Source organism: Alteribacter aurantiacus DSM 18675, from assembly GCF_000429705.1.
GTDB classification, from domain to species: Bacteria; Bacillota; Bacilli; order Bacillales; family Salisediminibacteriaceae; genus Alteribacter; species Alteribacter aurantiacus.
In genome coordinates this window covers 57,672-173,014 of record NZ_AUCJ01000010.1, presented here as the reverse complement: position 1 = coordinate 173,014, position 115,343 = coordinate 57,672, and the positions used below count along the sequence as shown (strand labels likewise).

Annotated in this window: 109 protein-coding genes, 1 other RNA gene and 4 pseudogenes (1 of these 114 only partly in view); 30 read left to right on the top strand and 84 right to left on the bottom strand. The window is 40.4% G+C overall.

Going from position 1 to position 115,343, the window contains the following annotated elements; genetic code table 11:
* Positions 1-935 carry the 5' portion of an acetyl-CoA C-acetyltransferase gene (locus G476_RS0100885; protein ID WP_026688440.1) on the bottom strand. 244 nt of this gene lie to the left of the window's left edge, so only the first 935 of its 1,179 coding nucleotides appear in the window; it begins with the start codon at positions 933-935; its stop codon lies beyond the left edge, outside the window.
* A 27-nt stretch (positions 936-962) separates the two neighbouring features.
* Positions 963-3,353, bottom strand: a complete 2,391-nt coding sequence (locus tag G476_RS0100880; RefSeq protein ID WP_026688439.1) for a 3-hydroxyacyl-CoA dehydrogenase/enoyl-CoA hydratase family protein — start codon at positions 3,351-3,353, stop codon at positions 963-965.
* 291 nt (positions 3,354-3,644) lie between these two features.
* On the opposite strand from G476_RS0100880, the gene G476_RS0100875 reads away from it, so the two are divergent.
* Together G476_RS0100875 and G476_RS0100870 are read left to right on the top strand one after the other, a co-directional pair.
* Entirely contained in the window at positions 3,645-3,908 is a 264-nt protein-coding gene (locus G476_RS0100875) for a hypothetical protein (protein WP_026688438.1), read from the top strand.
* 16 nt (positions 3,909-3,924) lie between these two features.
* Positions 3,925-4,278, top strand: a complete 354-nt coding sequence (locus tag G476_RS0100870) for a spore coat protein (protein WP_026688437.1) — start codon at positions 3,925-3,927, stop codon at positions 4,276-4,278.
* Between the two features lie 74 nt (positions 4,279-4,352).
* On the opposite strand, the gene G476_RS0100865 is transcribed toward G476_RS0100870, so the two are convergent.
* Together G476_RS0100865 and G476_RS0100860 are read right to left on the bottom strand one after the other, a co-directional pair.
* Complete coding sequence (locus tag G476_RS0100865; protein WP_026688436.1) at positions 4,353-6,005, bottom strand: sodium:solute symporter family protein; 1,653 nt, start codon at positions 6,003-6,005, stop codon at positions 4,353-4,355.
* A gap of 91 nt (positions 6,006-6,096) precedes the next feature.
* Positions 6,097-6,402, bottom strand: a complete 306-nt coding sequence (locus G476_RS0100860) for a DUF4212 domain-containing protein (RefSeq protein ID WP_026688435.1) — start codon at positions 6,400-6,402, stop codon at positions 6,097-6,099.
* Between the two features lie 622 nt (positions 6,403-7,024).
* Between G476_RS0100860 and G476_RS23760 the strand changes: the two genes are divergently transcribed.
* Both G476_RS23760 and G476_RS0100850 read left to right on the top strand, forming a co-directional pair.
* Positions 7,025-7,477, top strand: a complete 453-nt coding sequence (locus G476_RS23760) for a methyltransferase family protein (RefSeq protein WP_169720862.1) — start codon at positions 7,025-7,027, stop codon at positions 7,475-7,477.
* Between the two features lie 303 nt (positions 7,478-7,780).
* Complete coding sequence (locus tag G476_RS0100850; RefSeq protein ID WP_026688433.1) at positions 7,781-8,143, top strand: potassium channel family protein; 363 nt, start codon at positions 7,781-7,783, stop codon at positions 8,141-8,143.
* A gap of 100 nt (positions 8,144-8,243) precedes the next feature.
* On the opposite strand, the gene G476_RS20990 is transcribed toward G476_RS0100850, so the two are convergent.
* A complete protein-coding gene (locus G476_RS20990) occupies positions 8,244-11,474 on the bottom strand; it encodes a 5'-nucleotidase C-terminal domain-containing protein (protein ID WP_051314598.1) in 3,231 nt (1,076 codons plus the stop codon).
* A gap of 241 nt (positions 11,475-11,715) precedes the next feature.
* Here G476_RS20990 and G476_RS0100840 point away from each other — a divergent pair, with 241 nt between their 5' ends.
* Both G476_RS0100840 and G476_RS0100835 read left to right on the top strand, forming a co-directional pair.
* Entirely contained in the window at positions 11,716-12,630 is a 915-nt protein-coding gene (locus tag G476_RS0100840) for an ArsR/SmtB family transcription factor (RefSeq protein ID WP_026688432.1), read from the top strand.
* Entirely contained in the window at positions 12,623-13,861 is a 1,239-nt protein-coding gene (locus tag G476_RS0100835; protein ID WP_026688431.1) for an MFS transporter, read from the top strand. The genes G476_RS0100840 and G476_RS0100835 overlap by 8 nt, the downstream gene beginning before the upstream one ends.
* A gap of 66 nt (positions 13,862-13,927) precedes the next feature.
* Here the strand turns inward: G476_RS0100835 and G476_RS20985 are convergent, their stop codons facing one another.
* The 9 genes and pseudogenes from G476_RS20985 to G476_RS0100785 form a co-directional block, all read right to left on the bottom strand.
* Positions 13,928-14,848 carry a UDP-glucose dehydrogenase family protein gene (locus tag G476_RS20985; RefSeq protein WP_342664025.1) on the bottom strand — a complete coding sequence of 307 codons (921 nt, stop codon included), beginning with the start codon at positions 14,846-14,848 and terminating at the stop codon, positions 13,928-13,930.
* A gap of 31 nt (positions 14,849-14,879) precedes the next feature.
* Positions 14,880-15,284 (bottom strand): hypothetical protein, encoded by a 405-nt coding sequence (locus G476_RS24125; RefSeq protein WP_342664024.1) that lies wholly within the window; start codon positions 15,282-15,284, stop codon positions 14,880-14,882.
* 13 nt (positions 15,285-15,297) lie between these two features.
* Entirely contained in the window at positions 15,298-16,188 is an 891-nt protein-coding gene (gene galU, locus G476_RS0100825) for a UTP--glucose-1-phosphate uridylyltransferase GalU (protein WP_026688430.1), read from the bottom strand.
* An 869-nt stretch (positions 16,189-17,057) separates the two neighbouring features.
* The gene (gene secY, locus G476_RS0100815) at positions 17,058-18,359 is read right to left on the bottom strand and encodes a preprotein translocase subunit SecY (protein WP_026688429.1); all 1,302 of its coding nucleotides are present in this window, start codon (positions 18,357-18,359) and stop codon (positions 17,058-17,060) included.
* Between the two features lie 408 nt (positions 18,360-18,767).
* Complete coding sequence (locus tag G476_RS23095) at positions 18,768-18,929, bottom strand: Fur-regulated basic protein FbpA (protein WP_084405534.1); 162 nt, start codon at positions 18,927-18,929, stop codon at positions 18,768-18,770.
* A 104-nt stretch (positions 18,930-19,033) separates the two neighbouring features.
* Positions 19,034-20,053 carry an STAS domain-containing protein gene (locus tag G476_RS0100800; protein WP_026688428.1) on the bottom strand — a complete coding sequence of 340 codons (1,020 nt, stop codon included), beginning with the start codon at positions 20,051-20,053 and terminating at the stop codon, positions 19,034-19,036.
* Positions 20,054-20,311: 258 nt separating this feature from the next.
* Complete coding sequence (locus tag G476_RS0100795; protein ID WP_026688427.1) at positions 20,312-20,632, bottom strand: putative quinol monooxygenase; 321 nt, start codon at positions 20,630-20,632, stop codon at positions 20,312-20,314.
* Between the two features lie 79 nt (positions 20,633-20,711).
* A pseudogene (locus G476_RS23890) lies at positions 20,712-20,891 on the bottom strand (IS1595 family transposase); the annotation flags it as partial.
* A 57-nt stretch (positions 20,892-20,948) separates the two neighbouring features.
* A complete protein-coding gene (locus tag G476_RS0100785) occupies positions 20,949-21,515 on the bottom strand; it encodes a GbsR/MarR family transcriptional regulator (RefSeq protein ID WP_026688426.1) in 567 nt (188 codons plus the stop codon).
* A gap of 315 nt (positions 21,516-21,830) precedes the next feature.
* Between G476_RS0100785 and proV the strand changes: the two genes are divergently transcribed.
* The 3 genes from proV to G476_RS0100770 all read left to right on the top strand — a co-directional run bounded on the left by proV (position 21,831) and on the right by G476_RS0100770 (position 24,853).
* Entirely contained in the window at positions 21,831-23,036 is a 1,206-nt protein-coding gene (gene proV, locus G476_RS0100780) for a glycine betaine/L-proline ABC transporter ATP-binding protein ProV (protein WP_026688425.1), read from the top strand.
* On the top strand, positions 23,020-23,862 hold the full coding sequence (locus G476_RS0100775; RefSeq protein WP_026688424.1) for an ABC transporter permease: 843 nt from the start codon (positions 23,020-23,022) through the stop codon (positions 23,860-23,862). The genes proV and G476_RS0100775 overlap by 17 nt, the downstream gene beginning before the upstream one ends.
* A 67-nt stretch (positions 23,863-23,929) precedes the next feature.
* Entirely contained in the window at positions 23,930-24,853 is a 924-nt protein-coding gene (locus G476_RS0100770; protein ID WP_026688423.1) for a glycine betaine ABC transporter substrate-binding protein, read from the top strand.
* Between the two features lie 87 nt (positions 24,854-24,940).
* Here the strand turns inward: G476_RS0100770 and G476_RS0100765 are convergent, their stop codons facing one another.
* The 3 genes from G476_RS0100765 to G476_RS0100755 form a co-directional block, all read right to left on the bottom strand.
* Positions 24,941-25,690, bottom strand: coding sequence for an SDR family NAD(P)-dependent oxidoreductase (locus G476_RS0100765; protein ID WP_026688422.1), 750 nt, complete (start codon positions 25,688-25,690; stop codon positions 24,941-24,943).
* A 61-nt stretch (positions 25,691-25,751) separates the two neighbouring features.
* Entirely contained in the window at positions 25,752-27,710 is a 1,959-nt protein-coding gene (locus G476_RS0100760; RefSeq protein ID WP_026688421.1) for an iron ABC transporter permease, read from the bottom strand.
* 5 nt (positions 27,711-27,715) lie between these two features.
* The gene (locus G476_RS0100755) at positions 27,716-28,687 is read right to left on the bottom strand and encodes an ABC transporter substrate-binding protein (RefSeq protein ID WP_026688420.1); all 972 of its coding nucleotides are present in this window, start codon (positions 28,685-28,687) and stop codon (positions 27,716-27,718) included.
* 168 nt (positions 28,688-28,855) lie between these two features.
* Between G476_RS0100755 and G476_RS0100750 the strand changes: the two genes are divergently transcribed.
* Together G476_RS0100750 and G476_RS0100745 are read left to right on the top strand one after the other, a co-directional pair.
* The gene (locus G476_RS0100750; protein WP_026688419.1) at positions 28,856-29,683 is read left to right on the top strand and encodes an ABC transporter ATP-binding protein; all 828 of its coding nucleotides are present in this window, start codon (positions 28,856-28,858) and stop codon (positions 29,681-29,683) included.
* A complete protein-coding gene (locus G476_RS0100745) occupies positions 29,676-30,341 on the top strand; it encodes an IucA/IucC family C-terminal-domain containing protein (protein WP_026688418.1) in 666 nt (221 codons plus the stop codon). Before G476_RS0100750 ends, G476_RS0100745 begins: the two co-directional genes overlap by 8 nt.
* Positions 30,342-30,482: 141 nt before the next feature.
* Here G476_RS0100745 and G476_RS20980 read toward each other — a convergent pair whose 3' ends face one another.
* The 13 genes from G476_RS20980 to G476_RS0100685 form a co-directional block, all read right to left on the bottom strand.
* Positions 30,483-31,148 (bottom strand): VOC family protein, encoded by a 666-nt coding sequence (locus G476_RS20980; protein ID WP_035185862.1) that lies wholly within the window; start codon positions 31,146-31,148, stop codon positions 30,483-30,485.
* Positions 31,149-31,182: 34 nt separating this feature from the next.
* Positions 31,183-32,163, bottom strand: coding sequence for a siderophore ABC transporter substrate-binding protein (locus G476_RS0100735; RefSeq protein WP_026688417.1), 981 nt, complete (start codon positions 32,161-32,163; stop codon positions 31,183-31,185).
* Between the two features lie 85 nt (positions 32,164-32,248).
* Positions 32,249-33,007, bottom strand: a complete 759-nt coding sequence (locus G476_RS0100730) for an iron ABC transporter ATP-binding protein (RefSeq protein ID WP_026688416.1) — start codon at positions 33,005-33,007, stop codon at positions 32,249-32,251.
* A complete protein-coding gene (locus G476_RS0100725) occupies positions 32,992-33,942 on the bottom strand; it encodes an iron chelate uptake ABC transporter family permease subunit (RefSeq protein WP_026688415.1) in 951 nt (316 codons plus the stop codon). Before G476_RS0100725 ends, G476_RS0100730 begins: the two co-directional genes overlap by 16 nt.
* Entirely contained in the window at positions 33,935-34,879 is a 945-nt protein-coding gene (locus tag G476_RS0100720) for an ABC transporter permease (RefSeq protein WP_026688414.1), read from the bottom strand. The genes G476_RS0100725 and G476_RS0100720 overlap by 8 nt, the downstream gene beginning before the upstream one ends.
* 269 nt (positions 34,880-35,148) lie before the next feature.
* Positions 35,149-35,511: a transfer-messenger RNA gene (ssrA, locus tag G476_RS23090) on the bottom strand.
* 160 nt (positions 35,512-35,671) lie between these two features.
* Positions 35,672-36,136 carry an SsrA-binding protein SmpB gene (smpB, locus tag G476_RS0100715; protein WP_026688413.1) on the bottom strand — a complete coding sequence of 155 codons (465 nt, stop codon included), beginning with the start codon at positions 36,134-36,136 and terminating at the stop codon, positions 35,672-35,674.
* Positions 36,137-36,245: 109 nt separating this feature from the next.
* The gene (locus G476_RS0100710; RefSeq protein WP_425387198.1) at positions 36,246-36,581 is read right to left on the bottom strand and encodes a four-helix bundle copper-binding protein; all 336 of its coding nucleotides are present in this window, start codon (positions 36,579-36,581) and stop codon (positions 36,246-36,248) included.
* A gap of 465 nt (positions 36,582-37,046) precedes the next feature.
* Entirely contained in the window at positions 37,047-39,377 is a 2,331-nt protein-coding gene (gene rnr, locus G476_RS0100705) for a ribonuclease R (RefSeq protein WP_026688411.1), read from the bottom strand.
* Positions 39,378-39,416: 39 nt separating this feature from the next.
* Complete coding sequence (locus G476_RS0100700; protein WP_026688410.1) at positions 39,417-40,157, bottom strand: alpha/beta hydrolase; 741 nt, start codon at positions 40,155-40,157, stop codon at positions 39,417-39,419.
* Positions 40,158-40,303: 146 nt separating this feature from the next.
* Complete coding sequence (locus G476_RS0100695) at positions 40,304-41,029, bottom strand: alpha/beta hydrolase (RefSeq protein ID WP_026688409.1); 726 nt, start codon at positions 41,027-41,029, stop codon at positions 40,304-40,306.
* Between the two features lie 164 nt (positions 41,030-41,193).
* On the bottom strand, positions 41,194-41,424 hold the full coding sequence (gene secG, locus G476_RS0100690; protein WP_026688408.1) for a preprotein translocase subunit SecG: 231 nt from the start codon (positions 41,422-41,424) through the stop codon (positions 41,194-41,196).
* A gap of 136 nt (positions 41,425-41,560) precedes the next feature.
* Positions 41,561-42,616: a Gfo/Idh/MocA family protein gene (locus tag G476_RS0100685; RefSeq protein ID WP_026688407.1), complete on the bottom strand. Its 1,056-nt coding sequence runs from the start codon at positions 42,614-42,616 to the stop codon at positions 41,561-41,563.
* A 126-nt stretch (positions 42,617-42,742) separates the two neighbouring features.
* Between G476_RS0100685 and G476_RS0100680 the strand changes: the two genes are divergently transcribed.
* Complete coding sequence (locus tag G476_RS0100680; RefSeq protein WP_026688406.1) at positions 42,743-43,078, top strand: DUF4190 domain-containing protein; 336 nt, start codon at positions 42,743-42,745, stop codon at positions 43,076-43,078.
* Positions 43,079-43,486: 408 nt separating this feature from the next.
* Here G476_RS0100680 and eno read toward each other — a convergent pair whose 3' ends face one another.
* From eno to rpoN, 8 genes are all read right to left on the bottom strand, one after another.
* A complete protein-coding gene (gene eno, locus G476_RS0100670; protein ID WP_026688404.1) occupies positions 43,487-44,776 on the bottom strand; it encodes a phosphopyruvate hydratase in 1,290 nt (429 codons plus the stop codon).
* Positions 44,777-44,903: 127 nt separating this feature from the next.
* Positions 44,904-46,442 (bottom strand): 2,3-bisphosphoglycerate-independent phosphoglycerate mutase, encoded by a 1,539-nt coding sequence (gene gpmI, locus G476_RS0100665; RefSeq protein WP_026688403.1) that lies wholly within the window; start codon positions 46,440-46,442, stop codon positions 44,904-44,906.
* Positions 46,439-47,197, bottom strand: a complete 759-nt coding sequence (tpiA, locus tag G476_RS0100660; protein ID WP_026688402.1) for a triose-phosphate isomerase — start codon at positions 47,195-47,197, stop codon at positions 46,439-46,441. The genes gpmI and tpiA overlap by 4 nt, the downstream gene beginning before the upstream one ends.
* Before the next feature lie 30 nt (positions 47,198-47,227).
* Positions 47,228-48,412 carry a phosphoglycerate kinase gene (locus G476_RS0100655; RefSeq protein ID WP_026688401.1) on the bottom strand — a complete coding sequence of 395 codons (1,185 nt, stop codon included), beginning with the start codon at positions 48,410-48,412 and terminating at the stop codon, positions 47,228-47,230.
* 131 nt (positions 48,413-48,543) lie between these two features.
* Positions 48,544-49,551 (bottom strand): type I glyceraldehyde-3-phosphate dehydrogenase, encoded by a 1,008-nt coding sequence (gene gap, locus G476_RS0100650; protein ID WP_026688400.1) that lies wholly within the window; start codon positions 49,549-49,551, stop codon positions 48,544-48,546.
* 114 nt (positions 49,552-49,665) lie between these two features.
* The gene (locus tag G476_RS0100645; RefSeq protein WP_026688399.1) at positions 49,666-50,697 is read right to left on the bottom strand and encodes a sugar-binding transcriptional regulator; all 1,032 of its coding nucleotides are present in this window, start codon (positions 50,695-50,697) and stop codon (positions 49,666-49,668) included.
* Positions 50,698-50,929: 232 nt separating this feature from the next.
* Positions 50,930-51,184 carry a glutaredoxin family protein gene (locus G476_RS20975; protein WP_051314597.1) on the bottom strand — a complete coding sequence of 85 codons (255 nt, stop codon included), beginning with the start codon at positions 51,182-51,184 and terminating at the stop codon, positions 50,930-50,932.
* A 31-nt stretch (positions 51,185-51,215) separates the two neighbouring features.
* Positions 51,216-52,571: an RNA polymerase factor sigma-54 gene (gene rpoN / locus G476_RS0100635; protein WP_051314596.1), complete on the bottom strand. Its 1,356-nt coding sequence runs from the start codon at positions 52,569-52,571 to the stop codon at positions 51,216-51,218.
* A gap of 432 nt (positions 52,572-53,003) precedes the next feature.
* Between rpoN and clpP the strand changes: the two genes are divergently transcribed.
* Positions 53,004-53,603 (top strand): ATP-dependent Clp endopeptidase proteolytic subunit ClpP, encoded by a 600-nt coding sequence (clpP, locus tag G476_RS0100625; protein ID WP_026688397.1) that lies wholly within the window; start codon positions 53,004-53,006, stop codon positions 53,601-53,603.
* Between the two features lie 126 nt (positions 53,604-53,729).
* Complete coding sequence (locus G476_RS0100620; RefSeq protein WP_156906486.1) at positions 53,730-54,038, top strand: hypothetical protein; 309 nt, start codon at positions 53,730-53,732, stop codon at positions 54,036-54,038.
* Here G476_RS0100620 and G476_RS0100615 read toward each other — a convergent pair.
* The 5 genes from G476_RS0100615 to G476_RS0100595 form a co-directional block, all read right to left on the bottom strand.
* Positions 54,035-54,292: an HPr family phosphocarrier protein gene (locus G476_RS0100615; protein ID WP_026688395.1), complete on the bottom strand. Its 258-nt coding sequence runs from the start codon at positions 54,290-54,292 to the stop codon at positions 54,035-54,037. The two genes, G476_RS0100620 and G476_RS0100615, sit on opposite strands and share 4 nt — an antisense overlap.
* A gap of 74 nt (positions 54,293-54,366) precedes the next feature.
* Entirely contained in the window at positions 54,367-55,308 is a 942-nt protein-coding gene (gene whiA / locus G476_RS0100610) for a DNA-binding protein WhiA (protein WP_026688394.1), read from the bottom strand.
* 97 nt (positions 55,309-55,405) lie between these two features.
* On the bottom strand, positions 55,406-56,353 hold the full coding sequence (locus G476_RS0100605) for a gluconeogenesis factor YvcK family protein (RefSeq protein ID WP_026688393.1): 948 nt from the start codon (positions 56,351-56,353) through the stop codon (positions 55,406-55,408).
* Positions 56,350-57,246, bottom strand: a complete 897-nt coding sequence (gene rapZ, locus G476_RS0100600; protein WP_026688392.1) for an RNase adapter RapZ — start codon at positions 57,244-57,246, stop codon at positions 56,350-56,352. Before rapZ ends, G476_RS0100605 begins: the two co-directional genes overlap by 4 nt.
* Before the next feature lie 21 nt (positions 57,247-57,267).
* Positions 57,268-57,732 carry an 8-oxo-dGTP diphosphatase gene (locus G476_RS0100595; RefSeq protein WP_026688391.1) on the bottom strand — a complete coding sequence of 155 codons (465 nt, stop codon included), beginning with the start codon at positions 57,730-57,732 and terminating at the stop codon, positions 57,268-57,270.
* A 641-nt stretch (positions 57,733-58,373) separates the two neighbouring features.
* Here G476_RS0100595 and G476_RS0100590 point away from each other — a divergent pair.
* Together G476_RS0100590 and G476_RS0100585 are read left to right on the top strand one after the other, a co-directional pair.
* Positions 58,374-58,568, top strand: a complete 195-nt coding sequence (locus tag G476_RS0100590) for a hypothetical protein (RefSeq protein WP_156906485.1) — start codon at positions 58,374-58,376, stop codon at positions 58,566-58,568.
* Positions 58,565-59,047 (top strand): early set domain-containing protein, encoded by a 483-nt coding sequence (locus G476_RS0100585; RefSeq protein WP_026688389.1) that lies wholly within the window; start codon positions 58,565-58,567, stop codon positions 59,045-59,047. Before G476_RS0100590 ends, G476_RS0100585 begins: the two co-directional genes overlap by 4 nt.
* Positions 59,048-59,132: 85 nt before the next feature.
* On the opposite strand, the gene G476_RS0100580 is transcribed toward G476_RS0100585, so the two are convergent.
* Both G476_RS0100580 and G476_RS0100575 read right to left on the bottom strand, forming a co-directional pair.
* Positions 59,133-59,798 carry a hypothetical protein gene (locus G476_RS0100580; protein ID WP_026688388.1) on the bottom strand — a complete coding sequence of 222 codons (666 nt, stop codon included), beginning with the start codon at positions 59,796-59,798 and terminating at the stop codon, positions 59,133-59,135.
* Positions 59,799-60,177: 379 nt separating this feature from the next.
* Positions 60,178-60,378 (bottom strand): hypothetical protein, encoded by a 201-nt coding sequence (locus G476_RS0100575; protein ID WP_156906484.1) that lies wholly within the window; start codon positions 60,376-60,378, stop codon positions 60,178-60,180.
* 285 nt (positions 60,379-60,663) lie between these two features.
* Here G476_RS0100575 and G476_RS0100570 point away from each other — a divergent pair, with 285 nt between their 5' ends.
* Positions 60,664-61,119: a hypothetical protein gene (locus G476_RS0100570; protein ID WP_156906483.1), complete on the top strand. Its 456-nt coding sequence runs from the start codon at positions 60,664-60,666 to the stop codon at positions 61,117-61,119.
* Between the two features lie 67 nt (positions 61,120-61,186).
* On the opposite strand, the gene xerS is transcribed toward G476_RS0100570, so the two are convergent.
* From xerS to G476_RS20955, 17 genes are all read right to left on the bottom strand, one after another.
* Positions 61,187-62,266 (bottom strand): tyrosine recombinase XerS, encoded by a 1,080-nt coding sequence (gene xerS, locus G476_RS20970; RefSeq protein WP_051314595.1) that lies wholly within the window; start codon positions 62,264-62,266, stop codon positions 61,187-61,189.
* Positions 62,267-62,337: 71 nt separating this feature from the next.
* Complete coding sequence (locus G476_RS0100560; RefSeq protein WP_026688385.1) at positions 62,338-63,081, bottom strand: Fic family protein; 744 nt, start codon at positions 63,079-63,081, stop codon at positions 62,338-62,340.
* Positions 63,082-63,830: 749 nt separating this feature from the next.
* Positions 63,831-65,018 carry a carbohydrate kinase family protein gene (locus G476_RS0100555; protein WP_026688384.1) on the bottom strand — a complete coding sequence of 396 codons (1,188 nt, stop codon included), beginning with the start codon at positions 65,016-65,018 and terminating at the stop codon, positions 63,831-63,833.
* Position 65,019: 1 nt separating this feature from the next.
* A complete protein-coding gene (locus G476_RS0100550; protein ID WP_026688383.1) occupies positions 65,020-66,177 on the bottom strand; it encodes a Gfo/Idh/MocA family protein in 1,158 nt (385 codons plus the stop codon).
* Positions 66,178-66,200: 23 nt separating this feature from the next.
* Positions 66,201-67,031, bottom strand: a complete 831-nt coding sequence (locus G476_RS0100545; RefSeq protein ID WP_026688382.1) for a class I fructose-bisphosphate aldolase — start codon at positions 67,029-67,031, stop codon at positions 66,201-66,203.
* Positions 67,032-67,083: 52 nt separating this feature from the next.
* Entirely contained in the window at positions 67,084-67,629 is a 546-nt protein-coding gene (locus tag G476_RS0100540) for a D-lyxose/D-mannose family sugar isomerase (protein ID WP_026688381.1), read from the bottom strand.
* 51 nt (positions 67,630-67,680) lie between these two features.
* Positions 67,681-70,809, bottom strand: coding sequence for an alpha-mannosidase (locus tag G476_RS0100535; RefSeq protein ID WP_026688380.1), 3,129 nt, complete (start codon positions 70,807-70,809; stop codon positions 67,681-67,683).
* Between the two features lie 96 nt (positions 70,810-70,905).
* Positions 70,906-73,386 carry a hypothetical protein gene (locus tag G476_RS0100530; RefSeq protein ID WP_026688379.1) on the bottom strand — a complete coding sequence of 827 codons (2,481 nt, stop codon included), beginning with the start codon at positions 73,384-73,386 and terminating at the stop codon, positions 70,906-70,908.
* Positions 73,379-75,100, bottom strand: coding sequence for a hypothetical protein (locus G476_RS20965; protein WP_051314594.1), 1,722 nt, complete (start codon positions 75,098-75,100; stop codon positions 73,379-73,381). The genes G476_RS0100530 and G476_RS20965 overlap by 8 nt, the downstream gene beginning before the upstream one ends.
* Before the next feature lie 16 nt (positions 75,101-75,116).
* Positions 75,117-76,313: a DegT/DnrJ/EryC1/StrS family aminotransferase gene (locus G476_RS0100520; RefSeq protein WP_026688378.1), complete on the bottom strand. Its 1,197-nt coding sequence runs from the start codon at positions 76,311-76,313 to the stop codon at positions 75,117-75,119.
* Positions 76,314-76,322: 9 nt separating this feature from the next.
* Positions 76,323-78,815: a glycoside hydrolase family 38 N-terminal domain-containing protein gene (locus G476_RS0100515; protein WP_026688377.1), complete on the bottom strand. Its 2,493-nt coding sequence runs from the start codon at positions 78,813-78,815 to the stop codon at positions 76,323-76,325.
* 98 nt (positions 78,816-78,913) lie between these two features.
* Complete coding sequence (locus tag G476_RS20960; protein WP_051314593.1) at positions 78,914-80,509, bottom strand: extracellular solute-binding protein; 1,596 nt, start codon at positions 80,507-80,509, stop codon at positions 78,914-78,916.
* Between the two features lie 24 nt (positions 80,510-80,533).
* Complete coding sequence (locus tag G476_RS0100505; protein WP_026688376.1) at positions 80,534-81,403, bottom strand: carbohydrate ABC transporter permease; 870 nt, start codon at positions 81,401-81,403, stop codon at positions 80,534-80,536.
* A 15-nt stretch (positions 81,404-81,418) separates the two neighbouring features.
* Positions 81,419-82,375, bottom strand: coding sequence for an ABC transporter permease (locus G476_RS0100500; RefSeq protein ID WP_035185858.1), 957 nt, complete (start codon positions 82,373-82,375; stop codon positions 81,419-81,421).
* Positions 82,376-82,562: 187 nt separating this feature from the next.
* A complete protein-coding gene (locus G476_RS0100495; RefSeq protein WP_026688374.1) occupies positions 82,563-83,612 on the bottom strand; it encodes a response regulator transcription factor in 1,050 nt (349 codons plus the stop codon).
* A 2-nt stretch (positions 83,613-83,614) separates the two neighbouring features.
* Positions 83,615-85,420 (bottom strand): sensor histidine kinase, encoded by a 1,806-nt coding sequence (locus G476_RS0100490; RefSeq protein WP_035185857.1) that lies wholly within the window; start codon positions 85,418-85,420, stop codon positions 83,615-83,617.
* 10 nt (positions 85,421-85,430) lie between these two features.
* Positions 85,431-86,069: a YesL family protein gene (locus G476_RS20955; protein ID WP_051314592.1), complete on the bottom strand. Its 639-nt coding sequence runs from the start codon at positions 86,067-86,069 to the stop codon at positions 85,431-85,433.
* Between the two features lie 199 nt (positions 86,070-86,268).
* On the opposite strand from G476_RS20955, the gene G476_RS0100480 reads away from it, so the two are divergent.
* A complete protein-coding gene (locus G476_RS0100480; protein WP_026688372.1) occupies positions 86,269-87,285 on the top strand; it encodes an NAD-dependent epimerase/dehydratase family protein in 1,017 nt (338 codons plus the stop codon).
* On the top strand, positions 87,285-88,340 hold the full coding sequence (locus G476_RS0100475; protein ID WP_035185853.1) for a dihydrodipicolinate synthase family protein: 1,056 nt from the start codon (positions 87,285-87,287) through the stop codon (positions 88,338-88,340). Before G476_RS0100480 ends, G476_RS0100475 begins: the two co-directional genes overlap by 1 nt.
* Here the strand turns inward: G476_RS0100475 and G476_RS22750 are convergent.
* From G476_RS22750 to G476_RS0100445, 6 genes are all read right to left on the bottom strand, one after another.
* Complete coding sequence (locus G476_RS22750) at positions 88,333-89,634, bottom strand: hypothetical protein (RefSeq protein WP_051314591.1); 1,302 nt, start codon at positions 89,632-89,634, stop codon at positions 88,333-88,335. The two genes, G476_RS0100475 and G476_RS22750, sit on opposite strands and share 8 nt — an antisense overlap.
* A gap of 614 nt (positions 89,635-90,248) precedes the next feature.
* Positions 90,249-90,593 carry a hypothetical protein gene (locus G476_RS23885; protein ID WP_245579619.1) on the bottom strand — a complete coding sequence of 115 codons (345 nt, stop codon included), beginning with the start codon at positions 90,591-90,593 and terminating at the stop codon, positions 90,249-90,251.
* Positions 90,594-90,605: 12 nt separating this feature from the next.
* Positions 90,606-90,884 carry a hypothetical protein gene (locus tag G476_RS23880; RefSeq protein WP_245579618.1) on the bottom strand — a complete coding sequence of 93 codons (279 nt, stop codon included), beginning with the start codon at positions 90,882-90,884 and terminating at the stop codon, positions 90,606-90,608.
* A gap of 304 nt (positions 90,885-91,188) precedes the next feature.
* Positions 91,189-91,677 (bottom strand): hypothetical protein, encoded by a 489-nt coding sequence (locus G476_RS20940; RefSeq protein WP_051314590.1) that lies wholly within the window; start codon positions 91,675-91,677, stop codon positions 91,189-91,191.
* Positions 91,678-91,827: 150 nt separating this feature from the next.
* Complete coding sequence (locus G476_RS0100450) at positions 91,828-92,658, bottom strand: ArdC family protein (protein ID WP_026688370.1); 831 nt, start codon at positions 92,656-92,658, stop codon at positions 91,828-91,830.
* On the bottom strand, positions 92,655-92,876 hold the full coding sequence (locus tag G476_RS0100445) for a hypothetical protein (RefSeq protein WP_026688369.1): 222 nt from the start codon (positions 92,874-92,876) through the stop codon (positions 92,655-92,657). Before G476_RS0100445 ends, G476_RS0100450 begins: the two co-directional genes overlap by 4 nt.
* A gap of 1,002 nt (positions 92,877-93,878) precedes the next feature.
* Between G476_RS0100445 and G476_RS22745 the strand changes: the two genes are divergently transcribed.
* Positions 93,879-94,367, top strand: a complete 489-nt coding sequence (locus tag G476_RS22745; protein WP_026688368.1) for a hypothetical protein — start codon at positions 93,879-93,881, stop codon at positions 94,365-94,367.
* Between the two features lie 158 nt (positions 94,368-94,525).
* Here the strand turns inward: G476_RS22745 and G476_RS0100435 are convergent, their stop codons facing one another.
* From G476_RS0100435 to G476_RS0100415, 4 genes are all read right to left on the bottom strand, one after another.
* The gene (locus G476_RS0100435) at positions 94,526-95,287 is read right to left on the bottom strand and encodes a hypothetical protein (RefSeq protein ID WP_026688367.1); all 762 of its coding nucleotides are present in this window, start codon (positions 95,285-95,287) and stop codon (positions 94,526-94,528) included.
* A gap of 1,052 nt (positions 95,288-96,339) precedes the next feature.
* Positions 96,340-96,684: a hypothetical protein gene (locus G476_RS0100425; protein ID WP_026688365.1), complete on the bottom strand. Its 345-nt coding sequence runs from the start codon at positions 96,682-96,684 to the stop codon at positions 96,340-96,342.
* A gap of 24 nt (positions 96,685-96,708) precedes the next feature.
* Positions 96,709-97,194 carry a hypothetical protein gene (locus tag G476_RS0100420; RefSeq protein ID WP_026688364.1) on the bottom strand — a complete coding sequence of 162 codons (486 nt, stop codon included), beginning with the start codon at positions 97,192-97,194 and terminating at the stop codon, positions 96,709-96,711.
* Positions 97,195-97,575: 381 nt separating this feature from the next.
* Entirely contained in the window at positions 97,576-98,088 is a 513-nt protein-coding gene (locus tag G476_RS0100415) for a DUF3231 family protein (protein WP_026688363.1), read from the bottom strand.
* Positions 98,089-98,302: 214 nt separating this feature from the next.
* Between G476_RS0100415 and G476_RS0100410 the strand changes: the two genes are divergently transcribed.
* Together G476_RS0100410 and G476_RS0100405 are read left to right on the top strand one after the other, a co-directional pair.
* A complete protein-coding gene (locus G476_RS0100410; RefSeq protein WP_026688362.1) occupies positions 98,303-98,488 on the top strand; it encodes a hypothetical protein in 186 nt (61 codons plus the stop codon).
* Positions 98,489-98,500: 12 nt separating this feature from the next.
* Positions 98,501-98,758 (top strand): spore coat protein, encoded by a 258-nt coding sequence (locus tag G476_RS0100405; RefSeq protein WP_035185852.1) that lies wholly within the window; start codon positions 98,501-98,503, stop codon positions 98,756-98,758.
* Positions 98,759-98,812: 54 nt separating this feature from the next.
* Here the strand turns inward: G476_RS0100405 and G476_RS0100400 are convergent, their stop codons facing one another.
* Entirely contained in the window at positions 98,813-99,652 is an 840-nt protein-coding gene (locus tag G476_RS0100400) for an MBL fold metallo-hydrolase (RefSeq protein WP_026688360.1), read from the bottom strand.
* 95 nt (positions 99,653-99,747) lie between these two features.
* Complete coding sequence (locus tag G476_RS0100395; protein ID WP_026688359.1) at positions 99,748-100,245, bottom strand: spore coat protein; 498 nt, start codon at positions 100,243-100,245, stop codon at positions 99,748-99,750.
* Between the two features lie 738 nt (positions 100,246-100,983).
* Between G476_RS0100395 and G476_RS24155 the strand changes: the two are divergent.
* Positions 100,984-101,097: pseudogene (locus G476_RS24155) on the top strand (KGG domain-containing protein); the annotation flags it as partial.
* 882 nt (positions 101,098-101,979) lie between these two features.
* On the opposite strand, the gene G476_RS23430 reads toward G476_RS24155, so the two are convergent.
* The gene (locus tag G476_RS23430; protein ID WP_156906482.1) at positions 101,980-102,129 is read right to left on the bottom strand and encodes a hypothetical protein; all 150 of its coding nucleotides are present in this window, start codon (positions 102,127-102,129) and stop codon (positions 101,980-101,982) included.
* A gap of 1,087 nt (positions 102,130-103,216) precedes the next feature.
* On the opposite strand from G476_RS23430, the gene G476_RS0100380 reads away from it, so the two are divergent.
* The 3 genes from G476_RS0100380 (at position 103,217) to G476_RS23425 (ending at position 104,408) form a co-directional block, all read left to right on the top strand.
* Complete coding sequence (locus G476_RS0100380) at positions 103,217-103,510, top strand: hypothetical protein (RefSeq protein WP_026688358.1); 294 nt, start codon at positions 103,217-103,219, stop codon at positions 103,508-103,510.
* Positions 103,511-103,582: 72 nt separating this feature from the next.
* A complete protein-coding gene (locus G476_RS20925) occupies positions 103,583-104,032 on the top strand; it encodes a spore coat protein (protein WP_035185849.1) in 450 nt (149 codons plus the stop codon).
* A 217-nt stretch (positions 104,033-104,249) separates the two neighbouring features.
* Complete coding sequence (locus G476_RS23425) at positions 104,250-104,408, top strand: hypothetical protein (protein ID WP_156906481.1); 159 nt, start codon at positions 104,250-104,252, stop codon at positions 104,406-104,408.
* Between the two features lie 296 nt (positions 104,409-104,704).
* On the opposite strand, the gene G476_RS0100365 is transcribed toward G476_RS23425, so the two are convergent.
* On the bottom strand, positions 104,705-104,887 hold the full coding sequence (locus G476_RS0100365) for a hypothetical protein (RefSeq protein ID WP_026688357.1): 183 nt from the start codon (positions 104,885-104,887) through the stop codon (positions 104,705-104,707).
* Between the two features lie 85 nt (positions 104,888-104,972).
* Entirely contained in the window at positions 104,973-105,152 is a 180-nt protein-coding gene (locus G476_RS0100360) for a hypothetical protein (RefSeq protein WP_026688356.1), read from the bottom strand.
* 395 nt (positions 105,153-105,547) lie between these two features.
* On the opposite strand from G476_RS0100360, the gene G476_RS0100355 reads away from it, so the two are divergent.
* The 4 genes and pseudogenes from G476_RS0100355 to G476_RS0100340 all read left to right on the top strand — a co-directional run bounded on the left by G476_RS0100355 (position 105,548) and on the right by G476_RS0100340 (position 108,028).
* Positions 105,548-106,405, top strand: a complete 858-nt coding sequence (locus G476_RS0100355; RefSeq protein WP_026688355.1) for a manganese catalase family protein — start codon at positions 105,548-105,550, stop codon at positions 106,403-106,405.
* 911 nt (positions 106,406-107,316) lie between these two features.
* A pseudogene (locus G476_RS24150) lies at positions 107,317-107,466 on the top strand (hypothetical protein); the annotation flags it as partial.
* A gap of 12 nt (positions 107,467-107,478) precedes the next feature.
* Positions 107,479-107,679 carry a hypothetical protein gene (locus G476_RS0100345; RefSeq protein ID WP_026688353.1) on the top strand — a complete coding sequence of 67 codons (201 nt, stop codon included), beginning with the start codon at positions 107,479-107,481 and terminating at the stop codon, positions 107,677-107,679.
* Positions 107,680-107,737: 58 nt separating this feature from the next.
* On the top strand, positions 107,738-108,028 hold the full coding sequence (locus tag G476_RS0100340) for a hypothetical protein (RefSeq protein WP_026688352.1): 291 nt from the start codon (positions 107,738-107,740) through the stop codon (positions 108,026-108,028).
* Positions 108,029-108,479: 451 nt separating this feature from the next.
* Here the strand turns inward: G476_RS0100340 and G476_RS24145 are convergent.
* The 7 genes and pseudogenes from G476_RS24145 to G476_RS0100300 all read right to left on the bottom strand — a co-directional run.
* Positions 108,480-108,656: pseudogene (locus tag G476_RS24145) on the bottom strand (hypothetical protein); the annotation flags it as partial.
* A gap of 671 nt (positions 108,657-109,327) precedes the next feature.
* On the bottom strand, positions 109,328-110,254 hold the full coding sequence (locus G476_RS20920; protein WP_051314589.1) for an IS1595 family transposase: 927 nt from the start codon (positions 110,252-110,254) through the stop codon (positions 109,328-109,330).
* A 616-nt stretch (positions 110,255-110,870) separates the two neighbouring features.
* Positions 110,871-111,539: a DNA alkylation repair protein gene (locus tag G476_RS0100320; RefSeq protein WP_026688351.1), complete on the bottom strand. Its 669-nt coding sequence runs from the start codon at positions 111,537-111,539 to the stop codon at positions 110,871-110,873.
* 264 nt (positions 111,540-111,803) lie between these two features.
* Positions 111,804-112,463 (bottom strand): HAD family hydrolase, encoded by a 660-nt coding sequence (locus G476_RS0100315; protein WP_026688350.1) that lies wholly within the window; start codon positions 112,461-112,463, stop codon positions 111,804-111,806.
* Between the two features lie 97 nt (positions 112,464-112,560).
* Entirely contained in the window at positions 112,561-113,805 is a 1,245-nt protein-coding gene (locus tag G476_RS0100310) for an MFS transporter (protein ID WP_051314588.1), read from the bottom strand.
* Positions 113,806-113,930: 125 nt separating this feature from the next.
* Positions 113,931-114,470, bottom strand: a complete 540-nt coding sequence (locus G476_RS0100305; RefSeq protein WP_156906480.1) for a hypothetical protein — start codon at positions 114,468-114,470, stop codon at positions 113,931-113,933.
* 195 nt (positions 114,471-114,665) lie between these two features.
* A complete protein-coding gene (locus tag G476_RS0100300) occupies positions 114,666-115,292 on the bottom strand; it encodes an NUDIX hydrolase (RefSeq protein WP_026688347.1) in 627 nt (208 codons plus the stop codon).
* Between the last annotated feature and the right edge of the window lie 51 nt (positions 115,293-115,343).

The window sequence follows — 115,343 nt, the reverse complement described above, 5'->3', positions numbered from 1 at the left end:
AATCCAATGTCTGATTGCTCCAACCCAGCAAGCTTAAGTGCCTTCGGAATCGCTTCTACCGGCCCAATACCCATAATTTCAGGTGCTACACCAGCTACAGCAAAGGAACGGAATTTTACTAATGGTGTTAAGCCATCCGCTTCTGCTTGTTCACGATCCATGACAAGAACAGAAGCTGCTCCGTCACTCATTTGAGAAGCGTTACCAGCAGTTACGGATCCAGTTGTACTAAACGCTGGTCGAAGTTTTGCAAGAGACTCTATGGAAGAGTTCGCACGAACGCCTTCGTCTTGTTTAAAGAGAATCTCTTTTTCTACTAATTTGTGCTTCTCGTTAACAGAACGGAACGTCACTGGTACTGGTACGATTTCGTCAACAAAGTGACCTTTTTCAATCGCCGCAGCCGCTTTTTTGTGACTTTCAACAGCAAATGCATCTTGGTCTTCACGGCTTACTTCAAATCGCTTAGCCACTTCTTCCGCTGTGTGTCCCATGCCCATGTAATACTCAGGGGCTTCTTCTACTAGCTTTGAATTCAATGCAATGACATGGCCACCCATTGGAATCATACTCATGGATTCTGCTCCACCGGCCATAACCGCTCTTGAATGACCAAGCATGATTCGCTCTGCTCCGTAAGCAATACTTTGAAGGCCTGAAGAACAGTAACGGTTGATCGTAATTGCCGGCACAGTATCCGGTAGACCCGCTAAACCAGCGATGTTTCTTGCCATGTTCATGCCCTGCTCGGCTTCTGGCATGGCACATCCGAAGATCACATCGTCAATAAGTGATGGATCGAATCCTTCTGCGCGCTTGAGTGTTTCTTTTACAGTTAAAGCCCCTAAATCATCTGGTCTTACTTGGGCTAACGTTCCTTTTTTTGCTTTTCCCACAGGTGTTCTTGCACCTGCTACAATGACGGCTTCTCTCACAAATTGTCCCCTCCTTTGGCGTTTCGTTTAGTTACGTAATGGTTTTCCTTTTGTGAGCATATATTGCATACGCTGTTGCGTTTTCGGTTCTGCTACTAAGCTTAAGAACGCTTCTCTCTCAAGATCGAGCAAGTACTGCTCATCTACTTCCGTTCCTTTAGGTACTCGACCTCCTGCTAATACGAAGGCAAGCTTTTGTGCAATTTTCAAGTCATGATCGCTAATGTGGTTACCGAAGTGGAGTGCTTTTGCTCCTTGAAGCATTGTGGCATATCCTGTTTCTCCGACCACTTTGATCTTCTTACGTTCCGGTGGTTGGTACCCACTATTTGCTAAGTGCAAAACTTTTTGTTTGGCATCGTGAAGCAAGTGATCGCCATTTACACTAATACCATCTTGTGGACGAAGGTAACCAAGCTCTTGTGCTTCTTGCGCACTCGTGCCCACTTTAGCCATCGCAATCTTCTCAAACACTTGGTTGGCTATAGCTTGAAGATCAATATTCGAACCTTCTGGAAGGCTTTCAACATGACGAAGGTAAAGCTCTTTGTTTCCGCCACCACCAGGGATGAGACCGACACCTACTTCTACAAGACCCATATAGGTTTCTTGAGATGCTTGGATACTGGATGCTGGCATGGAAAGTTCAGCACCACCACCGAGTGTCATTCCGTGTGTTCCAACAACTACCGGCTTTCCTGAATAACGAACTTTTGCCATCGTCTGTTGGAACTGACGAACCACCAAGTCGATTTCAGGGTAATTCATGTCTTGTGCTTCCATTAAAATCATCATCAAGTTGGCACCAACACAGAAGTTTTTCCCTTGGTTACTGATCACAAGACCTTTATAGTTCTTCTCAACTTCATCTAAAGACTTTGAAATCATTTGAACAACGTCAAGTCCAATTGAATTGTTCGGAGATGTAAACTCGAGATTTACGACACCGTCCCCAATATCAATGAGAGAAGCTCCGGCATTTTTCATAATTACATTTGAATCTTCTTTTTTTAGCGTTTTCAAGTTGATCACTTTAGGATTGATGTCCGGTTTCACGTACTCGCCGTTATGGAAAAATTCCTGATCTTCTCCATAGAACGAGGACTTCCCTGACTGAAGCATCTCTTTCACCCAAGCAGGAACCGTTTCTCCTTCAGCTTCCAATCGCTCAACGCTCTTTTCAACGCCAATGGCATCCCATGTTTCAAACGGCCCAAGTTCCCAGCCGAATCCCCATTTCATGGCGTCGTCGATTGCTTTTACGTCGTCCGCAATCTCATATGCTTTTTCTGCCGAATATAAAAGAACCGGCTTTAAAATGTTCCACACAAGCTCTCCAGCTCGGTCATCTGCGTATACAAGCGCTTTCAATTTTGCTGCTTTTCCTTTTGCTTGCTTACTTTGTTGAACAGAAGGCGCTTTCAATTTTTTACGTTCGACATATTCCATTGTGTTGTAGTCAAGTTCTAGAATCTCGCTTCCCTTTTCTCCTTTTTTCTTCAAGAAGAACCCTTGACCTGACTTACTCCCGAGCCATCCTTTTTCGGCCATTTCTTTCATAAAGGCCGGTGGGTCGAATACATCCTTTTCCTCACCATCAACTTGGTCGTACACGTTCTTTGCTACGTGTAAGAATGTATCGAGACCTACAACATCCAACGTTCTGAATGTGGCACTCTTCGGTCGGCCGATCGCAGGACCAGTCACAGAATCCACTTCACCTACAGAGTAACCGCCTTTTGTCATCTCACGAACGGTTACTAATAAACCGTAAGTTCCAATGCGGTTTGCGATGAAGTTCGGCGTATCTTTCGCTTCGACAACACCTTTACCTAGAACGTCTTCGCCGAATGTTTTCATAAATTCAAAGACTTCAGGCTTCGTAGATTTTGTCGGAATGACTTCAAGTAACTTCAAATAGCGAGGCGGATTGAAGAAATGTGTGCCCAAGAAGTGCGCTTTGAAATCCTCAGAACGGCCTTCTGACATCGCTTCAATAGAAATCCCGGACGTATTCGAACTTACAATTGTTCCCGGTTTTCTGTACTTCTCTACGTTTTCATATACTTTCTTTTTGATTTCAAGATTTTCAACAACAACCTCAACGATCCAATCCACGTCTGCAAGCTTCTCCATATCATCATCCATGTTACCTGGTGTGATCAGTGAAACATTCGACTTTTTCGCTAAAGGTGCCGGTTTTTGTTTTTGTAGTTTTGCAATCGCTTCTGAAGCAAGGCGATTACGTACAACCTTATCGTCTAATGTAAGTCCTTTTTTCTCTTCTACTTCCGTCAACTCTCTCGGTACGATGTCCAAAAGAAGTGAAGGAATACCGATGTTGGCTAAATGAGCTGCAATTCCGGAACCCATTACTCCGGAGCCTAACACCGCTACTTTTCCGATTCTCCCAACCATGAAGGACCTCCTTCTTTCTTTTTGAATGAATACTCATTCATTTTTCTGTTAAAAAAATATCCGCAGTTTTTTTCCGCGTCTTTTCACATCATTTACATCTTTAACTATATAAAATAATTTCCCATTACGCAACCATAATGACAGAAAATTTTCTTTATTTCTACTTTATGCATGCTTCCTCCCTTTGTTGCCATACAATTCTTGTCTTCTTTTCCCGGGAAATTTCCGCATATTTCATTGCTTTTCGCAAAAACTATACCAGAGTATGGATAAATCAAAGGAGGAAAACGTATGCAACAGCAACCACACCAACAACAAGGGAAAAACGTCATGACTCAACCACCAGAAGTGGTCACAACGAAAGATCATCTTTATATTTGCGATATGCTGTCTTGGAATTTGATGGCGATGAAAAAAGCACACCAAGCATCCCAGCAATGCGAAGACCAAGATATTAAAGATGCGCTTGATCAAGCTGGGCGTATGCACTATATGCACTATCAACAATTGCTCACTCACTTGCAAGGGAATAACAATAACCCACAGATGCAATAAACTAGGAGGAATGAAGATGAATCAGAATCCATCGGGCTCACAAAAAATTCAAAATCCGCAAACACAAACACCGGACTCTCCGCTTATGAATGATCGCGACTATATTAATGATATGCTCGCGACAGAGAAATACATGACCGATTCATATTGTACAGCTCTTAATGAAGCCTCTCACGAAGGGCTATACAAAGATGTTCAGTCGATTTTCAACGAAACCCAAGACTGTCAGCGAAACTTGTTCAATGTCATGTTCCAAAAAGGGTGGTACTCTTTCGATGCTGTCCAACAACAAACACTCGATCAGTCCCACCAAAAGTTCACCGGGTACAGTGATCAGTTCCCGTATAATCAAAACAATCCTGTATCGTAGCTCAAAATATTTATGATATCGCCACCCGATACAGAACAAGAAGCCGTCGGAGCTAGTCCGACGGCTTCTTTTCGTTATTTCATCCATACGTCTCCATTTTTGTAAGTCATCTGTTCCGGATAACGTAGATCTTTTACTTCATCCTGTACTTCTTGAGATGGTGTTTTGGTTAGCAGCGATACAACTACAATCGTGAAGATCGCTGAAGCTGCTCCAAAAACCCCTGCGCCTGTGTCAATAATTCCAGCAATCGAAAATCCGCCAAATCGGACGGCGAAGATATAAGAAAGGGTCACGATCAATCCCACTAGCATTCCCGCAATAACACCAGGCCCGTTCGCCCTTCGCCACCAAACCCCAAGGAGTAATGCCGGGAAGAATGTTCCGGATGCCAGCGCAAATGCCCACGCAACGATTTGCGTAATGGCGCCTGGCGGGTCCAGTGCAATAATCCCTGCAAGGACTGTTGCTCCTACGATTGTGATTCGACCAACGGCAAGTCGGTTTGAGTCAGTCGCATTCGGACGAAGAACACGGTAGTAAATGTCGTGTGCGAAAGAAGAAGAAATCGCAATCATTAATCCACCTGCTGTTGAGAGGGCCGCCGCCATTGCTCCTGCGGCCATAAGACCGATGACAAAGACGCCGAGATTGGCGATTTCAGGTGTAGCCATTACAACAATGTCATTCGAGATCATGATTTCACTCCATTGAAGAATCCCGTCATTGTTTGTATCGGCGATTTGCAAGAGATTTGTATTTAGCCACGTCTCTGTCCAGGCCGGCAGATCATCAATTGGCTGACCAACGACATTCGTCATTAAGATAAAACGAGAAAATGCCGCGTAAGCCGGAGCTGAAAGATAAAGTAAACCGATAAACAAAAGTGCCCACGCCCCAGACCAGCGCGCCGCTTTCATCGTTGATACTGTATAAAAGCGGACAATAACGTGAGGAAGCCCTGCAGTACCAGCCATAAGAGTAAACATTAAGGCCAAGAACTGCCACCTTGTTCCGTTCTCGAAAGGAGCAAAGTATTCCGACAGTCCAAGCTGCCTGTCAAGTTCCCCAAGCTCTGATACGACTTGTCCGTACGATAACCAAGGTAGTGGATTGTTGGTGATCTGAAGACTCATGAAAATGACCGGAATGAGATAGGCTGTAATCAAAATGATGTACTGAGCCACCTGAGTCCACGTGATCCCTTTCATCCCACCAAAAGCCGCATAAAAGGCAATGAGAACAACCCCGATAAGTGTTCCGATACGAGCATCCACTTCTAGCAACCGTCCGATGACAACACCGGAACCGGACAACTGTCCTACCGAATATGTAAAGCTGATGATAATGGTACAAATAGCTGCAATCACTCGTGCCGTATGACTGCCATAGCGATCTCCGATAAATTCAGGAACCGTATATCTTCCGTATTTTCTGAGCTGAGGAGCTAGAAGAAAAGTAAGTAACAGATAGCCACCTGTCCAACCCATGATATAGGCTAGACCGTCGTACCCGAGCAGCATCACCGTTCCCGCCATTCCGATAAACGATGCGGCACTCATCCAGTCGGCACCGATGGCCATACCATTAAAAACCGGTGGCACTCCTCTACTTGCTACATAGAAATCTGACGTTTGTCTGGCCTTGTTATAAATTGCAATCCCAATATATATCCCAAATGTAATGAGTATCAGCGTCAACGAAACAAAAAACTGTGAGTTCTCCAACCGGACGTCCTCCCTTAAGCATTTGTTGTTTCTTGAACGATTTCATTGATCCTTCGAGTTTATGCTAGCTTTCTCTAGATGGGATTGAACGTTAATGGTCAACGGTCTTTCCATAGCTGATTTGTTCATTCGCTCCTTCATCAATACCGTACTTCTGATCAATTCGGTCACTGACTTTCGCATTAATAAATAAAAGGATAATAAAGGTTACAATTGAGCCTTGAGCTCCCATGAAGTAGTGAAAAGGGAAACCAAGGATCGGGACTTCAAACTGTAGTGAATCAGCGAACAATACAACGCCAAACGACACAACAAACCAGATCGACAGGAAAAGTAAAATATACTTATTCTTTTCACGGTAATAAGCATCCGCAACAGACTTATCGATTTTTTTCATACAGGAATTCTCCTTTGGTTTGGACTTGTCCTTTTCAGTGGCTGAGCGACTCCTACTGATCTACTGCAAACTGAATATAAATCTGACTGTTTCAAAAAACGGCGCAGGTACCATTGCAACCTGAAAGACCATAAACCCTATGATCACAACAACTGGTAAGGCTAAAAAAACGGGCTTCTGCTTTTTTACGGTCAGGTAAATGCTTATCGTAACGATCAGAAAAAAAGTGATAAGAGTGAACAGTGCGATCTCCCTCCTTTTGTAAGCGCTTTATATTTTCCTTATTAAAAGCTATCCCCCTTTGTAGAATTGTGCATGTGTTATAATACAGAATATTTATAATATTTAGTTTATTTCACCATTATGAATGATAGGTATTACTACGTCAACCAATGATTATGTTAACATTTACCTATTTTTAAACCAGACATTTCACCTACTATATAACAGTTCGTGGAATTTCGCTGTTTTTCAACTTTTGAGTAAATCCGCAAAAAATGGAAACAGTAAGACTATGACTATTTCAACCATGATCTTTATCGCTTTGCTGACGTTATGGGTTGCGGAGTGGTTTATTTTTAAAGAGAGTCCACGGTTAAGAAAGGAGGTTCTTCGGGGGAGTTTGAAGGCTAAAAGATTGGTTTTGTTAACCTTTTCACTCTCTCTTGCTATGGCATTCCATCTGGGTAAGCTTCATGTAGAACCGATGTGGATGACAAAATTGTGTGGTCTGTTCTTTTTAATACTCGGTCTTACACTCAGGTACTGGACGTATGCAGTTACGAAATCGTATTTTTCAAGAGGGTTCTCATACGATGAGAACCGGCCTCTTTTTAGTCACGGGCCGTTCCGCCTTCATCGACATCCTTATCAAACAGGATTCTTTTTCATGACGCTCGGGGTCTGCCTTTTCATCAGTGGACATTGGTTTGTGCTTCTGACGACTTTTACGGTTCTCGGAAGCGCGTTGCACTACAGGATGAGTCTTGAAGAGGAAATGTTTAAAGTTGTCTACGGGGAAATCTATAGTTACTGGTGTAGACATCGTTTTCGGATCTTTCCTTTTTTGTATTAAGCTAAAATGATTACACACAGTTAATATGATTGATCCTGGCTTACATTGTAGCCCTATCATAAAAACTCAACCTCTATTTTGATTTGCGGGTTGAGTTTTTATCGTTTTAAGCTGTTCACCTTCGTTATACTGATATTCGACATTATTTCTCATTCCTTCAAGCCTATTCGGTGTATAATCATAGTTGGTTTATTTCATTACTAGAAAAATACCGGCTACATCACGATTAGTAAATGTAGAGTTGTGTGTCCTAAATTGAGGGACCTTCAATGCTGGGGCAACCTCTGGAGGAGGAAATAATAAATGATATCTTTTTTAATAACGTTGCAGAGAATGGTTCGAGCCATTTTTCGTGGGTTAAAGGAGCCTGAGTTTCAAGTTCTGTTTGTCTTAACAGTCTTCACATTACTATCAGGGACGATATTTTATAGCACCGTTGAAGGGTTGCGTGTATTAGATGCTCTTTACTTTAGTGTCACTACCCTATCTACCGTAGGATATGGTGATTTTTCTCCCCAAACAGATTTCGGAAAGATCTTTACAATTATTTATATGTTTGCAGGGATTGGAATTGTTGTTGCCTTTGTAACGAAGATTTTTGAATACATCCAGAAAGGTCAAGTTAATACTAAGAATAAAATAAAAGCGAAACGAGCGCATCGTTAATGTGGGGTCTGTCCCACGAACAATTGTGTAAAACCCCTCAGGCTGGTTACAGCCTGAGGGGTTTTGGGTATTATAGTGTTCTTATGTTTAATTCAAGGAATTAGTTATTCCCTTTTCCGTTATTGTTACCAGGACCTTTACCGTTTCCGTTTCCATTGTTATTGCCCGGCCCTTTGTTCTCGTTTCCGTTATCTTTGTCATGGCCTTTTCCTTTGCCATTTCCGTTACCCGGACGAGTGTTTTCTTCCTTTTCTTCGTCAGACTCTTCATCTTCCTCTTTTACTTCAGAAAGAATGATATCATCTGCACCGCGAGGCTTAAGCTGAGCTGTTCCTCGGAATTGGCTTGAAAGACCAGTAATGTCTACCACATCACCATTTTCAAAAGCAAAGTCATCATAAGTAAGGCCCGTTCTATTATCTACACGAATTAATACGGATTCCTCACCAGAAACAGCTAGAAATTCAAACGTTCCGAAGTTTCCTTGAGGTGTAAGCTCTTCAATGGTTACCTCTGAAAGCTTTACAAGTTGCGCTTCATTTTCAAAGCTTACAGCAGCTGGAGTCAGCTCAAGTGCTGCCGGAACATCTGACGCACCTGTCACTTTAAGCGTTTCAAGATTTGTAATTTGAAGCTCTCCGTTAAAGTCACCACGTTCGCCTGTAACTTTTACCATATCGCCTTTGTTTACAATACCTTCATCGAATTGGTAAACATAAATTCCTGCTGTGTCATCTTGAATGTAAAAGCCTTGTGCTCCCCAAGCTCCTGGTTGAGAAGTAACAACGCCTTCTACAGAAACGCTGTCACCATTCGTTGCTTCACGAGCTTCCGAGATAGAAACTGGCTCTAAAGGAGCTGGTTCTTCAGCGATAAACTCAAATGACTTTGCAGCTTGTAATCCTGGACGTTGGAAGTAAGCTTGCAAACTTCCGTCTACCAGTACACGCTCCCCAATGTGCTCAGGGTTCGTTTGCAGACCGAAATCACTACGAAACGCTGCCGGAATTTGAACATAAAGCATGTTGTCAAGATCCGTTTCACCCGGTGTATCTGCAATGGCAAAATTAAAGTCGTTATTAAATGGTGCTACTGAACTTACATTCGTACCGGAAATAATGTGTCCAACAATGTAACCAGCCACTTTTGCGTCTTGACCTTGGCTGTCTCTTGCTTCAGCAACCGTTAATGCATCACCTGGTGCTGGTGCCGGACCTGGCTCGTTGCCTTCAGCGTAATCAATAGTAATACGTTCACCTTCTACGTAATCGATCGGCCCATCATGGTTTTCAACGTATTCAACGATGGATTCCCACACTTTACCGTAGTTATCATTAATGTTTGTGTCTCCTAAAGTATAAAACGCTCGACCGTGCATGAAGTCGTTGTATGAAGCAGTAAATGTATCTTGATCGGCTACTTCCGTTCCATCTTCATAGAAAAGGTTTACTGACTCAAAACGGTCGGAGCCGCTTCCTTCTACAAGCTCATAGTTTAAACCAGAAATCTGTAGGTCTACCCCTCTATGATAATTTGCTTGTGTTAAAAGAACTTCCTTCAATCGTTCACCAGTTGTATCGACACTTACAATCTCGTTTCCGAATCCGTCAAGGCCTTCAATCATTTTGTCCGTAATCACACCAGGAGCAATGGTTCCTGAGATTGAGGATTCGTTTAAAATCGCTACATCCGTTTCTGTTTTCGCACGGACTGAATCGGTGTAAAGATTTCCAAGACCACTGTCGCTAACTGAGTTGTTAGTAGAGCTTAATCCGCTCTCAGTCTCACCAATGATGTTCCCTTCTACTGGAGCATCAGGTGCAACACTCACACTGATTCGCCCTTCGTTTGCAGGGTAATCAATATCTTGACCTTGTTCAGTTAATTCCTTTGCAAAATCGATCATGGCATCAGTCATAAATCCGACTTCCTCAAGAATTTCCCCATCAAAGTCGTAGCCGCCACCACCGGTACCAATATAATCGGCAACAGAGACAAGATAGGTTTTTTCCATATCAATCGGCTCACCGTCTACTGTTAAAACGGAATCATAGTAGTTGCCTGAATCATACGTTAAAATCTCGTAGTGCAAACCTGAAGTCTGCAAATCTACTGAATTACGACGGCTATAGGAAAATTCAATAACATCCTGAACTGCCTCTCCCGTCATTTCAATCAACATAATTTCATTCGCAAATGGTTCCACTGTGTAAATGTCGCGCTTAGTAAGTTCTCCCGCTGCAATGTCTGCACGAATTCCACCGTTATTTGTAAGGGCAATATCAGCTTCCCCTGCATGTCTCATGGCGTCGGTCCAGAAGTTGCCAAGTGGCGCGTCACGAACCGTACGTCCAGCACGAGAAAGACCTGTGTTCGAATACCCGATTTTCACATCCAGTAACTCGTCCATTTTATCGTTCCAATAATCAATAATCTCTTGAACTTCTTCATTTGTTTCAGTTAGTGAACTTGTAGATTGCAAGAACCCTTCCACACTCGTCACTTCACGAGTATCTTCGTCAACCGTAATCGTCAAATTACCAACGTCTAAACCATTTGATCCTGCTTGCACAATTGGCGTTCCGTTTACGACCTGTGGCGCCGTTAAACGTGTATGTGAGTGCCCACCGATAATCACGTCAAAGAAATCCACAGCTTCAGCAAGCTTACGGTCCTCTGTATACCCATGGTGAGTCAGACCAACAAACACGTCTACTTCGTCTGCTTTATGTGCATATTCAGCCGCTGTTTTAAAAGGATCGTGAAACTCTAATCCTACAATACCAGCTGGTGCTGTGGATGGTGGTGTTTCTGTAAGTCCAAGAACCCCTACAGTGAGACCATCCAAATCAAACTCCACGTATGGTTCTGGCTGTTCAATTACAATATTCTCATCAACCACTTCCATATTTGCACTAATCCAAGGAAACTCGGATTGTTCAACACGGTTCATGAATTCTACTTGACCATAATCAAACTCATGGTTCCCAATAACCATAGCGTCAAGCTCCATGGCGTTTAACACTTCAACAATCGGCTTACCAAATTCCAAATCTACTACCGGATTTCCACTGAAAATGTCACCGGCATCTAAATAAAGACTATACTCTGCTGCTTTACGCTCTGCATTAATATAAGCGGATGCTTTACCAAGAGGATCGATTCCAGAGTGAATGTCATTCGTATGTAGAATCTTCAACTCTAACCCTTCAGAATCAGAAGCTTGTACGGAAGATAACCCAATCCCCGTTGCCCCTGTAAATGTTTGAAAAACCAAAAGAAACGCTACCGCTACTGCCAACACTTGTTTGTACCCACGTTGTAAATTCATCTGTTCCCTCCTAAAATAGTCTTACAATTTAATAGTATAGAATAATAACTAAATAGGTTTTACTGTTTATTTAAGAAATGATTACATATTCATAAACAATCTTTTAGATATATTCATATACTTTGATATTCAAATCTTTTTACCTAGGAATAAAGTCATGTATTGTCGAACGTTTCATGTAGACATTTCGCATTTGTTCGTTTATGATCGAATTAAATTATTTCGATAGGGGTCGAACAAAATGAAAATTATGTCTTTCTTCCATCCTCAATTTGAATTCCTGAACAGCCTGCTCGATTTTGTTAATAAGAAAAACTATAAGCGTATTGATTTAGGAAAAAAATGGGCCGACCACGTAAACGAAAAAAGTGAGGGAGAATTGCAAAGGCTTGTGGACAAGAGTACGAACCTTGACACGGAACTTCATTTTATCCACATGTGTACGGTAGCTAAAGAAGTGAATACCGGAACAACCTGTGGAGATCTTCTTAGCTGGATTCAGAAATACTCCCCTTCTCACATGGGGAAAGCTTTTTTATCCACATATGAAATCGAAGCCCCTCCTTCATTAGACCAATCCTATGAACTGCTATCCACATGGTACACCTCTTACTATTCTTTTGTTGAACCTAAGCTGACAAAAGAGCTTTCCGAAGTGGCTCGACAATCTTCGGTACTTGTGAAAAAAGAAACACCAATTAAAGCAATTAACGCGATTACGAATGGACTTACTCTAGAGGGGGATGTGGAAAACCTGACCGTCTACCTCTTACCTCAGTTTCACGGTCGTCCTGTTCTTTTTCATAAACAGACAGACACGGTTCACATTTATGGGTACGCCGCAGACACGATCACCCTTCACAACGGAGAGTTAGCCCCTGTGTATACACGGACTCAGCAAGCTCTTAATGATATAAACAGGTTAAAAATACTTCAGTTTATCGAAAAAGGTCCCTGTTCGTTTAAAGACATTCATGATTGTTTTTCATTAGCCAAAAGTACGGTCCATCACCACCTTCTGACTCTTCGTTCGGCAGGATTGATTAACGTTCACCAACCACTGGGAAAACACGTATGGTACAGCTACAGAAGTGAGGGTTTACGGAATTTCGAACAAAGAATAAGCCTTCTAATTGAGGGGAACGTCCATGAATAGTCCATTTATAAAGAAGTCGTTCGTGTTCTTGTGGATGGCTCAGGCGGGTTCTGGATTGGGAGGAACTTTTGCAGCGTTTCTAATGTCGTGGCTAGTGTATGATCTGACCGGCTCTATGCTTGCCATGAGTAGTGTTTGGGTTGCATTCATGCTGCCTAGCATCCTGACCAATCTCATATCCGGTCCTTATATTGATAAACTTCAATATAAAACAGTCATGATTGTCTCAGAATGGCTTCGTGCCGGAGGATTTTTCATCTTAGGAATCGTAGTCATGGCAGACCGTCTTTCCTTTGCATTCGTCATTGTGATTGCCGTTTTAATCGGATTTGCCGAGCCATTGTTTCGGCCTGCGAGCATGTCCTATGTCGCACATATTCTCCCAAAACAATTGCTTCAAAGGGGGAATTCGGTCCTTGAGGGCACAATGCAACTGATGATGCTCGCAGGACCTGCTCTAGCCGGTTTCTTACTCACCATTGCAGGACCTGAAGTCCTCATAGCCATCCTGGTCATCGTTTTGTTTAGCTCAGGATCGGTGCTGCTTTTCGTTCCGAAAGTAGATCGAAAATCTACGAATCATCCTCCCTCTTGGTTTTTCATGTTTAAAGAGGGATTATCCTTTTATCGGTTATTTCCGGTATTACTTTGGATTGGTCTTCTTATGACCGTAATCAATTTCAGTACAGGCGCAGCTGTCCCTTTGTTCCTCCCTTACATTATCGATCACATTGGCGGAACAGAATTTATGTTTGGCTTGTTCACTTCTTTGTTTTCTCTTGGAATGATGGCAGGTTCGTTAGTAACGGGAGTGTTTAAACAACCAGCGAATTTGAGAGTGGTGATGCTCGGTAGTTTAACGATTAATGGCTTCCTTATGATCGTTTTAGGTGTAGTCACCTCCATATGGGTCGCGCTGGCTGTCTCCCTGTTTCAAGGTGTCTTCGCCATGATCTTCACAATAAACAACACCACCTTCTATCAACAAAGAGTTCCTCCTCACCTTCGTGGGCGAGTGTTTGCCGTGAGAACACTATTAGCACAATCGGGGATTCCCTTAGGTGCTGTATTCGGTGGATTTGTTGCAGAGGGCTATGGCTTTACAATTTTGTTTCTTACCCTTGGTGGCTTCATCCTCATCGCTACTGCTGTAGCATGGATGGTCCCCATCTTTTATCAACTCAATCAACCTTTGGAAGAAGAGTCACTGCCCGATGCGAAGAGGGCTTAATTTGTCCAATAAAAGAGGCTGACTCCCCTTGGGAATCAGCCTCTTTTCAATCATTGTCAACCCTCTTCAGTCAATTGTGCGGGGTCTGTCCCCGTACAATTGCCCCCTTGCGATCGAGGGATAGATGCTTGGTCTGCCAATGGAGTGGTATTCGATGTCTGCTTGATGGACTTTTTCTTTAGTAAAAACGTTCCGCCCGTCAAATAAAATCCCACGCTTGGTATACCATTTGATCTTTCGCAAGTCCATCTCTTTAAACTCTGCCCAATCGGTTACTAGAAACACAATGTCACTATTGTATAGAGAGCTTTCCAAATCGTGGATCAGCTTTACGCTCCCAGGAAGCAATTCCTTTGCAGTGGCCGCTGCGACGGGATCGTATGCTTTTACATGTGCTCCTTCTTCGATCAACTGCTGAATAAGTATAATGGACGGGGCTTCCCTCATATCATCAGTGTCAGGCTTGAAGCTAAGCCCAAGAACGGTAACATGTAGTCCTCTCAATGACCCTAGTCGGTCAAGGGCCTTTTTAACGAGAGCCATCTGTTGTTGGGTGTTTACTTCGGCAACGGCGTTCAATAGTTTAAAAGAATACCCGGATTCTGCCGCCATCTCCACTAAGGCCTTTGTATCTTTAGGAAAACAAGAACCTCCGTAACCGATTCCTGCTTGTAAGAAGGCACTACCGATCCGCCTGTCTTTTCCCATACCTACTGCTACTTCTCCCACGTCCGCCCCTACACGTTCAGATACTTGAGCGATTTCATTGATAAAACTAATTTTCATAGCTAAAAAAGCGTTCGAAGCATACTTAATCATCTCAGCACTTCTTAGATCCGTTCTGACTGTTGGAAGTTGAAGAGGAGAAAAAAGGGACTCAACAATGTCTCCTGCTTCCTGATCTTGCGCTCCTATCACCAACCGATCCGCATAAAACGTATCATGAATCGCCGAACCTTGACGGAGGAATTCTGGATTTGAAACCACGGAGACACTCCCCCTCCCGTGCGCTTCTCTGTTAATCCAGAATGCAATTTTGTTCGTTTGTCCCGACTGGCACTGTACTTTTTGTGACTACGACCACATCAGAACAAATACTACGTCCAATACTTAAAGAAGCTTCACGGATATACCTCAAGTCCACTCTCCCCGTTTTCTCCTCCGGCGTACCCACTGCAATAAAGATAACGTTGACTTTTTCACACGCCTTCTCATAGTCCGTTGTAAATTCTAATCGCCCAGCATCAAGATTCTTCCTCATCATCTGTGCAAGTCCCGGCTCATGAATAGGAGGCTGCCCCACATTCATAAGAGCCACTTTTCCACGATTCGTATCCACACACGTAACGCGATGACCTAATTCTGCTAAAACAACACCTGTGACCAATCCTACATACCCTGCTCCCGTAACCATAACGTTCATATCGGTCTCCCCTTTAATGGATAATGGAACTGTCCGAATGATTCAGCTTCTTTAAATAGTCAAGAATATCGTCACGCAAGTCTTCTCTTTCTAGGCCAAAATCCACTGTAGCCTTGATAAATCCTAACTTATCCCCAACGTCATACCGTTTTCCTTTGAACGTAAAAGCAAGGACCGCTTGTTCCATGTTCAACTTTCTGATCGCATCGGTAAGTTGAATTTCATTCCCGGACCCGGGATCAAGATGTCTTATAATATCAAAGATTTCAGGTCTTAGAATGTAACGTCCCATAATGGCCAAGTTGGATGGCGCTTCTTCTATAGACGGTTTTTCAACCAGATCATCCAGGAGTAAGGTGTCTTTTTCTACTTCACTCGGTTTTGGAGCGACAATCCCATACTTTGAAACGTCCTCATAGGGAACAGGTTGCACTCCGACCACAGACGTTTGATACCGATCAAACACATCCATAAGTTGCCTAAGACACGGTCGGTCACTTCGGACAATATCATCACCAAGTAATACGGCAAATGGTTCATCTCCAATAAATGGTCTCGCGCATCCAATCGCATGCCCTAACCCAAGTGGTTCTTTTTGACGAATGTAAAAGATATTCGCCATATTACTAATACCTTGAACCTCTTCCAACACGTTTTCTTTCCCTTTTACTCTCAGCGTTTCTTCAAGTTCGTAGGATTTGTCAAAATGGTCTTCGATTGCTCGTTTTCCTCGACCGGTTACAATGATGATATCTTCTATCCCTGATTCCACAGCTTCTTCTACAATATATTGAATGGTCGGCTTATCAACAATCGGAAGCATTTCTTTGGGTTGTGCTTTCGTTGCTGGTAAAAATCGTGTCCCTAATCCTGCCGCAGGAATTACTGCTTTACGTATTCTCATCCTCTTCCCCCTTCAAGGTCATTTTCTTATTACCAATTATACTTCCATAACATGTTCACCCTTAACCGATTTACCATTTCTTATCAACCTCTTAACAATTGTGCGGGGTCAGACCCCATGGCTGTCAAATTTAGCAAAATTGGCGGCTTTTTTTGGTTCTTTATCTTATTGATCATTCACCCCCATTTTTCACATGACAAATAAGCTTCCTTTCAGAAGTTTTTTTGTCAAGGATATATTCCGTTACAGGTGGACGCTTTCCGCGGGCATCGCCTTAGCCTCCACCGGAACTGTGCTTCTTCCTCTACTAGTATTGCTTTGTAGCGTCTGCGTCGAAGCAACTCGTAGCTTATTCGTGATGTAACCGTTCGTCCCTGCGGGGTCTTCGGCTGATGCTATTCCCGCTGGAGTCGCCACCTTTCACTCCATTTTTACTTTAATGAAAGATGATCTCCATATAACAAACAGTTTTTTTATACTTTTGAAAAGGTGTCTCGCCCCCCCTTCTCTTCTCACTACCTACATAAACTTCGAATGGTTTCTGTATGTCGATAAAATAAGTTGGTTTACCTAGTTGGTGAACCCCCAAAATCTATGTAACTGTCACAGACAATCTGACTTTGACCAAGTGAATAGGTGTAGCCGGAATGTTCGAAGACTCCTGCGGCAGTGGGAGCCAGGCGAGACCCCGCAAGGGCTTTGCCCGAGGAGGCTCGCCGGCACCGCCGCGGAAAGCGAAGAACATTCCGGCTACACCTTTCTTCAACTTATTTACTACACTCAACCCTTAAATTGATACTATGGCGTCTGCCCCCAGTCAATAAACGAAAAGAAGCACCGGCCACTGATGGCTGATGCTTCTCTTATGTTTAAGATGTTTTCTTTAGGAATCCTGTGTATTTACGATCGATAAGCTGGCTTTCGATTCGCTTCATCGTGTCAAGAGCAACACCGACTACGATTAGTAAGCCGGTACCACCAATTTGAACCGTTGCCGGAAGACCCATGGCTACTGTAAAGAAGACAGGAATCACCGATACGGTTGCCAAGAACAAGGCACCAACAAACGTTAATCGATAAAGGACTCTTGTAATGTGCGTTTGTGTAGCTTTACCAGGTCGAATACCTGGAATATAGCCGCTTTGGCGACGTAAATTGTCCGCCATTTGTTCAGGGTTCACTTGTACAAATGTATAGAAGTATGTGAACGCAATGATCAACGATGCAAATACTACAAGACCAACTGGTTTTGTTTGATCAAAATTCTGTACAACCCAGTTCGCTACAGGGTTTGATGGATCAAAGAAGTTGGCAATCGTTGGTGGGAAAATGAACAACGACATAGCGAAAATAACTGGAATAACACCCGCTCCGTTTACTTTTAACGGTAAATGAGTAGATTGACCGCCTGTTGGGCGCCCTCCCGCTGCCATTTTCTTCGCATATTGAACCGGAATTTTACGTAAGGCTTGCTGAACGTAAATGACCCCTACTACAATGGCCAAAACAGCGACAGCCAATAACGCAATAATCACGAGATTAATGAAAAGCTGCTCACCGGCTCCTTGAATGTATGTAGCATAGAGCTGGTTGACTCCACCAGGAATAGCTGCGGCGATACCTGCAAAGATAAGAAGGGAAATCCCATTCCCAACACCTTTTAGAGTGATTTGCTCACCGAGCCACATTAAGAAAGCAGTACCTGCTGTTAATACTGTTGCAATAAGTAAATACGTTACGAATGACGGGTTAGGTACAAGACCCGGCATCAAGTTATTAAATCCGATTGACATTCCAAGTGCTTGCAAGAAAGCAATTCCAACCGTTCCGTAGCGCGTCACTTGCGCTAACTTCTTACGACCGGACTCTCCTTCTTTTGACCATTCAGCAAACTTCGGAACAACGTCCATTCGGAGTAATTGTACGATAATGGATGCAGTAATGTATGGCATAATACCTGTTGCGAAAATGGAGAAGTTCTCCAAAGCCCCTCCGCCGAACGTGTTCAAAAATCCAAAAGCAGCCATTCCATCAAAATCAATGACACTTGGATTTACCCCCGGTGCCGGAATATGAGCACCTATTCGAAACACGACCAACATGGCTAAAGTAAAGATAATCTTGTTGCGTAAATCCCCTACACGAAAAATGTTAACAAACGAACTAAACATACGTGCACCTCAATCCCTTCTGATGTCCTCTCCCATAAAGAAGCTTATTCTTGAGAAATGGGCCTTGCCATTTACTCACCTGATTAAGTGTCATAAGAAACGCCCCCTCGCGCCTTCTTCTGACGTGGTGCCGTCGTGCAATCCGACTCACCCTTACCCAATCTTTTTGTACTATAAACTACTGTTCTCTCATTTTAGCACACAATCCTGCAAAAATTTTGAGAATTTTCTATATTCGACAAAAAAAGCCGTTCTTCGCCTTTCTTTCCCTCCATTCTATAAATCCATTATTAATTTAGTATTAAAACATAATGGTTCTTCTGTTAAGTTTCTAGCGAAAACAAATAAAAAAGACACCATCCAAAAGGATGATGCCTCCACTATTACTGGCTCTATTACTGGATCTATTTATGTAGCATGGGGTGAATGGAACTTCGTGATCCCGTATTCGCTTAAAAATTCAATTAGTTCGTCTACAGCAACCTCATAAAGCTGACGTCCATCCTTAAACTTATAGATCCCAAGGGCCAGGCACTCGCTGATGATATGGTCTTTCTCTACGCTTGCCATGATACGCCTCCTTGTAAGAATCTTTGTTGCTTCACGGTACTTATTCCCACCCCAAACCAAAGTAAAACCAGATTCATGTGCCAATTTTTTTGACTAATGTCGAATTAACATATGGAGAGACCTTGACGCTCCAATGAATACGTAATTCCATGTTGAAGGTTCGTAAAGCACTTTACTCCAGAAAAGTCATACCTCATTGCTATCATCTTCATACTTAACTGAGGTGTAATCCCAACGAGGACCGTTTCTATGCCTAAAAGATAAGTAGAAGATACAAGCTGTTGGATCATGGAAACCACATATTCATCAATATTCTCATTTAATCCTGTTAAATCCAAAAGAAGAAAGCTTACTGAATACGTTGATATTTCGGCTAATGTCTTTTCAAGCAACTCATTTGATCGAAATTCATCATACTTCCCAAGCAATGGAATAACTACCACTTGATCCAAAACCGGAATAATCGGAGACGAAATGTCCTTAATCGTTTGTGAAAGTTCAGTCGTTCTCTTCTTTACCAACTGGTCCAACTTCTCGATTTCATTCTTTTCCTTCCTTCTTGAAAGTTCGTGAATGTTTTGGTTCACGGTTACTTCTGATGGAAAGAACGTGAATTCGCAATAATCGCTTCCCTCAATCTGGCTTTTGTTGATGTTGTACCAAATGTTTTTGTTGAACACACCTGTAAAAAGACCAGCGAAATGCCCGGGGAAGAACGCCCCGCACTGTTCTTTTCCTTGTATCTTGTTAATTCTGTATTCCCAACTATTCTTTATCCGAATAGTAGCTGTACATGCATCTTCATCAAGATGAGAGACCTCAAAACGCCCCCACCCTGCTGCTGCATAAATATCAGGCAAAGCAGTAACAGACTCTGTCGGACGTTTGCTCGTTCTAAAGAAGTACTCTCCTACGATAATCCCCATTCGATATCCTGTCGTTTCCAAAACCACGTTGGACGCTTCTTCACCAGATACTTCTTCCATCGTATCCAAAAACGTCTTAAATGCGGAATTGAGCCAAAATAAAACAGCCTGATCTCCTTCGAAAGTGAACATGCCACGTTCGTGTTCCCAACTAAACGGTGAACCTATTACGTCTACTTCTTTTAATTTTCCGCTCATCTTATCCGGCACCCTTCTCTGGACCCACCCTCTTTCATAAACGTTAAGTCGATGTAGTCAGGTGGTATATACTTTTGTTATAAACATATACGTATACATTCGGAATGAATTATAAAAACCCTTCCTTTTTTTTAGTAATGCGAAATGTTTTTCGTTAAATAAATAATGAGTATTTCTTTAGCTCAGAGAATAATAATTAAAAAAAGCAGACTAAATATCTGCTTTTTTGATCTTTGCTTATTCAACGCTCCCGTTTGTTTAATAAAAATTCGATGAAATGCCTTTCCCTCCCATGGTTTTAAGGGTGCTTATTCTCTCCATTCCAGTAATGATTGGTTTTGCACGTTTTATTAATGTTTGTGTAGTTTCAAGAGTTAGGGAGGCTTGGTGGGCATTTTCATTACTCCACACTTCATAAACATAAACAGCGTTTGGTTCGCTCTCAGAAATATTTACGAGATATATCTCGCACTCATCGAGATTCTTCATTGATTCTGCCGCTTCCAACAAAATATCTACCATTGTGTCACGTTCGCCTTCTTGAATATTAAACTTTCCAAACAAACTAAATTTGCTCATATCATCCTCCTTGATTTTGTCACCTGTTAATTATTTCTACATCCGAACTCGATTCTCTTTTATTCCATAAATAAAAACTAAAGAAAGCATCGTCCATCTCGACAATGCCTGCTAATTTATAGTTTACATTCCGCTTTTTCATGGCGGACACCCCTCTTTTATCGAAGGCAACCAGGTAGATAGCTAGGAACCATTTGGTTAAATCGGTTCTCGTTTTCTCCATGACAGTTCCAACGGTTACCGTCGATTGGAAGCGACAATCTGCTTGGCCACTGAGCTTATGGAATACTTATTAAATAAATAAAAGCGAAAGGGGTTATCCCTCTCGCTGCCTCGTTTTTTTCGGTATGATATTGAATATTTCTCCTGTCTCGAACAAGTCAATAACCTCTGTTAGCCATTCATAATAATCCTCGGCGTTATCCAACTTCTGTAGATCCGTTTGAATACGAGATTTAATATCCTCATGTTCCGTACTTTCATCCAACTGATACAACATGCTCTTCGTATCTTTAATCGCGCGCATATTGTTCAAGGTAGCTTCACTCCACCGATTAATAAACACGTTTGAAAATGACTTGTACCAATCCTCTTCTGTCTTATAAAGATCTTTTCGGATTCCTTTTTCCCACACTTGCTCCACCATATCCGATTTGAGGAGGGCTCGAATATTCATGGACATACTTGTTTTACTCATTTCCATCTCTTTGCTCATTTCATCCAATGTCATCGGCCGTTCCGCAAAGAAAACCGTTCCATACAGCCTTCCTGCTGACGGCGTGATGTTATATAGGGGGATGTTCTTTGCAATTTCGCTTACAAATCGGTTACGAGCCTTTTCTAACGTAAGCGCATCATTTTCGTAGGTGCTTTGGCTCCCCATCGCCCTACCTCCTTTATATGATCAGAGTTATGACCACCCTATCATTTACGATTCTTAATAAAAATAGTAGCAGACTCACATCATTTGTCAAAGTCTCTCTGCTTTTAGGAAAGAAGAGGAATCGGGAGGAAATATAAGAAATTCACCCATTCATTCCATACAGTTTTTTCTGAACAAACTTTATATGCAATATAAACAAAATATAATGTTTGTACATCACTTGGTAAACACGTATAGTAAGACAAGCGTGATTGGACCAAATACATAAGACTATCAGACTATTATTCACAAGGGAATTAAAATTGAGGTGAAAGCATGGCAAAGATAAAAGTTCAATCCTTAACAAAGGTTTTTGGCAAACGGCCTAAACAAGCCATTAAACTTTTGAGTGAGGGTAAATCAAAAGACGATATCTTAAAAGAAACTGGCATGACCGTCGGTGTGAACCAAGCTTCTTTTGAAGTAGAAGAAGGAGAAATCTTCGTCATCATGGGGCTCTCTGGGAGCGGAAAATCCACACTGGTTCGATTGCTTAACCGGTTGATCGATCCCTCTTCCGGCAACGTATGGGTAGACGGACAAGACCTTGCTACGATCAGTGATAAGGAATTACGTGAGGTTAGGCGAAAGAAAATGAGTATGGTCTTTCAGAAGTTTGGCCTCTTCCCATTCCGTAGTATTCAAGAAAACGTCGAGTACGGGCTTGAAGTCCAAGGAATTGAAAAGAACAAGCGCTCAACCAAAGCAAGTTCTTCATTGGAGTTGGTCGGGTTAAAAGGATATGAAGACAAATATCCCGATGAGTTGTCCGGTGGCATGCAACAACGTGTAGGTCTCGCTCGCGCACTTGCAAATGACCCTGACATCTTGCTTATGGACGAAGCATTCTCGGCCCTTGATCCACTCATAAGAAAAGACATGCAAGATGAACTTCTTGAGCTTCAGGAAAAAATGAAAAAAACCATAGTCTTTATTACTCACGACTTGGATGAGGCTCTTCGAATCGGGGATCGCATTACTATCATGAAAGACGGTGCCATTGTACAAGTAGGTACGCCTGAGGACATCCTTGCTAATCCTGCCAACGAATACGTGGAACGGTTTGTTGAAGATGTAGACCGTTCAAAAGTGTTTACTGCAGAGAACATTATGGTAAGACCTGAAACGATTAACGCTGAAAAAGATGGTCCAAGAGTGGCTCTTCAGCGAATGAAGGATACAAACATATCGAGTATCTACGTAACAAAAAGAAGCAAACAACTGATCGGAATTGTCCACGTAGATGACATTTCCAAAGCGGTTCATAACAAAGAAACCGATTTAACACCATACATACATGAGAATGTGCCAACAGTTACACCGGAAACGCCACTTCACGATTTGTTCCACGTTTCCTCTACTTCACAAGTCCCTATTGCGGTAGTGGATGAAGAGAACAAATTAAAAGGCATTATTATTCGTAGTAAAGTGCTGGCTGCTCTATCAGGAAACGAGGTGACTACAAATGGAATTGTTTCCTAGAATCCCTGTAGGTGAATGGATTGAAGCCTTTGTAGAGTGGTTGTTAAAAGCTGAATTTATCATCGGTGCCCTTCGAAGCGTCATTCAATTTATTGCTGATGATATATTCCATACGATTTTTGCTACAATCCCACCATTACTTTTTATCATCCTGTTGACTGCATTCGCCGCTTTTTTAGTCAGAAAAAGCAAGAATTACGGACTACCGTTACTCGTTTTGTTCGGCTTACTCTTTATCGAGAATCTCGAATACTGGGATGACCTTATTATTACGTTATCACTCGTTATGACAGCCACATTAATCTCTGTTGTCATTGGTGTTCCACTTGGTGTATGGATGGCTAAAAGCAATACGGTTCAACGTATTTTCACACCTGTGCTTGACTTGATGCAGACGATGCCTGCCTTTGTTTACTTGATTCCTGCTGTGGCGTTCTTCGGTATTGGAATCGTCCCTGGAGTTGTGGCTTCTGTTATTTTCGCCATGCCTCCAACAGTTCGGTTAACCAACCTTGGCATCCGTCAAGTACCTACCGAAATGATTGAAGCATCTGACTCATTCGGGTCTACACCAAATCAAAAGCTGTTCAAAGTACAGCTCCCAATGGCCAAAACAACTATAATGGCCGGTGTAAACCAAACGATCATGCTTGCTTTATCCATGGTTGTTATTGCTGCCATGATTGGTACAGACGGTATCGGTCGCCAAGTGTATTACGCTGTAGGCCGAAATGACATCGCAATGGGATTTGAAGCCGGTATCTGTCTTGTTATTCTCGCGATCATCCTCGATCGCCTTACGCAAACGTTAAATAAACAAGCGTAGTAAACAAGTTTTTCACTCTTTTTTAAAAGAGTCAAAATAGATTAATAGATAAAAGGAGAGGTCATTTATGAAACTCAAAAAGTACGGAATTGTAGCAGGTATGTCACTTGCACTTGTCGCTGCCGGATGTGGCGCAGATGAAGAAGAAACAGGTAATAATGAAAACACAGGTGCAGACGATGAAGGCACTGAAGAAAGCACAAACTACGGAGAAGAAATGAACTACACGATTACAGGCATTGAGCCTGGTGCCGGTATCATGAGTTCTGTTGAAGATGCTGTTGAAGCCTACGATCTTGAAGACTGGGATGTTTCCTCAAGCTCTAGTGCTGCCATGACACAAGCTCTTGGCAATGCAATTGACAATGAAGAACCGATTGTCGTTACTGGTTGGACGCCTCACTGGAAATTTGCTGCGTATGACCTGAAATATCTTGAAGATCCTGAAGGTGTGTTCGGGGAAGCTGAAGATATTCATACATTCGCTCGTCACGGTCTAGAGGAAGAATTGCCTGAAGCATACTCTGTGCTCGAGAACTTCCACTGGACTGAAGAAGACATGGGTGAAATCATGATGGCCATCAATGAAGGTCAAGGGGAAGAAGAAGCTGCTGCAGAATGGGTTGAAAACAACCAAGACAAAGTTTCAGAATGGACAGAAGGTGTCGATTCCGTTGACGGTGAAGAGATTGAACTCATCTTCGTTGCATGGGATTCTGAAATTGCTTCAACGAACATGATCGGAAAAGTACTAGAAGACTTAGGTTATGATGTGACGCTAACGCCAACTGAAGCTCCATACATGTTCCAAGCTGTTGCTTCAGGTGAAGCAGATGCAATGGTTGCTGCATGGTTACCTATTACTCACGCACACCTTTTAGAGGATTTTGAAGATGACATGGTTGACCTTGGGGTAAACCTTGAAGGCGCTCGTACTGGTCTTGTCGTTCCTGAATATATGGATATCGATTCAATCGAAGACTTAAAATAAAACACTGAAAAAGGAAAGAGAGCGTGGTCTCTCTTTCCTTTTTTGTTCACTTAACCTACCTACCGTAGCGTCTGTTCCCTCTTTACTCTAATGTTCATACATCATTTTCTTCGTCATGCCCCCATCAACGGTGATGTTTTCACCGTTCACAAAGTCATTATCCGAATCGCTTAAGTAAAAACAAGCTTTGACGATATCTTCTGGCTTCCCTACTCGTTTGGATAAATGTTGAATGTGGTCCACCTCTCTTAGGTCTTCTCGGCTTCCAGTATGAATCCATCCCGGCGAAATGGCGTTCACTCGAATCCGCTCTTCTGCAAGCGAGACGGCAAAAGCATGGGTTAATGCTACAATCCCGCCTTTTGAAGCCGCGTAGGCCTCCGTATTTGCTTCACTCATAGCCGCTCGTGTCGAAGCCATGTTAATTACAACACCACCATCTTCATTTTCTTTCATAACCTTTGCTGCTTCTTTTGTGGATAAAAACGCGCTGCGAACGTTTGTATTCATCACGTCATCCCACTCATCCACAGTACATTCCAAAGGCGATTTAAAAACCGTTTTTCCCGCATTGTTAATAAGAATATCGATTTGACCATACTTGTCCACAGCTTGTTTCATTAAATGAATAATATCTGCTTCCATTTTTACATCCGTGTGAACGAAGGTACCTCGTCCGCCACGATCTACAATGGTTTGAACGGTGTCTTCCCCACCTTTGACATCAATATCAGCAAGAACAACATCTGCTCCCTGCTCTCCATAAGCCAAAGCCAACGCTCGTCCTATGCCGTTACTCGCTCCCGTAATCACAACCGCTTTTCCTTGAAATCTCAACCGAAACACTCCCTTTTATTCTCACTTTAAACGAACAGAAAGAATAAAGGAAGAAAAGAAGCTACTTCATTTTTCTCAATAAATAGAGCAAGTACGGTGTCCCAATTAAGGCAACAACAAGACCACTCGGGATATCTTTTGGTGCAATTACCACCCGTCCGATAAAATCAGCAACAACTAATAACAGTCCCCCCAATAATCCGGATACGAGTAATAGAGGGAAATGCTTATACCCCGTCAATCGTCTAGCGATATGAGGGGCTACCAAGCCGATAAATCCGATTGTTCCTACAATAGAAACAGCCGCTGTACTTACGGCTACTGCAGTGAAAAGAGCACCGAGTCGCACATAACGAACGTTCATCCCCAACCCTTGGGCCACGTCATCACCAAACAATAAGCCGTCCAAGTTTCTCGTTAAATAGAGAGCAGGTACCAACAGGATGAAAAGTAACAAGCTGGCCATTTGAACACTTCCCCATCCATTTCCATACGTGCTTCCGGAAAGCCAGACTAAAGCTGATGCAACACTAAGGTTTGCTTTAACAACAAAGATTTGAATAACTGCAGACCCAAATGCTGAAATAGCAATCCCAATCAAAGCAACCAAAATCGGCTGAAAGTTGTTCTTCCAAGCAGTGAACAAAATAATAGCCAATGCCGTCATGGCACCGATCATAGCACCTATAGGCAAATATTTTGGTGGGAGCGCAGGGAACATAATCAAAAGCAACATGGCACCTGCTCCTCCCATGGATGTCACGCCGATCACACTAGCGTCAGCCAAAGGATTTCGAAGTACACCTTGAAACAACACACCTGCCACTGCAAGCATTACACCAACCAAGAACGCGGTCATGACTCGCGGTGCGCGGAACGTCCACACAGCTGACCCCGACCAATCAAACCCACCACTTAATGCGTTGTATGAGTAGGCAATGAGAATAACGACGGCACTGCTGGCTACGAGGATCGGAATGATCACTTTCATCCTCATCGGTGCACGGGTTCCTCCCATCTGACGGTCTCCTTGCTTGAGTGCTTTTGCTGTTTTCCAAGCCAAGTACAATAACCACGGACTGCCCAGTAAGGCTGTCATGGCCCCCACCGGAATCTCTTGAGCAGGTTGAACCATCCGGCCGAGTACGTCGGCTCCAATAAGGAGAGTGGCTCCCCATAAAAAGGAATGAACAAAGATTTGAAAGTGGCCTTTGATCCCCATCATTTTTACGATGTGAGGCGCCATTAATCCAACAAAACCAATGGGACCGACTACACTAACCGTAGCAGCAGCCATAACGATCGCAAGCCCCCAAGTGGTCAATTTCACAGCTAGCACTCGTTGTCCTAAAGACGCAGCGATGTCTTCTCCCAAAGAGAACGTATTGAGTGGCTTAGATAATAAGAGAATTCCTATAAATCCGGCTCCAATAATTGGTGCGGAAAATAAAACCCCGTTCCAATTCATCTGTACAAGAGTACCTGCTCCCCAAAGAAACAGACCGTTTGTTTGATTTTCAAACAGAAGTTGCAGAGCACCTGTCAATGATGCAAAAAATAACGATACGATCATCCCTGTCAGAGCCACTCTCACAGGATTCATTTGCTTACCAGATAAAAAGACGACAAGTGTAGCTGCCAAAACCGCTCCACATAGTGAAGTTAAAAAGGGATAAGCACCTAATACGCCGGGAAAAAAGATCATGGAAGCGACGACAAAGAAAAAGGCTCCTGAATTAATTCCCAATGTTCCGGCTGAAGCAAGAGGATTCCTCGTTAACGTTTGCAATGCAGCCCCTGACACCGCCAATGCTCCTCCGGCTACAATGCCGATTGCAAGTCTCGGAAGACGAAGAGATAAAACAATATCTTGCACGCGACCAGGTACCCACACTTGTTCCAGTAATTCTTGCGACGTATATTGAGCCTGTCCTTGGGTTAAGTGAATCACAGACAATACAATAAGCAGGAAAAAGCCCCCTGTCAGTGAGACAAAGGACTTTTTCGAAAGACTCGCCATCACCACTACTTCACCATTACTTCAGTAATTTGATCGAGTAATGTTTCAGCAGAGAGAGGGCCTCCGTACAACCATGTATCTTCACCGAGGTCATATAAACGATCTTCCTGAACGAAATTCAGGTTTTCCCAAACCGCATTGCCTTCGAGCTGGTTTTCATATATATTATCATCATCAGGCACTGTATAAAGATAATTAGCGTCTTCGTATTTTACAAGAGCTTCCACGTTATATGTGCTCGAACCAAAGACTTCAAATTGGTCCGGTTCATGAACATTATTCAACCCGATCCGCTCAAGAATGATCGAAGCCATGGAATGCGGCGTGAACACGCGGATTTCAGGTGCTTGTGGACCTGAGTATGCGAGGGTTAAGATCACGTCTCTTGTCTCCAACGCGGCATTCTCAATCTCTTCTTTCGCTTCTTCATATTTTACATCCAAGTCCGCAAGCACCTGTTCAGCTTGGTCCTCTTTCCCGACTGCCTTTGCCATTTCGTTAAATGTCATTTCCATTTCTTCATATAAATCAATGGAGTCGTCTTCTGGGTATGGATTAAAAATAACGGTAGGTGCAATTCCCTCTAGCTCACTAAGAATCGCTTCATGACGGAAGCTTACACCAATGATCAAGTCAGGCTCCAAAGCGGCAATCGCCTCAAGGTTTGGTTCTTGCCTCCCACCGACATCCGTTACAACGTCTTCATCAAGTTCCGCATCTATGTTTACATAATTATGATATTCCTGTATATCGGCCATTCCCTCAGGCTGAATGCCTAAAGCAAGAAGATTCTCAGCATACGTCCACTCAAGGACGACAACTTTTTCAGCTGGTTCATCCAGCGTCACTTCCCCGTTGACTCCTTCAATTGTGACTGGCTCACCTTCCCTTTGCTCGTTCGCATTTGTTGCGTCCTCTTCTCCTGAACAAGCTGTAAGAGCCAAAACACCTGCAATAAGTATAAGATACTTCTTCATAATGATCCTCCATCTCTTTTACGTTTGATTATGATAATCATTCTCAACACAAATTCAGTGTACTCTCCCTTTTTTAAAAAGTAAAGAACTATTTGATATTGAAAATCATTCTCATATGCCTCTGTTTTATGCTAAGATAAACTCAACATTGATTTGGAGGGATCCAAAATGAGTAGTTCATTACAAACAAGAGACTTATCCGTAGGCTATGATCATAACTTGTTATTTGAAAAACTAAATGTATCCATCCCTAAAGGTGAGATTTCTGTGTTTGTGGGAAGTAACGGCTGTGGAAAGTCCACTCTTTTACGTTCGTTAGCCCGACTTCTTAAACCAGCGGAAGGCTCTGTTCTTTTGGAAGGGAAAAACCTTCAGAAGATGTCTTCTCGGAATTTGGCAAAAGAACTCGGTATTTTACCCCAATCACCTACATCTCCGGAAGGGTTGACCGTTCATGACCTTGTTAAACAAGGACGTTACCCTCATCATTCTTGGCTATCACGCTGGACGGAGGAAGATACAAAAAAAGTAGATGACGCCATGAGAGCCACCCGAGTGGATAGCCTAAAAGAACGTCCAGTAGATGAATTATCTGGCGGCCAACGACAACGAGCATGGATTGCCATGACACTGGCTCAAGATACTGAAATCATTTTATTGGATGAGCCCACTACCTACTTGGACATGACACATCAAATCGACGTTCTTGATCTCCTTTATGACCTGAATGAAAAACATAACCGTACAATTGTTATGGTGCTTCACGATATTAACCTTGCCTGTCGCTATGCTCATAACATCATTGCGATCAAAGATGGGGATGTGTTCGCTCAAGGAAAACCGGAAGAAATCGTTTCTTGCGAGCTTATTCGAACCGTATTCGATATGGACTGCCAAGTAACAAAAGATCCTCTTTTCGGGACACCCCATTGTATTCCTTATGGAAAAGGTCGCTGTATCGGTGAAAACCTTCACGAGGTCATAAGTGGTGCATAAACTAAAGGCTTACACCATTTATCAAACTGACCTCGTGGATGATGCTTCAGGTTTCACAACACTAGGGGATGTGTTGAGTGACAATCACGCTTTTGAAAAGCTAGTAGATGCTGTCAAAGCTGATTCGTGTGCGCCAAATAACAGTGTCGCAATTTCCATCTTTATGAGGAAATACGGCTTCTTCCTTGCTTCACTTCTTTCCTTGGCTACTCATAAAACACGATGGAGCGGCTCCCTTCATGACATTCATATTAAGGAGAAAGATGGAGATTTTCGTTTTCAGATCGAAAAGCGATATCTCAGGAAACGGATGAGCGAAGATTTATCTGCTTTAATTAAGGAATACGGACACGATGTGGTTGAATGTTTCAGTCAAAAAGGACGTGTGTCTTCTTTTATCCTTTGGGAAAACATATGGGGATATGTTCTTTGGATATATGGACAATTAGATACAGATCATGCCCGTAAAGATTTACAGTCACTGATTGAAAACGATGTGTGGCAACCGTTCAAAAAACGCTCTCCATTTAAACGGTTTCTCAATGGTCGATCCCTAGATGAATCGAGTGCGGAATTCAAACGAGTCACATGTTGCCTGTTAAAAGAGCTGCCGGCTAACCAAAAATGTTCGTATTGTCCGTTTAAGAATCTCGATTAATCAACCTAAAAAAACCTCAGTGATTGAAGGCACTGAAAAAGTACTTTACCTTTTTCAGCTGCCTCTAAACATGAGGGTTTTTTAGATAGATCTTGCGTTTGTAAAGGATTTGGTATCATATAAAGATGGAATGAGAAGGTCTTATTTTAGGGTCATAGTAACGTTTCCATCATGTTTAACAAACGAGAATCTCCCAATCCCCTGGACCTTTACTTCTAAAGGGAAAAACACCGCCTTCCTTTGTGAAAAGAAAAACCTACGGCCTTCCTTTACAGTAATGAAAAGACCCTCTTCGCCTCCAACTGGTGTTAACCCTTCATGATCCTCTTTCCAGTTAGGAATACCACGCTCATTTAACTTCCTTACAAATGGAATGACTTTCTCTACTACAACGCCTATTTCACTAATCGAAATCAAATCATCTGAAGAAAAGCGATGGTTAACCGCGTTATTCAAATTGTGCCGGGCAATAAATTCGACGATGTTTCCTGAAGGGTCTTCGAAATAAATGGCATGAGCATTCCACGTTTCAAAAAACACTTCATCTGAATCATTTTCGGTATTTAGTTGAATCTTTGACTGAATCCAATCCTTAGCTTCTTCAAATTTATTTTCCGGTATATTCATGGCAAAATGATAAAATGGTTTTGAGTCTTCTACTTGTTCAAACACTAATGACGTTGTCCCTACTTCTACAGTAAACGTTTGTGCACTTTCGTTTATCACGTTTAATTCAAGTACATCCCGGTAGAAGCTTATCATTTCATTTAATTGGTTTGTAAATAAATTGATCTGATTTATTTTCATAGTCATCCTCTTTCCTGTTTCCATCTATACGCTATTATTTTACACCGACTCCCTTTTTCACTTCATCCACCATATCTGATACAGACGTCAATCCACCGGTCGTAATGTACCACTTCACCGGATCAAGGTAAACGATACGGTCATTTTTATACGCATCCGTCGTTTGAATTAACTCATTTTCTACCGCTTCTTTTGCAGAAGCATCTTCGCCGATAGCAGCCCCACGGTCAATCACGAATAAGTACTCCGGGTTTTGTTCGACAACATATTCATAGGAGACATTTTGACCGTGATTGGCCGTTTCAATCCCTTCATCTGTCGGTTTAATTCCAAAATCATCGTGAAGCAAACCGAAACGAGAACCCGGACCATACGCACTAATGTCACCTTCGTTGGCCATCACAAGAAGACCTTCGGCATCAACATTGTCCTGCAGTTCTTTTAAAGACCCTTCAATATCAGAAAGAGCAGCCTGAGCCTCTTCTTCTTTATTAAAAATCTCACCTAGTGTCGTTACATTCTCAGTAAATGATTCCATGTAATTTTCCGTATCCACACCTAAGAATATGGTTGGTGCAATCTCACTTAGTTCATCATAAGCTTCAGACGCTCGACCACTGATGATAATCAATTCAGGGTCAATATCATAAATCGTTTCAAAATCCGGTTCAAATAAAGTACCCGCTGTTTCATACTCGTCACCTCGGTATTTTTCCAAGTAATCCGGTACGTTCGCTGTTGGAACTGCCGCAATGTCTGCACCCAAGTGATCGAGCGTATCAAGGACACCTAGGTCAAACACAACAACACGTTCAGGGTCAACGGGCACCACGGTTTCTCCGAATTCATGGGTGATCGTCAACTCCTCCGCCTCTTCTGTTTTACTTTCCTCTTGTACTTCCTCTTGCCCTTCTCCATTCATATCTTCTGCTGTTTGAGAAGTGGCTTCTTCTCCTTCACCGCATGCTGCTAAAACAACCGTTGCACCTAATAATGTCATCCACATTTTTTTCATATTTATCGATCCTCTCATGTTATCTATTTATAGTAGCTTGCTTTCTTATAAAGGGACGCTTATCAAAGGCATCCAATTTCAGCCTTTACACAAAGTAAACACATACTCGTTGGTTGTTTACTTCGTTGATTTCAATGTCCATATCGTAGACATCTTTGAGGACCCCGTTTGTGATCATATCCCGGGTTGCCCCTTCATGTACGACACGCCCCTCTTTTAACGCAACAATATAATCTGAATAAAACGAAGCAAAATTAATGTCATGTAAAACGATTACAATCGTCTTTCCTAAGTCCTTGACCATCTTTCGAAGCACTTTCATAATTTGTACAGAATGTTTCATATCCAAGTTGTTCAAAGGTTCATCGAGGAGGATATATTCCGTATCCTGTGCAATAACCATGGCGATAAAGGCTCGTTGTTTTTGCCCACCGCTCAGCTCATCAAGGTGCTTATTCTCCATTTCTTTTAACCCCATGTATTCAATGGCTTCGTCCACATGGCGCCAATCTTCTTTTGTAAGTCTCCCTTTGGAATAAGGGAATCGTCCGAATGACACAAGTTCTTTAATTGTCAATCGAATGCTTATACTATTTGCCTGCTTGAGAATCGAGACTTTTTTAGCGAGCTCCGTTTGATTCGTGTCGTGTACTCTTTTATTCTCCACAAGCACATCACCTGAATCTGCTTCAATCAAACGACTGATGATAGACAAAAGCGTACTCTTCCCGGCTCCATTCGGTCCGATAAACGACGTGATCTGCTTTTTTGGAATGGTGACCGTAACACTATCTACAACTGTTGACTCACCGTACTTTTTCGTCACATCTAAGACTTGGACCACTTCGTCCCCTCCTTTAATAACAAGTAAAGAAAATACATGCCGCCCGCAAAGTTGATGATTACGCTTAAGGGCGTAGACATGGCGAAAATTCTCTCCACGATTAACTGCCCACCTACCAGAGCAATGACCGATACGAGAACGGCTGCCGCCAGAATATAGGTGTGTTTGTATGTCTTCATCAGCTCATAAGCAACGTTTGCCACTAGTAATCCCAAGAAGGTAATGGGCCCTACCAAAGCTGTGGATACAGACACAAGAATCGCAACCACAATGAGAAGGCGCTTTACTACATAATCGTAATCCACACCTAAATTAATTGCGTGATCACGCCCTAAACTCAGGACATCCAAATACGTTGAAAGCTTAAGTACATAAGCAGTTGTAATGACAAAGATGACGGCTGTTAATAGTAAGATATCGTTGTTCACATTGGAAAAACTAGCAAACATTCGATTCTGTACACTTAAGAATTCATTCGGATCAATAAGCACTTGCATAAATGTAGATAAACTTGAGAAAAACGTGCCAAACACAATGCCTACAAGGAGTAAAAAGAACAAGTGCTTTGTGCCTTTTTTAAATAACAGTGTATAAAGCAACAGTGCAAAGACGATCATTACACTTGATGTTAAAAGAAAGTTCGCATGCTTATCCACAACCCAAAAGCTCATAGAACCAAAAGCAAATATCAAAAACGTTTGCACGAGTACATATAAAGAACCAAGCCCGATAATGCCAGGCGTTAGAATTCGGTTGTGAGTAATCGTTTGAAAAACCACGGTGGAAAAGGCTATAGCTGCTCCGGTAATCACCATGGCTGATACATTTGTCAGCCTTCTTGGGAGTGCATATTCCCAGCTTCTTACGTCATAAGTCAAAAACAAAACAATCAAAGCGAATGCAAGGAGGGATAAAAGCATTAGTTTCTTACGCATGTTTCCGCCTCCTTAACAACAAGTACAGAAACACGCCACTTCCGATTACGCCTACAGTTAACCCAATCGGTACTTCATAAGGATAAATAATCACTCTTCCTAAGATGTCACACCCCAGAACAAACACCGCTCCTAAAAGAGCTGTGTGAGGCAAGTTCTTGCGGAGGTGATCTCCCCGATACATCGTTACGATGTTTGGAATGATTAAACCGAGAAAAGGAATCATACCGACAGTTAATACAACAACCGAAGTTATCGCTGATACAATGATCAACCCAACATACAGGACTTGCTTGTATTTCAACCCAAGATTCGTGGAAAAATCCTCTCCCATTCCTGCTATCGTAAATCGGTTCGCATACACGTACGCAATAATGAGAAGGGGCACACTTATGTAAAGCATTTCGTAGCGTCCTCTCATCATTAAAGCGAAGTTACCTTGTAGCCAAGAAGACATGTTTTGGATGAGATCAAAACGGTAGGCAAAAAACGTGGTGATCGAACCGACCACATTTCCAAACATCAAACCTACTAAGGGTATAAAGATCGTGTTGGTGAATTTGATCTTATCAAGAATCTTCATAAAGATAATGGACCCAGCTAGTGCAAACACAAATGCCACAGCCACTTTTTGAAGAGGTGTGGCAGAAGCAAACACGATCATCGCCACAACAATACCAAGCCTTGCCGAATCGAGGGTTCCCGCTGTTGTTGGTGATACGAACTTGTTTCGAGTGAGCTGTTGCATAATTAATCCGCAGATGCTCATGCCTACACCTGCAATGATAATACTTGCAAGCCTTGGTACTCTGCTCACCCAAAACACGTGCTGTTGTTCTGGGGTCATGGAAAACACATGTAATAAAGAAATGTCACTCACCCCTATAAATAGGGATGCAATGGACAAACAAACGAGTAGTACAAAGAGAACAATCATAAGTAACGCTTCCTTTTTCCAAAACAAGGCGGCCGCCAAGTGTCGTCGATAATGATATTCATTATCAATTAAACTACAATGGTAATGATAATCATTATCAGTTAAATTGTCAACAATTTCTTTTTTGAGTATCCACTCATATCCGTTCATAATGCCCCGCTTTACGCCATCCGCTCCCTTTACGATCCGACTCATCAATCGCTACCTCCCTTTAAAATAGAACGCAAAAAAACGCATTGATAAAATCAATGCGTTTTGCTACTTATGTATGGTGGAGACGGTGGGAATCGAACCCACGTCCAGAGATAACGACACCTAAGCGTCTACGAGTGTAGTCAGTTTATTGGCAATTCGCCATCACTTCAGCCAGCTGACAGGCTTCCATGTGGCTAACCTGGTTGATCTCTTCCTATTGTCCTCAGGTGGTGGACGCTAGGCGTATCCCACTATAAGTGAGTCCCTGATCCTTCACATGGGCGATGAAGGGAGGAACCGCAAAGCAACTGTTACGCTGCTAGTGCGAAGTTGTTTTCTTCTTTGCCAACTATAGGCGATGAGCGTTTTATACGAGGACACTCAGCTCGACTCGCAACTTAAGCTCGACCTACCCCTGTCGAATCCAGAACGTCCCCATGATAAATGGGAAAGCTGGAGAACATGAATAGATGCTATTCAGTTTTCAAAAATCGCCTTACGGAGAAACCACCATCTCTCCTGACGACACTTCTAATTATAGCATATAGAGATTGACAGTCAAATGGTAAAGCCATCCCTCGTTGGAAAAGAGGTGTACTACCGGCCGAGCTGATGATCTTTAAAGGCACGTTCAATATCACGCTTCGCTGCCTTACTTTTAAGGTCTTCTCGCTTGTCGTATTTCTTTTTCCCTTTTCCTAGTCCAATCAAAACCTTCGCAAACCCGTTTTTCAAATATACCTTAAGAGGAACAAGCGTATAGCCCTTCTCTTTTGAAAGTCCGATTAGCTGATTGATTTGCTTACGGTGGAGTAGGAGTTTTCGCGTTCTTACAGGATCGTGGTTATAGCGATTCCCCTGTTCGTACGGACTGATATGCACGTTATGAATCCATGCTTCCCCGTTACTCACCCGAGCGAACGAATCTTTAAGGTTTATTCTACCGCCACGGATCGACTTGATTTCAGTTCCGGTGAGAACAAGCCCTGCTTCGTATGTTTCTTCTATATGATAGTCATGACGTGCTTTCTTATTTTGTGCTACGAGTTTTCCGTCAGCCATTGTTTTGCATCCTTTCAACTTCCTTCGATTTCTTTATCATACCAAAAAGTATAGCCTTTGTTCAATATAATTGAAGCGCCACTCCATGTTCGAGCAGCGCTATCATGTATTATGATACATATGCTCCGCACAATTCACTAACCAAATGACATGCTTCCGCACACATCTGACAATGATCATGTTTATGTGAGGCGCATTCTTTTCCACAGTCCTCTGCTACCTTCGCACATAGAGAGATGATTTCCCTAACATGTGGAGAGTTTGTGGATATCGCTTTCAATGTTAGTTCACAAACATCCGCGCACTCCCGATCGGTTCTGATACACTCTCTCATATGAGAGACTTCTTCTTCTGACAAGCACGCTTCATAGCATTGATTACAAGCTCTCAAACAGTCTTCTACAGCAGCATAAATCTCTTCCATTTCTCCATTCATGTGATTCATGGTCATCCGCCTCCGAGTGTCTAATTTTTCTCTTTGTTCTTTTCCCGGTTTTTGAGGAGATTAATCTTGTTTGTCCACATGGGGATAACCTGATCGGGGAAGTGTTGTTTTGGAAGGCTCGGTTATTTGTTTCGCACTTTGTAAGATCCACTTCTCCCATCCTGGGAATCTTTCGACTCACGAATAACGCACTTATTTTTCTTTTAACGTAGTTAATTGTGTAATTGGCGTACTTATCTTCCTTTTAGCGGCGTTAATTGTGTAATTGGCGTACTTATTTCCTCTTTGACGGCGTTAGCTCTCTCATCCATCTACCAGTTCCTAAATAATCCCCTCCTTATCCACCTCTCAGAACTCTCGGCTCACCAATGGCGTACTTACGTTTAAATGGATCGAGTTAGCTATCAAGGAGTCCCTCCCCCACCAAAAAACCGGGCTCCTCAGCTAAAAGGAACCCGGCTCGCATTATCTCTTCTTCTTTTTCTTCTTTCCTTTAGGTGCTCTTTCATAGAACGGCTTATCCTTCTTACCGCCGCCCTGGCCGTCTTTTTTCTTCTTGTCTCCTCGGCCTCCGAGCTTCATACCGCCTTTACCACCATCTTTTTTACGTGGAGAACGTTTGCCTCCCTCGATGACTTTCGGACGGTCTTGCTTTCTTGCTTTGCGTTCTTTCATTCCAACGATTTCAAAGTCAATAATTCGCTCTTCCACATTGACCTTCACCACTCGAACATCAATTGCATCACCAATGCGGAACACTTTGCCTGTTCGTTCACCGATCATCGCATATTGCTTTTCATCGTAATGATAGTAATCGTCTGTCAAATAACTAACATGGACAAGACCTTCAATCGTATTCGGAAGTTCCACGAAAAGACCAAATCCGGTTACACCACTAACGATTCCTTCATACTCTTCGCCGACCTTATCTTCCATGTACTGAACTTTTTTAAGCTCATCGGTTTCACGAGAAGCATCTTCTGCTTGACGCTCTCTCTCAGAAGCATGCTGTGTAAGAGCCGGTAATTTTTCTTCCCAATAGACACGGGTCTTTTCATCAGTCTTTTTCTCAATCAAATACGTGCGAATCAGTCTGTGAACAATCAAGTCCGGGTACCGACGAATTGGTGACGTAAAGTGAGTGTAGAAGTCTGCGGACAGTCCGAAGTGACCCACATTATCCGGATCGTATTTCGCTTGTCTCATGGAGCGAAGCATAACTGTACTGATCACCGCTTCTTCCGGCTCTCCTTTCGCTGCATCCAGGATTTCCTGCATGGCACGAGGATGAACCGTGTTGGCGCTTCCTTTTACTACGTAACCGAAGTTCGTAATAAACTCGAGGAAGTGGTTGAGCTTCTCTTCATCGGGATCTTCGTGAATACGGTACACGAACGGAAGCTTTAGCCAGTGGAAATGTTCAGCAATCGTTTCGTTCGCACATAGCATGAATTCTTCGATCAGCTTTTCAGCGACAGAACGGTCCCGAAGCTCCACATCCGTCGGCTTTCCTTCTTCGTCCACAATCACTTTCGCTTCTTTAAAATCAAAGTCAATGGCACCGCGGTCGAACCGTTTTTTACGCAAAATCGCCGCAAGTTCTTCCATTCGTTTGAAGAAAGGTACGAGCTCTTCATAACGCTTCGTTACTTCTTCGTCTTCTTCTTGAAGGATTTTACGCACATCTGTGTATGTCATTCGTTCCGTTGTGTTGATAACGGCTTCAAAGATCTCGTGATTAACGACTTCTCCTTGTGGACTAATCTCCATTTCACAGCTCAATGTTAAACGGTCCACTTGTGGATTAAGTGAGCAAATGCCGTTTGACAATCGGTGTGGGATCATCGGAATCACGCGGTCAACCAAATAGCAACTCGTTGCTCGCTCATAGGCTTCTACATCGATCGCTGATCCTTCTTCTACATAATAAGAAACGTCGGCAATATAAACACCCAGCAAATAGTTTCCGTTATCCAGTTTTTCCACACGTACGGCGTCATCCAGGTCTTTTGCATCGGCACCGTCAATCGTGACAATCGTTTTATTACGCAAGTCACGGCGGTGTTTAATTTCGTCCTCGCTAATTTCATCAGGCACGCGGTTCGCATGGTCAATCGCCTCTTGAGGAAACTCACCAGGCAATCCGTGCTTGTGAATAATGGACAGGATATCAACACCCGGGTCGTTTTTGTGACCAAGAATATCCACAACTTGACCTTCCGCACTCATTCGCCCTTCAGGGTATTTGAGGATTTCCACAACTACTTTGTGGCCATCCACAGCTCCCCCTTCTTTATTCTTGGGGATAAAAATATCGTTCGGGATTCGTTTATCATCAGCTACAACAAAGCCATAATATTTATCATCCACATAGGTTCCCACAACTTCTTTTACACCGCGTTCAATAATTCGGATGACCGTTCCTTCAGGCTTGGAGCCGCTTGAATTCGGATGAAGGCGAACGAGGACCGTATCTTTGTTCATGGCACTGTTCATCTCGGAGCCTGCAACGTAAATATCGTCAAAACCCTCTTCTGTTCGTACAAACGCGAAGCCCTTTGGATGCATGATAACCGTTCCTCGAATGAGGTTCATTTTATCCGGCAAACCATAGCGGTTACTCCTCGTTCGAACAAGCTTCCCCTCTTCTTCCAATTCATTTAGAAGTTTCACGAAAGCTTTAAACTGACTCGAGTCAGTTACGCCTAGTGCTTCTTCAAGGTCTTTTACGGACAACGGTTTATCCGCTTCTTCTTTCATATAATTGAGTACATATTCTTTTGATAGCTCTGTCATTTTGACCGCTCCTTTCCCTCGGACCAATTCCCGTTCTGTTTACTCATTCCAGTCCAACTTCTCCAGGAATTGATAAACGTCTTCATGGAGTATGTCCTTTTCCTTGTCGAGTGTAATGATGTGGCCAGACTCCTCGTACCACTTTAAGTCTTTTACATCTGACTCGACTTCGTTATAAATGATGTTGGCACTGTCTGTATTGATCATGTTGTCGTGACGGGCCTGTACAACGAATACAGGGGAATAGATCATATCTACATTTTCACGGACTTCCTGATTCAATTTTTGCAGTTCCTTTAAGGTGTTCATTGGTTCGAACTCTTTCATTTCTTCTTCAATTTGCTCGTCTGATTTTTTCTCATAACGCTTGTATTTACGGGCATAGTCAAGCACGCCTTGGTACATGGTTTCTTCACTTTTAATGTACATTGGCGCACACATCGGCACGATTCCCTTTACTGGTAGTGTGTACCCAAGCTTAAGGGAAAATACCCCACCTAGTGAAAGACCGGCAACAGCAATTTCATCGTGACCCATTTCCTTTAGATGGTTGTATCCAGCTTCTACGTCTTTCCACCAATCTTCAGGACCTGTATGTACCAATTCTTCAGGAGGCACCCCATGTCCTTTATATTGAGGGGCATGTGATGTGTACCCTCTTTTTTGCAAATAACGGCCCAACATCCGAACGTCAGCAGAGTTACCTGTAAATCCGTGAAGCAACAGAACCGCTCGCTTTCCTCCCTCGAATGTAAATGGCTTTGGTTGTGATACTTTAATCATGTTTCTCTCTCCTTCGTTCTCTTGGTGATTTAGTAGTCTTCTATAAGCAGTCCCAGCAACTCGGACTCCTCGGTTACACAGCAACCACATGTGATGGAATAAAAGAAAGCATGCCCGCGTGTCAACAACGGCATGCTCGTGATTTATCCGAGATCTTCATGCTCCAAAGACTCCATGTCTTCTTCAGTCAAAAACGCGTCAATCGTTTGCAAAAAATCATCTTTCTCTTCACCGAACCAAATATAATGCTTGGCGTTCTGAATATAGTATACCCTTTTTTCTTCTGATTGAATGTGTTCATAAATATATTCGGCACTTTTCTTCGGAGGAATGAGTTCGTCACTCTCCCCTTGAATAATTAGGGTAGGGACTTTAATATCCTTTAGCAGCGGCCTTGCCGAACGAACAATTTTCGTAAATTCGTATGCGGCCATAATCGGCGTTTCTTTTACCTTCTTTTTATAAAACGCGTAAAGTTCTTCGTCAAAAAGAGGCTTTTGAAACCCTTCGACGACCCACGTTTTCACATCCTCCACGAGTTGCTTCGGATTAAGGTAATAGGCGGCCGAACTAATCAGCACTAAACGGTCAATCGGATATTTCGCGGCCAAATAGCTTGCCAGCATGCCTCCCATTGAAAAACCAATCACATACACCTTCTCGCAGCGCTCAAGAAGCTCTTCAACAGCCACCATCGCCGCATAAAGCCAGTGTTTATATGTCACTTCCCGCATTCCTTCTTTTGAACCGTGACCGGGTAGATTAGGACAATAAACAAGCCATCCTTCTTTCGTTTGTAAATGGGTTGTTATGGCCTCGATTTCTTTCGGGGTTCCACTAAACCCATGTAGACACAGTACACCAATCATATTGTTCACATCCATTTATCGATTCATTTCTATCATACGAAAAAAAGTCGGGACCTGTCACGTGAGGAGCTTACTTAAGAGTGTTACAGTAGGTATTCCCAAAAAAGTGAGGGCTATAACGTAAAAAACAGCAAGGAACCAGGTTCCCTGCTGTTAGAATTACTTTACATATAAAATGCTACCGTAATGGTTAATACGAAAAACAATACAGAAAGAATCACAGTCGTTTTGCTTAAGAAAGCTTCCAGACCACGTGCTTTTTGTTTTCCCATTAACTGCTCAGCACCACCGGAGATTGCTCCAGATAGTCCTGCGCTACGGCCAGATTGTAGTAATACAACTGTAATAAGCATAATAGAGACAATAACTAGAAGTATTGATGTCACAGCTAACAATCCCTACACCTCCATCCGACACTTAAGACAATGCTCTTTATTTATAGAGCTTGCTTAAAACCTATTTTGAGTTTACCAAAAAAGAGTAGGCAGTGCAATAGGCCATTACACTGTCTGTGTCGTATTTTCTGAATTTTTACAACAAGCTCACTGCCTGACTTTTCGCAGCTGATTCATAAAGACCTTCAACGATCCTTTGAACGGTCGTTCCCTGTGCTGGAGTCGCCAACGGTTTTGCTTCTCCTAAGCAACATTCGATAAAGTGCGTGATCTGTCTTTCGTAGCTGGAGCGTGTATCCGTTTTTTCCAAATAGGCAGGTGTGGTATTTAAAAGAGACCCGTATTTTTCTTCATACAGTTGAAGTGGCGCTGTATCTGCGCCTCCTTGATCCCCAAATAGCTTGACGTTTAACGTCTCGTCTTCCTTTTGGTTCGCGGCAAAAGAGGATTCAATGACCATACTCATGCCATTTTGAAATCGGACCATTCCCGTAGCCAAATCTTCCACTTCATATTTCTCAGGGTCCCACTGTCCTAGTAGCCCCACACCAGGCTTATTCCCGATGCGCTTATGAGTCGCTCCCATGACTTCGATTGGTTCTGGATAACCGGTCAAATAAAGAGCCAAGTCAAGCATGTGAACCCCTACGTCAATAAGTGGTCCGCCTCCTTGAAGCTCTTTGTTTGTAAACACACCCCAACCGGGAATCCCTCGCCTCCGTAAGGCTTGAACATTTGTATGATAAATATTGCCGAGATCACCGGACTCGATTGCTCGCTTTAACACTTGTGTTTCAAGGTTGTAGCGGTGATGAAAAGCATACATCAAAACCGTACCGGACGCTTCCGCTGCAAATTCCATCTCTTCTGCTTCCTCAAACGTCATCGCCGGCGGCTTTTCACACAATACGTGGCAACCGGCCTTGAGTGCTTTTAAAACACCTTCTTTATGAAACTTGTTCGGTGTACACACACTTACGATATCAATTTCTTCATTTTCAAGCATTTTGTCCACGTCATCATAGGCAGATGGGATGCTAAAATCCTTTGCAAAAGCTTCTGCTTTCTCCATGGTTCGTGACGTGACGGCCACCAGTTCCGTTCTTGTGTCTTTTATGTAAAAAGGGGCATGAGCGCTTCGAGCAATGCCTCCTGGTCCAATTATCGCTACCTTTAGTGATTTTTGTGTCATGATTACTCCTCCTTCTTGTGACTACTGATATTGTAGCATGACTCGATCCTCTCTTGGAAACAGGCATAGACTAAAGGGCTTAAATATGACATATAGAATAAAAAGACTTTTAAAAGGAGGACGGTCATGGAAAGACAATCCGGTCCAATTGTTGAAAAAGGACACCAAGTACATGATGACGGATTGCCACGAGCCCTCGCTTACTCAAGCTTCATTTTAGGAGTAGCTTCCCTTATAGGCGGGGTCCTACTTGCCTTTATGACGATTCCGAGTAGCATCTTGGCGATTTTGTTGGCCATTCCAGGTAGAAAGAGCACGACGCGACGATCTTTTGCCACTGCCGGTATGATTTTAGGGTTTATTTCTCTCATGTTTATGCTTTTGTACTTTTTAATTTTTTTCAGTACGATCTTCGACTTGGAGGATCGGATTATTGAACAAGTGGGGTGGGTGGTGAGGTAGGTAGCGGTTGGTCCTCATTGTCTGTGGTTAGGGACGTGCGCGGGGTACGTGGTGGCTGGGGTTATGGGTAAAAAGAGTGGAGCGCTCACAGGGGGTTGGTGTGGGTGCTTTTTTTGTTGGTATTGGTGAGAGGTGGTTAGCCGGAGGCCTGGTTCCGTTGGGGAGGATTGGGTGGTTTCTTCATCGACTTTCAGATTTGGTCATCGAGTTGCCTGGTTTCTTCATCGACTTTCAAATTTATCGATCGACTTCCTCGGGTTCTTCATCGACTTTCAGATTTATCCATCACTTTCTCCCGCTTATCAATCACTTTCCTCTCCCACTCCCCCCTCACTTCATCCCTCCAAAAACCCACCAACAAAAAAACTCCGCTACACAATGTGCAGCGGAGGTTTGACTATTACTCAATTACTTCTTGTTGCTTAGGTTGTAGAACGCGTCTTTTCCAGCGTAACGGCCGATGTACTCAAGCTCGTCTTCGATGCGAAGAAGCTGGTTGTATTTCGCTACGCGGTCAGAACGGGATGGAGCTCCTGTTTTGATTTGGCCCGCGTTTGTAGCAACAGCGATGTCAGCGATTGTGCTGTCTTCTGTTTCACCAGAACGGTGAGAGATTACAGCAGTGTAGCCTGCGCGTTTTGCCATTTCGATCGCGTCGAAAGTTTCAGTAAGTGTACCGATTTGGTTCACTTTGATAAGGATCGAGTTACCGATTCCTTGCTCAATTCCTTGAGAAAGTTTGTTTGTGTTAGTTACGAACAAGTCGTCACCAACAAGCTGAACTTTTTCGCCAAGAGCGTCAGTTAGCTTTTTGAATCCGTCCCAGTCGTTCTCGTCTAGGCCGTCTTCGATAGAAACGATTGGGTACTTAGAACATAGGTCTTCGTAGTAAGCAACCATTTCTTCAGATGTTTTAACAACACCTTCACCTTTAAGGTTGTATTTACCGTCTTCGTAGATTTCAGAAGCAGCAACGTCCATTGCTAGAACGATGTCTTCGCCAGGCTTGTATCCAGCTTTTTCGATCGCTTCGATGATTGTAGAAAGTGCTTCTTCGTTTGAAGATAGGTTTGGAGCGAATCCGCCTTCGTCACCTACAGCTGTGTTGTAGCCTTTTTCGCTAAGAACCTTCTTTAAGTTGTGGAAGATTTCAGCTCCCATTCGAAGTGCGTCAACGAACTTTTCAGCACCTACAGGCATGATCATGAATTCTTGAATGTCTACGTTGTTGTCCGCGTGCTCACCACCGTTGATGATGTTCATCATTGGAGTTGGTAGAGTTTTCGCGTTGAATCCTCCAAGGTACGTGTAAAGAGGTACACCTAGAGCGTCAGCAGCTGCACGTGCAACGGCCATGGATACACCAAGGATCGCGTTAGCGCCTAGCTTGCCTTTGTTTTCAGTTCCGTCAAGCTCGATCATTAGCTGGTCGATCCCAACTTGGTCAAGAGCATCGAATCCTACTAGTTCAGGAGCAATTTGCTCGTTTACGTTCTCAACAGCTTGGCCTACGCCTTTACCCATCCAAGCTTCGCCGCCATCACGTAGTTCAACAGCTTCGTATTCACCAGTGGAAGCACCACTTGGTACTAGTGCGCGACCGAAACCGCCGCTTTCTAATGTTACTTCTACCTCTACAGTTGGGTTCCCGCGGGAATCAAGCACTTGGCGTGCATATACATCAATAATTGCAGTCATGTTCAAAACACTCCTTTAATAGTTTAAATGTCGTTTAGGTGACTGTAGAAAAAGATCGGCATTTACAAGCATCGAACGTCTTCTCTGCTTTCATTCGCCTTCATTTTCCCCTTCACCTGCACCGTCATTATTTTGTAATCAAACTTTTACCTGTCATTTCTTTTGGTTGCTCGACACCTAAAAGATTAAGCATCGTTGGTGCCAGGTCTCCTAGAATACCATCTTGACGAAGGTCGCCTTTGTGGCCTGTAACGATAACCGGTACCGGGTTAGTCGTATGAGCCGTCATTGGAGTTCCTTCCATCGTCATGATTTCATCAGAGTTACCGTGGTCAGCTGTAATAATCGCTTGTCCACCTTTTTCGTGGAGCTTCTCTACCACACGTCCGAGACACTCATCTACGACTTCAATTGCCTTGACTGTCGGCTCCATTTTACCGGAATGACCAACCATATCAGGGTTGGCAAAGTTTAAGATGATCATATCGTGCTTGTCTTGTTCGATCTCGTTAATAAGAGCATCCGTGACTTCATAAGCACTCATTTCAGGCTTAAGATCGTACGTTGCTACTTTCGGAGAGTCGATCAACACACGCTCTTCTCCTGGGAATTGTTGTTCACGTCCCCCACTAAAGAAGAATGTAACGTGTGGGTATTTTTCCGTTTCTGCAATTCGAAGCTGGGTAAGACCCGCTTCAGAAACGACTTCACCTAGCGTATTAGCAAGGTTTTGTGGCTCAAAAGCGACATAACCTTTGACCGTTTCACTAAAGTGCGTCAAACACACGTAGTGAACATCTTTAGGGAAACGTTCGCCTTTATCGAAGCCATCAAACTCATCGTTTGTGAATACTTGCGACATTTGAATCGCACGGTCAGGACGGAAGTTGAAGAAGATCACTCCGTCACCTTCTTCAATCGTTCCTACCGGCGTTTCACCGTCTTCTTTTGTCATGACAGAAGGAAGAACGAACTCATCGTGGATGTCGTTTTTATAAGAGTCTTCAAGAGCTTCGATTGGGTCGCGGTATTTCAGTCCTTCACCGTAAACCATTGCACGATAGGATTTTTCCACTCGATCCCAACGCTTGTCACGGTCCATAGCGTAATAACGTCCTTGAATGGAAGCAATTTCACCAATGCCGAGCTCTTTCATTCTCTCTTGTGTTTCACGAATATACTTCTCTGCTGATTGAGGACCTACGTCACGTCCATCAAGGAAACCGTGCAAGTACACTTTTTCCACGCCGCTTTTTTGAGCCATTTCCAAAAGAGCGAACATGTGGTTGATGTGACTGTGAATCCCGCCATCAGATAAAAGTCCGTAAATGTGAAGGCTCGTTCCGTTGTTCCTCACGTGATCCATAGCGTCTTTAAACGTTTGGTTCGCGTAGAATTCCCCTTCACGGATACTCAAATTTACGCGTGTCAAGCTTTGATACACCGGGCGGCCGGCACCGATGTTTAAGTGACCCACTTCCGAGTTACCCATTTGGCCCTCTGGAAGACCTACAGCTTCACCGCAAGCTTCAAGAGTGGCATGAGGATGCTCGTTCCAATAGCGGTCAAAGTTAGGCTTGTTTGCCTTTGCAACCGCATTTCCTTTTGTTTCTTTGCGCAACGCAAAACCATCTAAGATGATTAATGCAGTCGGTTTTTTACTCATTTATTTCCTGCCTCCACTAATTGTAAGAAAGATTGCGGATCCAAGCTCGCTCCTCCAACTAACGCTCCGTCGATGTCGGACTTTCCGAGAAGTTCTTCGATGTTAGCAGGTTTTACACTTCCACCATACTGAATGCGAACCGCTTCAGCTGCAGCTTCAGAGAAAGAAGATTTAACAACTTCACGAATAACTGCACATGTTTCGTTTGCATCGTCAGCAGAAGCTGTTTTACCTGTTCCGATTGCCCAGATAGGCTCATAAGCAATAACGGTTTTCTTTACTTGCTCTTCCGTTAGGCCTTGAAGTCCTTTTTGTACTTGGTCCGTTACAACTTGTGCTGTTTTATCTGCTTCTTTTTCTTCAAGGGACTCGCCTACACAAACGATTGGTGTAAGGTCGTGTGAAAAAGCTGCGTGTACTTTTTGGTTTACGATCTCGTCTGTTTCACCGAACATTTCACGGCGCTCAGAGTGACCAATAACGATATACTCAACGCCTAGATCCGTAAGAGCAGCCGGGCTTGTTTCACCTGTGAATGCTCCGCTCTCTTCGAAGTGCATGTTTTGAGCACCGATTTTAAGGTCGCTTCCGTCTGCTTCTTTTACAAGAGCGTCCAAGAATAGCGCTGGTGAACATACAACAGCGTCTACAGATTCCTTAGAAGGAATTAAGCCTTTTACTTCTTGAACGAAGTCTGTTGCTTCACGCTTCGTTTTGTTCATTTTCCAGTTTCCTGCAATGATAGGTTTGCGCATTGAAAAGACCTCCTCAAAAATAGTAGTTGCTTACTTATCGCTTAGGGCTACGACACCAGGAAGTTCTTTGCCTTCCATGAACTCAAGGGAAGCTCCGCCACCAGTAGAAATGTGATCCATACGGTCAGCCATGCCGAATTTCTCAACAGCTGCCGCAGAGTCTCCTCCACCAATCACTGTGTAAGTGCCGTCAGCATCTGCAAGAGCGTTACCTACAGCTTTTGTTCCGTTCGCAAATGTTTCAAGTTCGAACACGCCCATAGGACCGTTCCAGATTGCTAATTTAGAAGAAGCAATCACTTCTTGGAACGTTTCACGTGTTTTTGGACCAATGTCCAAGCCTTCCCAATCTGAAGGAATGCTATCAATATCAACAACTTGCGTATTTGCATCTTCACCGAAGTCGTCAGCTACGACAACATCTTCAGGCATATAAAGGTTTACACCGTTCTTTTCTGCCTTTTCCATGAACTGCTTTGCAAGATCGATTTTGTCTTCTTCAAGTAAGGACTTTCCGATTTCAAAACCACGAGCTTTAATGAACGTATAAGCAAGTCCGCCACCGATGATCAGGTTATCAACTTTATCAAGAAGATTATCGATTACACCGATTTTGTCTTTTACTTTTGCTCCACCGATGATGGCTGTGAACGGGCGTTCTGGCTCTGAAAGAGCTTTTCCGAGAACATCTAGTTCTTTTTCCATCAACAAACCGGCTAGTGCTGGCAGGTGATGGGCAATTCCTTCAGTGGATGCGTGAGCACGGTGAGCCGCTCCAAATGCGTCGTTTACATAGACATCCGCAAGTGCTGCGAATTCAGCCGCAAGATCAGCATCGTTTTTCTCTTCGCCCGCTTCAAAGCGTACGTTTTCAAGAAGAACGATCTCTCCTTCAGCAAGCTGATCGATGGCTTTTTTAGGCTCAGCACCATAAACCTCATCGGTTTTGAGAACTTCTTTTCCTAAAAGATCACTCAAGCGCTTAGCCACAGGATCGAGGCGAAGGTCTTCAACGACTTCTCCTTTAGGACGGCCTAAGTGACTCGCCAAAATGACTTTTGCTCCTTGCTCAACTAAAAAGTTGATTGTAGGCAGGGCAGCACGAATACGAGTATCATCGGTTACTTCTCCGCCTTGCATTGGCACGTTAAAGTCTACACGGCAAAATACTCGTTTTCCTTTTAGATCGAGGTCACGAATCGTTTTTTTGTTCATGAAAATGGCCTCCTCGTATTTTTCATTCAATTTCGTTTTACCGGTTTTCCCGGTATATGTGAGTTAAGTAAAGGGGAAAGAGGAGCGAAAACCCGCTTCCTCTTTCAGTTGTGGTTCATTATATGAGAGGTTTACAGACCTTTTTTAGCAATATAGCCAACCAGGTCTACAAGACGGTTGGAGTAGCCCCACTCGTTGTCGTACCAAGAGATGACTTTAACCATGTTGCCTTCCATAACCATTGTGGAAAGAGCATCGATTGTAGAAGACTCAGGGTTTCCGTTGTAGTCACTAGATACTAGTGGCTCTTCGCTATATCCAAGAACGCCTTTAAGGTCGCCTTCAGCTGCTTCTTTGAATGCTGCGTTAACTTCTTCAGCTGTTACGTCTTTGTCAAGCTCAGCTACAAGGTCAACAAGAGAAACGTTAGGAGTTGGTACACGCATTGCGCCACCGTTTAGCTTACCATCAAGTTCTGGAAGAACAAGAGATACTGCTTTAGCTGCTCCAGTAGATGTTGGGATAATGTTTTCAGCTGCCGCACGAGCACGACGGTAGTCCTTGTGTGGTAGGTCAAGGATTTGCTGGTCGTTTGTGTAAGAGTGAACAGTTGTCATCATACCGCGACGGATACCGAACTTGTCGTTAAGAACTTTTGCGAATGGTGCAAGACAGTTTGTTGTACAAGATGCGTTAGAGATCACGTGGTGGTTGTCTGCATCGTACTTGTCTTCGTTAACACCCATAACAACTGTGATATCTTCTTCAGAAGCTGGAGCAGAGATTAATACTTTCTTCGCGCCTGCTTCGATGTGTTTCGCAGCGTCAGCACGCTTTGTGAAACGTCCAGTAGATTCGATAACCACTTCTACTCCTAGGTCTCCCCAGCCTAGTTTCGCAGGGTCACGCTCAGCTAGTACTTTGATTTCTTTTCCGTCAATGACAAGGTTGTCACCTTTTACTTCAACAGAAGCGTCAAGCGTACCGTGTACAGAGTCATACTGTAGTAGGTGTGCAAGCATGTCAGCATCAGTAAGGTCGTTTACTGCAACAACCTCAACATCGTTGTTGTTTAATGCTGCTCTGAATACGTTACGTCCAATACGTCCAAAACCGTTAATACCAATTTTTGTAGCCATAATAATAGCTCCTCCTTAATTTGGGTAAAGAAAGTTTTATATTTCAAAGGGTATTCCCCTTGATACATAGAATCAGTGTCTACATTACCGTTGTATAGACGGCATGCAAACGAATTAAACATCCAGTTCTTGCAAGATAGCTTTTGCCGCCCCTTCGTCTGTTACAAGAACTTTACTCGGTCCTTGCTTCATGTAAGCCTGTATGGCATGTCCTTTAGAGGAACCACCTGCCACGGCGACGACATAGGGAATGGTTGCGAGATCTTCCAACTGCAAACCGATCGTAAGGACTTTATGGATAATATCCCCACTCTGGTCAAAATAATAACCAAAGGCTTCTGCAACTGCCTTTTTTTCCTTCAACTTATCGATGATGTCTTCGGAAGATTGCCTGCGGGTTGCCATCGTCTTGGCTTCCCCAATTCCGTGAACCACCATCGTCGCTGATCGGATCAAGCGTAAGATCTCTCTTACGGAAGGCTCTTCTACTAGAGAGCTGTACGATTCTTTGCTGAGCTGATCAGGTACGTGAAGCAATCGGTATTTCCCCGATGCTTTCCTTGCCATTTCCGCACAGATCGTATTCGCCTGGTTTTCTACCTGTTCACCGAGACCGCCTCGGGCCGGAACGAACAGGGCTTCTTCCAGTTCCGTGTTGGGCACCATCATTTCAGCTACTGCCGATATGGATGTTCCACCGGTTACAGCAATCACATTGGCTTTTGAAGAGAGCTTTTTCTTCATCAATGTCACTGCCGAGCGTCCCATCTCTTTTTTTACCCACGGGAACTCGTCACTGTCACCAGGGACAATCACAACTTCCTCAAGGCCGAAATGAGATTTAATTTTTTGTTCCATCATGCTGAGGTCGAAGGTCTCTTTCATGACTTCTTCCAGTTGAACAAGTAAATTGTGCCCTTCTTCGGTAAGGGTCATTCCTGATGAAGCTACATTCACAAGACCTTGGTCTTTTAAGAACATCACTTCACTTCTTAGCACCCGTTCAGACATTTCCAAACTGATGGCAAGACTTCTCCTTCCGATCGGCTGCATTAATCGGACAAAACGAAGAATGCGATACCGCAAGCCCATAACCTCTACGAGATCCGGAAGCAGTATTTTTTGGATATCCAACAATCGATTCATCTTTTTGTGACTCCTTTATGCATTGTCCGTTTTATGTACTGAGGATTGGGTAAGGATAAATAATTGTGACGGACATCTATTTTCGGGACGCCATTTGTCCCTCATAGACATATTGTGTCCCATCACCTGCAAAAAAAAGACCCGTTCCTGCCAATCGTGAAAAAGAATTTGGATATACATGATTTTGTCTATCCAAAGACATTGTAGCAAGTAAAGGTCTGTGTTTCAAGAATTAAGTTGTAAACAAATCATTTAGTTTTTGTTTCAAAATGAAGTAGGAGACGTTCCCTTCTTCTAAAACCACACCATTCTCCGATTCAATGACCGGAATTCGGATGTGGTATTCTTCAAGTTCCTTCTCATTACCAGGCTGATAAAGATCCACCTCATCAAGTGTAAAAGGGTACTCTTGCTTGAGCATGTTCAACACGGTAAGGGCCTCATTACATAGGGAACAATTCTCTTTTGTATAAAAAGTCAGTTTCATGCTTTATTCCTCCGAACAGGCAACGTTAGCTTTACGCGTATCGTTTTCGTTGTGACGAAGACGGAATATGCATTTCATCCCGGTATTTTGCAACCGTCCGCCTCGAAACGTGGATATCATACTTGGTCTTGAGCAAATCTGCAAGTTTTTGATCGGATAAAGGCTTTGCTTTTGCTTCCTCATCCACAAGACGTTTCAAATAGATCTTCACCTTTTCAGCCGAAGCTCCTTCACTTCCACTTGTCCCTCCACCAACCATCGAATTAAAGAAATACTTCAATTCAAATACTCCTCGAGGTGTTTGAACATATTTCTTGGTCGTCGCGCGAGACACTGTTGATTCGTGGACATCCACGATAGTGGCAATTTGTTTTAACGTAAGAGGTTGCAAGTGTCCAGGTCCATTCTCCAAAAACGATTCCTGATGACGAACAATAGCTTCGGTTACTTTACGCAATGTGTCTTGTCGTTGCATAATGCTTTTGATGATCCATTGCAGCTGTTCATGCTTTTGCTTTAAGTAGCCGTTAATTTCTTCATTCTTTTCCTTTAGCATCGTTTCATACTGTCGGTTGAGCGAAACTTTTGGCAAGTATTGATCGTTTAAAATGACTTTGTACTCTCCTTCAATCTTCTTTACAGTAACATCAGGAGTCACGTACTTTGCCGGCTCGTCATTAAACACCGCACCAGGCCTCGGGTTCAACGTCTTGATCAAATCAGCAATGGACTGAATGTCTTGAACGTCAACGCCTTCTTGCTTAGCAATTTTTTTATATTGCTTTTTCCCAAGCAAATCAAGGTCATCTTCTACTACTCTCTCAGCCAACGGGTCACGACTCTCTAACCGTCTGAGTTGAATTAGCAAGCAGTCCTTCAAGGATTGCGCACCAATGCCCGCCGGTTCCAAGCTTTGCAAGACGTGAATGGCTGATTCCGTTGTGTCTAACGGTTCATTCAACTCCTCGGCTACTTTTTCAATGGAGTAAGGCAAATAGCCATTTTCGTCTAAGCTTAACGCCAAGTAAACAACGATCCGTCGTTGCTTATCAGGAATGTTAAGAAGCCTGATTTGGCCAAGCAAGTAATCTTGCAGACCTTCCCTCTCATCACTTACATGGTCGAGGGGAGAATAATCGTCATCCGGTTCACTTCTGCTTCCTCTATCGTAATAAGGTGTTTGAAGGTTCATACTGTCACGCACAAGTTCTTCGTGAGCTCTGTTTTCCTTTAACTCAATGAGCGGATTCTCAAGTTGCTGTTCATTTAAATAGTTGTTTAGATCGAGCGCCGAATATTGAAGTATGGTAATCGCTTGCCTTAGTTCATTCGTCATCACAAGCTTCATGGTTTGCTGTTGATATAGTCCCAAGTCCATATTCATCATGAGGTAAACCCTCCCTCACACAAGTATACATGATTAGACAAAATCTTAAAAATATTTAGAAGTAGCTATTAATATATGTATGATTCGACTTGCGTAGGTACGCCGACTTTTGTCATGCTAGCCGTTTGTCAATCATTCTTTTGAAAACAGCTTTCTTATAATAAAAAAGTCCTCTCATACATACAGTCATTTTAACACAGATTGTATGCGCTTTCTCTTTGCAATATATGTCATTCACTATTCAGAAATATCTAATGATAAGTTTGAATTGAAGGAGATTAGGCTATCATGAAAAGTGTCGATTTATTTATGCACTACATACGGGCGAATCATTTGACCTTCATTGACCTTTGCGGTTATGATAAGAGTACCTTCACAATGAAGCAAGATGATTCCAAATCATACGTATACCACTTTAAAGGAGGATTTTAAATGAATTTAATTCCTACAGTTATTGAACAAACAAACCGAGGAGAACGTGCTTACGACATCTACTCTCGTTTGTTAAAAGACCGAATCATTATGCTAGGGTCTGGGATCGACGACAATGTAGCAAACTCCATTGTAGCACAGCTACTCTTCTTGGCTGCTGAAGACCCTGAGAAAGACATCTCCCTATACATAAATAGTCCGGGAGGATCAATCACTGCCGGTATGGCTATTTATGACACGATGCAATTTATCGCTCCAAAAGTACAAACAATTTGTATCGGCATGGCAGCGAGCATGGGAGCATTCCTTCTAGCTGCAGGTGAGCCTGGCAAACGTTTTGCTCTACCTAACAGTGAAGTCATGATCCACCAACCATTAGGTGGCACACAAGGTCAAGCTTCTGATATTGAAATTCACGCGAAACGCATTATTGAAATGCGTGAAAAGCTGAACCAAATTCTTGCTGATCGTACGGGTCAACCTCTTGAAACGATCCAACGCGATACGGACCGCGACAACTTCATGACAGCAGATGCTGCGAAGAAGTACGGTTTGATCGACGATGTGATGGCTAAGAAAACGGACATCGGAAACGCGTAAAAAAACATTGAAAGCACCGGGACTCTCGGTGCTTTTTCTTTTTGAACCATTAATGATGGATTGAGGTGTGGTTGTTGCGGTTGTTTTGGGTAGAAGTTTTGTGTTCTTGTAGGGGTGGTTTTGTTGTTGGAAGAATTAGATTGGTTTGAGGAAGGATTATTGACTTTTGGGGAAGAAATATTGCTGGTTTTGGCAGGATTCCTTCGTTTTTCTTGTGCTGTATTTTCTCTTGGAAGAATTAATCTGATCTTTGGAAGAATTATTGTCTTTTACGGCAGAATTATTGCTGGTTTCGGCAGAATTGCAATGCTTTTAGGCAAGATTCAACCGCCCAACAACCAACCATCTGTTCTTTTTTTCAATTCAAAACAAAAAATCACCTCTGCAAGAGCCCTTAGCTTTGCAAAAGTGATTTTCAAACTCATTTTCGTTTAGTCTTCCTGTTCAACAAATTCCTTTAGTGCGGCCAACGCTTCCGACTCATCACTACCTTCGATGGTTAGGGCAATTGTTTTCCCTGGTCCGATAGCCAAACTCATAATTCCCATAATGCTTTTCGCATTCACCTTTTTTCCTTCACGCTCAATGAAAATGTCTGACGAGAAGCGATTTGCCTCTTGTACGAACAGTGCTGCCGGTCTCGCTTGTAACCCCGCTTTTTTCTTTACCGTTACCGTTTCTTCAATCATTTCCGATTCCTCCCTTAACCCTCTATTCTAAGCGCTTTCAAAAAAGATCCGTTGAAAAGGCCGTCCCAAAAGGACTAAACCTTTTCTCCTGCTCTTAATTTCATAGCGTATTCGTCAATCTTTCTAAGACGATGATTTACACCCGATTTGCTTACTTTACCGCTTTCGACCATTTCACCAAGTTCTTTTAGTGTAACATCTTGATGCTTCACTCGAAGAATAGCGATTTCTTTTAGCTTGTCCGGTAAAACGTCAAGACCGATTTCATTTTGGATAAAACGAATATTCTCTACCTGCCTCATCGCTGCCCCTACCGTCTTATTTAAGTTGGCAGTTTCGCAATTGACAAGACGATTGACGGAGTTCCGCATGTCTTTCATGATTCGAACATCTTCAAAACGCAATAAAGATTGGTGCGCGCCGATTACGTTCAGAAAATCACTAATACGTTCTCCTTCTTTCAAGTAGAGGATAAATCCTTTTTTTCGCTCCAACATTTTTGCATTTAAATGAAAATGATTCATTAATCTTCGTAATGAATCGTTATGCTCTTCGTAAAAGGAGAAAATCTCCAAGTGATACGATGAAGTTTCCGGGTGATTCACAGATCCCCCTGCAAGAAAAGCGCCCCTTAGATACGCCCTTTTGCAACAATCGCTTTCGACGAGTTCAGGTGAAATCTCACGGGTGAAGGAGAAGGCTCCGTCCATGATTTTCAACTCTTCAAGAAGCCTTTTTGCTTCGTTTGAAATCCGAACTACGTAAACGTTGTTTTTCTTTAACCGCATCTTTTTACGAACGAGTAACTCCACATGCAAGGAGTAACCCGCTTTAATAAGAGAATATATTCGCCTTGCAATGGCTGCATTCTCGGTCTGTATATCTAAAATTAATTGCTTGTTTCCAAATGACAAAGAGCCGTTCATTCGGATGAGGGCTGCAAGTTCGGCTTTGCTACAGCAATCCTCTACCTCTAGCTGAGTGAGCTCTTTTTTTGTCATGGAAGCAAAGGACATAAGTCCCACCCCCTGACGTATAAATAATAAGCGCCTGATCAAGTACGATCGGCTCGTGGTCTGTATCTCTATTTTACTATTATAACTTGAAACGACACTAAAGCATACTCACAAGACGCTGTGACACTTTATGTGCGTCGTGACGCAATAGGTAATTATCAAAGTATAACAGTTCATCCCCAATGATTTCTACTTCCAACTTCTTCAAAAGGTCCCTATCTACCTTCACTTCCGTTGCTCCTTCAGTAGCATAACGCTCTGCGTAGGATAAGGGAATGGGTTGCGTGTTCACGAGAACTTTATCCAATAAATCTTTCCCTACATGATCGACGAGAACTTGCACGTGGTCTCCTGCACTAAAGTGATCCGTTTCACCCGGTTGGGTCATCACATTACATACGTAGACCTTTTCGGCAGCGGCTTTCTTAACGGCCTCGGCTATCCCCGGCACAAGAAGGTTTGGCAGGATACTAGTGTACAAACTCCCTGGGCCGATCACAACAAGGTCCGCTTTTTGAATAGCTTTAACCGAGTCAGCAAGAGCTGTCACATTCTCCGGTTCCAAAAAGACTCTCTTGATTCGCTTTCCGGCTTTCGGAATTTTCGACTCCCCTTCGACCATCGATCCGTCTTCCATTTCAGCATGTAAAACGATGCTTTGGTTGGCCGCAGGAAGTACTTTTCCTTTTACATTCAAAACGCGACTAAGAACTTCCACCCCTCTAGCGAAGTCTCCTCCGGTAATGGATGTCATCCCGGCTAAAAGCAAATTACCAAGGGAATGACCGGTGAGTCCATTGCCGTTTTCAAACCGGTGTTGAAACAGCTCTTCCACTAGAGGTTCCACTTCTGAGAGAGCGATGAGTACATTCCGTACATCCCCTGGTGGAGGAATATTAAGCTCTTTTCGTAGTCTTCCTGAACTTCCCCCGTCATCTGCAACGGTAACAATCGCAGTTATATCAACTGGAAACGTTTTTAATCCCCTGAGTAAAACGGACAGTCCTGTTCCTCCCCCTAAAATAACAACGTTGGCTTTTTTCAACCTTCACGTCGTCCTTTCTCTACATCGCGGTGAGTGACATACGTCATATAGCCTAGATCGAGTATCTTTTGCTTGAAGTATTCAGCGAGAGTCACAGAACGGTGCTTTCCTCCTGTACATCCAATCGCCACGATCAACTGGCTTTTTCCTTCCCGCTTGTAATGAGGAAGCATGTAGGTAAGAAGGTCTTGCAGTTTTTCGTTAAACTGCTGTGTTTCAGACCACTTGAGTACATAGTCTGAAACTTCTTTATCAAGGCCCGTTTTCGGGCGCATATGATCAATATAATGGGGGTTTGGCAAAAAGCGAACATCAAACACAAGATCCGCGTCAATCGGAATGCCATGCTTAAAGCCAAAGGACATGATCTGAACCGAAAATACGTTTTTCTCTGGTGAGGAAAAGCGCTCGATAATTTTTTCCCTCAATCCAAGTGGCTTAAGTTCACTCGTGTCGATGATCAACTGTGCTTGCCCTTTCAATTCATCGAGCATTTGACGCTCAAGCTTGATCCCTTCAAGAGGCGGGCCGTCTCCTGAAAGAGGATGAGACCTTCTTGTTTCTTTGTATCGACGTACAAGTGCGTCATCTTTGGCATCAAGGAACATAATCTGAGGAGTCACTTTTGCTTCTGAACTTAAGTAATCAATGGTGCCAAAAAGCTCGTCAAAAAAGTCACGCCCCCGTAGGTCGATTACGAAAGCGACCTTTTTCATTTTTTCTCCGGAGTTTTCAATCAAGTCAACAAACTTCGGAATGAGTGCTGGCGGCAGATTATCTACACAAAAATATCCAAGATCTTCAAAACTTTGCACAGCTACTGTTTTTCCAGCTCCTGACATCCCGGTCACAATGACGATTTCCATGGGATTTGTCGTTACGGGGTTTTCCATTCCATTCACCTCTCATTCTTGTTATTCAGCATCCAAACTGTAGGAAAGAAGCTGATAATCAGTGGAATACACAAATGTTCCGTATATTAGGCCATTCCGGCTGAGGATGTGCTTGAAGAAGTGGTGATCTCCTGCAGCCATTGGCAAGTTTTTAATGTTGTCGGTCGGTTGCCATTCTAAGTGTCCTTCTGGGGACTCGCTTAACAACGTTCCGCTGTAGGTGTTCGCATAAAAGGTAAATAACATCCACTCGTTCACCGTTTTTCCGTCCTCTTCGACTACAACGGTAAATACACCTCGTAGTGTCGGCTCATGCAGGTCAATACCCGTTTCCTCTTTGAATTCACGAACCGCGCTTTCCTTTACCGATTCCCTGGTCTCCATTTTTCCGCCTGGTGCAACCCACCAGCCTCGGCTCGGTTTTTGCAACATCAATACATTGTCTGTGTCTTTATCATGTAAAATGCAATTGCTCACTCGTCTCATCGGATTCACCTCGATCGATTCTATTACAATGATATTCTTTTTCTGAATGGTTTAGTGTAAAAATCGAATGACAATGGTGCTGGGTTTGTAAACTGGTTGTGCGATAAGGCTTTCGTTAAGGTTTAGGTGGTTGTGTTTTGCGTGTTTCAGGTTGGTTCCCACGCTTGAAGTTGTTCACCTTTTCACAATCCACTTTAGTCATACAACCTACTTTGTCATATTAAATTATACTATAGTTTTTGGATGCGACCAACTGAATATAAAGGAAGGTTTGAAGAAAATAAGGACGTTTTGATTTAAGAAGACAAAAAAAGGGGCACAAGGCTGGTTTGCCTGTGCCAAAAGATATATAAAAGGGGGTCAATTACTTATTATTATCTTACCCCCATTGTGTGACAACTCTGTTACAGGTTCGTTAAGACCGAATTACGATTTGTAAATGTTCGGATCCGCCTTTGTCCACCAAGGGACTTGGGAGGTCGCTCTTTCGCCAACCGAAGTATAACAGACCGTTCCAAAGGAGTATAACAGGTCGAAGTTCGGAGGAAAGTTCGGGGGTCAAAAGTTCGGGGGTCTGTCACCGCACAATTGGTGATGTTCTCTTGACTTGGTATGGAGAGTTTGTATATAGGGTGGATTTGGTGTCACATGAAACGAGCATGTATGAGCACTATAAGAGGTTAATATCGATTAGACAAGAACACCCAATGCTATTTACGGGGGACTTTGAAACCATCGGTACTGAATTGGTACTTATGGCTATACGGTTCAATCTGAAGGAGAGGATGAACAGCTCACGATCATTCATAACCAAAGAGATGAAAATCGGTCTGTGAATGTGGTAGAAGAAGCAGTCGATTTATTATCAGGCGATGAGTACTCAACTGGAGACACGCTTACACTATCACCCTATGGCACTGTGATCCTAAAAGGAGCCACTGGTCAAATCCCGGTAGAAGAAGTGGATGCAGAGATACCTGATCTTGACTATACAGTGACTCTCCAAGTCACTGTTCCAGAAGATACTCCTGAGGATGACGACATTTACTTGGTTGGAGAATTTAACAGCTGGAACCCACAAGATGAACAATTGATTATGGAACAAGTAGATGACTACACCTACGAAATTACCTTAGAGGATAAAGCCTTCTCCATGGTGCAATACAAATTTACTCGTGGAGGATGGGGAACCAGAGAGCAAAATAGTGATGGAGAAGATCTGATTGGAGATCGCCAGATGGAAAACCGTATCTATTTATTCTCCGAAGATAGTCACACAGAAACCATTGAAATTGAAAGCTGGGCTGATCAATAGGATAAAAAGAAGGCTTGGATCTAATCAATCCAAGCCTTCTTTCATACTACACAGACATCAGCAAACCTTTTGCTTAAGTTTTCATCTACTCAGTTGCATAAGACTTAAATTGTAAAACCTCTTGCTTATTATTTCTAACAAATTCATCGACCACATTTTGCTCATACCTAGCCCAAGTATCCATGGTATCTTCATCTATACTATAAGAACTTGAACCTAAGACTTGGTCTTGAAGTTCTAGTAACATTAGTTTTTCCTGGTATTGTGGTACCACATACTCAGTCCAGTACTGCTCTTCTGTAATTCCTAACCCTTTAATAAAAGATCGGATGGTCTCAAGTGCTTCTTGAGCGTTATCAGCATCCCCATCTTCCATTATGCTTCTATCGATTTGCGCTTCTCGTAGAGCATCTTCTTTACTTATCTCAATTCCTGATTCAATTGCCTTTTGTAATAAGGCTACATTTATTATTTGTCCTTCTACCGCCTCATGAATTGCCTCGTCTTTATCCATTCCAACATACTCAACCAAAGTAATAATGAATTGATCATGCCTATTATAGTCAAATTCACTATTGATAGGTGACCATTCGTCAATTGACGAAACATTGACCTTGCTTTTACTGACCATGTTCCCTAACTCAACATACCAGGCATTATCATTTTTATCGACATTTGCAGTTACAACCGTCCCGGTTGTTATAATTGCTAGCAAAAGTATAAAAGTAAATATTGTATTTTTTTTACTCATAGTAACGCCCCCATATTAATTGAAATTTCTTGTATACGTCCAATTTCTCCCAGATGGATCATAGTAAGTATTAAAAAACACAGTATGTGTTAACCTGCTCGAGATTGGTCTACTATAATGTCTAGTAACCGTGTTTCTTCTCCCAGAAACAAACTCCGCATAAATTAAACTTGGACTGTAAGCACTCATTAACCCTGTTGTAAATTGAGTACTCCCATTTCTTAAAAAATCTACTCTCGCTTGAGATGTTGCAATGCCACTTCGAAGAATACCATTAATAGTGTATATAGAGTCTAAGCTTGTCCAGTTAACGGAGGAGGATCTCAAACTATAGCGCTGATTATAATTAATACCTTCTTCAATTCGGTCATAGCCAAAATTATTGCTTTTTTTTCAAAAAATGTACCCTGTTATTACTGTAATGATGATTGGTAGGGAAAACGTCTCCTTCCTGAACAACTGTGCTTTCTGTGGAAGCGACTGTACTTGCATATCCCGTAGTATAGTTTGGGAAGAAAGTGCCTACGAATAATGCAAGCGCCATGGATACAATAACGAACACTTTTAGTTTAATAATCATCTCATCCCTTCTTATCTTATATTCAAATATGTTGAAAACCTTTTCTATTTTACTCTTTAGCACCTCCAAATTTTTCCATAAGTAAAGCATAATAGTTATTTTTATGAAATGAAGGAATTATAAGGTAATTACCGATATTTAGCTATATTGTACTACTGCTACTGAGTAGTTATCCACTTTTACTCCTTAACGGATACTGATAAAATTTCCATATAATGTTACAGAAGGGGTGTTAAATTGAAAAATGTATGTTTAATTGGTTTATTCCTATTCATGAGTCTCCTCGTGGCATGTGTTACTAACACTGAAGGTTCTATTACCTTAGATTGGGGCGAGTCTGCAGAATTAAATGAATTAGAGGTAAAACCAACAGGGTATCAGATTGGTAACAATGAAAATCCAATTGAAAATCATGAAACAACGGAAGATGGTCAAGTTGTTATTGTGGACTTGGAGCTTAGTAATAGGTCGAATTCAGTTATTAATATTGATAAAGAGTTTTACTATAATAAGTTAGGAATTCTTTATGATAACAGTGAAATCATTCGGATGGATCTCGATTTATTTCCGTTTGATGTGTACGTAGGCGATATACAACCCAATGAGACTGTAAATACCAATCTAATAGTATATACAGGTACTAATAGCGTATCAGATCTAATTTACAATAAAGATAATTTATCCTCAGACTCATCTAATCACGAGGAATTCGATTTTACTTGGCCTATGAACAATAATTAATACTTACTAAATCCATTAAAATTAGAACAAAAAGAAGGCTTGGAACACATCCAAGCCTTCTTTTTGTTTAATCCTCTTTATACTCATCAATCGCATCCATCTGCTTTTCCAAGTCACGCGTATCCAAATTGGTGTAAATGGTAGTCGTTTGAACAGAATTGTGGCCAAGTTGTCTCATTAAAGAGATTTGATCTTTGTTACTAAGCCAATACTTTGTGGCAAACGTATGCCTAAACTTATGTGGCGACATCTTCGATATAAAAGATGCCGTGTACTTTCCTACAATATGTTGAACCGCTCTAATGGATAATGGATTACAAGACTTGGCATAGTTACTCACGAACACATGCTTTTGATTGTCTGGCACATTGTACCTTTCTTTTCTAATCTTAAGGTAGGTATGTAAGTCATCCATGGAGGACTTAGTAGCCAAAACGACCGATTTTTTATTACCTTTACGCTGAACGGCCAATTTATTTTGATTTACAAACACATCATCTACAGTGAGTTGAACAAGTTCTGAGACTCGTATACCTGAACCTAAAAAGAGACTGATCATGGCAAAGTCCCTTATAATATGGTTTTTATAATGGGCGAGAGAGCGCCCTGATAACGTTAAAGGGTATTCTTCCATCAGAAAGCGTAAGAACTCTTTATCTGTATTACCTTGAAAGATTTGCGTAGCTACTTGTTCAGCTTTTTGAGAATCATCTTTCTCAGGACGGAGGAGATTCACCTTGGCAAAAACGTTTCTATAAAAGTAACACTCACCTTCTTCATCTTCTGTTTGAGTGGTGAGATACTTGAACAAAGATTTGAGTGAAGAAATGTTTCTGTTAATGGTTTCATCAGACAACCCACGGTCGATCTCTAGAAAATCAAGATAAGCCTCTGCATCTGTTTTTCTCATGCTGCTAAGAATGGAGTAGGGGAGGTGCTTCATTTCTTTAGAGGGGGACTCTTGCTGTTTACTCATCCAGTCGAAAAACCGGATATAGTCCCTGGCATATTGCGTCAGGGTAGAAGGGGACATGCGCCTTCTTCTTTTAACGTCAAGATATTCCTCAACGTACCATGGGAGTGTAGACTTTAGCTCCATTAGTTTTTTTAGTTGTGTATGTTTCTCGCGACTTAGGTTTTCGGCCATACTTTCACCACCTTTGCTTCTTTAAAAAACGAGTAAAGGCTCCCAAGTAGTAGAGAAGGAGCCTTTGCCATTTATTTGACTACATTTAGATAATTCTTAAGACTGTCTTCAACGCAGCCGGCAATTAAATCGATAAAAGGATCTATTTCTTTTTTTACACTGGCCATTTCAAGTGTTTTATAATACTCAAGCCGTTGGCTGTCTTCAGCCTTTACAATAGCTGGTGGGTAGCCATGACTTAATAAAATAAGGTTCATAAGAAGCCTGGTTGTTCTGCCATTACCATCTGAAAACGGGTGGATGTAAACAAACTGAAAATGAAACTTTGCTGCAAGCTCTACAGGGTGCATCTCATCTTTATTTTGCTCGTACCAGGTAAACAGTTGTGCCATTTCTTCATTGATCCTTAAGAAGTGGGGAGGGGCGTGTTCACTACCGGAGATTCGAACGTTAATAGATCGATATTTACCTGCATTTTCGTTATCAATGTTTTTAAGGATGAGGTAATGAACGTCTTTCACTGTTCGTTCTGTTAATGCTTCGTTGTTTCGAACGTGTTCTTCGATAAAGCTGATCGCTTCAGCGTGGTTGATGACTTCAAAGTGCTCCTGGAGTTTCTTCCCCCCAATGGTCAAACCTTCTTCAATGACTACTTTTGTCTCCACTAATGAGAGGGTATTTCCTTCAATCGCATTGGAATTATACGTCCACTCAACTCTATACACGTCTTGAAGGTTTTTGACTGCGGCTGAAGGTAGCGGTCTGTAACGATCAAGCTCATTTTTCAATTGATCAATTCTTTGAAATCTCGTCATGTTATACACCTGCCCATCCTTTAGTATGTCCGAAATCTATTATTCTTATAACATCGAATTATGACTTTTTAGTTATTCTCAAGTATATCATAATTAACTTTGCGTAAAATAAGAATTTCACGCAAAGTTAATAAAACACAATTTCTCTTGAACTCTTTTGTTACCCTGTCTAGATTGGGAGCTTCACCCTCCATAAATCATGACAATGGGACACCTATGTAACTACAAAGAGTCAAGAGACATTATCATTATATTTTCCACTTCTAGATCGAGCAGACCCCTCAGTTCTCTTTATCAAATTCCTTCAGATAGAACTATAAAACTTTCACGCTATGAATGAGTAAAGAATAAAATTCATTGCTGTACAGATATAACTTAACAAAGACCCTAACCAATCTTTCTTGATGAACCCTGTTTACATTAATCATCTTTAAGCCGAAATTTTTGTTAGTTTTCCTCCTCTCCCTTGTAAACTCCTCTTATAAAACTCGACTTTATGTCTGGGACACATTCCCTTTGTCCTAATCTTATCTTCCTTTTATTAAAGTAGGGGGGGAGAGCTCACGATATCAAACATAATCATTTTATTTCTTGAGACGCCCTTTTTAGAATTTCAATTCAACAGTCTCTCTTCACACTATCTCATCTTTCTGTAAATACACTATTTTTATAAAACAAGTTTCTAAAAAGGAAAAGCTGACATCGTTTAACGGTGTCAGCTAGTTTACTTCTTTAGGTCATTGCGTGGCTCAATAACCCTTAAGATTAGGGCCATGATAAATACCATTACCTGTGTGTATCCACCCATTAATATTTAGTTTTTGATCTTTTACTTTATTAAAGTCTCTTTTGATTCTTCTCTGTACTTCATTCAACGAAGGGATTCCACTAACCGCATCTGCTTCTTCTACATTATGTGCGCCAACTCCCACTGCTAGCTCTATTGCTTCTTCAGGGCTTAAACCATTAAGAATAGCTGCTAAAAAACCAGCAATAGTACAATCTCCTGCCCCTGTGGTCCCCACAACATTCACTTGGTAACAACTTGTCATCAATTCTTTTGAAAGCCATTGTTCAGCTTTAAGGTTACATGCACCGATTTTTTTCATACGTTCTAAATTATTCGTAGTTCGTAAGTACAACCCATGTTCACCCAGTTTAATACCTACAATTGCTGCTCCCATTCCAATCAACTCTTCTGCCATATCACTTAATACGTTTTCTTCGGCGTACTGTAACAATCGATCTTCTACATTGCTCGATTGTTTGTATTCACTGGGATACAACATATAAAAAACTTCTTCAAAACTCGGTAGAAATAGATCCACATTAGGCAAGCATGCTACTAAGATATCTCTCCAATTCGCTCTCCCAGATTCAGTATCAGGATCAGGAGTAGAAAGGTCCAATGAAGTTGTTAACCCTAATTTTTTCACTTTCCCCATTATTTCATTTAATTCGGCACCATTATCTCGATACATCCTTTCCATTAATGGTGGATAACCAAAGTGAAACAACTTTTCTTTTCCTATTTCCTGAATCTTTATATCTCTTGAACTGAAAGTATTATTTGTACCAGGGAAATGTAAAAACATTCTGTCAATTGGAGGTGGATTAATTACAATGGTGTAAGAGCTTTGTTCCTTTGGTGTTACTATCATTCCATTAGTCAGTGATTCGTCATAACTCTGAAGGAGATCTATAATGGTTTGTCCTAATAAATCATCTCCAATTTTGCCCATTAGTTTCACTTTGATACCTAAGTTATGAAGTGCTAGCCCCGTATTTGGAACAGCCCCACCTGTACTAAAATTAGCTTTTCCTATATTAATTAACTTTCCAGGTATCAGTTGAGTATTAAATGTACTATTTATATCAGGTATAATATCTAAACAAATATGACCAGCTACAATTACTTCTGCTTCCTGAGCTAACATTCTAGTTACCCCAATCAATTTGGATTGTCCGACCTGTATGATTCGATTCTAATGCCGCCGAAAATATTTTATGGCTACCTTCTGCTTCATCTGGTGTTGCACAATAAAACGACTGTTTCATATTTTCCTTATTGACTAGCTCATCACAAAAAGCCGCCCACATTTGAAGAATAGAATCGGAAAATCCAAACTCAAAGATTGCTCCTGTAATGGATTTATAAGCTGACATATGTGTCGTGTCCTCAACATGCCAAGCTTGTGACTCCCCTGGATTATATGGTAAAGAGGATAACTCTTTTGGGTTTTTGGTAGAAAATTTAGCAGAGAACTTAGTACCATGAATATTAATGAACCAGGTATTTGAATGTCCAGGAGCAATCCTTTTCATAGATAAGGTCATAGGAAAGTTTTGTTCTTCTTGTTTTACCTCACAAGCTAATATAGCATTATCCCACGTCTCGCATGGAACCATTTTGTCCTCCTTATCAGGTCTTTCACTTATAACCTTAGACAACAGCGCTCTTATATTACCTGGCTTCCACCCAAACCTTAAAGGAAGATGTAGGACATGCATTCCTAGGTCCCCCATACAACCGTACTCACCATTAGTATCGATCTGCCTCTTCCAATTAATATGTTTGTTAGGATCTAGGTCACTAGAGTGCCAAAAACCAACCTCGACGTCAATTATTTTTCCAAAGCGCTTATCTTTAACCCACTGATAAATTTGATAAGCCCCAGGGAAAAACGGAAATTCTGAAGAGCACCTTACGATAAGATCAGGGTTACTATTAAGTGCCTCTTTTATTTTTATATTTGTTTCATAATCTACTCCAAATGGCTTTTCACCTAAAAGGTGTTTTCTTGATTTAATAATGTCTACGTAAATTTCTCCATGAAGATGGTGGGGAACAGCGCAGTATATTGCTTCAACAGTGTCATCTTTTAGTAACTCTTTATAATCAGAATAAGATGTTTCAACAGTATCTACATTCTCACTGAACCATGTTACTGCGGCAGGGTTGGGGTCACATACAGCTACTATGCGTGGCACAAAATCTAAGTCAATTAAATGACACCAACGAGAGGCTGCACTAGCAAACTCCTTGCCCATCAAACCACAACCTATAATTCCAAAACGGATGATTCTTTTACTCATGAGTTTTCACCATCCAAATAATATTAATTTATATTAGAAAATGCTTCTTTTTTCGAAGCATTATGATGTACGATCGCCATTAATGCTTTCGTCATACCTGCAGGGTCATGATGCTGAATTACATTTCTTCCGTAAACAATGCCAGAAGCCCCCTGTTTCATTAATTGAACTGTACGAGAAATGATTTCTTCATCACTAGCTTTTCCCCCTCCCCTAACAAGGACGGGAATGCCACCTGCAACTTCAATTACTCTATGATATTCTTCAACATGCTCGCAAGGGTCCGCTTTGATAATGTCTGCTCCTAGTTCCACGGCCTGCCTTACAAGGGGAAGAATTTTATGAATATCACCATCAACCATATACCCTCCCTTATTTTCATTGCCCTGCATAACAAGAGGTTCTATCATTAATGGCATTCCATATTTCTCAGCTTCTCTCTTTAATTTAGAGATGTTCTTAATACATTGGTAATGAAGTTCCGGCTGTTCAGGTAGGAGTAAAAGGTTTACACACAATGCGACTGAATCAAGTCTTACAGCTTGCTCTACAGCTTCTTCTACTATTTCACTGAAAAGAAAATTTGGTAACTTATCTCCATACACATTCGCTACATCTGTTCTTAAAACCAGTCCTGGCTTATTCTTTCCTTTCAAAGATTGAAGATGCCTGGCTTGTCCAACAGTTAATTGGATACAATCTGGATTTGCATCTACAATAACGTCAATAGCTTGCCTCATATCTTCAATTCCCTCAAGAAAAGACATTTCATTAAAGAGGCCATGATCAATAGCAACGTTAAAACATTTCCCTTGTTCACTAAACATTCGGTTTAATCTGTAATTTAATTGCATTCAAGTTACCCTCTCTCTTTTGACCTGATTATCTTAATTGAATTGAACTTAATTATTCTACTTCCTCGTCCGGTATCCGCTTAATTCTTGTATCCGTAAATATGTCGTGTTCGTCTTTACTAGTACTGGAAAACTCTGAAACAATGGCGCCTTTTTCTCCCCCTTGAAACCAGTGAAGAGTATTGGGAGGAATCGTATACTGCTCTCCTGGGCTAAGCTTTATTTCGTGAAAGACCGTATAATAATCTTCACTTCCTGCAGGAACTACACATTCTATATTGTCATCCGGTTCACCCTCTACATATAACCAAACTTCTCCCCAACGACAGCGGAAAGTCTCCATTTTTCCTGGTGAACTACCTAATGGCGGGTGTCTGTGTTCTGGACATGTTTGTTTTGGAAACAAAACAAGCTCTTTTGCACAGTATTTTTCATTATTTATATAGGTAATCAGCGATAACCCTTGTTTATCAAATTCATTAAATCCAAATTCTGCTATTTCTATGCTTTTTTTCTCGTCTTCTGTCAGTACAATACCTGCTTGTTTTAATAACCCATAAGCTTTTTCCTGAGTCTCAACCACATTAGTCCATTTCATAACCGTATCCCCTTTCTTTTGAAATCGAGTTATTGGTGGCACACATTCAAGTTATATACTCATTTCAACGAGAAAGGTTTTAATTTCATATGGACGCAGCTCAAATTGCAAATCGTTCTCCGTGTTTGTAGCGTCAGCTTCTCTTTCTAAAAGATTACATTCCGCCCAAGAGACAATCGATAAATCACTCTCAATACGAACCTGTTGTCTTCCACCCGAAAAGTCATGCACACGTAGTAAAACTTTATTCTCGTCTTCTGCTTTTTTTACGGTGTCAATCATAACGTTATCGGCGTTAGTTCTAAATAAAGAAAACTCTTTCTTAGAGGCAGTCCCCTCCCCAAAGGTTAATGGATTATTTAGGGACCAGGCTTCATTGACTGTTTTACCTTCTAGCCATTGACCTTCATGAGGGTATAGTGAGTACGTAAAGGTATGCTTTCCGATATCTTGGTTTACATCCGGGTAAATAGCCGCCTTGATCAACGAAAGTCTTATCACACTATCTTTTATGTCGTATCCGTATTTGCAATCATTTAATAAGCTCACACCATAAGACTGTTCTGATAGATCCACCCATTGTTGGCCCATCGATTCAAATCGTGCATAATCCCAGCTGGTGTTCCAGTGAGTCGGTCTCTTTACATTCCCAAACTGTATATCATAAGTTGCTTCTGTCGTTCGAACATCAACCGGAAACGCGACTTTTAGTAATTTTTGTTGCTCCCTCCACATGATATCTGTTACAAAATCAATCCTTTTATTTGTGGCATAAACTATCATTGTTTGCTTAAGAACTGAGTTCATATATTCCCACTCAAAGTCGACCGCAGCTGCCAATGGACCAACTTCTCTGACAGATACTGAAACCAACTGATTTACTTCTTGCATTTTTTGCTGATAGAAGATATCAATATCCCATGCATCCCACCGTAAAGGTTTATCCTCAAAAACTTGCAACACATTTGCAGCCATTCCATCCTGAAGAATATTTCTCTGTGCTTCTAAGTCATACATTTTTATCAAGTGGCCTTCATTATTCCATTCAAGCTCATAAAAGGGGGTTTTCAGTCCATTAGGAACTTCATTAAATGGAGATTCTTCTACTTTATTCTTTTCTTGTACATACGAGATTGTAGTCCATCCCATAGGCGGAACGAGGGCTTTAATAAACCACTCATTATTCATCTTTTGGGCTACCAACGTTTCACCACTCGAATCGATGAAACTGCCTCCTTGTAAAAGATCATCCGATGGAATACGTACCACATCGTTACATTGCCATGGAGATGAGTTAAAAACAAGAAAATCTTTCTTCTCATTTTCTTGGCATAAATTCATGGTTTTTTCCATTCTAACTTCTCGGATAATATCGTTTGCTTTAGCATAATCTTCTTTACTATCTTCATAGACCTCTGCAATTGAGGAACCTGGAATAATATCATGGAACTGATTTCGCAAAACAATTTTCCAACCCTCATTGAGATATTGCTGAGGGTAAGTGCCCCAATCAGATTTTAAGAGGCTGTCCATTACACTTAGCCATTCGACCTCTCGGTAAGCTAATTCTAGTTTCCTATTTGATTTTTTATTTTCTGCCTGACTTGTGTATGTACCTCGGTGGTACTCTAAGTAAAGCTCCCCATCCCATGTATGGACATACTGGTCTGTTTGGCTGACTGTTTCGTGCAGGTTTTTGAAATATTCATCTGCCCGTCCGGTTTTCACATGAGGAAGTCCAGGGATTTTATCGAGACGACGACGCATTTCTAACATTTCTCGATTTACGCCCCCTCCTCCGTCCCCAAATCCGTAAGACAAAAGCATTTCTTGATTAACTGACTTATCACGGTACTGGTCCCATATTCCTTTCACTGTTTTGGGAAGTATATGGCCGTTATAATCGTATCTCCAACCTAGGTCCGCGTGTGCATACGGGGTAGTAATAAAGTGTGAAAGGATTTCAGTTCCATCTATCCCTTTCCATATGAAGGTGTCATGAGGCATTCTATTATATTGATTCCAACTGATTTTAGTGGTCATGAAAGTGTCTATCCCTGACTTCTTCAATATTTGAGGTAAGGCCCAGCTATAGCCAAAGACGTCGGGTAACCATAAGTAATTACACTGTTTATTGAATTCTTTTTCAATAAAGCGCGTACCAAACAGCAATTGTCTAACTAGGGATTCACCGGATGTAAGGTTACAATCGGCTTCTAGCCACATCCCACCATCCACTTCCCATTTCCCTTCGTATATCAGAAGCTTAATGTTTTCATATATCTCTGGATAATCTTCTTTGATATATTCATAGAGTTGTGGCTGAGTTTGCAGAAATTTGTATTCAGGGTATTGTTCCATAAGACGTAACACTGTAGAAAAAGAACGAGCGCATTTTTCCCTAGTGTGCTTTAGTCGCCAAAGCCATGCTACATCAATATGTGTATGACCAATACACCTTACGGTTACAGCGTGATTCTTTTCCACCTTACCCAGTTCTGACTGGAGCCTGTCATTTGCTTCTTTTACTGATCTGTAGAAGTTCTCAGATCCCGGGTAAGCCCAATCAATTAATAAAAACGATTGGTCCAATAATTGAATAATCTTAAAGTACTCCGATTGATTTTCATCTAATTCAGTTACCGTATCTATTAAACTTAATCCGGTAAAGTATAAATCATCTGTCGGTTCATCTAACCAGGTGATACATGCTTTTTTAATTTTATGTTCTTGTAAGACTGGTTTTCCGCCCCCTTCCAGTCCAGACCACAGCCTGAATTGAAAAGATACTTCTGTTCCCACCAGTTCATCTGAAATAAAAACTTCTTGGTGATTAGAATCCACCCCTTGGTACGGAGTTCCATTCAAATAAAGTAAGGATTCGAATCCCGAATTGTGACAACTACCTGTCCGGCCAAAGTCAAATAAACCCAATACTTTCTTTCCGCTCCAATCATGTGGAATTAGAGATTGAGTCTGAAGCCACAAGTATTTATCACGCCCTGTCCAACAATCTCCGATGGCCATTTTGTTATTAGAACCTCTAATTGTTGGCGGTTTGGTACCTACTTCTCCGTTATCTTCTATTTTGTCAAATGTTTGAAAGTGCCTTTTATCGCGGTACCTATATTCGGCTAATTCCTCTATTCTTGATCTCAGCTTTTCTTTTGAGAAAAACATTAGATACCTCCGTTCGTTTAAGAGCATTCGTTTATTTTAATAACTGAATTTTCAATGATTTGAAAGAACAGTCTATCCTCATTGCAAACCTACATTTCACGCATTACTAAATGAATAGGTTACCGTATCCCTCGGTGTAATAATTACTTCCCGTACTGTATTATTTTCTCTAAGGGTAAAGGATAGAGAGTCATTTCCTTTATTTTCAAAAATAACTTGAGTATCTAAAACGCTTACATTAACATCGACGTTCATCAAATCTTTAAATGTGATGGCGCAGGAAGCTTCGATATAGCCTGAACAGAATTCATCTATTCTCCCACTCCACCTGAAACGATTATTGACGATATCATTCTTCCCCTTAAATAACTGGACAGTTTTTGAGTTTATAGGTGTTTCGCCTAAAACCGTTAACTCTCTTTTATTACTGTTAGAAAAGACCAAGCTACCATTTAAGTTAATCATCACTACACCCTCATGATTAGTTTTTAGGAAACGAGTACTACTAACCATTTCTTTGGTTTCTTCATAGGAGTAGTTTGGCAAACTAATTACTGTAAATGGACTTAAAACGCCACGCTTCTGAAATTCTTCCTTACCCATATCATTAAGGATTAATATATCCTCAATACCTTTCCATTTGGTGTACTGATGTTTATTTATATAGGTAACTCCCCTTGAGCCACCTAAGATATATCCTATTTCGTCATCAACATTCACGAAAGTACAGGGTGGGTACTTAGTTACCCTATCTGGTTCATACCCATAGAAACCAGCGAAACTCTCTTTTTTGTCAGGTAAGTAAATTGTTCTTTCTCCTTTAGCCAGCTCAGGCATTTTTATATAATTTTCATTCCTAATTCCGATCATTCCGGTTTTAACATCAGTCACACTACTGGGCTCATTCACATGAAATTGTTCTGTATAAACTGATGTGCCGTTAGGTAAGGATACAAAGTGGACATCTTGAGATACTTCTTTATTTGCCCCTCTATCGAAACTTACCGTTGCCCCAAACCCATTTGACCGTTTGTTAATATTGTGATCTCTGACTCGCTGAACTCTTTTCTCATTGGTGACACCATAGGCATTATCCGTATTCTCCATCTCCACTAGACCTGTATAACTATTAAACAAAGGCGTTATATTCCATAGTCCTTTGTTAGGAAGTGTTAAACCCATGACACTGTTACGCCAGCTAAAAGTAGAAAATGAATTCTTTGTTCGGTGCACGATCGCATTCCCGTGAGGGTAGTCGTAAACTCCTGTTAACCTTGACATCATTTCTTTCTGATCACTTGGCTTAGCACCTTCACCACCAAATACATGTAAGAGATATGAGCTGGCTAAATCAACTGCAGAACCATGTTCGAAGTCTATTGCAGATTGATCGTGATCTGCATTTAGAACGAGGTTCTCCCCTTTTTCTTCTAGCAAACACCCTCTTTGGTTACTCCCCTGCAGTTTTTCAATACTCTCTAATGCATTTCTTTCATACCTGGCAGCATCAGGGTCATTGTGAATAACATTAAGAACAGCGTGGGTCAATTGGCGTTCATGGTGACGGTTATACCACCAGTCCTGGCCTTGAATAGGAACTGCCAACCCGTCGAACTGCGCCCAAACTTTTACTGTTCGATCATATAATTCCTTATTATTAAAAGTTGCTGAATCTAATATCTTTTGTCCCCCCATTAGGGCTAAGTTGATGTGAGCTGCTCTTAAATTAATTCCAGCACAAAGGTAACTTGGGTGAACGAATGCATGATTTTCCGTTGTGTAATCAGGATGAAAAGTTATAGACCTAATATCTGTATCATCTAATGGCTCTATAAGGCCTGACCTTGAAGTTAACCTGTCATAATAGGTTGTTACTGAGTTAATTGACCATTTTTGAAATCCAGAAACCCAGATATCATGGTTTGGGTGGTAAGGAAACATTGCTACTCCGGCTGCGATACCTGCTGCTGTCCAGGCATTCTCTTCACATTGAGTATCATAATAGCTTCCATTGCGGGGCTCTTCCATAGACCATTTGTCTGCATAACTTGTAATCATACCTTGAACTAAAACCTTCGTTTCATTATCAAGGTCTTCCCATAAAAGCCATGCTGCCTGTGCGATTGAACCGATAGTTCGTCCGTTTTGGCTGGCCATAAAGAAGCGATCCCCTTCTCCTCCCCACTTTTTTCCGCTACAGTAAGGATTTGATCCTTTAACTCTTACACAATCTTTTGGTCCTACGTCATGGGTAAATCCCATATATCGAATCACTTTGATTGCTTTTTCTTTTAACTCCGTACGGGGAACCCCCGTGATGGATTGATCATATTCTCCTAGCTTAGAAAGAATGGCGTAAACCAATGTGGTAGAAGAACAGTCAGACATATACCAGAAATCACCCCTAAAAAAATAACCGCAGTTAGGTTTATCAGACCATGTATGAAATTGACCCTCTGCGAAAGGAATCCAGTTCATTAATACTTTTTTCAGCCTCCTGGACATGGTATTTTCAATTGCACCTTCCCAATTGACCCGCGGAACCTTCCACTTTTTTTCAGATAACGCTCTACCCATGAGCTAAACCTCCTTCATGACTAACCCCAGAGGAAAACACATACTTTCTGCACCATAAATGATTTATCAGCTTTACGTTTTCATCAGATACATCCGGATTTTTCTGATTATGAATGGGTACATAAACTACAACTCCCTCAATCTCTTCACCGCAATTAATAACAGGTTCACCATGGTCGTTAATTCCTTCGATATGTACTTTTCTGCGCGCTCTGTACCATTTATTTATTGTCTCACCTGTCCAGATACTCATTTCACGGGCTCTTGCTTGTTGAACAACATTCGATAGTAACTCTCGAACTGAGGATTGGTTGTATATATGTACCTGATGAAACACTATATGAGCAACCCCGTGTACTTCTTGAACTTTATCGAGTAATGGAGGAACAACGCTGAAGTCCGCTTTATTGTAATCTCCCAGCATAAATCCAATCTCTAAAACATCATAAATACGATTTTGTTCGTCAAACCAAGCGATTGGAAAATAAGGATGACAAGTACCGAATAAAAAACCGACATTTCCTTTCTTGCTGTTTCCTCTTGTCTGGTCTGAAGAGATACCATACTTTTCACACCACTGGTAAAGTTCACCCCAGCCTTCAAAACGGGTGAGATGGTTTTTATTTGACGTTACCTCCTTTAATCCAGTTACCTCTTTCAGCCAGTTTAATTGTCTTGAAAATTCCCTTTCTCCCCATGAACCATTGTCCTCAGCGACTGCATTATAATGAAATGCTAATTCATGTCCTTCTTTAACAACACGCTTATAAATCTCATCACTATAACCTGGTTCCATCATGCACCATGTAGTAGGGATGTTTAACCCTTGCAAAAAGTCTAATGTCTTATCCGCGTGCTTATCCTCGTTATAATCACTGTCAAAAGAAATGGATACAACACTATCTGTTCCTTCAGGCCAATAACCAACAAACGGCAATCCCACACCAATTTCAAGACAGCAGCTTATTAAATAAGACTGAAATGCTTCCCTCCACAAATCAGCATAGGGGTATGCAAAATAGGGGGCGTTAGCATCTGTTTTTAACCGATCATGCTCCCAGTGTACTTCTGAAGAATCATCTGACTTCAAATGAAAATCATCAATGGAAGCTGAATTATCCGGAGCCGGAACACCATCTTCAAGCACCGGGCGGGTTCCCTGTTGCAAACCGACGATCGTGGATGTGAGATCTACGGACCACCGATAAAGTACCCCTTTCCCAATACAGAATTTATCAACAACAGAACAATGTCTCTCCCCATTCGGAAAGTTTTCATTTACATGCCCATATTGCTCTTCCGCCGAATGAGACTCACCTGTTTTAATCCAAGGAACAGACTTTAAACAAAGGAGAGGAAACGCTGCATCTATGAATGCACTCACGTCCGCATAGCCTCGATCCATAGTAGGTCCTCGTTGATAACCTAATCTCTTTGCTAAAGAGTTGAGGTTGGAAAGTGCAACGACAGCCCCTCCTTTTTCCATGTAATCCCACAGAAAGTCAGCTGTCTTTTTATCTTCTTTAACCAATGCCACGATGATTAAGTCATAGGATGTAAGCATGGGGGAATCTGGATTGTTGATCCAGTCAAATGGGATCCTGTATTGCGAAAGCAATTCCCCTATATAGGATTGAAAGACGTTGATCCCATACTGCCAATGAATATTTGCCGACTCGTGGTCAAATAAAACACCAATGTTAGCCATTTTCATGAATTTTAACTCCTTACTATCTTTGAAATGAATGAATCACCTTATCAATAGCAAATTTAATTTTTGTCATATCCTCTTCTTCTGCAAGCAAAACATTTTGGGGAAGCCACAATACTTCTTCATTAGCAGCTTTTTCACTGATAGGACAATGGTTTAAGTATTTTCTTCCTGTTCGTTTTTCTATTTCATTAACAATGGCCATGTTTTGGTTTAAAGAAACGTACCCGTTTTGAACAGGTATTCCTTCTCCAGTAAGACGCTTTGAAAATTCTGTTTTGTCTATGCCTCTCTCCTTCGCATCAGTAATTCTAAACATATACAAATGATATGAATGAGCGGATGTTTCTTTATAGCTCTCTATTGATTTAATTCCTTCAATTTCGTTTATAGATTGATCTAGTAATCTAGCGTTATTTTGACGTTTCTCCAGTTGCCCCTTATACCTACCTAATTGAGCAAGTAGTATTGCTGCCTGGAACTCCGTCATTCTTAAATTCCACCCCACTCTTTCGTGTTGGTACCACTTCCCTTTACGGATCCTCCCTACATTTGTAATCGACCATGCTGTATCCGCTAACTCTTCATCATTGGTCAGGATCATACCGCCTTCCCCTGAAGTCACGTTTTTACCCGACTGAAAGCTGAATGTGCCAAAATCACCTATTGCTCCAACCTTCTTATTTTTCCATTCAGTGCCGATTGCTTGTGCTGCATCTTCAATTAAAGGAAGCCCATAGTTGTTAGCAATCTGTTTTAGGCGAGTAAGGTCTGATGAAGCACCAGCCAGGTGAACTGTTACGATTGCTTTCGTTTTTTCAGTGATAGCTGCTTCTACTTTATCTGGATCCATTAAGAGTGTATCTTCTTCCACATCTGCAAAAACTGGAATGGCACCAAATAAAAGTGCTGAAGAAGCAGTAGCAATAAAAGTGTAAGGTGGCATAATCACTTCATCACCTGGTTCGACACCTGAAGCTTGTAACGCTACAGTAATTCCTAATGTGCCGTTTGTAACAGGAATGGCAAAGTCAGCTTCGTGCATTTGCGAAAACTTCATTTCTAATTCTGGAAGTAACCTTCTATTTGTTCCTCCCCACTTTCCTGATCGGACCACATCGATTACAGCTTTCTCTTCTTCTTCACCGTATATTGGCCAAGTTGGAAATGGTTTTGTAAAAACTGGATTCCCACCATTTATCGCTAACTCCTTCATCTCATTCCCTCACTTTCCTTCCTCGATTATGTTCACTTCCTTGATTTCCCTAGTACTGATATTTACTGAAAACGTCTTTATTTCAAATATATTTAAATGTATCTCTTCTTCAATTTGTAGTACTGGGATAGCCATTGTGGTCGTACGTTTTTGTCCCGTAGGCTCAAATAAACGAATAATATATTCATTTTGATCTTTTTCTGATTGCTTAAAGGTAGCTACCTGAACCACGTTATCTGATAACTTGATGAGAGGCTCATGAACCTTCCCTTCTCCGGAAGGGAAATAGGTTAGATGGTATGGTTTTTCATTATGAATAAGAGCTTCCCGGTCAATTAGTGATAAACGTTCTTCAACTTTCCCAGCATTAAACCAAAAAGTAAATTCTCTCTGACCTTGGTCGCTGTATTTTGAAAACCTGTCATTGGGCATAACATCCTCATTGCCACCGCCGTGAAGGGACGCATATCCTGGCGATCTCATTAACGAAAGTCTAATTTCTCCATCTGAAAAATTCGATCCATAAATACCATTATTAATACAGGTTAGAGCTTTATTTGAGTCGTTTGATACGGCACATGACCATTTTTGAGTTACTACTTCACGGTCTCCAATTGGAAGATTTTCATTGCCATAAGCAACCTGTCCCAGATATTTTGCAGACGGCAATTCAGTTGGTACCGAGAGTTTAAGCATCTTACATTTTTCATTCCAATACACAGTAAGAGTTACTTTTATTTCGGTCCCTTGCTTTGGTAAGAAATAACGTTGGCAAATATACGAACCTTGATATTTAAATGATGCTTCAACGACCGTTCTTACTCTTCCATCCTCAATGATGCGAACAGAATCCAATGTTTGATTTCCAACTAAAGAATCTGTATCGTTTTTTTCCGTGACAAGTTCAAATTCCCCAATTTTGTTTGGGAAGCTTTTGACTTGACTGCCCCATGAATCATCATTATCCTCAATTACAATTGGTTTAAAGGCACCTTTTTTTATAAAATTCTCTCCATCAACCTCTAACCGGTCAAAAAAACCTGTGTTTCGATTAATCAACACATGGAGGTCTTTTGTTTTGAATGAGATATAACCATCCTGTTTCTCCAAAACTTCAGCTCTATCATTACTATCTGTTATTTCATCCTCATAACTAAAGTCGAAACGATTGATTTGTCCGGGCTCCAATTCCGCTTCAAACACAACACGTTTTCTGCCCTTAACATAGAGGTTGCTCTCTTCTCGTTCCATTTGACATGGAATACCTACTCCATTCACTTTAATAGAAGGTATTTCTTTTTTATCTTTTGAACCCTTCGGAATCTGAAATTCACATTCAAAATTACTTTGAATTTTAAAAGGATGGGGATTATAGATAAAGATAGGCACTTCACCATCTTCAGCCTGTCTCTGCCCGCTTGTTAAAGCAAAAAATGCTCGAGCTTTTAGTCTTGCCAGAATCTCCAGGCCATGATTAGCTTGTCGTATGGCATTATCTTCTACCTTTTGTATCGATGTTCCGGCTAAAATATCATGGAACTGTATGACCATTAAGTCACTTATAGCTTCATCAATCTCGGCTTTTGGATACTTACAGAGCCCAAGTAACGAGGCATGTGCCATCATTTTTTCCACTAAAAAAATATCATTTTCTAACATACGGTTTTTTTGTTTGACTAAAATTTGAGAAGTATAGCATCCTACAGCCCACGGGTTTAAGTCCGCTTCATATTTTGGAAGAGGTACATTATTATTTCGGAGATCTTCAAAGTAGGATTCCGGCAAGGAGTGTGTGATAGCATAATTAGTTTCTTCCTTTTTCAATTCTTCTAATTTTATTAAGTCAGCTCTAGAAGGCCCTCCTCCATGGTTTCCAACCCCCCACAACACAAGTCCCTCACTTCTTTCAGGGTGTTCAGCAAGCCAATCTCTTACTTTTATATTTGCTTTTCCAAGTCCCGATAAATAGGCTTTATATGCTCTGTGTCCTAAAATCTCAGACCCATCATAGCCTACCCATGTAAAGTCTTCTGAAGGTAAGGGGCAGTCATTTTGATCAGGCCGGCAAAAAATATAGGAATCATAACCTGACTTTTTCATTATCTGTACTAATCCTCTTGTATGTCCAAATGAATCAAAGTTGATAGCGGTGGTCGGACGTTTATTGAATTTTTCATCAAAATAACGTCTTCCCGTTAAAATCTGCCTGATAAATGCTTCTCCGCTCGGCATATTGCAATCGGGTTGTAGATACCAACCGCCCATAATATGCCACTTTCCTTGCTCTACTAGATGTTGGATTCTCTTAAATAAATCTGGATCATACTCTTCGATCCATTTGTATAGAATAACTTCATTGTGATTAAACACGAATGTATCAAACTCTTCACAAAAATTAGCAGCAATACGAAAGGTAGAAAGAGCTTCTCCTGCACCCTCCTCTAGCTCCCAAAGCCACGCAGGATCAAGATGAGCGTTACAAATTAAATGTAGTGTCTTCATTATCTGCATCTTCCTCCACAAAACATTTTAATGAATACCCCCGATAGCATATTATCGGGGGCATAGGTTAGTGTTAATTCATAAGGTTATCTTTAAGTCTATTGAATCGATTCGTACCATTCTGTTGCTTCTTCAATCAGTTGATCTCCTCCGCGGTCCTTCCACTGTTCTACAAAATCATCAAACTCGTCCAAAGACTGTTGACCGGTAACAACTCTTGCAGCAAACTCCATCCATAACCCCGTATAATCCAGTTCAGGTCTGGATTGTAAAGTTGGCAACGTAGGCATATCCTGGGCATCATTAACTAGACCTTCACTCAAACCAACTTCAAGAGAATCTAACACTTTATCTCCGCCAGGCTGTCCGCTGATGAATTGTTCATCAGTTAGATACTGTCGTGGACCTGTAAAATGCAGCCATCCTTGGTGCATATATTGGGCTCCAGCTTCTTCGTTGGTTTCTGGATAATTATAGTTAATTTCTCCATCTTCTCTCGTGTAATTCTCACCTTCAATTCCAAACGTAAAGAAGTCATCACCATAGCCATCACCATAGAACCAATCAAGGAATCCAATGATCTCCTCCGGATTTTCTGTTCCTTGAGGAATGACCCACACCCAGTCTGCGACTGTGGATCCAAGGTTGGTTACCCCTCCAGGTTCTCCACTAGGACCGACAGGAGCTGGAATGACCACATATTCTCCTTCTGGTACATTTTCCTGTAATCGCTGATCCCATGAGGTCACACCGATAATACTGTGTGCGAACATTCCAACGCTTCCTGAATCGATTTTACTATCCCAGTCTTGTCCTGTCTGAACCATAAATTCATTATCAATTAATCCTTCTTCATATAGAAGTTTATAAACTTCTAATGCATCCTTTGTTCCTTCCCTAATAAAGTTTGGAACGAGTTGACCATCCTCATAACGCCAGCCAGATGGGATCACATCATATGCTCCAAAGAAATGGGTTCCAAAAGCAAAGTTAGGGCGTGCAGACATTGGGATTGTATCTTCTTCTCCCGTACCGTTTGGATCATCGTATTTAAATGCCCGTAACATTTCAATATACTCATCAACTGTCGTAGGTACATCCAAACCTAAGTTATCTAACCAGTCTTGACGAACGTACGTTACTGTAGAGTTTTGTAGAGGGTTTTCATCCGGTATACCGAAAATGACACCATCATCACTAACTCTTGCAGAGTCCCATGATTCTTGTGGAACATGTTCCTTTAAATTCGGACCGTATTCCTCAATGAGATCATTTAATGGCATAAGAGCTCCTGCATCAATTGCGGGGGAAACTTCAGCGTAATTAATCCCTCGCGTCTGTAAAAGGTCTGGTAAATCTCCACTTGCAAACAACAACATAAGATGCTCATCATAGTTTTCATGAGGGATTAGTTCAATATCCAAATCAACATTGGCCATCTCTTCCAACTTTTTCACATAAATATCTTCATGAATGTCAGAGGCCCCCATAATGTAGGAAGATCCCCCTGTCCCCATCGCTACGGTAAATTCAGAAGGTTCCGCAGCACTTGCTTCAGATTCATTTTCTGTGTCTGTGTCTGAATTTGCTTCTTCATTTCCTTCGGTAGCTTCATCAGATGAACACCCAACCAAAACAGCAGAGAAACACAGTAAACTTAAAGTACTCAACCCGTAAAGAGACTTTCTCTTCAATAAAAACAACCCCTTTTTATTTTTTTACCCTTTGATTGCTCCCAGGTTTGCACCTTTTACGAAGTGTTTTTGAATCATTGGGTAAATTACTAATACCGGTAAAGTTGCAAAAATAATCGACGCCATTTTTATTCCTTCCACTGATTGCACTGATAATTGTGCTGCCTGCAGCATTTCCTCCGCATCACTCTCAACAATTAGCCTTCTCAGCTTTACTTGAAGAGGAAATAGATCATTATTTCGTATATATAGTAATGCTGCAAAATAGCCATTCCAGTGACCAACCGCATAAAACAGACCAATTGTACTTAAAGAAGGCAGTGACATCGGTAATACAACGCTCCATAATGTTCTGTACTCCCCACAGCCATCGATCTTAGCCGCTTCAAGCATGTCTTTTGGAATATTTCTAAAGAAAGACATCATGATGATTAGATTGAATGCATTGATCGTGCCCGGTAGAATTAAGGCCCAGATACTATCTAATAAACCAAGTGCTCTAACAGTTAAATAGGTTGGTATTAATGGTGCTGAGAAAATCATGGTGAAAATAACAAGGAATAATATAAGCGAACGGCCTTTTAAATGATCCTTTGAAAGCCCGTAAGCCATTAATGATGTGAAAAAAAGATTTATAAACGTTCCCATTACTGTAATAAGTACAGTTACTCCAAATGCTCTCCACAGAGTAATATCATTAAAGACAACGCGGTAGTTGTCTAAAGTGAAATCTACTGGGAATAATGTAACTCTTCCTTGTGTAATTGCAGTACCTGCACTAAAGGAACCAGCTAAGATATGAATAAAAGGGAGTAGCATCGTTAAACTTAAGATTGATAGAAAAGCTATGTTGAACCAATTAAAGGCTTTTCGTGAAGGACTTTCTTTAATCATCGGAAAACCTCCTTTCTAGAAGATCGCATTACCAGTTAATTTTTTGCTTAATTGGTTGGCACCAACAATTAAAATTAATCCAACAACTGACTTAAATACTCCAATAGCAGTGGTATAACTTAACTGCCCGCCTAGCAACCCGACCCGGTAAATATATGTATCAAAGACTTCACCGGTTTCTCTTACGAATGGATTAAGCAGCATGTATATTTGCTCAAATCCCAATTCAAGAAAATTCCCTATGTTTAAGATCAATAGAATCATAATTACCGGTAATATACTTGGGATAGTAATGCTCCATACTTGTCTGAATTTGTTTGCTCCATCAATTTCCGCTGCTTCATATAGTTCAGGGTTAATCCCAGCCAGGGCAGCTAAATAAATAATTGTAGACCAACCTATTTCTTTCCAAATGCCAGATGAGACCACAATAGTCCTAAAGTATTCTGGATGTTGCATAAAGTAGATTGGGTCCCCACCAAATGTTCTAATTATCTCGTTAATAATACCTGAGTTTGGTGAGAGGAAAGTGATGACCAATCCACCAACAATAACCCAGGACAAAAAGTGAGGTAAATATAAAACGGTCTGGAGTGTCCTTTTAACAAACATTAACCTTAATTCGTTTAATAGTAATGCCAGAATAATTGGTGCAGGAAATCCAAATATTAGCTGATAAAGAGCAATTAATATTGTATTTCTCAATATTCTCAGAAAGTCGGGATACGTAAAGAGATTAACAAAATGGTCTAACCCTACCCAAGGGCTACCTTGTATCCCCTGAAAGACGTTGTAATTTTGAAAGGCAATTACAATACCACCAAGCGGCACATACTTAAAAACAATAAAGAATATAATCCCCGGTAGTATCATCGAATATATTTGCCAATTTCTGATCAGGTAATTTTTTCTCTTACGTTTCGTTTTAGGTTGAATTGATGTTTGAGAATCAGATATCTTTGGAGACGCCATCTATTACTCTCCTTTCAGAAAAGCTGTATATTATGTACATTAATAAAAAGTCAGACTATTTTGAATGTTTATTTTTATGATTAGTTGTCATTATTTTACCTAGCATAAAAAAACACCTCTCTATTGGCTGTAACCTTATACAGCCAATAGAGAGGTGAATGTGTACCTTAAACAATCTATCAAAACTCTATTTCACCTTGTATTTCCTGTAATTACTAGGAGAATATCCAGTGTTTTTCTTGAATATTTTCGAAAAATGAGGATAGTCAGTATACCCTATTAAATGTGCGATTTCGGAGGTCTTTGTTTCGCGATCTTTCATCAATGATTTAGCTTTATTTATGCGCAATTGTGTAACATATTTTATAAAGCTTACTCCCTTTTCTTCTTTAAAAATTCGGCTGAAGTACGAGGGGGACGTATTAAATAAAGCTGCGACCCTATTTAGGGTCAACTGTTCTTCGGTAAAATGCTTATCAATATAATCCACTGCGTCACTGATTTTTGTTAATGCACCCCAATTTTTCTTGTGTGTATAGCGCTGTGTAAACGAATCCAATATTTCTTCTATGAGTAGATATATTGAATGGCGGTCATTAGGTAGGTTGATATATCTTAAGTCAGTTTCATTTGTAAACAATGATACATCCCCTAACTCCTCTTCAATTAACATAACATAATCTATAAAGGCTTTTCTTTCTTGATCGACTCCCAATTCCATCTGGAGTAATTCTTGATAGAAGGTATCCAATTCTTTTTTAATTTCAACTTTATTAAGATTCCTCAAATGTTGAGAAATTGCAGATGCACGTACTTTACAAAACATTACATTCTGTTTTCTTTGAAGAACTTCTTTTTCCTTAGATTGAATCTTTTGTTTTAATCTGTCTAACGCTTCTTTTAGTAAGTTTGGTTTTATCGGTTTTACTATAAATTCACAAACGTTATACCTAATTGCTTGTTGGGCAAATTCAAAATCGTCATAACCCGATAAAATAATAATCTCAGTGTGAATCTGTTTTTCTCTTATCTTTTTGATCATTTCCAATCCATCCAAAACCGGCATGTTAATATCTGTAATGACCAAATTAGGATTGGAAACCTTGCACTGCTGTAATGCTTCCTCACCATCATACGCTGTTCCAATAACTTCGAATTCCGGATTCATATTTTCTATTAGTTTTTTTAAGCTTTTTTGGATCATGTATTCATCATCTACTAGTAAAACTTTGTACATCTTTACTCACCTCTTTTTAGGAAGTCCTCCTTGAGTGGTAAATGTATTTCTATTATAGTGCCATGCGAATCGGCTTTAGAAATAAACAAGCCATAGCTTTCACCGAATGTGAGTCGTACTCTTTGATGTACATTCCATAACCCGATGCAGTTATTAGATCCTGGCAGAGACTCATTCATCTCAGTCTCTTCACTTTTCATCCTGAATGCGTTGTTATAAATGGTCTTCGTTTGAAGATCCATTCCTCCTCCTTTGTCTTGCACACTTAAGACAAAGCAACCATTATCCTCGAACCCCAAGATCGAAATGGAACTAGGTTTCATTTTATGCTTCGAATACCCGTGTATAAAAGCGTTTTCAACAATAGGCTGCAACATTAACCGAACTGCTCTTACTGCATGCATATGATATTGGCGTATATCAATTGCAACCTCGAGGTCTCTATACCTCTCCTGCTGAATATCTAAATATGTTTTTACATGGTTAATTTCATCCGCTAAATATACAGCTTGATTAGAATTACTTATGCTGTACCGAAGCATATCACCCAAGGAAGTTGTCATTCGACTAATTGGCATTACATCTTCTACTATTGCATGTGAATTTATTAATTCCAGCGTGTTATATAAGAAGTGAGGATTTATTTGAGATTGCATTGCTCTCAGTTCTGATTCCTTATTTTTAATCTCTAACTCTTTTTCTTTCAACTGTGATAATCGAACGCGTTCTATTAAACGCCCTATTTCTTTAACCATCGTATTAAAGCCCTTGTTCAATTGACCTATTTCATCCTTTTTCCCTTCCGAAGCTCGGACAGATAAATCGCCCTTTTTAGCCCGTTCCATTAAATCCTTTAATTGCATAAGCGAATGTGTGATGGAAAAAGAAAAACCTCCAACTACAAATAAGGCTAGTACAATTAGAACTGCAACAAATATAACGGTACTGTTTCTAAGCGCTATCATATCTCCCATAAGTTCTGCTAATGGAACTTCGGCAATTAATACAAAGTCTGTGTGATCCGATCTGTGATAGGTGACTAACTTTCTTTCGCTGCCGCTACCTGTAATGAATGAGCCTAATTGTTCTTCACTACCGTTTATGTTTGAGAATACCTCTGTACTTTCGTCAAACCCATGAGGATGATAAATTATGTTTCCCTCTGCATCCGTTAGCCAGACAAAACCTGTATCGCCCATCGCAACATCTTCAATAATATTGGCTATCCCGTTTAAATTCAGATCAACACTCAACAACCCTTTCTTTTCGTAGGTCGTGATATCTAATAAATTCCTTGTAATTGTTAGGACCGGTGTTGAGTCAATAATACTCATACCGTGAACGTGATAGTTTTTTTCATAGATAGGATTTATGTCATTATCATCGTTATACTGATTCCTTACAAAAAAACGGTTATTTGTACTGGTAATGCCATAGTCAGTTGCAATTGAAACAATAAAGATATCATTTCTTCCATAAACTAAATTGGCAAATATCTCTTCTCTAATTCGAGAATTTAATATTAAGCGTTCATAATGTTCATAGACGCCAGTCCGTATGTACTGTTGAATAAGGGGATGGGTTAACAGTGGAAGTGTTGTTCTTTCTAAACCAGCAAAATAATAATCCAAATGATTATTTAACCCCTTAATTAGGGTTTCGTTCTTTTGAATCTCATTTTCCTCTATAACCGTCGTTGATTGGGTGTACCAGATAAAACCAACGAAAAGACAGGGGATAAAAAGAAAAAAGATTATTAGAATTATTACTTTTGCTTTTATTGAGTGTAAGTAACTGTTTATCCTCATATCAATTCTCCTAGCTGCCCACCCTTGCGCTTTGCCATTCATCAGCTTTTCTGAAGATGCTCATAGCATATAGCATGCTTATGAAGGCGATTAAGTTAACACTGAAAAAAGGAATTAACCCCGGGATAAATAATAGCACCAGGTAAATGACGAAACCGCCAAGTGCCATAAAAATTGTTCTGATAGGATAGGACAGAGAAAGTATCATAGCATTCTTAATGTAGTGAAGAAGAGGTAATTGATAGTGAACAAACACAGGGAATATCATGATCAGTGTAAATGTATAAATCACGGCTATAATACAGAAAAAGAAAAAAACAAGTTGATAAAGAAGATGAGTACCATAAAAGCTGTAGTATAGGTTCCAATATATAAAAATGCCAAGAATAAATAACGTTCCCATTAACATGTTCGAGCTGATAAAGTTCGTTTTATAATTCTCCCAAAAGAATCTAAATATCTTAACTTCTTCCCCCATAAACCACTTTCGAACTACCGCACACATCGCTACCGTGGACGGAAATACTCCAAAAAGAATCCCGCCTAATAAACTAAATAAAATCCATAACAAATTAATACAAACCATTTTCAAAACCCAATCAGAAAATCTAGAAAATGCACCTGTAAACCCTTGTAAATGAGAAGGCATTATGTCACATCCTGCCGATGTATATTTTAAATATTTTAAATTGTAATAATATTTTAACATATATTTGTTCAGCACTGTTTGCCATTAAATCACTATTATTCAGATGGATAGCGATTTATAGACATTTAATAGACACCCATAGTGGACTATTCTATCCATAATCAAAAGTCTAACTAAAAAAATGAGGGAAGGTGTTTTAGTGGAAACAACAGATCAGTTAATGGAAAAATTATCTGAACCATCCGCCGATTTAATTGAAATGATGAAAACCTTAGACGGTGACATTATGATCTTGGGAGTAGGTGGGAAGATGGGGCCAAGCCTTGCTATAAAAGCAGTAAGAGCTATTCGAGAGGCGGAAGTAGAAAAGAAAGTGATCGGAGTTTCAAGATTTTCAGATCCAAATTCCATCGATGAATTAGAAAGCTTCGGTGTGGAGACTATTAAGGCTGACCTCATGAACGAAAGTTCCCTTAATTCCTTACCAAAAATTAAAAACATTATTTATATGGCCGGAAAAAAATTTGGAACGAATAATAATGAATCATTTACATGGGCAATGAACAGTTATTTGCCAGGGCGAATCTGCAATCATTTTTCAAGTTCAAGGATAGTGGCTTTCTCTTCAGGAAACATCTATCCATTTATGTCTCCTCAATCCGGTGGCGCAAATGAGGACACCCCTCCGGAACCAATTGGGGAATACGCCCAATCTTGTCTGGGTAGAGAACGTATTTTCGAATACTTTAGCATCATAAACCAGATTCCAATGGTGTTTTTCCGCTTGAACTATGCAGTGGAAACCAGATATGGTGTTTGCCTGGAGATTGCTCAAAACGTTCTCAATGAAAGACCAATTGATTTGACAACTGGATTTGTGAACGTTATCTGGCAAGGAGATGCTAATGACCAGGCTCTTCGTTCTTTGGAATACTGTTCTACTCCAGTAAAAAGGTTAAACATAACAGGCCCAGAGGTAGTATCTATTCGTTGGCTGGCTACTCAATTTGGAAATAGATTTAATAAAGAGCCTGTGTTTATAAATGAAGAAGCGAACTCGACTTTGTTGAACAACGCCTCATTATCACATAAGTTATTTGGTTATCCTTCCGTTTCTTTAAAACAAATAATAGATTGGACAGCAGATTGGGTTTTGGGAGAAGGGATTGTTCTAAATAAACCAACTCATTTCCAGGAAAGAAAGGGATCTTTTTAATGGATCAAAAACAAAAAAGATTAATGGACGGTATAGTAATTCCAGCTCATCCACTAGCTTTGACCGATGACAAAGAAATTGATGTTCGCAGGCAAAAAGCCCTGACAAGATACTATATTGACTCAGGTGTAGGAGGGATTGCTGTAGGAGTACACACAACACAATTTGAAATCCGTGATCCTAAACACAGCCTGTTTGAACCGGTTTTAAAATGTGTAATGGATGAAATTAATCACTACAGTAATAAGGATGAGATGATTTGTATAGCCGGAATTTGTGGGGAGACAGATCAAGCAATAAATGAAGCAAGAATTGCAAATGCTTTAGGGTACGATTATGGTCTGTTGAGTTTCGGAGGCTTAAATCACATGACAGAAGAGGAGTTGCTCCAGCACTCTAGGAAAGTCGGAGAGCATATAAAAATCTTTGGTTTTTATCTACAAACATCAGTAGGTGGCCGAGATCTAAGTTATAATTTCTGGAGAGAATTTGCTGAAATACCCTCTGTTCATGCAATTAAAGTAGCTCCTTTTAATCGTTATAAAACTTTGGACGTGGTTAAAGCAGTTTGTGAATCTTCTCGTCATCAAGAAATTGCACTCTATACAGGAAATGATGATCACATCATACTAGATTTACTGGAAAACTATAAATTCCATATAAATAATCAAATGATATCGAAACGTTTTTCCGGAGGGTTATTGGGACAATGGGCTGTATGGACCCGAAAAGCCGTCGATTTATTAGAAGAAATTAAAACGTACCGTAACACTCAGCACATTCCAATCTCATTACTTGAGAATAACAACAATCTGACTGAAGCAAACGCAGCTGTTTTTGATGCGGAAAATGATTTTAAAGGCTGTATTAGCGGAATACATTACGTTTTAAAAAAGCAAGGCCTTATGGAAAACATATCCTGCTTGAATGACGAAGAATCTTTGTCACCAGGACAAGCAGCGAAATTAGATAAGGTGATGTCAACTTATCCTAGTTTAACAGACGATGCGTTTGTAAAAGAAAACCTTAATAATTGGCTTAAAGAAACTATCTAAGATCTTTTAACCAGTCAAAGGAATAAATTGTACGAGGACGTCCTCTATAGGCGGTCTTCTCTTCTCCAACTATTTTCACTATATCTGCATCTAACCATTTTGAAAGATTTCGATGAGTACTACGGAGCGTTATTCCAAATATATTCGCTAGCTCTTGTGCAGAATAAACACCTTTCTCATGATGATTGAGCTGTGCAATTAATCTTGAAATGTAGCTGGCTGTCATTCCAGCTACTTTCGCTTTTTCTAATAATTGATAATCTGTGATTGCAATGTCATAAACTAGATGCCTGGTCATCTCTACAGGGCCGAAAACCTGTTTATCATCATTTACAATAAAACATTTATTGGGAGGAAATCCTTTCGTATGGTTAAATGCTATCCTTCCGTGATTCTTTGCATCCTTCACTGAATTACCAAATCCTACTCCCATATTAAACTTTACATACTTCTCACACACCCCACCTTGATTAAGAAATGGAATAGACTTGTAGCCTCTCGTTACCCTTTCAAAACTTCCTCTGTTCGTGACAAACATATAGAAATCTTCTTCCACCTGCTGGTAGATCCCATTAAGCTGCTTTACAAATGTATGTATCTGTTTTTCTACCTCGAAATGTATTTGTTCATCAAAATTAATGTATTTCCCCTTAATAAAGCCACAAACGAACTGGGTCTCAAGATTTTCCCTTGATTTTGTTGATAATAATATACGTTCTAAAGTTACCATTAGATCTTGTGGTGTCGGCATAACATACTCACAGCAAAGACCTTGTCTTTTTAACTCTTCTGCCACCCTTACTCTCGATGTTATACTACCCGCGTTTTTATGGTTTTCTAGAAATTCTTTGTGCTCTTCTATTGTTTTCTCTTCGGATTTTTCTTTAACCACATGAACTGAGCTTAAAGTAATACCTAAATCCGCTAATACTCCAGGTAGATTAATCAAGGGCAATGGATCGCAACATATATTTTTAATCTCATTGTTATTAAATAAAAGGAATGCAGTACGATAAATATTATTTCCAGTAGCTGCAATAAAATGGGCAGGAATGGAGAGTTTCTTGTTATTGATCGTCGATTTGTAAACATGGTGTTCCAGAAATAATAATGCTTCTGTTTCCTTGTTGTTAATTGACTCTTCAATCACTCTACTTTCCTCTGTTTCAGAAGAATACAGATACCAAACAGGTTTAATGGAGGGAAAGTAATCCAAATTACTTTGAACAAATTCTAAATGTTCTACAGGAGTAATGATTCCAACCTTTATACTCTTTTTCATATCTATTTGCATAATAGCCCCCCTGTCTGTTCACTAAATTGGATATCATTTTTAAATTATGTCCTTTCATTACTTTCTATAAAGGAAACAATTACCCTTCTTGATGTTGCCGTCTTCTTTAATCAATATCCGTTATTTCAATAGATAGTGGAAGATTAATTTGTTTAAATAGTTATATCTTTATAACAGAGTTCAGGGTAACGACGTTCTCTAAATAATAAAATGATTTTACAGTAGAGCTTTCCTTCATCCATTTAACCTCTTCCCCCATGGATCCCCACTATTAATAAGCACTTTATACCTGGGACACTTTCCCTCAGTTCCAAACTTAATAATGTTCAATTGGAGTAGGGGGGATATTTATAAAAAGATCAAAAATAACAATTGAAGTAACATACACAAGTAATAAAACCTTCTACTAGTATTAAGGTGGAAATTTTATATATGACAATAACATCTTCATTACCTTCAATACCTTAAGGTTTACTTTTATTAGTCCCTTTACTTACATAACACTTAGGTTTAAATTAGCCCGAATTTATGCTTTATTGTTCATCAAAAAAGCTGACACAGATTTGGTCAGCATTTTTTACTATTATGGATTTCACCCTGACATCTACCAGATATCACTTTTCCGGCTTATTCTTATCGATCCAATTGGTGAGATGTTTTGTGAACGTTTCTTTTCCGGACTTGAATTCGTCAAACAAATACATGATAAAGTCTCCCCAAGAGATGTACTCTCCGTATGGGTTATTATCATTAACGAAGGTCATGATCTTTTTAAGCTCCCTCATTCTTCTGTCATCGAGCTGCTCTTTCACAAACGTGTTTAGATATTTATTAATAAATTGAGAGTTACGAACACTCACATCCAGTAAAATCGCTGTGGCTTTAGAGGTTGTTACATCTAATGCAAAGGCTAATCGATCTAGGATTTCATGATCTTCTTGAGTGAAGCGAATCGTCACTCTTGATTTGCTTCACTCAACTTTTTGACCTTGTAATGAAAGGTTCTCCAAGTCTCCCACATAAAGAGTGCTCTCCCCCATAAAGTCTCTTCTGAAGTTTTTAGATAGATGCTCCATCACTTTCTTTGAAGCTAATCCGTATAAGCAGATCGCTTCCGCCACATCTTTTACTGGTCGATTGGTGATATATGAAAGTCTATAAATACACTCCCTTAATTGAAATGGGATTGTCGGCTTCACATCTCTTTTTTTATCAGAACGAACTTTTCTCGTTTTCTCCTCCGTGCTCATCCTAAAGTACCTCCCTTAAGTAAGCTTACCCTTGGGACACTGTCACCGGGTCCCTGCTTTACTGCCATCTATATGCAGTAAAAAAGAAGGTATGTATAAAAACTATGAAACTAGGAGAAGATAATAGATAAGAAGAAACCTTTAAGGACGGTGACTGAAAATGACTAAAGCCGAAGCACAAAAACTCGCAAAAAACATGATCGGACATTCAAAGAAAATGGGACTCCCCCTTAAAAAGAAAAAGAAATAACAAAAGCTTATGCCGGAGGTACCCGGAATAAGCTTTTTTGCTTTTAAGATTTCTTTAAGGATTGGATCTTCTCTTACAGCGAACAATCATTGTTTTTTTGTGCGTCTTCTCAAGGTTATCGATATAGTCCTGAATAAACGCTGAGGTTATCCGAGAAGGGATAAAAACGCCTCGTTCCAGTAGGATATTTTCAATCACAAACATCTTTCTGCTCCAGTACCGGTACTCTTTTCCTTGATCTTGTTCAAGATCCCTGTAACTTTCGTTCCCTGATTGACCCGCTTTATAAAAAACATTCATTTGGCTGTATGATTCACTCCGCCGTTGCCTTACAAGCTTTAATAAATAAAGCAGTTCAAATGTAGGCATCGTTATTAGTTTAGGCGTCACTTGATACGCGTCTTCAATAAACGCAAATTCACGAAAGTAAGGCTTCGCCCGCTCTCCATTTAGTTGCTGCTTTTCTTTTGGGATCACCATCTCACAAAAAGAACAGTACCCATTATTTAATGAATCCCCGCAATAAGGACATGTCACATCCATTCAAGTCCTCCTTTCCTCTTTCACTCACTGAACGAAATCTTCCTTCTATGAATAGTCGCAAGTACTCTTTATAATGAAGAATTTTGTTAATCAAAGGATTTCTTAAATCCATCCTTGCCTTTTGAAAAAAAGGGGGGAACTCCCCCCTCTTTACTCTGACTCCTCATTTTCTCCCAAAATATAATCACACGCTTTTTGCGCCTGAGCCGCCGCATGAACCACTAACTTATGATCTTCTTTAAGGGCTCTGAGCCAAGATTGGATATAACTCGCGCTGTTTTCTATGGTGTTATCAATCCCGGCAGTTCCGCACAGCATCGCCGCCCCCATCTCTGCTACCAGTTCTTCTTTCGAATATACCTCGTCTCCAAATGCGACGCTCTCCGTCGTGATCCCGGATCGACTTAGCCGCTTTTGGTGCCCCGTGCTGTGAACCATTTCATGAAGAAGGGTCGAATAAAATTCTTCAGCCTTCGGAAAATGACGCAGTGGCGGACAGTTGATTTGATCAATAGACGGGGAATAGTAGGCCCGACCCGGCGAAAAGGTAAAAGTCGGTCCGTCAATATACACTTCATAGATGGCTTCCGCCTTTTCGATCGGATCATGATCAAAGTGTTGCTCTTCTCTTTTACTATTTAACCCCTCGACTTGAGAGTTAACCTCAAACACCCGGTAATAGCGAAGCAGGGGGATTTTTTGAGCCTTTTCTGTGTCCTTGTTTTCTTTTTCAAGCCACTTCCAAAAAACAACCACATGAGACGCTTCCCCTTTTTTAACTTTTCCTTTGGCTTCTTGAATTTGCTTGAACGTTGCGTATTCCCCCGGGGGAAGAAGAAAGGTGTTGATCCCCCGGTACGCTTTTTGCGTCTTCCAACTCACAGCCCCGCCGTTGACCCAGGGCTTTCGCCAAGGGACAACGCCTTTATTTAACTGATCCATGATTCTTTCTGTCACGATCGTGTAGACGTTCTTTCTCATGCCTTCCTTCCTCCTTTTACTTTTAGCTCGTTGGATACTTCTCGCTCAAAAGAGTGCCAGTATATTTCTCGAAATTCCACAATCCCGTCGGTTAATACAACAAAATAATCATGAACGCTAACAACCACCCCGTAATACCCTCCGTGCTCCGTACGACATGAAAACACCACACCCGGACGTAACAATCTTTTTAGAATCTCAGTTGCTTCTGGTCTCATCTTTTTCTCCTCCTTCTTTTTTTCATCCGCGAGGGATGGGTCCCAAAAAAGGGATCTTTTTTTGCTTTTTTACATGGAGCATGAATCAAGAAGCATAGAGAAGCGGTCAAGGGTTTCAGCCTCAAAAGTTTTCGCCTTATAAAAGTTTTGAGCCCCTTGACCGCTTCTCTGGCCGACTTGGCTTTTGGCAGGAAAGGTTCGGGTGTCCTACCTGCAAAAAGCCTAGCCGGCCTGCGAGTGATACGATGCGGAGGGAAAAAAGAAAAACATAAAAAGAAAGCAGCCGCGGTCGTTGCGGCTGCTTTCTCTCATTTATACATTTGCTTTTACGGGTTTTCGACTCGTTCGGTACGGCCAGGAGGCAAACGGAACAGGAACCTACGGAATGTAGGCATAAGCCGTACAATCCGTGGTTATCGGTCCGTTTAGTACAGAAGCGACACCTACAGAATGACCAAAAGACGCTTCTTTCTTTTGGATCAGTCTGTGGTGCCGTCGCCCAAGAGATTCTTCTCTTTTCCTCGCAAGAGAAGTTTATGTTCATAATTTTTTTAAGGAAAAGCAATCAGCATTCTTATTTCAAGAAAACGTTAAGTCCCTACTGATAGTTAGGGGATCTATAGTAATTTTTAATTTATGCTTAGGACACACTCCCCCTGTCCCACATGTTTTCTTGATGTATACAACAAAGGGAATAAAGGGTCCTATTAAGATATAACAAGCAGGTAGACTAAAAATTATAAATGTCCCTCTAGGGGTGCTACATGAACGTAAATAAAACCTGTGTTATCAGAAATACACAGGTTTGTATCTAGCTTTTTAGATAGGAGACAGTGTGAAAAATAGAATTGCACAAAGTTAGGCGTTATGCCATATAAAATAATGAACTTTGCGCATTGGCGCACCTCCAGACAGCAGACCCAAAGTGTAGGGGCCTGCTGTTTTGTTATGTATAAACACAAAACCTCATAAGTATATTTTAATAGACAAGGGGTGATCGTGATGAAGAATGCATGGAGCAAAAAAGACGACCTGACACTATCGACATGTGTCTTAAAAGCAATGGAAAACGGTCATACACAACTTAGTGCGTTTGAAGAAGCTGGAAAAATGTTGAATCGATCTTCTGGTGCATGCGGATTCAGATGGAACTCGTCGCTAAGAAAGCAATACGAAAAAGAAATCACTCAGGTGAAGGCAATGAAAAAGAAGAAATGTGCCAACCTATCAACTAAAAATGTACCATCCTCACCTGAACACAATGACGTAACCGTTGACCATATCCTAAAAGCCCTAAGCAATTTTAATAAGCACACTCCAGTTAAACACTTGTCAGACACCTCCCTGCTGGATGAAAACCAGCGACTAAAAGAAGAAAACAAGGAACTTAAGCTGCAGCTTCATACTCTTCAGACCGACCTGGCATCCGTTTATGTCAATTTGGATAGACTCAGGCGGTTTATGCCAGAGGAAATCTCAGATAAAAAGTGAGGTAAAACAAAAAACAGGCTCAAGGAATTATTCACCTCTAACAGTGTCTTTGCCAAAGAAAAATCTACTTAATAACTGGTTAACACAAAAAAGGTGGGCAGATAACCGCCCACCATCATATTGACTTTAAAGCTACGTTGAGAATTTTACCGTTCGTTTTAGTTGAGACTATACACCCTTCCTACGTGACTTCCAGTTCCAATAACTGTTACTTCATGCACTCTTGTTGATGTCCCAACACCTATTCCATCATAATCATATCGAATATGCCAAGCCACAGAGAAAATCCCATTATTATTTGAAATATATGGTTGCCTTGGGCTATCCTCTAACTCCTGTAAAGGTACGAGGTTTTGAACTATTCCTGAGTCAGTGTCGTTAACGCTAGTTACGATGCAACACCCCGAGGCATCCCCTTGGGAACTCCACTGTACATATGCATAAGTCCTTGCTACATCAACACCTTGTACTGAAATTCTTGCCGTTCTAGTAGCTTCGTCTTCATGTGTAAACGTATCTAATAGCCCTAAACTATTTCTTGATACCCCATCTTGAAGTTCGATCTCTTCTGCAATTTCTACATCCCCGTCAAACATTGTTATTGAAGTTATATCATCTTGACTTTGTAGGTCTTCAAAACCATCCCAAATCTTTTCCAAAACATCCACATCATTTATGTAATCCAAGAATTGTTCCTGATCATTTTGAGGTAAATCCTTAAAAGTCTCCAGCGCCTCCTGTACATTAGAATCAACCCTAGAGTGACTAGTAAATGTTTGAATTTGTTCACCTATAACTTTGTCTTCCAGATACTCAACGTAATCACCCGGTGTCTCTACCTTTTTTGCCGAAACGTTCTCTCCAAAACTAATCAAACCTAAAGTAAGTGTGCAAACTGTTAAAATACCTATTTTCTTCATTTTTTCCTCCATTTATTGATGACAGGAAAAAATATTACTTTATTGTTACTTATATTTCAATTTTAGTAATATACCATTACTCACTTTCAAAACTTTTACGACATATTCCGACTTTATTTGCATTCAATATCCAAATATATTATTACCGTTATTTTCAATATAATGGTTTTTGTTTAGGTCCAGATGTACGTTTTCTTTGTTAAAATGCAAATTATTCAACTCTTTACCTTCCACAAAAGATAATTTATTGTGTAACAGAGGTGAAATGAATATGTGGAGATTTAAACTTGGCTGTCTATTTATCATAATTTCTAGTATCTTTTATGCATCAAAGTTTATTAGCGTAGCAATTATTGTAAGTTCTTATGACTCCCCCCATACTAAAGCACTGTTTTCTCAAACCTTAAATAATCTACCACAAATAGATATTTTAACAATCTTGTGCTTTGTCTTAGGTCTGATTTTTATTTTTTGGTACATGTTCCACTTAAAATTACATGAAAATAAGTGAATCAGTTACTAAATAAAATGCAAAACGGCAGCCTTTTTCGAGTGCCTCCATTGTATGGAGGCACATATTCAAATAGCGACAGAATCTCCCATTCTTTATCTTCATCCTCATCACAACTAAAACGAGAAATTAAGCGATTATAGAGAAGTAAATCAAAATTAGGATTACACCTAAAACACCCTCCAAACAGAGCTTATGCTATTGAAAAGGCAACTTCAATTAAGTTAAATACATACAATAAACCCACGTTTAACAGTGGTAGGTTCTTTCATATAAAGAGACTTGTGTTGTCTTTTAGTACTAAAAAAACAGGCCAGCGTTGACCTGTTTAATGCATACTTGTATAGTTTTACTTCGTGAACTTTTCGATATAAGGCAATCACTTTTCCATTGTCTTTTTCCCAATCTTTGTTTCGTAGCATGGGAATGATATACTACTTCTCCATTGCACTCAATAAAGAAGAAATTTCCCAGTTTTCTTATAAACTGGTCATATCAGAAAATAAGATTTCTTCATATTTGGCGGTAACATTCTTTAACATCATATCTTATTGCCTTGCTGGAGACTTACGCTAATTTGACCCCTTATTTCTTCTCGAAGATCTTCTTTTACTTTCATCTCATCCTTATTCATCGTGTCATGATCAAAAGTGAAATCATCGGCCTTAAAGAAAAATGATCTTGTGCTAATTCCTAATAAAGAATGAGAAAGTTGAATTGTTTTTCCTCCATTAATAAGGAGAACTGTGTAGTGTTGTAAACCTAATTTAAATTCATACCCACCATTAAGGGTATCTCTGACTTTAGATTCACGAATAACGCTTGCCCCGTGCCCCGTCACATGTGAAACAAAGGCAATTACTCTTTCTATTGTTAGTTGATTCATTTGTGTTCCTCCTCGGGTTTTCCTCTACCTTTTATTGTTTACTTTTTTCTCATATTTCTCAACTGTTTCTTTAAGCCAGTATGGTTTACTGCTGATCAACAGGTCTTCTTTTGGCAGCTTTCCTCGGTCGTAATACACCTTAATCTTCGCCCGACTAAAGGAATGACCGTGACTGTTCATATATGCCGCAAAATCCCGCTGGTTAAAATATTCTAGGCTCTCTTTCTCTCTTATAAATAGCGCCGTATCCCGCCGAATTAAGTAATTATCCTGTCTGTAAAAGGCCTCAAATGCCTGAAGCACCAAAATTACATCTTCTGAATCCAAATGCTGATAGACAAGCCCCATATCAAAAGCGTGCCTTTCAGGATCTAAAAAATGAAAGTAAAGCTCTAAAAATACCTTTTCAACATCAGTAAAACGGCCGTTTTTAAAAACGTCCTCTTTTTCTCCAGAAATGTCACCTAAAAACGGCATGCGCAGAACCAACATCTCAACGCTTTTCTTCATCGTACCGCCTCCACAAAGTTAACTTTGTTAACATTTTACCTTACGTTAACTTTGTTTACAACGAATAAGCAATGAAGAAAAATGATTAACGTAAGTCAGATGCTTCTTTGGTTTATTCAACTATTTATTATGTATACATTTTCTCTCTAGATCATATACTACACCATCGTGCGCCCGCACGAATGCGCCGGAAAAACCAAATCCCATCTGCTTAAAAACACCTTCTACGGAAGGTGTTTTAAGTCGTTACAAAGTATTCCAATACTGCTTACAAGGTTTTACATGAGGTCACAAATCTAATTTAAATCAGCTTGTGATATATACGCCTACTTAGGTACGAATATAAAAAAGCCGGCACGATAAGCCGGCTAATAATCCTATCTATTCTTCAGAAGGTTTATTGATATGAAGGGGTGGCGGAACTAACCATCCTTTTTCTTTGTTTAATTTCAATAGTTTAGCACCATTCTGAGCTTTCACAGTATGAAATTGACCAAACATCATAGCAATATCTTCACGCGTTGACTGCCCCATTGCTTGACTGCAAGCAACTAGCCCTGCTGCAATGTCTTTCGAGATAGAAAGGGCAATTTCAGGATCGTTGATTCTAGCTCCCACTGGAATGTCTTCTAGTGTAGCTTTTGCACGTTCTGGAGGGCTTGGTGGAAGAGCAATCCCGTTCTCTTTAAGGAGTACTGTAACCTCTTCTTCTTCTTGTTTTCCTTGCTCAATCAGATCATGAATCAATTTTTTTAGGTCTGTATCCCCGCAGTGGTTCTCCTGTGTTTGATAAGAAGCTACCATCGCTTTTAAACCAGAAAGGTAACTCCACGTACTAAATACTTCTCCGTAGTGCATCGGTTGATCTTTTGGATTACCTGACATAATACCCATAATCATCCTCCTAATGTTTAGCAATTTTAAGGTCTCCTTTTGCCTTTTGATGACCAAACTTATTATGATTATTAAAAAGAATTCTATACATTGGTCTGTTATTTTTTTCAGAAAACAGCATTCACTTCCTGGGAGATACAGCTTTAGGTGTGGAATAAAAGTACCAAAAGTAATAATACTAATGACGACTTAAAATAAGAAGGGAGAACACATCATGAATCAGCTTAATGAACTGGAGTTACAGCACCTAAGGCATTTGATTGGTGGGCATGAAACGGTAGCGAATAAGCTGGATGCTTATGCCTCTCAATGTACAGATCCAGCAATTCAAGAGATGCTTACACAGGATGCTCAGGATGCAAGAAATGCAAAACAACAGTTAATGATGTATTTAAATTAGGGAGGAATTTCAATGATGACAGAAAAGGATATGATGAGTGATTATTTAAGCATGATTAATGGCAGCCTCAACACCTATGCTTCCATTATTGCTCAAACAAGTAATCCACAGTTACGACAGACATTCCAACAGTTGAGAGATAATGATGAGGCCAGGCAATATAAGGTGTACCAAGCAGCTGAACAAAGAGGATATTACAAAGCAGCCGCTCCTGCTCAACCAGGTGAAATCCAACAAGTGAAATCAGACCTTAGCGGCCAGACTCAATAAGCTTTTATCCCCAACAGGTGAATGTGTAACCGGTTGGGGAATTTTTCTTGTTCTTTAATGACTGTAACGACCATTGTCAGGAACAGCTACATCTTGATAATGATCAACCAAATGACGAAGTCCTTCCGTTAGCTCTGTTTCCTTTATTGGCGGACCATGGCCAGTAATGGCAATACTTGGTTTTAAGTTGGCAAGCCTCTTCACTGAGTCATAAGAAGAATCCCAATCTGTAGTAAAGTACCTCGGAGGTCCACTTACTTCACCTTTTTGAGTAACTACCTGGTACAAAGAATCTTGTCTAAGCGTCACAAAGGCGTCCCCTGCCAGTAAGAGGCCGTCTCTTTTTCTGAAATAAGATACATGACCTAGGGTGTGGCCAGGGGTATGCACCCAAGTAAACTCGTCTAGAAATGGAACCTGTCCTGTAGTAGGTAACGCCTCGACCTTTTCCCCAAGGTTAATAGCTTCATTAGGAAAAAAGCGGGATATTTTCGCGACGAACCCACCTTCTACTGAAGAATCTGGTTCAGGGTAGTCTAGCTTGCCTGTTAAATAAGGTAGCTCCGTCTCGTGGGCGAACACTGGAACATTCCATTTATCTACAATGTCAACCACCGTTCCAACATGATCAAAATGGCCATGTGTTAAGAGAATTGCCGCTAGTTTTATCCCTTTATTGTGGCGAGATTCAATAAGAGATATCAATTTTTCTGAGGATTTAGGCATCCCAGTGTCTACTATGACTAATTGATCATTTGCTTCAATCAAAACCACATTTACAATTTGGTCAACATAACATGAAACGTCTGTCGTTACCTCCAGTAGTTCACCACTTTTGAATGAAAATGCTGGAATAAAGCGATAATCATCTCCATACCTGATTTGATCTTTCACTTCAAAACACCTCCTATTCCTATCTTTCACCTTCCTTGGTGCTTTATGTAATCGGAAAAATCCGGTCGACAAGCACCACCGGATTTTAATAAATATCAATATCGTTTATTTAAAGCAGCGTTTGCTTTCTCTACATCCCCTTGTAACAAGGCTTCTAAATTATAGGATGGATAATCGCTTCTTTGATACATAAATGAATAGATTTTTGCGCGCATATCAATAGCGTTGTTTAATTGGGCTTTTAGGACTGCCCGTAAAGAGGGCGTTGCTGTTTCTGTAATCGCAATACCATAGTTTCGAACGCTTGTTTTAAATAACCCTAGTAGATCACCAGCGTAAAACGATGTCTCATCTAATCGATGCTCTTCTGTCCTATGTGGTATAGGCGCCATTGGGTAGTATTCTAGAAGCTCTTGAAGGTTCTTGCTTATTCCTTCAATGGCTTCTCGGTATATGCTTTTAAGTTCTGAGTTTGCGACTTTAGGGAATGCCTTCTTTAATCTCATTAGTGCGACTGATTGAAAGGCAACCAGTTCATGTATTTCCAACGTTTCATGCCAAGCTAAATGCTCTACCTCGCTATAGTTATCCATTGTTGCTCCCCCTTTTTACTTTGATACTTTATTCAAGTATTATGGACTTAGACTTTGTATCAGTTAAAAATAGACGGTCACCCACTACCTTTTTTGTTTCATTGATGGACTACAGGCATATAATATCCGGTAGCCAATCATTATAACTACACACTCCGAAAAAACCGCCAAAAGCACACCTCCACTCACAGGAAGTGTGCTTTTTTTGTATTAAGCTAAAATAGGTTGGTCAAACTTAGGTTTGTTTTGAAGTTAATAACAATACTTCCTATATACTTTTTAACTTATGCTCTCTCCGTTTAACACTCAAAATTAAAAACCAGCAGTTACTCTTGGGCCTAGAAATAAATTCCTTACGTTGTCATCTATGTAAGTATCTATCAATAATCCAAATAGTATGAAATAGACATCAATTCCTAATTTTATTTAATTGTTTAATGTAGGTTTGTTTCAGAAGGTAAGTTGGAAACAGGGATACTGTAAGCATAAAAAATTAAAAAATAGGAGGAGATTCAAATGGCACAAAACCAATCCAATAACTCAAACCAAACAATGAGTCGTGAAGAAGCTGCTAAAAAAGGTGGAGAAGCAAACGCAAAACAGCATAGTTCAGAACATTTTGCTGAGATTGGTGAAAAGGGCGGAAGAAAATCTTCAGGTAATCAATATACAACGAGCAACGATAACTCCAACAGCAGCGATAACTCAGGTACTCAAAACAGTACTTCTAGCGGAACCATGAGCCGTGAAGAAGCTGGAAGGAAAGGCGGCGAACAGACAAGCAAAAATAAAGATAAAGAATTTTATCAAGAAATCGGACAGAAAGGCGGAAAAAGTTCAAGTAACCAGAACTCCAACAATTAATAACCGCCTGGTAGATGAAGTGGTATCATGACTAACAAGTACCCAACCAAGAAGAATCTAGTACTAAAGATAAAGAAGAAGCAAGAATTTCAAAATATAGAACCCTACCGTGATATCGAAAACTAAAAAGTACAGATAATCTTAAGTATCATTAAACCTGGCCGCTCATGGTTGGGTTTTTTCTAATTAGAGAGGAATTAATTATAGACAACTCTTTATACAAGAAAGCCCTACTCCATTGTTACACACGGGTAGCAGCAATTCCTTAAGTTTCTACTCGTTCTGTACGTAACATAAAACTGTGTGGATGCGTAAACCAACCATACACTGTGGTTATCGGTACGTTTAGTACCAAAGCGTACACCCTCTGCGTAATCAAAAGACTTATTTCCTCAGGGATAGTTGTGCCATCGCATAAAAATACTTATTTATTAGCTCAACTCCTGTATAAGGCAGCAAAACACTTAGATTAACATTGTATACCTATCATTATTTCACTCGAAGATATTTCAATTAATCGAAAAAGCAGATATATTACAACAAAAACAAGTTCAACCACAGGAAGTGGCTGATCTGATGGAGGAAATAAAAACGGCTTTTCGTATGTCAGACAGACCAAATAGAGCATTTTCAAAAGAAAACAAGCGTGCCATTAAACCGAAAGCTCGCGGTGTTTAACAACATAGCTGGCAGACATGCAGGTCACATAACAAAAAGGAAGCATCCGTTTCGGATGCTTCCTAATATCATAAAGCTCAGCTACCCAAAGCCATCCCCCTCAGGTATCCATACGAGTTGATTAACCACTTTGAACTTCATCATAAACGCCTCCTTTTCTTATTTGATAGATAGCAACAACAACCTTTCTCCTTACATAACGCGGAATAATTCTATCTGGTGTGCCCGCTGTTTTTCAATTCGTCTACATACTCGGCCATAATGTCGCTCACGTTCAACCTCCTCTTTGCTGTATGGCAGATGAGTAATTGAAATTGTATAGTGAAACAATGTTAAAAGCATCTCTAATCACCTCCTTTTCATTTTCATTCCTTCATCACGATGTGTTGATCGCGTTAAAGACCGAAATAACAAGGAAATCCAACTGTTTTTTCGCTCTCTGGTAACAAAAAGGTAAAGTACCCCAAATACCCATAAGGGTGTATAAAATCATGCTAAAAAACACAGGCCGGTCCAGAGGCCTGTGCGGAAGATTTCAATAAATTAAAAATGCACAGACCTGGTTATCACCGGTCTGTGCATCCTTTTGCCATTGGTTTAAAAAGCCATAACAAATTTATAAGATCTCACAGAAGTCGTCCGATGATACATTATAAAGTTTTACAATTAAAATCTGTTTTACCTGCATCATAGGAACGACCTCCTTTCGTTAATGTTGGATAATTTTAGTAGTACACCTTAATGTTATAACACTATATGGAAAATGCAACACATTTAATATGTTAAAATGTGTAATTTCGTAATGTCATACGTATGTAATGCTTCATATCAAACTCAGCATGTCCACCTTAAGCTCAGCTTATCTTATTTTTTCCTTTTTCTAAATGCCCTTCCCTTTTTATTTTGTATATTAGAAAAGTTGATTAATGACCGGCTATCGAACAATGTACTTCTACTAACCATGGTAGCATGCTCCCACCACGCTAAGGGGGGTTGAACTGACTTAATTCTAAAATCCCTCCTTCTCTATGTGTTTCACTTCTGTTGTATCTCCATTCGAACGTAGGGGATCGGGTCCCGTAAAAGGGGCTTTTTTGGGGTTTTTTCACATGGATCGTGAGTCAGGAATCAAGATAAGGATCGAAGGTTTCATCCTCAAAAGTTTTCGAACCGTAAGTTTTAAGCCCTGTATTTATTTTTGCGGCCGCTAGGTAAACATAACAGGCAGGGTAGCAACCAACTACTAATTTTTTCGAATCATATTACTATTATTATATTTTGTAAGTGACATTACACAACTATAATACTCACTTGATTGCTCCAGTGGAACCGTATATTTTCTATTAATGTAAGTGTTTTGTCTATACCTTTTCATCCTATTTTCATAGACTATCACGTAATCATATTTATTTAAGAAAGGAGTGAGAATATGGAATTCAACAAAAAACTATTAGAGATGTTAGTAGAAAGCACTTTCCAGAAACACGATGTAAAGAAAGCACAATCAAAACTTACTAAGAAGCAGAAAGAAAGACTACGCTCCATCGTTAAAGAAATGGAACAAGAAGTAAAAGTCTTCGTTGATAAAACGGAGAAGAAAGATGGTTCCCCTACAATTAATCAAAAACCTGCTGCACCTCCTACTACAAGCGCGCTAACCTCTCGCCAAAAGTCAGAAAACAAACCCTATCTATCAAATAAAATAAATAGAAAAAATAGATAGAGTTACCAGATAGTTTGTCTAAACAAACAGTAATAATCCTCATATTCTAGTAAGGAAAGGAGGTGAAAGATTATGTTCTTTTCTAACAAAAATGATGGATGTGACTGGAACGCCTTGAGCGGGGCAAAACATCCACTACACGGTTGTGAAAGTGATAGTAACAATGACACCACATTCCAAAATAAATCACTTCAGTTATCTGAAGAGCTAATCATTGTACGAAACTCTTGTGATGTTACTGTTACAACGACCGATACGAAAGCAGCTATTAATCTTCAGGCTGCCCTACAAGCAGCGCTCGTCATCTTGATCAGCATCTCTATCGCTGACTCGGATCGCGCTGAGAGCATTACAAACGATTTAATGAAGTCTGTTAAGTCAAAGCAGATTTCTTATCAAAAAGTTATCGTTGAAGATTCCAAAGATGTGAATATCACATCTACAGACACTCAACTCCTCATCAACATTCAGCTTCTCATCCAACTTCTAATCCTCGTCTCTGCTCAACTTAATATTTTCTAATATTAGATGACCTTCTTGAGTTAAATGGGATTAGTAATACCCATCACTTGAGAAGGTCTTTCTACATAGAAAAGCACCTTTCCCCTAGCTTCCATAAGCAAATTAACTTTAAAACCCCTTTAGGATTGTGAAAGAAAAATAGCCACTAATAGGAATAAAAAGGAACCGGATATACCATCATAATATTTGAAAACCTTGTGTATTGGAGGAATAGAATGTGTCATATTACGATGAGTTAAAGAGAATCGACGTAAAACGTAAAGAAGAGATACTTGATGTTGATGCCCTTTTTAACAACCCACTTATCCATAGGGAGATTAAAGGTAATCAAGTATTTAAATCCTTAGATATCAAACGCCTTTGGAATAAGTTATAAGTATTTAACCCTTTCTAACAGACCTTTTATAAAAATGTTGAATTAAACCTTAGTAATAAAAAGATCTTTTTATTAGTCATCAGAGTCTTTTACTACTTATCGCTGGTATTACATGGTGATTCGACTCTGGCCTCACCAGCAACATATACGTTTGTTTAAATAGGTGGAAACAACATTCACTCCAAAAAGCTAAACTGACACAGCAGGATGTAAAAATAATAAGAGTCATGCTAACTTCAGCTTTATCACAGAGGGTTTTAGGATGAGAAGTGCCGTTTTTTTCGAATGGCTCATATTTACTCCTCCTGCCTCCCTTGATCAATAACCTGACTTTTCATTTTTCCCAGCAATGGTTTTTTCCCGTGTTTAATAAGTAACAACCATTGCTTTAACTCCTGATAGGTAGCTCTATGTACTGAATGAATAACCTCATGGTAATGCATTGGCTGTTCTTTTTGATTGCCAGACATAATACCCATAATCATCCTCCACTGTGTTCAGTCTCCTTATTGACTGGTGATGAAAACTACTATTGTTCTACAAGAGGATTAAAAATACTAAAGGCTACTTCATGCTACCGGAAATCCACTTGGTCACGAGTAATACGAAAATGCACACAAGACAACATAAAAAAAGGAGTGGTAAATATCCCGGGCTTCCATCGACCTCATAAATCCTTACGAGTTTACTTGATGTAATAAAGATGAATAGAAGAACTAGGATATACGTTACAAACCAAAGCATATAAAATCCTCCTAATAAAAAGCTATCCATGAAATCTATATGCTTGATGTGCCATTCTTAAACCAGCCCAGGTTTGGCATTCACGAAGTGCAGATGAAGTGAAATTTTGTGACTTTAGTTTGCAAAACGATTACTTAATTTATATGGCGATCATAATATTGTTGGATTTAAATATTATCAGTGGGATTAAAAAATGGAGAATCATCAATACGAGAGACTGTCTATAAAGGAGGCCGCAAATTTTGCAGTTCCAGTTCATTAATCCCTTTTTTTCATTTATTTATGCACCAAAAGAACAGGAAAAGAAAAGGAAATAAATATTAACATAATAACGAATAATGGTAGCACCTTCCTTACAAAATATAGAAGAATATAATTGGAAGGTGGATGTTAACGTGTATTTTTATAAAGAAGATTTAATCAATATGATTGTGCCTGACAAACCGGATCCTAATGCTGCAAAAGTGCTTCAGGAAGCACTTGGGGGCCAGTTCGGTGAAATGAGAACGTTGATGCAATTCTCATTCCAGAGTGCTAACTTCAGAGGAAAAGCGAAGCAGTACCGTGACTTGATTAGAGGAGTATTTCTGGAAGAACTAAGTCATGTGGAACTCGTTCAGTCGACAATTAATCAGTTATTAAATGAATCAGGTGGAGATATGCCCGGAAACAAGGCGTCTGATGCTGCTCCTTTAGATGACGTAATACAATCCGGAGCTAACCCTCACCATTACATTATGGGTGCAAAATCTTCACTACCGGTTGATGCTGGAGGCAACCCATGGAACGGGTCATGGGTATATGACCATGGAAATCTCGTAGCTAACCTGCTCAATAACGTGGTACTTGAATCCACTGGTGTTCTGCAGAAGTCGAGAATTTACGAGATGAGCAGCAATAAAACCCTTAGAGAAACCATCGCCTTCCTGATTGTACGAGATAACGCACACCAGAACGCCTTTGCCAAAGCGCTGGAGACACTCGGGGTTGATTGGGGAAAAATACTCCCAATACCGAATTATGATTTAAACAAATACCCGGAATGCCGTAAATACGTGGAAATGGGCTTCCATAATGCCCAATTCAACTTCCGTCTGGACGAGACCAGGATGGGTGAAATATTTCAGGGTACAACACCAAGCAGAAATGGCGGAGAGTTATCCGTCACGCCCCCACCGCAGGGTCACCCTATTCCTGATATGCCCGAGATGCCCAATGAGCATGCTCCAGGACTCTTTGATCTCAATAATTAATGGTTTCCGTCTCCTAATTAACAAGAAAGCCCTCTCTCCTTCGCATAAGGAGAGAGGGCTTTTATATCCCTGACCTCTACAGTATAACTAGGTGACATTTGTACAAGCCTTAAGTCTATAGACAGCGGAACCTTTCAAAGAAGGGAAGAAGTAGAACTTCGATGCTCACAATAAAGAATTTCTCTTTCAGCTAAAAACAACGCCGTGTCACGTTTAGTCAGATACGTGACCTGCCTGCAACATACCGCAAACGCCTGATAAACAAGAAAATCATCTTCTTAATCATATACAAAAATTCCCTTAAAATCTTGATACACATCGACACTCACGTTATACTTATTCATATCCCCCTTTAACCCCATCCAATACTTAGAGCGAACTTATACGCTAGGAAAGGTCAAAGGGAATTCCCCTGCCTTTTCCAGCTCATTTTATTTTCCCACACATATTGTTGCTTCACTACTTCTCCTTCCATACGCGGGACATTGAATGGAGTTAGGGGATCAAATCTCCAAAAAAGAAGGTGTTCTCTACGTGACCCGTCATAAAAATGTTGAACAAGAAGATCGCAAGGACTTGTTAAAACAACAGAAGATACGTTCATAAAAGAACCCCGGTAAACCTAAACCTACGAATCCAAAAGAGCAGGACCTTAAATTCTTCGCTGAAATTGAAACACGAAACTCCTCCGGTAACTACCTATCTATTACAAGAAAATTTGTAGATTAAAACGCCCCACTGATTTTTTATACAGTAAAAAGAAAGTAGCCGCGGTCTTTCCGGCTCCTTTCTCTCTTTTATGTACTCTTCCTTTTTCTACGCCCTGATTGGACGTACATCGACCAATCTCATGAATCCCCTGAAATTGTAGAAGCTAGAAAGCACGGTTTTAAAAAGAAAGGGAACAGCATCAAAAAAGAGCGGTATTTGCCAAGTACAAAAATAACCTTGGTATGAACCGATACCGCTTCATCGGTATGTTCAAATGTTCCGGCCTGGTTCCAAGCGATCCCACAAGTATCCGCTACCACCGGATTGAAGAATTTATTTCAATTAAGTAAGGAGGTTTTAAAATGATTAAGCACTATGAAACAAAAGCAGCCATGTTAAAGCAAAAAGAAGCCCAGCCACAGGAAGTGACTGAGCTGATGACAGAAATTAAAGAAGCCTTTAATATGCCGGATAAACCGGATTCAGAATTCACAAAAGTGAACTCAAGAGTCATTAGGCTTTACCGTGAACTAGCATCATATAGGCTGAATCTTCAACATTAAGATGACCATGAGTTTATACTAATAATAAAAGTCGGGTAACGAAAAAGGAGGATATAGAATGGAGAAGGAAAGACCAAAGTCTAGCCGATCACTAGTAGGAATTTTTATTTGCTTAATTATTATTGCCTTAAAGCCAGTGGGACCTGATATAAGTTATGACCAACAGCCATACCCAGAAGAATCACCGAGAGAAGAAGTGGTCTCGTTAGGAGACGGGCGGATTGCGATCATCCAAACGACGCATTATTCGGGGTCTTGGGGGGATATTTTAGTGCTCGAATGGGATGAAGAGGGAGCGGAATGGATTAAGGTTGCAAAAGATAATTATCAAGATTACATATGGGAATGATTTTGCCACTTTCGATAGAGTTATTTTTTTAGTATCAAAGAAAAGAATTCTCTAATCAATTATTTTCTTTGATATAAAGCTTAATGAGTTTTTCGTTAGCTCAGAAAATGAATAATTTAAAAAAAAGCAGACTAAACATCTGCTTTTTTTGATACTTTCTTATTGAACTACAGCTCACCGTTTGTTGAATAAAGTAAATTAATTCTTTTTCTTTGAATTAGCGCCAACTATACCACCAACTATGCCTCCTATCAACGCAATTGCAATTGCTACCCAAGTCCCAAAGCTCATAGAATGCACCCCTGTAAGTAAAATTGACATTAAAATAAATGAGTATACCTTTCAGTCAGTTTTGGTGCACTTGAGTTATATTTGAAAATGAGTATTCCGTTACCTCAGAAAAAAGCAGACTAGGCATCTGCTTTTTTTGTCCTTTCTTATGAAACTAACCCTATCCTTTAGTTAAATAACCAAAAGACATAAAAACAACTATGATTACAACTAAAATAATTATCTTAGACAAACAACCTCCCTCTGCTAATGCCCCTGGTTCTCCAAACATTGAACGGTTAACACCTTCAGCAAAGTTCCCCATTGGACTATTGTTCTGTGCTTTATTTCTTAACCTCTGTCTCTCATCTTTCTACACCTGACCCCTCCTCTGATTATGATCATACGAACTTCTATAGCATTCTGATCTAATAGAATACTCAATTATTTTAATTAAAAATGACAAACAACCCGCTTTCGGTTCGTTTGTCATCTAGATTCCCTTTTTTCTACCTCTATTAATTTACTTCTAACTTTTAAACTCAATAATGATACTACGCACAAAATAGTATATGCAATGGAAAAATGAATCAAAAGACTGAAGTCTAGTAATGATATTGAATATACACATCCCACTAGAAAAAAGACTGAAAATAACCACACTAAATTAAATCTGGGGAAATTGTATTGAATTAGTGCAGCTAATAATGTAAATATCAAAAAAAGGACCCAAAAGAATATACTTGCTAATATAAATACCATATCGTATCCACCTCTGGCTTTAATTTAGTCTAAATTAATCAGGGTTAATACTTTCAGTCCTCTCAATTCGAGTTACGTAAGGGTCAACTCTCACTGCCATATGATTCGATAAATATTACTTCATAACCAGCCTTCCAACTCAATTATTATTTCTACAGGCTCCTCCTCATAAATATTACACAAACCCTTCTTTAAAGAATTGAAATAGGAGTGTATGCTATTCAATATCTATTCGGCATCTTCCAATAAAATCCTTCTCTGTTCTGCTTATGGTATAAATGTATTTTCCAATTCACGCCGAATAATCGTCGGACTGTTAACACAAAGACGAAGCAGTCGACCAAACCCTTCTCCCTTAAAACGACGACGGTTAAAGCGATAACAAAATTCATTTAGGTAACGTTGCAAATGTTTCGTTCCGAGACCATGAAAGGTTGAGGTTACCATTTTTTTCGCATTCCCAACGATCACATGAAGCCATTTCAAATGTTCAGGACGTTTATTCTGATCAAACACATGAGCGACATGGTGATAGCCTGATTCTGACAACTTAGGATACGATCGGTGAGCGTCACTTCGGATCTCCGTACCAGGAGCAATCTCACGGTAAGCAAAATTTACAAGCGTAGTCGACTTTGCATCAGGAATCACTTCCATCTTAGCGAAGTTCGGTTTTCCATCATCAGTGAGAGAAACGGCAGCCAGTACCATGGTTTTATCCGTACCTCTTCCTCTTTTTCCTCCTTTTTTGGGTGCCCCGAAGAAGGCTTCATCAAGTTCAACAATGCCGTTAAGAAAATACATATGTTCACGTTCAATCATGGCTTCACGGATTTTATGAAGCATGAGCCACGCAGTTTTGTAGGTGACACCAATGTTTCGTTCGAGCTGTTTAGCACTAAACCCGCGTTTATCGGTCGCCATTTGCCATATTGCCATAAACCACTTGAGAAGAGAAGTGCGGGTACGTTCAAAGATGGTCCCCACAATAGCAGATGCTTGGTAGTGACAGTTTTTACATTGATACAAGGGGAATTTTCGGTGATAAAGCTCGGTACAGGAGGTATGATGGCAGCGATCACATACGAATCCATCAGCCCATTTCAACTTCACAAGATACTTATAACAATCTTCTTCCGTACGAAAACGCTGATGAAAATCCAACTCATTCATTTCGTTAATCGCTGTACTCATCTCCAAAACCTCCAGTAAAATACGAACACTCGTTCTTTAATCACCTATAGTATAGCAAGAGTGCAATTAAAAGAGAAGGTTCACTTACGGAGAGGTATACTCATTTTAAAATATATATAAATTAAGCTGCCTGCTAGCACCATAACGGATGCAACGGCTTCTTCCACTATCGCACCCGTTAGTTAAAGTACAATACTTCACAATCAATTCGCACTATTAAATAAACAACCTCAAATTTCAGGGAGTTTTGTTTCACTTGGATATATTCACCTATTGTTTTATTCATTACTTGAGACACATACTTCGTATGCGTTCTCTCAAATCAATAAATTTATATATCCAGCAACTATTTTACTTCCATATCATTTTCTCTATATAAGCTAATTTTGTCATCTTTATCATCCCTTTCTTATTGAATAATATTGTTGTACTGCACAGCTGAAAAATTGGTCTTCTTAAAAATATGCGCCCTGCAGATTAGAAAGAGTTGATAGGAGCTAGCTGCCAAAACTCGTTGTTTCCTTTATTTTTCGATTAAGCAGTATTACAATTTTAAAATGTAGGCTTTGAATTCCTTTAATTTTCCATTAAACTCTAATGAATTTTTCAGAAGTAACTAAATATTATGTCGTTTGTTAACTTCCATCGTAATGAACTCTGGCAGATAGCTGGGAGTACATCCTTTTGCTACTATTTCATCTTTGTAGAGACCCGTTTTCTCACCAAGTTTAATACAGCGTGCGCGATTCTTTTCATCATAAACGCCTATCCAACCTGCGGTGAAATTCATAGCCCATTGAACTTCCGTTTCTTCCTGCGTAATAGTAGCTTCTATTGCAGTTAGCAAGTCTGCGGTGTTATCAGGCGGTGTTTGTCCAGTCCATCTCAATCGCGCTTGATAATACCAGAAAGCTCTCCTTTGAAGAGCATAAGGGCTATTTTCCCATGACTTCATCAATGCAATTTTCTTCTTGTCTTTGGTGAGCTGATTAGCCATTAACCAATCCATTAAGTTATTTCGTTCATCAAAAGTGTGATTCTGCATATCCTTATCAAACTTATTTATCACATCTTGTGAAAGAAGTTTCTTGTCCATAATTAAGATTGCTAATAGTCGTGGCAAAAACTCTTCGGTTGACCAAAGTTCCATAGCTAGTTCGTGATCTTTTTTTATTTCCTTCGCGATTTTACGTAAGTCGCCTAGCTTAGTTTTACTATTGACCTGCAGGAGAATGTCTTCTGCTTTTAAAGACCGTTTTAATTCTGCACCTTGATTTTCATTCATTTTTTATACAACTCCTTTATTAAACTGTTTCGTAATATGACTTTGACGAGAAACATCTAGAACTTATTTTTGTTTTAAGTTTTATCGCAGGGGCGTGCCTCCAAAGTATACCTTCTTTGCTATTATAGTATAAATCGTTTTAAAGCTTTCTCCATCTATTATAGAATATCAACCATCTTTTTAATTTAATAAAAACATTTTTGCTTTCGATTAATTGGATACACAAAGAGCGTTCCTATTAAAGAAACGCTCCCGTTCAATAAACTATCTGTTTAATTTCATCAATATTGTTTGTAGCTCTATCAAGTCGTCAATAACCATATCAGCTTGAGAGAGTTCATCTTCACGTGCAAAGTCAAAGTTGCATCCAATTGAAACTAAACCATTATCTTTAGCTGCATTTATATCTGAAAGTCGGTCTCCAACTACTGCTCCATTAGTGATACTGTATTCTTTTATAATAACTTGGACCAAATCTGATTTATTCAAAGATTCGATTTGTTGGATACTAAATGTTTCCGTAACCCATTCATCCAAATTATAAAAACTAACAATCGCTTTTAGATATTCCGTTAAACCATTGCTTGCTATGTATATAGAACAATCATTCTCTTTTAAATAACTAAAGACTTCCTTTACGTTAGGGTATAAAGCTCCATTTCCGTTGCTTATATTCTTAATTAGTCTTTCTAGAAAATAAGCATCCGTATCTTTTCTTTCCTCAACAGAATGATTAGGTAACAAAGTCTCCCATACCTTTGGTAAAGGAACCCCCATAATTTCACGGTATTTATTAATAGGCGTTTCTTTGTCCCATTTACCCAAAGATCTTAAGCGGCGAAAAGTATCATCCAGTGATAATTCCAGTATTTTATCTGTTTGAAATAGCGTACCATCCATATCAAATATAATTGATTGTGCCATTATTTCCTCTCCCTTTAATTCTATTAAAACCTTTAATTTCTCTCGTTTTACATAGAATATCCCATGAATTATTATCTGTTTTCTATTCGTCCTTAAGTTATGTTGTCATCTTACTTTTTTCTGAGTCCTTAAATTCGTAATTTCTAAGTGATGTTTGTTGAAAAGCTAGTAAAGAACCCATGAAATATAATATCCCAGCAATCAAATAGACCATCTGAACGCTAAATACGTCGGCAGCAAACCCAACAATTAGAACCATTATTCCGTTCCACGGAGTTAGAAAAGCACTTCTCGCGGCCATTATCCCCGCACGACGTTCTTCTGGTATAGCGTCTTGCAACAGAGCAACCTGACAAATATCCCTTGCTTGATACATGGGTCCCATAAGTACACACAGCAACACAGCAATAATCGGAACGGTTGTAAAAGAGAATATAATCGTTAATACACCCATGGATACCCCACTGAGCCCAATCATAATTCCAATTTTATTTTCTAAGATTTTTGCATTAAAGGTAACAATAATACTTCCTAAAATGGCACCAACGAAATAACCTGCATTCAGAAATCCCCACCACTCTTCTCCAGCATTTAACACAACAGTGGCAAAGGCTAGTAGAAGTGCTGAGGTCCATATAGCATTTGAGATACCTTCAATTGTCTCCATCATAGTAATGCCACGTACAACAGGAATACGCCAAACTTCTTTCCAAGCAGGTATTCTTTTTGTGTTTTTCTTAACGGAGAGATTTTTCTCCTCAACTTTTATAAGGTAAACGAATAAACCAGAAACCACATAAGCGACTGCAATGACAGAAATAATAATTGGATACCAAATGAATGCTGCCAAAACACCACCTAATCCCCAACCTGCAACCATTAGTAATTGCTGAATCATGACAAGAGTTCCGTTCGCTTTAATATATTGCTCCCTCGGAATAATTAAAGGTAAAATAGCAAACCTTGCTGGTTGATACCACGCCCCAGCAAAAGAATATAACGAAATAGCTAGAAACAATAAGGTGAGTCCCACTGTATTTTCAATGTAGATGAATCCACCAATTGCTATTACTAATATGCCGCGTAACCATCCCACCGAAAATAAAATCTTTTTCATTGAGTAATTGTCTATTATTCTTGAAACGATAAGGCTACTAATAAATGAAGAAAGTGACATAAATGCAAATACAGAAGCTGCACCAAGAACTGAATTTGTTAATCGGTAAACTTCTAGCATAACTACTACTCTAAGCAAAATTTCCGCGAAAGAATTTAACGTTTGAGAAGACCAAAGCTTTAAAAAATTTGGCTGCTTCCATAATTGATAACTGTTTGATACCACCTAGTTGCCCTCCTAATTATACTCTCCCTCGGTACTTAAGAGGTTTGTATCCATCTTCTATTTGAAGTTTATAAGAGGGGAAAATTCCTTTTGAAATTTAAACCCACTGCTTGAAAATATTTCTATCAATATTTCATTCCGTTAAAATTATAACCAATATTCATGCCTATAACTTTATTATCAAAGTGTAGAAAGGATAATTGTAAATCATTTTGATGATCAACATATCCAATTAAATAGATGGTTTGTTCTTTGTCTTCATAAATATAATAGTTCTCACCATAGGTTGCTGTAACTTCATCAATAGACGAACCTCTTTTTATTCCCATTGCAGTTGAAGATGTATTGTTTTCTTCGAGAACACTAACTTGTAAAATTTCCTTTGTTTCTCTATCCACACTCATAATAAAATGTTTATTCCAATATTGGTCATAGTTTCTTAGTGTTGCGTAATGGTCATTATCTGGATGTTTTTCAAATTTTCCGTGTTTCATTATAAGAGATTCATCGTTGATGGACATGCCTGCTTTAATATCGTCAATAGTTTCATTAGATAAATCTGTAGACTCAACTTCCATCATAGCTCCTTCCCTAGATTCTGGACTACAAGCCGTCAAGAGTACTAAAGTAAAAACCAAGAATATCCATTTGTGCTTTATTAACATTGCCATACCTCACTTTTAATTCTCTTATTCAAGCAATAACTTGCTTTTCACTAACAAAATTCTTCATTTTAAGATCGTTAAAAAGCAACATTTGGAACTTATGGTATTTAACTGTTTTTCCTAATCTCTTCGTTAGCGACACAAGAGCAACGATAATTTGTGTAGCAACGTACACGTTAGACATAATTAAGAGTTCTACTTAATCTTTTTCTGTATCTGTTGAATAACTTCTTTATAGTAAGTAACTTGATGGGGTACGAATTTATCTATGTTTACGCTTTCATTAATCATAAGCTTATTTCCATACTTGTTTATTTGAAACCCATTGATTTCTATCTCCTCTTTATCACTAAACCAAAGTTGAGTAAAGTCGGTAAATTTAGCTCTCACTATTCCTGAAACTTCTTCAAGTTGAAGTGTAAATTCGTCAAAGGTATTCTCACTCATATATAAAAAAACGTTTGCTAATTCTTTATCTATGAAATTTTCTTTCACAACACAGTAATCAATTATACCTAACGGACTTAAATCCTCAAAAGCTAAATCTATTCCTATTTCTTCTTTTATTTCCCTTACTCCGTCTTGAACTCTCTCATCAGACAGTAAATGTCCAGCAGCAGTAATATCTAATAGATTAGGATAGTCTTTCTTATTTTTACTACGAAGTTGTAAGTAGATGTAATCTATTCCTTGTTCATTTCCAAGAAACCAACAATGAAATGCTTCATGCCAATATCCGTTCTTATGTACATCACTCCGTGAAGCAATTCCTATTTGGTTTCTATCATCATCGAAAACCTTTAGTTTCTCTTGCTCTCCCATAAAATATCCTCTCTTGAATTCTTTATTTTTCTAATTCTCGTACTTAAATAT

Bases quoted from the DNA above. Each gene is read 5' to 3' on its own strand.
- G476_RS0100410 (WP_026688362.1), top strand. From the start codon at position 98,303: ATGAATCAGCTTAATGAACTGGAGTTACAGCACCTAAGGCATTTGATT.
- G476_RS0100540 (WP_026688381.1), bottom strand. From the start codon at position 67,629: ATGAAATGGACTAATGTGGTTGAGACTCAGGAAAAAGCTTATGGGTTA.
- G476_RS0100445 (WP_026688369.1), bottom strand. From the start codon at position 92,876: ATGAGACCAGAAGCAACTGAGATTCTAAAAAGATTGTTACGTCCGGGT.
- G476_RS0100735 (WP_026688417.1), bottom strand. From the start codon at position 32,163: ATGAAAAAAATGTGGATGACATTATTAGGTGCAACGGTTGTTTTAGCA.
- G476_RS0100835 (WP_026688431.1), top strand. From the start codon at position 12,623: ATGAATAGTCCATTTATAAAGAAGTCGTTCGTGTTCTTGTGGATGGCT.
- G476_RS0100575 (WP_156906484.1), bottom strand. From the start codon at position 60,378: ATGATTATTAAACTAAAAGTGTTCGTTATTGTATCCATGGCGCTTGCA.
- G476_RS0100315 (WP_026688350.1), bottom strand. From the start codon at position 112,463: ATGGCACAATCAATTATATTTGATATGGATGGTACGCTATTTCAAACA.
- G476_RS0100760 (WP_026688421.1), bottom strand. From the start codon at position 27,710: ATGGCGAGTCTTTCGAAAAAGTCCTTTGTCTCACTGACAGGGGGCTTT.
- G476_RS0100520 (WP_026688378.1), bottom strand. From the start codon at position 76,313: ATGAAGGAGTTAGCGATAAATGGTGGGAATCCAGTTTTTACAAAACCA.
- G476_RS0100710 (WP_425387198.1), bottom strand. From the start codon at position 36,581: ATGAATCACATGAATGGAGAAATGGAAGAGATTTATGCTGCTGTAGAA.
- G476_RS0100405 (WP_035185852.1), top strand. From the start codon at position 98,501: ATGATGACAGAAAAGGATATGATGAGTGATTATTTAAGCATGATTAAT.
- G476_RS23430 (WP_156906482.1), bottom strand. From the start codon at position 102,129: ATGCTTTTAACATTGTTTCACTATACAATTTCAATTACTCATCTGCCA.
- G476_RS0100800 (WP_026688428.1), bottom strand. From the start codon at position 20,053: ATGAGCGGAAAATTAAAAGAAGTAGACGTAATAGGTTCACCGTTTAGT.
- G476_RS0100755 (WP_026688420.1), bottom strand. From the start codon at position 28,687: ATGAAGAAGTATCTTATACTTATTGCAGGTGTTTTGGCTCTTACAGCT.
- G476_RS0100305 (WP_156906480.1), bottom strand. From the start codon at position 114,470: ATGTTAATAAAGCACAAATGGATATTCTTGGTTTTTACTTTAGTACTC.
- G476_RS0100870 (WP_026688437.1), top strand. From the start codon at position 3,925: ATGAATCAGAATCCATCGGGCTCACAAAAAATTCAAAATCCGCAAACA.
- G476_RS22750 (WP_051314591.1), bottom strand. From the start codon at position 89,634: ATGCAAATAGATATGAAAAAGAGTATAAAGGTTGGAATCATTACTCCT.
- G476_RS20975 (WP_051314597.1), bottom strand. From the start codon at position 51,184: ATGAAACTGACTTTTTATACAAAAGAGAATTGTTCCCTATGTAATGAG.
- G476_RS20955 (WP_051314592.1), bottom strand. From the start codon at position 86,069: ATGCCTTCTCATTTACAAGGGTTTACAGGTGCATTTTCTAGATTTTCT.
- G476_RS0100750 (WP_026688419.1), top strand. From the start codon at position 28,856: ATGAGTAGTTCATTACAAACAAGAGACTTATCCGTAGGCTATGATCAT.
- G476_RS0100340 (WP_026688352.1), top strand. From the start codon at position 107,738: ATGGAGAAGGAAAGACCAAAGTCTAGCCGATCACTAGTAGGAATTTTT.
- G476_RS24125 (WP_342664024.1), bottom strand. From the start codon at position 15,284: ATGAACGTTATGGTTACGGGAGCAGGGTATGTAGGATTGGTCACAGGT.
- G476_RS0100320 (WP_026688351.1), bottom strand. From the start codon at position 111,539: ATGAATGAAAATCAAGGTGCAGAATTAAAACGGTCTTTAAAAGCAGAA.
- G476_RS0100425 (WP_026688365.1), bottom strand. From the start codon at position 96,684: ATGAATCAACTAACAATAGAAAGAGTAATTGCCTTTGTTTCACATGTG.
- G476_RS20990 (WP_051314598.1), bottom strand. From the start codon at position 11,474: ATGAATTTACAACGTGGGTACAAACAAGTGTTGGCAGTAGCGGTAGCG.
- G476_RS0100435 (WP_026688367.1), bottom strand. From the start codon at position 95,287: ATGAAGAAAATAGGTATTTTAACAGTTTGCACACTTACTTTAGGTTTG.
- G476_RS0100645 (WP_026688399.1), bottom strand. From the start codon at position 50,697: ATGAATCGATTGTTGGATATCCAAAAAATACTGCTTCCGGATCTCGTA.
- G476_RS0100875 (WP_026688438.1), top strand. From the start codon at position 3,645: ATGCAACAGCAACCACACCAACAACAAGGGAAAAACGTCATGACTCAA.
- G476_RS20980 (WP_035185862.1), bottom strand. From the start codon at position 31,148: ATGAAAATAAATCAGATCAATTTATTTACAAACCAATTAAATGAAATG.
- G476_RS0100420 (WP_026688364.1), bottom strand. From the start codon at position 97,194: ATGAAGAAAAGCGTTGAGATGTTGGTTCTGCGCATGCCGTTTTTAGGT.
- rpoN (WP_051314596.1), bottom strand. From the start codon at position 52,571: ATGATGAATATGGACTTGGGACTATATCAACAGCAAACCATGAAGCTT.
- G476_RS0100515 (WP_026688377.1), bottom strand. From the start codon at position 78,815: ATGAAGACACTACATTTAATTTGTAACGCTCATCTTGATCCTGCGTGG.
- G476_RS0100770 (WP_026688423.1), top strand. From the start codon at position 23,930: ATGAAACTCAAAAAGTACGGAATTGTAGCAGGTATGTCACTTGCACTT.
- G476_RS0100360 (WP_026688356.1), bottom strand. From the start codon at position 105,152: ATGCTTTGGTTTGTAACGTATATCCTAGTTCTTCTATTCATCTTTATT.
- G476_RS0100615 (WP_026688395.1), bottom strand. From the start codon at position 54,292: ATGATTGAAGAAACGGTAACGGTAAAGAAAAAAGCGGGGTTACAAGCG.
- eno (WP_026688404.1), bottom strand. From the start codon at position 44,776: ATGACTGCAATTATTGATGTATATGCACGCCAAGTGCTTGATTCCCGC.
- rnr (WP_026688411.1), bottom strand. From the start codon at position 39,377: ATGACAGAGCTATCAAAAGAATATGTACTCAATTATATGAAAGAAGAA.
- G476_RS0100545 (WP_026688382.1), bottom strand. From the start codon at position 67,031: ATGCAATTAAATTACAGATTAAACCGAATGTTTAGTGAACAAGGGAAA.
- G476_RS0100365 (WP_026688357.1), bottom strand. From the start codon at position 104,887: ATGGGTATTATGTCTGGCAATCAAAAAGAACAGCCAATGCATTACCAT.
- gpmI (WP_026688403.1), bottom strand. From the start codon at position 46,442: ATGAGTAAAAAACCGACTGCATTAATCATCTTAGATGGTTTTGCGTTG.
- G476_RS0100535 (WP_026688380.1), bottom strand. From the start codon at position 70,809: ATGTTTTTCTCAAAAGAAAAGCTGAGATCAAGAATAGAGGAATTAGCC.
- xerS (WP_051314595.1), bottom strand. From the start codon at position 62,266: ATGGCCGAAAACCTAAGTCGCGAGAAACATACACAACTAAAAAAACTA.
- G476_RS0100415 (WP_026688363.1), bottom strand. From the start codon at position 98,088: ATGGGTATTATGTCAGGTAATCCAAAAGATCAACCGATGCACTACGGA.
- G476_RS0100560 (WP_026688385.1), bottom strand. From the start codon at position 63,081: ATGACGAGATTTCAAAGAATTGATCAATTGAAAAATGAGCTTGATCGT.
- proV (WP_026688425.1), top strand. From the start codon at position 21,831: ATGGCAAAGATAAAAGTTCAATCCTTAACAAAGGTTTTTGGCAAACGG.
- G476_RS0100775 (WP_026688424.1), top strand. From the start codon at position 23,020: ATGGAATTGTTTCCTAGAATCCCTGTAGGTGAATGGATTGAAGCCTTT.
- G476_RS0100530 (WP_026688379.1), bottom strand. From the start codon at position 73,386: ATGGGTAGAGCGTTATCTGAAAAAAAGTGGAAGGTTCCGCGGGTCAAT.
- G476_RS0100395 (WP_026688359.1), bottom strand. From the start codon at position 100,245: ATGGATAACTATAGCGAGGTAGAGCATTTAGCTTGGCATGAAACGTTG.
- galU (WP_026688430.1), bottom strand. From the start codon at position 16,188: ATGAGAATACGTAAAGCAGTAATTCCTGCGGCAGGATTAGGGACACGA.
- G476_RS22745 (WP_026688368.1), top strand. From the start codon at position 93,879: ATGAAGAATGCATGGAGCAAAAAAGACGACCTGACACTATCGACATGT.
- G476_RS0100695 (WP_026688409.1), bottom strand. From the start codon at position 41,029: ATGATTGGTGTACTGTGTCTACATGGGTTTAGTGGAACCCCGAAAGAA.
- G476_RS0100860 (WP_026688435.1), bottom strand. From the start codon at position 6,402: ATGAAAAAAATCGATAAGTCTGTTGCGGATGCTTATTACCGTGAAAAG.
- rapZ (WP_026688392.1), bottom strand. From the start codon at position 57,246: ATGGAAAACCCCGTAACGACAAATCCCATGGAAATCGTCATTGTGACC.
- G476_RS20940 (WP_051314590.1), bottom strand. From the start codon at position 91,677: ATGGATGTGACATGTCCTTATTGCGGGGATTCATTAAATAATGGGTAC.
- G476_RS0100490 (WP_035185857.1), bottom strand. From the start codon at position 85,420: ATGAGGATAAACAGTTACTTACACTCAATAAAAGCAAAAGTAATAATT.
- G476_RS0100685 (WP_026688407.1), bottom strand. From the start codon at position 42,616: ATGACACAAAAATCACTAAAGGTAGCGATAATTGGACCAGGAGGCATT.
- G476_RS0100595 (WP_026688391.1), bottom strand. From the start codon at position 57,732: ATGAGACGAGTGAGCAATTGCATTTTACATGATAAAGACACAGACAAT.
- G476_RS0100495 (WP_026688374.1), bottom strand. From the start codon at position 83,612: ATGTACAAAGTTTTACTAGTAGATGATGAATACATGATCCAAAAAAGC.
- G476_RS0100725 (WP_026688415.1), bottom strand. From the start codon at position 33,942: ATGCGTAAGAAACTAATGCTTTTATCCCTCCTTGCATTCGCTTTGATT.
- G476_RS0100550 (WP_026688383.1), bottom strand. From the start codon at position 66,177: ATGAGTAAAAGAATCATCCGTTTTGGAATTATAGGTTGTGGTTTGATG.
- smpB (WP_026688413.1), bottom strand. From the start codon at position 36,136: ATGGCTGACGGAAAACTCGTAGCACAAAATAAGAAAGCACGTCATGAC.
- G476_RS0100475 (WP_035185853.1), top strand. From the start codon at position 87,285: ATGGATCAAAAACAAAAAAGATTAATGGACGGTATAGTAATTCCAGCT.
- G476_RS20925 (WP_035185849.1), top strand. From the start codon at position 103,583: ATGTTCTTTTCTAACAAAAATGATGGATGTGACTGGAACGCCTTGAGC.
- G476_RS20965 (WP_051314594.1), bottom strand. From the start codon at position 75,100: ATGAAAATGGCTAACATTGGTGTTTTATTTGACCACGAGTCGGCAAAT.
- G476_RS0100380 (WP_026688358.1), top strand. From the start codon at position 103,217: ATGGAATTCAACAAAAAACTATTAGAGATGTTAGTAGAAAGCACTTTC.
- whiA (WP_026688394.1), bottom strand. From the start codon at position 55,308: ATGTCCTTTGCTTCCATGACAAAAAAAGAGCTCACTCAGCTAGAGGTA.
- G476_RS0100655 (WP_026688401.1), bottom strand. From the start codon at position 48,412: ATGAACAAAAAAACGATTCGTGACCTCGATCTAAAAGGAAAACGAGTA.
- G476_RS0100500 (WP_035185858.1), bottom strand. From the start codon at position 82,375: ATGGCGTCTCCAAAGATATCTGATTCTCAAACATCAATTCAACCTAAA.
- tpiA (WP_026688402.1), bottom strand. From the start codon at position 47,197: ATGCGCAAACCTATCATTGCAGGAAACTGGAAAATGAACAAAACGAAG.
- G476_RS0100345 (WP_026688353.1), top strand. From the start codon at position 107,479: ATGATTAAGCACTATGAAACAAAAGCAGCCATGTTAAAGCAAAAAGAA.
- G476_RS0100680 (WP_026688406.1), top strand. From the start codon at position 42,743: ATGGAAAGACAATCCGGTCCAATTGTTGAAAAAGGACACCAAGTACAT.
- G476_RS0100720 (WP_026688414.1), bottom strand. From the start codon at position 34,879: ATGATTGTTCTCTTTGTACTACTCGTTTGTTTGTCCATTGCATCCCTA.
- G476_RS0100795 (WP_026688427.1), bottom strand. From the start codon at position 20,632: ATGAGCAAATTTAGTTTGTTTGGAAAGTTTAATATTCAAGAAGGCGAA.
- G476_RS0100450 (WP_026688370.1), bottom strand. From the start codon at position 92,658: ATGAGAAAGAACGTCTACACGATCGTGACAGAAAGAATCATGGATCAG.
- G476_RS0100300 (WP_026688347.1), bottom strand. From the start codon at position 115,292: ATGGGAGAGCAAGAGAAACTAAAGGTTTTCGATGATGATAGAAACCAA.
- clpP (WP_026688397.1), top strand. From the start codon at position 53,004: ATGAATTTAATTCCTACAGTTATTGAACAAACAAACCGAGGAGAACGT.
- secY (WP_026688429.1), bottom strand. From the start codon at position 18,359: ATGTTTAGTTCGTTTGTTAACATTTTTCGTGTAGGGGATTTACGCAAC.
- G476_RS0100580 (WP_026688388.1), bottom strand. From the start codon at position 59,798: ATGAGTAAAAAAAATACAATATTTACTTTTATACTTTTGCTAGCAATT.
- G476_RS0100505 (WP_026688376.1), bottom strand. From the start codon at position 81,403: ATGATTAAAGAAAGTCCTTCACGAAAAGCCTTTAATTGGTTCAACATA.
- G476_RS23880 (WP_245579618.1), bottom strand. From the start codon at position 90,884: ATGAGCACGGAGGAGAAAACGAGAAAAGTTCGTTCTGATAAAAAAAGA.
- G476_RS0100880 (WP_026688439.1), bottom strand. From the start codon at position 3,353: ATGGTTGGGAGAATCGGAAAAGTAGCGGTGTTAGGCTCCGGAGTAATG.
- G476_RS0100785 (WP_026688426.1), bottom strand. From the start codon at position 21,515: ATGGGGAGCCAAAGCACCTACGAAAATGATGCGCTTACGTTAGAAAAG.
- G476_RS0100555 (WP_026688384.1), bottom strand. From the start codon at position 65,018: ATGTTAGCTCAGGAAGCAGAAGTAATTGTAGCTGGTCATATTTGTTTA.
- G476_RS23095 (WP_084405534.1), bottom strand. From the start codon at position 18,929: ATGGCAAGCGTAGAGAAAGACCATATCATCAGCGAGTGCCTGGCCCTT.
- G476_RS0100840 (WP_026688432.1), top strand. From the start codon at position 11,716: ATGAAAATTATGTCTTTCTTCCATCCTCAATTTGAATTCCTGAACAGC.
- gap (WP_026688400.1), bottom strand. From the start codon at position 49,551: ATGGCTACAAAAATTGGTATTAACGGTTTTGGACGTATTGGACGTAAC.
- G476_RS0100850 (WP_026688433.1), top strand. From the start codon at position 7,781: ATGATATCTTTTTTAATAACGTTGCAGAGAATGGTTCGAGCCATTTTT.
- G476_RS20920 (WP_051314589.1), bottom strand. From the start codon at position 110,254: ATGAGTACAGCGATTAACGAAATGAATGAGTTGGATTTTCATCAGCGT.